We start from the raw sequence: 115,343 nt of genomic DNA on the forward strand, positions 1-115,343 counted from the left end.
TTTTTAAAAAGCAGATTGTAAGTGAATTACAACCTTGGTTAAACTGTGATCAAAGTCCGTTTCATTTGGTCACCGTAAGAATTTAATTATTTTGCAATAGGAAATTCAATCACACTCCATGCTATAAATTCTTATTGGTGGGCCGAAAGAGGAATGGCCGCTTCAAAAGATGAAAAAGATTATGTCCACATTGTAGCAAATCACTTAAAAGCAAAAGTTCATGCATACAATTTTTCGATTTGGGAAGTAAGTTCAAAGGACAGAGGCGAATTTCTGTCATTACTTGATAATTATTTAGATCCAAGAATTGATCTTATTACTATTCAGCTTGGCGAAAATGCTAATGATTTATCAACTTGGAAAAATGACTGGATTGATTTAATCAATTATATTAAAACAAAAAATGAAAAAGCTAAAATTGTTATAGTAGGAGATTTTTGGTCGTTTCCTAAGCGTGATGAAGGAAAAATAGAAGCTGCAAAGCAATGTGGCGTTATATTCATTGATTTGTCAGATATTAAAGAAAATAAAACATATCAATCATGTATGAATTGCACTGTAATTGATGATGAAGGAAAAGCTCATCAAATTACTCACAATGGCGTTGCAGCACATCCAGGTGATCTTGGAATGAAAGAAATTGCAATGAGAATTATTAGTTCAATATAAAGAAATTTACAAAATTAACTTCTTTATCATCATTATGAGAAGAATTATAGATTCATAGATTAATTCTTCTCATATAAAATCTCACCATTTGATTTATATCTGTCTTAATCCATCATTTATTGAAATCAAACAATAATTTGAAGTCTTAACATAATTCAAAATTTTGAGTTTGATCATAAAATCTGAATATTATGATTCTTTACTAAAATAATAAATCAAAGCTTGACATAAGAAAATACCTTTAAAATCGTCTTTGATCCGATGGAATAAGGCGTTTGTGTTATAAAAAAACTCTTTTTTTTTAGAGCTTGATCAGATTTTAGAAAATAGTTTTCGTATTTAAAATAAAAGATGTGCATAATACATACAAGCCTTATGTGGCTTAGCTTTGAAACTCAAAGTCAACGATTAACATTCATATTAGGAGTAAGTTGTGAATAAAAGTCAGTTAGTAGATAGCGTTGCTAAGAAGTCTGGTTTAACAATCAAGGATTCAACAGCAGCTGTTAATGCAGTAGTAGATTCAATCAAGGACGCTTTAGCTTCTGGTGATACTGTTACATTAATCGGTTTTGGTACTTTCTTAGTACGTGAGCGTGCTGCACGTAACGGTCGTAACCCACGTACAGGCGAAATCGTTAAGATCCCTGCAGTTAAGGTTCCTGCATTCAAGCCAGGTAAGACTTTCAAAGATGGCGTAAACAAGTAATACTTACTTAAAAATGCAAAAAGAGCCAGGTTTTAGCCTGGCTTTTTTACTTTTTTTTAATAAAAAAAACTCTATAAATCAAGGCAAATAGAGCATTTTTGAATTTAAATTTTGATAAAAAATTCGTATAATGTTTAAGTTTTTATAAACAGGTTTAGACTCTGGAGTAATGATAAATGTTATCAGACAAACTGCGTGAAGGCGCGCATGGCAAAGTATTTAAATTACTGTTTGTCATTATTATGTTTAGCTTTGTATTTGCTGGTATCGGCAGCTATATGATCGTTCGCAATGATAATGATCCTGCACAAATTGGTGAAACAAAGATTTCAGCAAATGTATGGAAAGCTCAGTACGATGATCAGGTAAGGGCAATGCAAAGACAGTATGGCCCTCAGTTCAACAAAGTACTAAGCAATAAGGATGCGGTTTCAGCTTTACGTCTGTCTGTACTTGAGCGATTAATTGACAATGTTGCTGTTAATACTGTTACCTATGAACAGGGTATCAGAATTTCTGACAAGCAGGTTAAAGAAGCAATTGTTAAGGAAAAGGCCTTCCAGAAGAATGGTAAGTTCTCTCAGGAGCTATTCAACGCAGCTACAAGAAATATGGGCTCAAGCCCTGACAGTTTTGCAAATTCAGTAAGAAACGATCTTGCAACAGATCTTCTTTTTAATCCTGTTTTTGCTTCAGGCTCTGTAGCATATCCATATGAGATTGAGCTTTTATCAAAACTATTTTCACAAAAGAGAGTTGTTGATATCTATACAGTAGATACCAAGGCTCTTGAAAAGTCTGTAAAGCTTACTGATGATGAGATTAAGTCTTACTATGATGCAAATCATGGCAAGTTCATGAAGCCAGCATCAGTTAACTTCAACTACATTGTTTTAAGTGTTGATGCATTAAAGAAAGATGTTGCTGTTACTGATGAAGAGCTTGAGAATTACTACAATTTAAATCAGAGTGATTTTACAGTTCCATCAAAGAGAGCTGCATCTCAGATTATTATCAGATCATCTGAAGAAAACTTTGCTGACAAAGCAAAAGAGGCTTTAGCTCAGTTAAAGAGTGGTGCATCATTTGAGTCAGTTGGCAAGAAGTATTCATCTGACAAATCATTTGAAAAGACAAAAGGTTCATTAGGTACACTTGAGAAAGGTTCATTATCAAAAGAGCTTGATGTTGCATTATTCAATTTGAAGAATGTTGGTGATTACTCTGAGGTAATTGTTGATAACTATGGTGCACACATCATTCGTCTAGATAAGATTACAGATGCTTATGTTCCTGCACTAAAGGACATCAAAGCTGATGTTACTGAGAAGTATGTTTCATCAAAGGCATTAGAAAAGTACAACAAGTTATCACAGGATCTGACAGACATTACCTATGAGAATCCTGATTCACTTGATATTGCAGCAGAAAAACTGAATCTTAAGGTTTTAAATTCTGGAAACGTTGTATTTGGTCAGACCAATGTTGCATGGCCTTTAGGCGTTGAAGAAGTTCAGAGTCTTGCTTTCAATGAAGAGAACAGAACTTCTCATACAAACACAAATGTAATAAACATCACTCAGGATTCATGCATTGTAATCAATGTAAATGAATACAATGAAGAGAAGCTTTTACCATTTGATGAAGTTAAATCAAAGGCTCATAATCTTGCTCTTGATAATGTTGTAAATCAGAAGGCTCAGGAGCTTTTAGAGAAGGTAAAAGAGCAGGCTAAGGCTGGAACTTTAAATGAACTTGATCCACTTGTATTAAAGAGCTCAGATTTAACTGTTGCACGTGGCCAGAACAAGCAGTTCTCTGATGTATTTACATTATCAGTATTTGCAATAGAAGATTCTGTAAACTCTGGCATTATTGCAGATAATTATGGTAAAAAGTCATTAGCTATCCTAAAGAAAACAATGACAGAGAATGAAGAGGAAATGAAAAAATATGTTCTTTTCATTCGTTCACAGCTAGCTCAGTTTAAACTACAGAAACTCCAGTCTGTTGTTACAAAGGCAGCTCGTGAGCTAACAGAGGTTGAATATAACGAAAGTGCTATTAACTCTGTAATCAAGGAATCTAGTTCAAATCTGGATAACTAACCTGTAATAAATGTACAAAAAGTCTGATTTTGTAAAAAAATCAGACTTTTTTTATGTCTCAAAATAGTGAAAACTCAAAAATAGTGCACCAAAAGACTACATTATAAACAGTTTATGTAAAAAATAATGCTATATTTTGGTGCATAATTATGAGATTAAATAATAATTTAGCTTTGATAAATTTAATTTATAATCAAATAGTTAAAGTTATTTATATAAAGTCAATCAAGAAGTATTTCTAATAATAAAGAAAATCAGTCATCTTTACCAGATATTTCCTTTGTATTTTAATAATAAAAAAAATTCTAAGGAAAAGTATATGAACATTCATGAGTATCAGGCAAAAGAGATATTTAAAGAGTATGGTTTACCAGTATCAGAATTCTATGTTAGCACTAAGGCTACAGGTATTGGTAAAGCTGCTTATGAGCTTGCTCCAGGACCTTTTGTTGTAAAGTGTCAGGTTCATTCTGGCGCACGTGGAAAAGCAGGTGGAGTGGCATTAGTTGAAACTCCTGCTATGGCAGAAGCATTTGCTGCAAAATGGCTTGGTAACCGTCTTGTAACCAAGCAGTCAGGTCCACACGGAAAGCCTGTAAACAGAATTCTTATTGAAAGAGCAATCGATATTAACAAGGAGCTTTATCTTTCAGCTACCATTGATCGAGCAAGTGCTAGACTTACAGTTATTGCATCAGCATCTGGTGGTATGTCAATTGAAGAGTTAGCTTTAACTAGTCCTGAAAAGATCCTAAAGTCCTATATTGATCCTCTTGTAGGCCCACAGCCATATCAGGGCCGTGAACTTGCTTATAAGTTAGGTCTTACAGGCAGCCAGGTGAATGCTTTTACAAAGATCTTCTTAGGTATCTGCAAGATGTTTGTTGAAAAGGATTTATCACTAGTTGAAATAAATCCTCTTGTAATCACTAAAAGCGGTGAGCTTGTATGTGCAGATGCAAAGATTAATACTGATCCATATGCTGCATATAGACACAAGGAATTGGCAGAGCTTGATGATCCTTCACAAGAAGATCCTAGAATTGCAAGAGCAGTTGCAGCTGGTTTCAGTTATGTTCCATTAGATGGAAACATTGGCTGTATGGTAAACGGAGCAGGTCTTGCAATGGGCACCATGGACATTTTAAAGAATCTGGGAGGTGCACCTGCAAACTTCCTTGATGTAGGTGGCACCGCAACAAAAGAAAGAGTAATGGAGGCTTTCAAAGTTATTCTTGAAGATCCGAATGTTAAATGCATTATGGTCAATATTTTTGGTGGTATTGTCCGTTGTGACATGATTGCTGAAGGTATTAAGGGCGCAGTTGAGCAGATTAAGATATCAGTTCCTGTTGTTGTAAGACTTGAAGGTAATCAGGCTCATTTAGGTGAAAAGATTTTAAATGAGTGCGGATTGAATATTGTATCAGCAAGAGATTTAAGACAGGCAGCTCAGTTAGCCGTTAATGCAGCAAAGTAAGGATCAGTTATGAGTATTCTAGTTAATAGAGAAACAAAGGTTATTTGTCAGGGTATTACAGGTTCACAGGGTACTGCACATTGTACTCAAATGCTAGAGTATGGAACCAAACTTGTTGCTGGTGTAACTCCTGGTAAAGGTGGCATGACCCATTTAGGTGTCCCTGTATACAATACAGTAACTGAAGCTGTTGCAGCTACCGGTGCTACTGTATCAATGGTAATGGTTCCACCTCCATTTGCAGCAGATTCAATTCTTGAGGCTATTGATGCAGGTTTAGAGCTTGTTGTATGTATTACAGAAGGTATACCTGTTCTTGATATGCTCAAGGTTAAGGCAAGACTTGAAAATTCAAATACTGTTCTTATTGGACCAAACTGTCCTGGTATTCTCACTCCTGATGAGTGCAAAATTGGTATTATGCCAGCATCAATCTTCTCAAAAGGCAAGGTTGGTATCGTATCGCGCTCAGGAACGCTGACATATGAGGCTGTTAAAGAGACAACTGAAGCAGGATTTGGTCAGTCAACCTGTGTTGGTATCGGTGGTGATCCTATTCAGGGATCCAACTTCGTTGATATCTTAAAGCTTTTTGAAAACGATCCAGAAACTGAGGCTGTTGTTTTAGTTGGTGAAATCGGTGGCAGTGCAGAGCAGGATGCGGCTAAATTCATCAAGGAGCATATGACAAAACCAGTTGTTTCATACATTGCAGGTGCATCAGCTCCAAAAGGTCAGCGTATGGGACATGCAGGTGCAATTATTTCAGGTGCAAATGCAACAGCTGAAGCAAAACAAAAAGCACTTATGGATGCCGGTGTTACTGTAGTATCAACAGCAGCTGATATTGCTGATGGATTAAAAGAAGCTACAGGCTGGAACTAATAAAAAAGCAGTGCGGTGCAATGCCGCATTGTTATCTTATTTTTTATGATACATATCAAATAGATACAAAATATCGTTTTTTTCATTCTATTGTCTGTTACAATGATTTTGTAACAAAGGAGATAGTATGAAATCTTTAATTCTTGGCTCACTGTTAGGTCTTATGACTTTTTCTGCAGCTGCTGATGTTATGATTGATGTAAGAAACGATTCATCTGATGATTGTTCTCTTGCAATTAATGCTCGTACTGACAAAACCAAATGGATTACTCAAGGATGGTATGTTTTTGCTTCAGGTGAAGAAGCTCCTATCATTTTAAAGGGAATCAACGATATTCATAATGTTTATATCTATAACGACTGCAAGCCTGTTCCTACTTCTGCAAAGAGCGAAACCAAGAAGGGCTGGGTAAAAACAAACTATAAGTTTACCGATGAGAATCCTCGCGAAAAGGATCCAGGATACGAAGAGGTTGTTTTCGAGAGACTTCAGTCTGATAAGTATCAGATCCAGAATTAATCTTTTGGCATATTTTGTGCTTTTATCTTTTATATAACAAGTGGTGGCAATTATTGCCACCTATAATGGAGTAAAAGGTATGAGTACATTTGTTGGCAGTATTGCTTCTAGCTATATATCTGACATAAATACAGACAGTAGAAGCAAACAATCCTATGCTGGTTTAGATTTTCTATCTGAGCTTTCAAATGGCACACAAGAGGAAATCACATTATCTGATTGTTCCTACGAAGTTATAGATAAAGTAGAGCAGTCCTATTCAGATAAATTCTCAGTATTAAATAAAAGAGCTCCTAGTGCCGAGGATATGAGTGTTCTTGAAAAAAGCTCATATAAAAAGGATTTGTGCATTCTTAATTCATTTTCAGATCCTCTGATAAATGCCACAAAACTTGCTAAAGGCGGCATTTGCAGATTCCTTTAGATTTTAAAAGTAAATGATTTCTTGGTATCATACACAAAGTTAATTTGTGTATGAATTTTTTTATGTCAGATACTTACAAGATCCCAAATCTTAAAAACGGTGCAGTGCATCGAGTTGAACTTATTGTCAAAAAAAGCAGATTTATTACTACTGTTGCAAGAACACATGGTGTAGATGAGGCTAAGGCTTTTATTTCAAAAGTAACAGAAGAATTTTCAGATGCAAGGCATAACTGTTTTGCATATGTTGCAGATAAACCTGGCAATTCAGGTTATGCCGGCTGTTCTGATGACGGTGAGCCTCATGGAACTGCAGGTCAGCCAATGCTTAATATTCTCCTGCACTCTGATGTAGGTGAGATAACTTGTGTTGTAACCAGATATTTTGGTGGAATTCTACTAGGTACAGGTGGTCTTGTAAAAGCATATTCAGACAGTATCAAACTGGCATTAGAATCTCTTGATGTTACTGATATGGTAATAATGAACAGAGCAACTATCAGAGTTGATCACTCAATTGTAAATCTTGTGCTTAGACTATTCAAAAAATACCAGTGTGAGATTATAAATCAGGAATATACAGATAAAGTATCTTATACAGTTGATATCCCTGCTGACAGTTTTGATAATCTGCAATCTGAGATTACAACTATCAGCAGAGGTGAAGCTTTTATAACAAAAGAAAACTGAGTTTGTAACTAGCTATTCATTGCTGTTTCAAGCTCTTCTTGCTTTTCAAGCCATAAAAGCTCAAGCTCTTCAACACAATTTGCCAAAGCAGCTCTGTCAATTGACATTTGTTGAGCTTTTTTAGAATCAGTCTGATATAAACTTCCATCTAAAAGCAGATCGTCAATTTCCTTTATCTCAAGCTTTGTTTTCTCAATTTGCTTTTCAATTTTTTCAATTTCAAGCTTAAGAGGTCTTAATGCCTGACGCTTTTGAGCTTCTAGTTTTTTCTGCTCTTTGGTTTTGTAGCTTTGCTCTTTAGCAGATGAGCTTTGCAAAATAGCTTTTTGCTCACTTAATTTTTCTTTATATTCTCTGTTCTTTTCGTTAAGATAATTCTGATAGTCGTTAAGATCGCCATCAAAAACACTAACCCTGCCCTCATCAATAAGCCAAAGCTTATCTGCAATTGCCTCTAAAAGATGTCTGTCATGAGATACTAGAATTAAAGCGCCAGGATATGATGTAAGAGCTAAAGTTAAAGCTTCACGCATATCAAGATCAAGGTGGTTGGTTGGCTCATCTAGCAGCAGCAGGTTTGGCTTTTGATATGCAACCATTGCAAGAGCAAGTCTTGCCTGTTCGCCACCTGACATTGTGCTTACAATAGCCTTTGCCTTATCTCCTGAGAAAGAGTAGCCACCGAGAAATGATCTTAAATCCTTTTCAAGGGCCTTTGGATCAAGCTTTTTAAGATTATCAAGTGCACTTAGATTCTCATCAAGTTCATCTAGCTCATGCTGTGCAAAGTAACCGATTTTTATATCCTTACCAAGTGTTACACAGCCTTTAACAGGAGGAATTACAGAGCATAGTGTTTTAATAAGAGTAGATTTACCCTGACCATTCTTACCTAAAAGACCGATTCTGTCTCCTTTGGTTATCATAAGATTTATATTTTTAAGTACACTTTCATTATCATAGCCACAGTCAAGATCTTTTAAATCTGCAAGAATATCTACTGTTCTTTCAGGTTCAAAAAAGCGGATATGATATGGTGATTCTTCAGCTGTAATTGCTGTTAGCTTAACCTTTTCAATGGCCTTTAACATGCTTTGTGCCTGTTTAGCCTTTGATGCTTTATATCTGAATTTATCAACAAAAGCCTGCATATGAGCTAAAGCTGCTTCTTCCTTTTTACGTGAAGCTTTCTCATTTGCAATTCTCTGTGCTCTTAATCTTTCATAATCTGAATAGTTACCTGTATACATTACAAGCTTTAATGATTCAAAATGAAGCATATGAGAGCAGAATGTATCAAGGAAATCTCTGTCGTGAGATACGCAAAGAATTGTTCCTTCATAATTCTTAAGATAATTCTCAAGGAAGATAATTGTATCAAGATCAAGGTGGTTTGTAGGCTCATCTAAAAGCAGAACATCAGACTTATATATAAGAGCTTTAGCAAGATTAAGTCGCATTCTCCATCCACCAGAGAACTCCTTTACCTTGTTGCTCATCTCGCTGTCTGAAAAGCCAAGACCGTGCAGCAATATCTTTGCTCTTGAATCTAAAGTCCAGTAACCTGCTATACCAAGTTTATCTTCAATTAAGGCAATTTTCTCACCATTGTTTTCCTGATAGGCTCTTTCTTTCTGTTTTAAAAGCTCTACAAGATCTAAATCGCCTTCTTTAACGTAATCAAGTGCACTTATTTCAAGTGCTGGTGTCTGCTGAGCAACAGATGCAATTTTAAATCCCTTTGGGATTTGTAAATTGCCTTTTTCAATCTGTACTTCTCCTTTTATAGTTGCAAACAGAGTAGATTTACCACAGCCATTTCGGCCTATGATACCTACTTTCTGACCAGGAAAAATACTGCATGATGCTTCATCCAGGAGTGTATTTACTCCACGCATAATGGTGACTGAAGATAATTGAATCACAATGTATACCTACAAAAAGACAGCCATTTAGGCTGTCTTGATTAAATAATTAGTTTAATGCCTGAGAGGTCTGAACGATTGTAATACCGTCATGAACGCGAATGTTTCTGATATTCAGCATATACTTGCTGCCGGTTTTTCTGATAATAGAAACATTTAACAGAGGAACATTATTCTGACGGCATGCTCTTACAAGAGATGGAATAAGAGTAGATGATCCCTGATTTTGAGAAATCCTTAGCTTGCCAGATGAAATTGCCTTGTGTGAATTCTCATTAAGAGCAGTTGAGATTGGTTTTGACAGATCAGTAATACACTCATGCAGTTCTTCAGGAACAATTGTTGGTGCCACATAGATTGTACCAAGATCAGGTGAGATCCTTTTTGCCTGTGCAGTTGCAATAGTATAAGCCTTGTTCTGAGCTACTGATGAATCTACAAGATGACATGTCTTTGAAGATTCTTGTGAAAGACCTTCAACTGACTGATTAACAGCAGATGCAATATCTTCCTCATTACTGCCACCATCAACAAATGGAGTCAACTTTTGATCCTGTACCTGTGTGCTCTTATCATCCTGGCTGTGTTCTTGTTCATAAAGTTTATTTAGATCAACTTTACCTTCAAGAACATCTTTCATTGAAACTTTGTTAAGTTCATTTGAAGCCTCTCGCCCCTCAAGAGAACTTACATGTGGAAGTAAAGACTGGTTATTAGATCTCTCATCTGGAACGTAAGGCTTAACTACACCTGCCTTAAGCTCAGTTGATAGAGTTTTTTCAATGTCATTACCAAGTTTTGAAGATTCTGTATCTTCTATTTGCTTGGTTTTATGTACAGCTTTTGCCTTTGGTTTTTGTTTTGCTTTTTTAGCTTTCATATCTTCCTGAAAAGATACTTTTTTACCACCAGTTGCTGTATTTGTGTCGAAAAATGATGCACAACCTGCACATAAAGATGCAGATGCTGCAAATATAAGAATTAGTGATAATTTTTTTAATTTCATTTTATTTAGATCTTATCGCCTGGGAAACCGAAACCACCTAGATAGCCACCTGCAAGCAGATGCATATGAATGTGAGGTACTTCCTGACAGCCATTTTTGCCACAGTTTACAATTAGTCTGTATCCACTTTCTGCTACGCCCAGATCCTCAGCAATCTTTCTTGCTACAGTGAAAAGACGACCTAGCATTGGCTCATCCTCTTTTTCAACATGGCTTACTGATGGAATTGGCTTGTTAGTAACAATAAGAATGTGGTGCTCAGCTTTTGGTGCAATATCAAGGAAAGCTGTAACAAGATCGTCATGGTAAATTGTCTTTGATGGAATTGTGCCGTTAATGATCTTTGTAAAAATTGTTTCTTCGCTCATAGTAAACCCCTATTGATTGTTCTGTTAATTCACCGATTATACCATAAACAAGCTTATAGCTGTCTTTGATTCTTAAGATTTCTTATGTTTTTCCGATAATTAGATAAGAGGTCTTAAAAGGAGGATCACTATGAGCCAGGAATTATTATATTCGGTCATTGCTAGACCTTCTCTTGGAGCTGAAAATCTTGTATACAGACGCAGGGTAGCAAAGACTTCAGAAAAGGATAATGCAAAGAGAGCCGAGTCTAAAGAGCAGAAGTTTACTAAAGAGCAGAACAGATTTTCTGATGATGATGGTGAACTTAAGGACTTGGAGCACCTGGGATCTAATATAGATTCTACTGTCTGATTGCTTTAAATAAAAAGAGTAATGGACTATAATCCTTATTATGAGTAATGAAGTATCGCCTTTTGCAAAGGCCTCAAGTGACAGTATAAAAGTTGAACTGCCTGTTGCAACAGAAAGTATACAGGCAGGTTTTCCTGCGCCCAATGGCGGTTATATTGATGGAAAACTCGATGTAAACGAGTTTTTAATATCATCCCCTCATTCAACCTACATTTATAAGGTAAGTGGAGAATCCATGATAGATGCTGGTATCATGCCAGGAGACTATGTACTTGTTGATTCATCCATCGAGCCCTCTAATGGTGATGTAGTCGTTGCACTTGTCGATGGAGAGTACACCATAAAGGAGCTGGTACTTTCAAATCCCCCAAAACTTGTGCCACGTAACAGTGAATATGCACCAGTTCAAATCACTGAAAACTCTCTTGTGACAATTATTGGCCCTGTCATCTCGGTTGTGCGCAAATATCACTAATAAACTTACATTCTTTAAGCTGTTGTATATTTATTTTTTATTCAATAGCACGTATAATTGTGATGTGCGTTAAACAAAAGGCTATTCGTATTGTGAATAGTGATCAATTTTTATTAAAACAAATCATATAAAATACTAAGAGAAATCCTAAGTAGTAAAAGATTTAGACTTTTTAAGGAGTTAGACATGATCGGAATTGTAGTAGTATCACATAGTACTAAAGTTGCAGAAGGTATTTGTGATATGGTAGAGCAGATTGCTTCTTCAAGCGAGAACAAGCTGCCGGTAATTCCTGCAGGCGGTAATGCCGAAGGTAAATTAGGAACAGATCCTAAAAAGATTTTAGAAGCAATCAAGAAAGTTGATGATGGCGATGGCGTAGTTGTTCTATGTGACTTAGGATCTGGCGTTATCAGCTCTCAGGCTGCTATTGCAATGCTTGATGATACTCAGAAGTCAAGAGTTAAGATTGCTGATGCTCCATTACTTGAAGGTGCTGTTGGTGCAGCAGTTGAAGTTGCATCAGACTCACAGTCAACAATTGATCTTGTAGTATCAGCAGCTGAAGCATCACGTCAGTTACACAAGAAATAATCACTGTTCCATGGTGTACAGAGTGTGCACCTGTAATAATAAAAAGCTCTGCATGTATTTGCAGAGTTTTTTTTATGTGTTATTTTTTTTACCTTTGCTTGTATTTATATTTTTTGCATAAAAAAAGGATCCTAAAAATGTAGGATCCTCATATACATTTAGACTTACCGTTAGTTTAGTTTGTCTTTTACTTCCTTGTTTACAATATTTGCAACACATGAATCTGACCATACATTTAAGCATGTTTCAATCATGTCAATTACTGCATAAACAGGAAGAATAATACCCATTAGCGCAACGTTTACCCCCATTGAGCTTACAAGTGAAATTGTCAGGAAGTAACAGCCCATAGGAACACCAGCATTGCCAACAGCTGCAAATGTAGCTATAACAATCCATAAGATGAAACTTGATGCTCCAAGCTCAATACCAGCATTTTGCATTAAGAATAATGATGTAATCAGAATGAAAGCAGCACAGCCGTTCATGTTGATTGTGGTGCAAATAGGTAAAACAAATCTTGAAACTCTCTTGTCTACATTAAGATTATCCTCAGCTGATGCAATTGTAACAGGAAGAGTACCTGCTGATGACTTTGAGAAAAGTGCAACTGCCAAAGCTGGTAGCATACCTCTTGCAATCTTGAATGGATTTAATCCTCTTAGTAATAAAATTGCAGGGAGGATAATGAACATCTGAAGCAGATTTGATGAAATTACCACACCAAAATACTGTGCAATACCACCAAGAATTACACCTGCTTCAAGCTGTGAAACAAGCTGAGATGTAAAAGCCAGGATACCTAATGGTAATATAGCAATCAGCCAGTGAATAAGCTTGAATAACAGCTCCTGGAAACCTGAAATAAAGCTAATTAAAGCATTCTTGCCTTCACTTTCCTTTAATGATGCAATTGCAAGACCGAAAGCTGCTGCAACTAGCAGTACTGAAAGTACATTGCCAGATACAAATGGCTGGAACAGATTGTTTGGAACAATTGAAACAATATGATCAAGATATGACAAAGATTCATATTTTTCAACTGAAGCTGCCGCATCAGAGGTTACATCAGCAACATTTGCTGGGCTTACAAAAATATAAATAAGTGCACCTACAGCTGCTGCTGTGATTGTAGTAAGCAGAGTATAGAAAACAGTATGTGCAAAAATGGTTCCACCATTACCGCCACGTGTAAGCTTGGATAGGGTGGCCATTAGTGAAACTGCAATTACAGGTACAGCAATGAAGCTAAAAAGTCTTGTATATACAGTTGCAATAACGTCTGTTATGCTGTTTACTGTAGCGTTGCCAATATAACCTAAAACGGCACCTGCAATTAAAGCACCAATATAAAAAGCTGCTGTTCTAACTCTCTTTTTTCTGTCTACTTTTGATAGTGCAGTATCGGCAGCCTCAACAATGCGGTTGTTATTTGTCATAAAAATCCTTAATTAGTCCTGATGATATAATGCTGTTGAAAGATATCTGTCACCATTGTCAGGAAGTATAACAACAATGGTTTTACCCTCGTTCTCATCCTTCTTTGCAAGATCAATTGCAGCAGTTAGCGCTGCTCCTGAAGATATACCGATAAACAGACCTTCTTTCTGAGCAAGAAGTCTTCCGTTATTGAATGCATCATCGTCATTTACAGCGATAATCTCATCAACAACAGAGCTATTATAAATCTTTGGAATGAATCCTGCTGAAATACCCTGAATTTTATGAGGACCTGGCTTGCCGCCTTCTAAAACTGGAGATGCAGCAGCTTCAACTGCAACAATCTTAACTGATGGCTTCTTTTCCTTTAGATATTTGCCAGTACCTGAAACTGTACCGCCAGATCCTACAGCTGATACGAAGATATCGACCTGACCTTCTGTGTCTTTGAAAACTTCAGGACCTGTAAGTTCGTAGTGAGCCTTTACGTTTGCCTCATTTTCAAACTGCTGAGGAATAAATACATTCTCATCTTCTTTTGCAAGTTCTGAAGCCTTTTCAATAGCACCTTTCATGCCCTTTGAGCCTTCAGTTAAAATAAGCTTTGCTCCATATGCCTTAAGAATGTTTCTTCTTTCAACTGACATTGTCTCTGGCAGAACTAGGGTAACATCAAGGTTGTATGCTGCACCAACTAGTGCAAGACCGATTCCTGTGTTACCAGAGGTAGGCTCAACAATTTTTGTCTTTTCATTGATTTTACCAGCCTTAATCGCTTCTTTAATCATATAAAAGGCAGCTTTATCCTTGATAGAGCCAGATGGATTGAGACCTTCAACCTTTGCAAGAACTCTTGCCTTCAAATTTAAGAGCTTTTCAATATTTGTAAGCTCTACAAGTGGAGTATTTCCTATTAAGTCTGTAACTGATTTGAAAAGCGCCATTTTCAAGTTTCCTTAAATAATTATATTAAACCTATCAAAATACTGTGTATTTTGATTATATACGGAATTCTGCTCATATTGCAACAAAATAAAAGATCAAAATCATGGTTTTTATCTGTAAGAGCTTTTCTTTATTTTTTATTACTGATAATTTGTATTATCATATGAACTTAGTGTAGATTTGCTGGATCATAAAAATAATGAATAACAATATTTTTCCTCTTTCAATGTTTGACAACATTAAAGCACATCCTGAAAATTACCGGCTTATAGAAAGAATTCCTTTAACTGTAAATGGTGTTGATACTCATTTCCCTATTAAATTAAATGAGCCTGTTGAAGGTGAAAGAGTTCATACTGTTGTTTTTCTTGATACAGAGACTACAGGTATGGATTTTGAAAAGTGCAAGTTAATCGAGCTTGGAATGGTTAAGGCAACCTTTTCTCTTGATAGAAAGATAATTCTGTCTGTAGATAAGTACTACGATGAATTTGAAGATCCTAAAGAGCCAATTCCAAAGGAGATAATTGAAATTACCCATATTACAGATGATATGGTTCAAGGGCACAGTTTTGATGATGATATGGTTGCAAATTTTCTTGCAGGAAGACCACTTATAGTTGCTCACAATGCTGGTTTTGACAGACCGTTTTTCGATAAACGCTTTGGAATGTTAAATAATTTAAGCTGGGCTTGTTCACTAAAAGAGATTAACTGGTCAAAACTTGGTTTTAACGGTCAGAAACTTGAATATTTAAATTCATGTCTTGGCTATTTTTATGATGCACACAGAGCATATACAGATGCTTTGGCTTTACTCTGGATCCTTTATCAAAAGCCAGATGCTTTTGCTTGTCTTGTTGACAGTGCACTTAGCAAGAGTATCAAGATTGATATTAAGGGCAATACTTTTAGTATCAACAATGAACTTAAGAAACTTGAGTTTCGTTTTGACAGTTTCAATAAGTCATGGTACAGATATGTAGGCTCAAAGGCCGAAGCTGTAAGACTACAAGAAACAATTGAAAATACCTATAAACAAGGTGATGTCAATTTCACTGTAAAACTTACAGAACTCACTGCAAAAACAAGATATAAAAAATAAAACTGATAAATAAACATAAGGTAAAAAAATGAATAATCTGGTATCAAAAGGAACATCCTTTTTTAAAGAGTTTCAGAAGTTTGCTGTAAAAGGCAATGTACTTGACATGGCAATTGGTGTTGTTATCGGTACTGCATTTGGCAAGATAGTATCTTCACTGGTTTCAGACATAATTATGCCTCTTATCGGACTTGTTGCAGGTAATGTGGATTTGAAAAAACTGTCTGTAACCTTGTGTGAAAAGACTGATACATCTGATGCTGTAGTAATGTCCTATGGTGCTTTTTTACAGAATGTTTTTGATTTTATTCTGATTGCTTTTTCAATCTTTATTGCAATTAAGGCTGTTATAGCACTTAAGAAAAAGGTTATTAAAGAGGAAAATGAGGCAAATGCAGCAGCGCCAGCTCCTGTAACTCCTGAAGATATCCAGCTGTTAAGAGAGATTAGAGACCTTTTAAAGAAATAACACATGCAAAAATCAGCAAATAACAATACCAAACCTGCCCGTGCACCTTTAAGAGATGTAGATGGTATATTTTTACTCGATAAACCATCAGGTATCAGTTCAGCACTTGCCTTAACCAAGGTAAGAGGTATTTTCAGAGCAAATAAAGGTGGACATACAGGAACACTTGATCCTTTAGCTTCGGGGCTTCTTCCTATATGTTTAGGACAGGCAGCAAAGTTTTCCTCTTACTTTTTTGAAGGTGCTAAAAAATATATTGCTACAGGAAAACTTGGTATCAGTACAACCACCTGCGATGCTGAAGGTGAGGTTGTAGAAACAAAAGACTATCAAGGCTGTATTGATAAACTAGAGTCAACCATTGAAAGCTTTTTAGGTGAGATAACTCAGGTTCCACCGATTTATTCTGCTATTAAAGTTGATGGCAGACCTCTTTACAAGTATGCAAGAAAAGGTCAGGAAGTGGAGGTTCCATCTAGACAGGTTCAGATCTTCAGTATTGATATTCTCGATAAGAAAGCTGATGAATTCACTGTTTGTGTTTACTGCTCAAAGGGTACATATATTCGTACTCTTGTAAGTGACATAGGCCAGGCTCTTGGCTGCGGTGCTCATGTATCAATGCTTCGAAGAATAGAGGTTGATGGACTGCCAAAAGGTCAGATGCATACTTTGGAATTTTTGCAGAATCTTGCAGACTCAAGAGATGATATTGCCTATTTTGATGATATGGACAGACTTTTAATAAAAGTAGAAGATGCTATGAATTATCTTCCGAGGATTAATGTTCCATATGATAAGGCTGTTCTTCTGTGCATGGGGCAAAGGCAGAAAATTGATGATTCTTATTCTTTTGAAAACTGTACAATAGAGACTTCAACTACTTTGCAGATAAGAACCAATGGAATGTTTTTAGGAGTCGGCCATATTCAAAAGGGAGTTTTAATCTCTGACAGAATGATGTCTGATCCTCTTCATACAAACAAAGGGTTATACAAAAACTGATTATGTTTTATCGTAGTTTACTTTCAATATTATCTATCGCAAGTCTTGTCTTTGTTTCAGGCTGCATTGATAATTCAAAACTGACAACAGAAAATTTAAAAAAAGCAATAAATCAAGATCTGGCAAAGAATCAGATTTATATTGCAATACCCGGTCAGTTGCTTGATAGTGGAACTATGGTTAAGTCTTTTGTTATTTTTGATCCTGATTATGAAAAAGCATCAAATAAGTCTTCTGTATATGACAATATGTATCTGCAGGGGCTTATTGATTATGCATTTGTTCTTGAAAAATCCAAATTATTAAATCTTTCAAGAGGTGTCTTCAAGAAGAAGGTAGAATTTGTAGGTATGGTTGATTCCAAAGGTTATTCATTAACCTATATTGACGATATTAATAGAACCTTATCACCAACAAAGTATCCTGGTATCTTAAAGGCTATGATTGGAAATCTTGAAGTAAGAGACTTTGTTAAAACAACCAATCCATATATGGAAGACGGTTTAAAAACAATTGATATTGAAGTGAATGTAAAACTTGCAAACAAGCTTGATTCAATTTCAGAAGAAGTTGTCATTGACTCATATGCCTATGAGGAGATCTCAAGAGCGGTTATATCCTACAAGCTGTATCTTGATGAGACTGAGAGACGCTGGAAGATAAAGTCCTCAACATCTGCAAAAATTGATATTGTAAAACGCTTTTACAGATCTATCTGTTCTCAACATTTTTAATTATGAATCTAATAAATCTAATCTGGTATCAGAAGATAAATATAAGGAATTTTCTCTTAATAATTTTTCTTTTTCCTTTTTCATGCCTTTTTTATATTCTATCTTTAATCAGAAGATTGCTTTTTAGATTTGGATTTAAAAGGCAGTTTAAGAGTAAGGTCCCTCTTGTAATCATTGGTGGTGTGAGTGTAGGAGGATCTGGCAAGACTCCATTTTGCATTGCTCTTATTAAGCATTTGAGTGAACAAGGATTAAAGGTAGGTGTACTTAGCCGGGGCTATCACTCAAAGAATACTTCATATCCTATTAAGGTTGAATTATCTACAGATGCAAAGATCTGTGGAGATGAGCCTTTGCTCATGAAAATGTCATCAACAGCTGATACTTGTATTTTTGTAGATCCTAAAAGAGAGGGCGCTATTAGGGCTCTTGAAAATGAAGGCGTTGATGTAATTTTATCAGATGATGGTCTTCAGCATTATGCAATGCAGCGAGATATTGAGATAGTTGTTCTTGATGCAAAAAGAATGCTTGGAAACGGGCTTTTACTGCCGGCAGGTCCTAACAGAGAAGGCATGTGGCATGTAAAAAAAGCTGATTTTGTAGTGGTAAACGGCAAGAATGATACTGATTATCACACAATGATTTTAAAGGCTAATCAACCTGTATCCTTAAAGAATTTTTTGGATCAAGTCTCTGATACAGAGCAGATATCAAAGTTTACAGACGTGATTGCAATGTCAGGTATTGGCAATCCTCAAAGGTTTTACAACACCTTGAAGGAGATGAATTATAATATTGCAGATACTTTAAATATTGCTGATCATGCTGTTGCATCTGATAGAGATATTTTATTGGCAAGTGAAAAATATCCTGTACTTATGACAGCAAAAGATGCAGTAAAATACTCACACTTAAAAGAGTGCAAAAATCTATATGTAGTAACTGTAAACGGACATATAGATGATGAATTTTTTGAAAGTTTTGACAGAAAACTGTTTGATTTACTTAAGAAGTAGCTTATGAAAGATTATATTGTCGCAATTCCTGCAAGATACGCCTCAACCAGATTCCCAGGAAAACCTCTTGTTTTAGTTGGTGGTATTCCGATGATTAAAAGAGTCTGCATGCAGGCACTAAAAAGCAATGCAAAGTCAGTTGTAGCCTGTGTTGATGATCAAAGAGTTGCAAAGGTTCTAGAGAATATGGATGGAACCTGCGTGTGCATGACATCTAAGGATTGTGCTTGTGGAACAGACAGAATTGCATCAATGATTAAGACAATGAATATAGATCCTGAAACTGTCATTGTAAATGTTCAGGGAGATGAGCCTTTGATAAATCCAGAGCACATAGAGCAGGTTGCAAGCCTTCTTGAAAGTTCAGGATGTGATATGGCAACTCTCTGTTTTGAAATTGACAATGTAAAGGATGTTTTTGATCCAAACTGCGTTAAGGTTGTTTTTGACAGAAATTCAAAGGCTCTATATTTTTCAAGAGCTCCTATTCCTTATGAAAGAGACAATTTCCGTAATAAGGAAATTACTGATATTAGTGAACTTATGCACAAGCACTATCATCATATCGGTATTTATGCATACAGGGCAAAGACAGTTTTAAGCTATGCTGCAATGGCACAAAGCTCACTTGAAGTTTCAGAAAGCCTTGAGCAGTTAAGACTTATGCAGCATGGCTATACAATAGCAGTTGCTCCAACATCAAATCCACCGGAAACTGGTGTTGATACTCAAGAAGATCTAGACAGAATCAATGCAATTTTAGATCTAAAGAACAGCTAGTCTGCTCTTAAAAGGTTAAGGTATATCCATATCTTAACCTTTTGAATTTAAAAAACTTTCTAAATTAATCCATTTAAAAGCAATTTTTTTCTTGTTATCCTGAAATTTCTCTTTATAATCACAAAAAAAACATGTTGTGTTCATTCTTTCCTTTAAGGATATGCGTTATGAAGAATTTTTCTAAAATTCTGTTATCTTCTGTAATAGCTTTAAGCCCAGTATATGCTGCAAATGCACAATCAGATATTAATATCTGGAACTGGTCAGACTATATTGGTGAAAATACTGTTTCAGATTTTGAAAAGGCTACAAAGCTTAAGGCAAATTATGCCGTTTTTGATTCAAATGAACTTGTAGAGGCTCGTCTTTTATCAGGTAAGTCTGGCTTTGATGCTGTTATGATGACCAGCTATTATGTGCCACGTCTTGCAAAGGCAGGTGCTCTTCAGAAGATTGACAAAACAAAGATCCCAAACTGGAAACACCTTGACAAGGCCAGAATGGAAGCTTTAGCCAAGATTGATCCAAACAATGATTATGCATATCCATATACAGAAATTTCAGTTGGTATCGGTTATAACAAAGATAAAATTGCTGAGATTTTCGGTAAGGATTATAAGATTACATCTTGGGATTTCCTTTTAGATCCTGAAAATTCAAAGAAATTAAAGCAGTGCGGAATTGCTGTTCTTGATTCACCAATTGAGGTGATTTCAACAATCATGCACGTTTTAGGTAAAGATCCTAAATCAGAGAAGGCTAAAGATTACGATCAGGCTTTAGATGTATTAACAAAGCTTGCATCTAATGTTTCATATTTCCACTCATCACGTTACATCAATGATTTGGCATCTGGTGAAATCTGTGTTGCTATTGGCTATTCAGGTGACGTTTTACAGTCTACACAAAGAGGTAAGGCAAACGGTGTTAATGTTGATTATGTGATCCCAAAGGAAGGTTCAGCTTTCTGGTTTGACTGCTGGACTATCGCTGCTAACTGCGATCACTATGATGCAGCACATCAGTGGTTTAACTACTTACAGGATCCTGTAAATGCAACTAAAGTTGCAAATGAGATCCGTTACATTATGCCTGTAAATGCAGCTATTGCAGGTCTTGATCAGGATTTAAAGGATAATGATTCATTAAATCTTTCAGAAGAAAAGATAAAGACCATGTATTTCCTGACTCCTACAACTTCAAAGTTAACAAAGATTACAAACCGTATTTGGAACTCCATGAAGTTAAATTCAGGCAGTCATGACGATAGCTCAAATAATGAGTAAAATAAAAATTAGGCTCGCAAATGCGAGCCTAATTTTTAGCTTGAAAGTCTGTTAAATTAAAGTCCAACATTTTCAATAACTGATCTTATACACAAAGCACTATTCTTTAAAAGAGCAGTTTCATTATCAAAAAGCTTTGGTGTAAATCTTTTTTCAACACCATTTTTTCCTATAAGACATGGCAGTGATAAAGACACACCATTTAAGTCATATTCTCCTTCAAGTTGCATTGATACAGGTAAAACTGCCTTTTCATCTAATAATATTGCTTTTGCAATTCTTATAGCACCTGCAGCAATACCAGTATTTGTCCATCCTTTTGCATTATTAACTTCATAGGCTGTTTTAATAACATTTTCCTGTATCATGGTTTTGTCAATTTTTATATTGAAAAAGTCCTGTATGTCATTAAAGTCAAGACCAGCGACCTTTAAAGTTGAGAATGCAGGAAAAGATGAATTGCCATGCTCACCTAGAACATATCCATATACATCATGAGGATCAACTTTTAAAAGATTTGAAATGATATATTTGAATCTTAATGTTTCAAGAGTTGTACCTGTTCCAAGTACCTGGCCTTTTTTCAAGTTGAATTTTGTTGCAGCTAAATATGTTGTTACATCAAGTGGATTGCTAATCATTATAATGACAGCACTTGTATTGTATTTTACGATATTTGTCATTACATCAGCTATGATTGCTGTATTTTCTTTTGCAAGTGTCAGTCTGTCAGAGCATCCTGGTTTAATACTAGGACCTGCAGCAATAATGATAATATCTGCATCTTGTACAGCCTCAAAACCGCCTGAATATACAATAGTATTTGCATTAAGTGACGAGCTCATTGAATGAGATATATCCAAAGCTTCACCAAATGCAACATTTTCTTTAATATCAACAAGAGAAATTGTTGAAAATAAGCCAAGAGCAACAGCTTTTTCAAGTACAGCTGAGCCTACATGTCCTACACCTACAATTGATAATTTATGTGGTTTCATTCTAAAGTCCTTTAGTCAATTAATAAGAACATTTTAATACTTTTAAAGGATTTATTTATCAATTTTTTAAATCATCTGTTGTCAATAATGTTTTATACAAATAAAATCTATTAAGGAGGAGATGATGGGACAGATCATTACAATATGCAATCCAAAAGGTGGAACTGCAAAAACATCAACAGCTATTAATCTTGCATGTGCAATGAGAGCAGTTAACAAGAAAGTATTGCTTGTAGATTTTGATCCACAAGGATCAGCAAGCTGTGCTTTAGGTTTTATGCAGACTGATATTGAGTGTAATCTTGCAACTGCAATTCTTGATAATGTAAATATTGAAAACTGTATTGTTCCATATTTAAAAGGCGGATTTGATGTAATACTTTCATCAGATGAGCTTGTGGCTGTTCCTCCTGCATTAAATGATGATCCAAATGCCCATCTTTGTCTGGATAATCTTTTAAAACCTTTAAAAGATAATTACGACATCATCATTGTAGATACACCTGCATCATTAAATCTTCTTACAAAAGCTGCTATATGTGCCTCAGATTTTATTATCTCAACAGTATCTTTAGATGTTTTATCTGTTGATTCAATGGCATCTTTAATGAAATTCTATGAGAATTTAAAAAGCAGTGGAATGAGTAGAGCTGTATTACTTGGTCTTTTAAGGACCATGTATGAACCACTTCATAAGATGTGTGATGTAATCTCAGCAGAGCTTGAGCATTCATTTACAGATCTTATTTTCAAAACTCTAATTAGTTACAATCCAAAAGTATCAGAGGCAAGCTCTGCAGCCTGTCCTGTCTTGCTCTATGACAGATCGTCAAAAGTTTCTCGCGAATATCTGTCTTTTTGTGCTGAAGTGATAAAAAGACTTCTGAAATGGCAGAAAATTGCCGAAAACTGATTTTTTGATATTTTAATAAGTTACTGATTTATAAGTAGAAATATACTTATAATAATCTTAGGCATAATATTTGCTTATCTTTTCCCATAATTCTAACTAATTAAAGAGAGAAAAAATTATGGGAATCACTTGTGCAACTAATATCACCTCTATGACTGCGCAAAGAAATCTGCGTCAGTCTACAATGCTTGGTGATACTACAACTCAAAGATTAGCATCAGGAAAGAGAGTTAATACTGCAAAGGACGATCCTTCAAATCTTCAGATTTCAAATCGTTTTACAGCTCAGATTAACTGTCTTGACAGAGGAAACAGAAATGCATCTGAAGGTGAGGCTGTAGCTCAGATTGCAGAAGGTGCACTTGCAGAGAATTTCTCTATTTTGCAGAGAATAAGACAGCTTGCTATTCAAAGTTCAAACGGAACTGTAAGTGATGAAGACAGAGCAACCATGCAAAAAGAGGTTAGTGAACTGTGTTCTGAACTTACAAGAGTTGCATGTAAGACAACCTATGGCGGTGCTCAGATCTTAAGAGGATCTGGTAATGGAATCATTTCTGATAGCGGTAAACTCTCAGTACAAGTCGGAGCAAACGCAAATACCACCTTGGATATTGATTTATCAACATCATTCACTATGGAAGATATGGTAAATGCATTAGGAGGTGTATCTGATGGAAACGGTTATGATGCAGCATCAAAATCATTTGATGTTTCAAGCTCAGATAATGCTCAGAAAGTTTTAGCTTCGATTGATACTTATATAGAATTTATTGATACAAAAAGAGCAGAGTTAGGTGCTGTTCAGAATAGAATTTCTTCATCGATTTCAAATCAGGAGAATATTATTGAACAAGAATCAGATGCCCGCTCAAGAATGATTGATGCTGATTATGCTCTTGAAACATCCAATCTTGCAGCTTACAACACAAGACAGAATGCAACATCTCAAATGCTTATGCAGGCAAATGCCAGACCGAATATTGTCGCAAGTCTTTTAGGTGGTTAGTTTAGAACTCTTTTTTAGAGTACTGATTCTGAAACATAATCGACTCTCTTTTGATGAATTGTCGAACTTATCCTCAACCAGCTCTGATGAATAACCGCATGCAGGGCATGGTTGAGGATCTCTGAATTCATAAACCAGATCACCTTCAGTAATAATATTCTTCATAAAGATATAAGGTGTATTACACTTTGGACATCGAATTACTTCAGCTTCATTAGTATTAATCTTATCTAATACAGCCATGAACTCATCAAAAGTTGGCTCCTGTTTTTCAATGGTTCTTGTAACTGAAGTTTCTATATTGAAAAAATGATTTAAAAATTCATTTAATAAAATAACTGTACTGTATGCTCCAACTGCAAGAATGTTTGAGATCTTTTGTGGCATTGCATAGTTTGACAGAATATCATTGATATTGTTTTTCTTTAAAATAAGGCGGGCACACATATTATAAAAAGCTACCATAAGCATGATCTGTTTGCTGTTTCTGACATGGCTCATCAACTTTTTGATAACAACTCTTTTACTGGTTTTCTTAAACTGAGCATTATATGTCTTGACCTGTGTATCATTAAGTCCGGAAAATTCCTTAAACATTTTTTCAACAGTTGAATGATGAAGTCCTGTAGCTTTTCTGATGCACTTTAAAGAAGCTCCTGATATTGTCATAAGCATGCACTCATACTTAGCTCTATTCTCATCAGAGATTTTAAAAAATTCTCTGTGATTTATCTTGCTGGCATTATAAGTATATTTTTCAACGACCTTAAGCATTGATGAGCTATCATGATTTAAAAGGCTTGTGAAGAATGAATTATAGTTTCTTACCGATTCTTCAAGAGAGTCTAGAACTTCCTTTTTATCAAGATCCAGTGTCATAGTAATATAATCAAGAGGAGTCTGTGTAAGTTTAAGAGTGGCAGGTTCAAAGAAGTTATGATCACCTTCACGGCAGATAGGAACAGTAAAAATATCTGAATCAATTACGCGAGCTTTTTTTACATAATAGCTAAGCTGTACTGGGATAAGATTTGAAAATAGATTAAAAACATCGTAAGAATTGCTGATCACAAACTCTTCATAACGTTTTGTTATGGAATCATAGTTTACTTCAACTTCTAATTTATCCAGATCAATTTTTGGATTATTATCAGTTTCATTATTTTTGCAAATAGAATCGTGCTTTTTACAGACAAGATTTTTTCTGTTATTGAAAAAATAGTTGCCGTATAATGAGTTTTTAATAATCATAATACATTCCTTAATGTGATATGGCTCACATATATTGAAATTTTGTGCAATTATACTTATCTAAAACACATTATCAAGCACAAATGGCTTATAAATCGTAGTTTTCTAAATTTTAAAATTTTATCATATTGATTTATAGCATAATTAATAGAAAGAAAACTGTGCAAAAAGATCGTAAATGTGCATATTTTTAATATTATCTGAAATTTCAGATTTGAGATTTTAAGCACTAATGAAGATTATAGGAAAGATGTTAATTTGAAATTTTTTTTTATGAAAACAAATTATTGAACAAAAAAAACGACCCACATTTGTGAGTCGTCTTTATAGATAATCTTTAAATTACTTGTTTGGAATTAAACCAACCTGAAGATCTTCTGCTGTGTAGATATGCTCGTTATCAACAAATACCTTACCATCAGCAACACCCATGTATAGCTTACCACGAGCAACGATCTTCTTTAACTGAATCTCATAGGTTACAAGTTTGGCTGTATCTAAAACTTCGCCCTTGAATTTAACTTTACCAACACCTAAAGCACGGCCTTTACCAGGACCACCTCTCCAACCAAGGAAGAATCCAACAAGCTGCCACATAGCATCTAAGCCTAAGCAGCCTGGCATTACAGGATCACCTGGGAAATGGCAGCCAAAGAACCATAAATCTTTAGTTACATCAAGCTCAGCTTTAACATAACCTAAACCATAATCACCACCCTCATTCTGAATATCAGTGATACGGTCGAACATTAACATATTTGGAGCTGGAAGCTGGCTGTTACCAGGTCCAAATAATTCTCCGCGTGAACAAGCAAGTAGATCATTCTTGTCAAAAGAATGAATTCCTCTCTCTAATAATGAGGCCATTTAGTGCTCCTATATTATAAAAAATGTCAAACAATGACATTTTGAGGGTAGTTTTCAGTATATAATTTTTACTGGCTCTATAAAAAAAATAGAGCAGTTGTATAAGATCTGCTCAGGTAATGATATATTTTCAAATCAAATAGATCAAGCATTTTTTGGCCACTTAAATACATGGTTTAAGTGGCCTAATCAGTTTAACGTGTTCCGAAAACAACAATTGTTTTACCGTGAGCTGTAATGAGGTGATCCTCTTCCATCATCTTGAGAATACGTCCTACAGTTTCACGTGAACAGCCAACAATCTGACCGATTTCCTGACGGGTGATTTTAATCTGCATACCATCAGGATGTGTCATTGCTTCTGGCTGATGAGCAAGGTTAACTAGTGTTTTTGCAATACGACCTGTAACATCTAAGAAAGCAAGAGAACCAACCTTTGCAGATGTTGCAGATAATCTGTGAGAGATCTGAGCTGTAAGTCTCATTAGAATTTCTGGATTTACCTGAACTAACTGCTTGAACTTGCTGTATGATACTTCAGCAATTTCACATGCAGTCTTTGCTTTAACCCAGGCTGTACGCTTTGGATTTTCAGAATCATCAAAAAGACCTACTTCACCAATAAAATCACCCTGATTTAGGTAGCTTAGAATCATTTCATGACCGTCAGCATCCTTAATTAACACAGCTACAGAACCTTTTGAAATGTAGTAAAGGGTCTCAGCCTTTTCACCAGCGTGAATAATTGTGCTTTTTGCGTTGTACTTATGAATATGGCACTGACTTAGGAACCAGCTAATAGTTGTGTCAGTCTGTGGTTTAATAATTGGTGACATTTTTTCTCTCTGTTTGCTTTCATGTCAGCAGATAAAAATAACACTCATATGTTCTGCTGAGTTAAATGAGTATCAACTAAGCCCCAGAAATGAATCCGTAATTCATGACTCCTTGAACCAAAGCGTTCAAGTTTGACCACAGTATGAAGTTTAGGCTTCCGCGGGCAATCCGGGCCTGCACACCACAGCATATAAGCAGTCACAGTCTATAGATATCGGCTCAGGGTGCAAATTACTAGATGTCACCCCAGGGTTATCTTTTTGGTTATCTAACCATATGTTTATGATAACAAAACCAATAATTACTAACAATTTAAAATTGTTATTTATAAAGACTTTTTTGGTCCTGCTAAAGATAATTGTGATGTATACCAAATTTTTATATGTGGTATAGCTCTAATTTTGAGCGTTTTTGCGTAATAAGGAGATTTAGTAGGATAACAAATCTATTAAATATCTTTAATTTCAATAAGATAGATTTTTTAAAATGCAGAATTATGAAAAGAGCAGTACACAAATTATGCAGATTGCACCTATAAAAAGACAAAGAAAAATATTAATAATTTCAGAACTAAAAATTCCAGAATCCATAAATTTAGACAGATATTTTTGACGAGCCAGGTAGGCATCCTCTGCAGTTTGATTGTTTAACAGCTCATCTGCAAGTGGAACATGATTATCGTATGCATCCTGTATGATTTTTCGAAATTCTATTCTAACAATATTCTCATGCTTTTTATTAAATCCAAAATCTTTTAACATGCTTCTGCAAAAAGTTTCAGGTTCATTTGAATTTAGAATAGATGAGATCATATTGTATCTGAAATCAGATACACACAGGCATTTAATTCTGAAGAGTAAATATCTTATGTCCATATCCAAAAAGGGGCAGTTTACTGCCCCTTTGTGTCATTTTTATAGATTAGATCTGTTCAGGAACCATTCTGATGTGACCGCAAGGACATTCTTGTGCACAAACACCACAGCCCTTACAGTAATCGTAGTTGAACTCATAACCCTTACCAGGTCCAAGTTTTACGATAGCACTGTCAGGACATACACCGTAACAGTTATCACATTCCATACAGTTACCGCATGACAGACAGCGGCGTGCTTCAAATATAGCATTCTCTTCGGTTAGACCGAACTGAACCTCATCAAAGCAGTTTGAACGACGGGCAACTTCAAGTTCCTGTCTTACTGTCTTTGGAGCATCTGTATAGTACCAAGGATGCATATCCTCGAATTTTGCAATTTCATGCTTTAAAGCCTTCTTGTATGTCTGGCCGTTTAAGTAAGCATTTACGCCACGGGCTGCATTCTTACCCATACCGATTGCATTTGTTACTGTACGGTTTGATGTAGCAACGTCACCTGCTGCAAAGATACCATCAACTGATGTCATCTTTGTCTCTTCATTGATGATGATGTTGTCCTTTTCAAACTTAAGACCTTCAATCTTATCAAGAACAGCCTTGTCAACGTTCTGACCCAATGCAAGTACAACTGCATCTGCTGGTAAATCTTCATATTCACCAGTAGGGCTTAACTTGCCGTTCTCATCAATAGCCATCTTTTCGATCTTAAGATTGTTCTTTGATGCCTCAGAAATTGTTGATAACCACTTAACCTGAATGCCTTCTTCGATAGCAGCATCCATTTCCTCATCGTTAGCCTTCATGTTTTCGCGGTTACGACGGTAAACAATAACAGGCTCAGCACCGATACGGCGTAATGAACGGGCAACGTCAACAGCAGTATTACCACCACCGTAAACTGCAACCTTTCTTGCAATCTGAACATCACCAGTGGTCTCAATCTGACCAAGGATTGAAAGAGCATTTAAAACGTGGTTGGTATCACCCTGTGGAATTTCGACATTAGATGATATCTGAGCACCGATTGTAATGATAACAGCATCATATTTGCCGTTTTTCTTTTCAGCCTCGATATCGTCAATCTTTCTGCCGCATTCGATGGTAACACCCATATCAGTGATACGCTTGATTTCTGCATCAAGAATGTTTCTTGGCAGACGGTATGTAGGAATACCATAGCGCATCATACCACCAGCTTCCTTACCCATTTCAACAATGTGTACAGAATGACCAAAACGTCTTAGCTGGTATGCTGCTGATAAGCCTGCAGGACCTGCACCAACAATAAGGATCTTCTTGCCGGTTTCACGTGTTGGACGCTTGAATGACAGATTATGCTCTAAAGCATAGTCACCTAAGAAACGCTCAACTGAGTTGATACCAACAGATTCGTCAAGAAAACCTCTGTTACACTTGCCTTCACAGGTGTGATAGCAGACACGGCCCATACATGCTGGCATTGGGTTTTCTTCAGTTAAAATACGCCATGCATGCTCGTAATCACCTTCTGCAGCATAGAATAACCACTGCTGGATGTTTTCTCCTGCAGGGCACTGATTGTTACATGGAGGTAACTTGTAAACATTTACAGGGCGAAGTGTACGCCATGAACCAGTATGATTCTGATGTGATGTAGCTGGATCAAGGGTAACAGCAAAAGCTTTTTTCATCATAATTCACTATCTCCTTTATACAGCCTGACTACGCTCATAAGCCTGCATTGCAACTGGCTGATCGGTAACATCGGTACCATCAACCAAACCAAAGTTCTTAATATTTGCATCACAAAGAGCCTGAAGTCTTGCAAGTACGTTAGGATCAGCCTTCTTGCCTGTTAAGTGAGCATAACGGCGCTGCATCTTCAGATAGTTGATTACAGGCTGTACCTGACGGATCTTACGAACAGATGTAATCTTGCCGTATTCAGCTTCATAAATAGGGTAGAAACCAGTTTCCATTGCCATTCTTGCAGCTGTAACAGTTGAATTTGATGATAGACCCCAGCCAAGAGGACATGGTACTAAGATCTGAATGTATCTTGCGCCATGGAAACTCATTGCCTTTTGTACCTTGTACTCAAGATCTCTGAGGTCACCTACAGATGCTGTAGCAACATAAGGAATACCATGAGCCATAGCAATTAAAGGTACATCCTTACCTTTACCCCAGTCTGCACCTGGTTTGTCACCAACAAGCTGAGTTGTTGCGGTACGTGCAGCAGGTGGTGTTGCAGATGATCTCTGAACACCGGTATTCATGTATGCTTCGTTGTCATAGCAGATGTATAAAACATCATCATTTCGCTCAAACATACCTGATAGAGGACCAAAACCGATATCAGTGGTACCACCGTCACCGCCTTGTGCGATAATTCTTGGAACTACATTATCACCATTAGTCTGAGCTCTTACCTTGGCAGCTGCTGCAAGTCCTGAACCTACTGATGCAGCATTACCGAATAATGAGTGCACCCATGGAAGTCTCCAGGCTGATTCTGGATAAGGTGTTGAGAAAACCTCAAGACAGCCTGTTGCATTGACGATCATAATCTGACCGTTTGTTGCCTTCATTGCAGCATCAATTGCATATCTTGCGCCTAATGCCTCACCGCAACCCTGGCAGGCTCTGTGGCCTGAGGTTAATGAATTTGGTCTGTCTACTGATGCCTGAATGGTTCTCATAGCAGGTGTGATCAGACGGTTACCAACGGTATTTGAACCTGTTTGGTAAAATTTAATCTTTTCTAACATTTGTCATCTCCTGCTTAAGCTTTGACTGATTTTTCAAGAACAGACTGAGCAATAGGACCCTGAGAGAATGAAACATTCTCATCTTTTAGAGTACTGTTGTTAAGAACATTAGTATCGATATCGTACCATGTGAACTCTTCTGTGAACTTGCCAGCTAAAGCATCCTTAACGATACCATTGATAGTTGTACCAAAGATTGGACGACCACCCAAACCTGCAACAACAGTCTTAACATCGCAGTTTGTGCCTTCCATAGCTCTCTTGACTTCAGGGCAGACAATACCTCTTGCACCAAATGAGAAAGCTCTTTCAATACAGATTACCTGCTTGGTATCACCGATAGCCTCTTTAATTGCGGCATATGGGAATGGACGGAAGCTCTTTAAGGAAATGATACCAACATTGATACCCTGAGTCTTTAGGCGATCAACCTCATCTTTAGCAGTACCAACAGTTGAACCCATGATAATAAGCTTGATATCCGCATTCTCACAGTTATAGCAGTCAAGCAAGCCACCTGACTTGGATCCTGTAAGTTCGCGGTACTCTTTTGTAACCTTCTCAATTACACAAAGAGCTTTAGCCATCTTGCGCTGCTGTAAGAAACGAACCTCTGTGAAGGCCTCAGGACCTACCATAGCTCCTATTGATACAGGCTCTTTTGTATTGATAAACTCGCGAGGCTCATATTTTGGAAGGAACTTGTCTACAGTTTCCTGATCAGGAATATCAAGACGCTCAAATGCGTGTGTAAGTACGAAACCATCCATACATACCATAACTGGCAATCCAACTTCTTCTGCAATCTTGAATGCCATGATGTGTGTATCAACTGCATCCTGATTTGATTCGCAGAATAACTGTAACCAGCCAGAATCTCTTTGAGAGAGTGAATCTGAATGATCATTCCAGATATTGATAGGACCACCGATAGCACGGGATGCTACGGTCATAACCATTGGAAGACCTAAACCTGAAGCTGAATAAACACCTTCAGTCATAAATAAAAGACCCTGAGAGGCAGTTGCGGTGTAGGTTCTTACACCACCAACTTCAGAACCGATTGCAACTGACATTGCTGAGAATTCTGACTCAACGTTCAAGAACTCGCAGTCCTTTAATGAGCCTTCCTTTACGAACTTACCAAGATTCTCAACGATGTGGGTTTGAGGAGAAATAGGATAGGCACAAACGACACCAGGACGACATAGTGCAACAGCCTGTGCAACACCTAATGAGCCTTCAATCTGCTTTAACATTACTATTCTCCTTTAATGAAGTTATAGGCAAGTGCAGCAGTTTCTGCATTAGCATCACCGATTTTTCCAGGATATCTTGACTGGAAAGCCTTCTGTACAGACTCAAGTTTTAGAATATCTGTTACAGCTGCTAAAGAAGATAACATTGGGGCACCTGGAAGAGGTTTGCCAATCTTCTGCATGGCAAAATCTGTAGCTGGTACTGTAAATACGTGTCCAACAGGGAGTTTTGCAACAATTTCTGGAACAACTTTTGATGGTTCATCTTTTGAGTTGATGATAACGAATCCGTTTGGACTTAAACCTGCAAACACATCAACTGCACCTAGCAGTGTCTTATCCTGAATAATAACTACATCAGGATTAGAGATAGGCTCATGTGTGCGGATCTCTTTGTTATCAATACGAGCATAGGCAACAACAGGTGCACCAGTACGCTCTGAACCAAAGCTTGGGAAAGCTTGTGCAAAGTGGCCTTCGTAGAAAGCTGCAAGTGTTAGCATTTCTGCTGCGGTCACAACACCTTGGCCTCCACGGCCATGTAATCTAATCTGAAGCATTACGGCTCCTTATCTAGTGTGTTATGAAAATGGCAATTACGCCGCTAAAAATAATTTTAGAACTTACTTGTTATTTGACAAATTTTTTTTGTACAGCCCGAAAATGAAGATGTAAAAAGTTTTACTGAATATTTAGAATTGTCAAACGCGATAAATAAGCTGTTTTCTAAGATATTTATATGATTTATAAGAAAATATATAATTTAATTGAATGTTATAAAAAAAATTATTTACAAATAGCTATATAAAATATGCGTACAATAAAATTATAAAATAAACCGTATATATTGAGATGTTTTTTAATGTTAGTTATAACTAACTATAAAAAATCACTGCGATTAAATTTGAGATCTTATTAAAAAAAATGTATTATTAAACCTAGTTTAATAACTTGGTTTCAATATTATGCATAAAAATTTGACCATTACCTCAAAATCTATTAGAGAACAGAATCTTCATTTAATAAGAAAAGCTCTTCATGATGAACAGGTATCAACAACATCTGTTCTACACGAAAAAACAGGTCTTAGTATTGTTACTATAAATAAGTTGCTAAACCTTCTTATAAGTTCAGGTGAAGTCATTCAAGGTGACAAAGGCTGCAGTTTAAACGGAAGACCAGCTGCAACATACAGATTTAATGAGATGAACAAACTCATACTGATTCTTTCTGTATATCATCGCTCAGGTCATAAATATGTAGGCTATTCAGTTCATAATCTTTTTGGTGAATGCTTAGAGCGTAGAGAAGAGCTTATCGATGACAAGCAGACTTATACTAATGAATTTAAAAACGGTATGGAGCGTTATATCGATAGATACAAGAAAATTGCAGTCATTGGTGTTTCCATGCCGTCAGATGACGTGGGTGGCCGTGTTGGCTCTGCTATTCGTCATGATTCACATGCATCAAGACTTTCATCTCATCTTGAAATACAGTTTAATCTTCCTGTTTTCTTTGAAACTGATATTAATGCTGCAACTCTTGGTTGTTACAAGAGACTAAAAGATCAAGAATGTGTATCTGGAATTATTCTGATACCGGGAAAAATTCCAAGCTGCGGATTCTGTTACAACGGTCAGGTTCTAAGAGGTAAGGATGGTATGGCAGGTGAAATCAGATATTTCCCTATGTATAACGATGTTGGTGTTCTTCCAATTGAATCATTACAAGCCGACGATCTTGCTATAAGAACTATTAGAGCAATTATGTGTGTGTTAAATCCAGGATATGTTTCAATCTATACTGAAAGTTTAAAACCAGGACTTATTGACAGACTGAGAAAACAACTTTCAACGCCTGCTGAGGAGGCTTTGCTGCCTAAAATTGAAATCTCAGATGTTCTTCGTGAAGATACAGTATCAGGAATGGTTTCAATGTGCCTTGAAAAACTGGAGTCACTATAGTTGACAGCTCACCTGGCTTCAGCCTAGAGAAGCTGTCAAATAAAATTAAAATATGCTTATGAATAAATAAAAAATATACTATAATTGCATAAACAATATAGTATTGGAATAAATCATCAAAGGGAGTTCTATGGCACGACCAAAAAAAATTGCATCACTTGTGAAAGATGATAAAAAAACATGTACAGCGGCTAACAAATGGTCTAGATTAAGAAGAATTGAATTTATTGATTTCAGACTGTGCGTTGATGGAAAAATCAATAGAGCAGATCTGGTTTCTTTTTTCAATATTTCAGTTCCTCAGGCTTCACTTGATTTATCCTATTACAGAGAGCTTGTTGAAAAGGCAAAACCTTCAAGAACAAATCTTATTTATGATAAGCATCTGAAAGTTTATGTAAGAGCAGATGATTTTATTCCTATTTTCCCAAACAGATGTTCACCTGAAACATTCTTTTCTGATCTGAAGATGGTTTCAACCAATCAGCTAGATGCAGATCGCTGTTTCTTTGGTTTTACCCCTGATGTTGGTGTTGCATCATTACATAATCCAAGAAGGATCGTATCTCCAGAGATTATGTGTAACCTTATTGATGCCATGAGAGCTCATCTTGTACTTCACATTGTTTACAGTTCTGTATCATCAAACAAGAAAGATGACTATCTGATTGCACCTCATTCATTTGGCTTTAACGGTCTGCGCTGGCATGTAAGAGCATACTGCTATGATTCACATACTTATAAGGACTATGTTCTTACAAGAATAGTATCAACAGAAAAACCTCGTACAGCAGCTCCATCTGATCGTTTCCCTGATCCTATTGGTAACGGTTTTAAGGAAATCGGTACTGGTGGCAAGGATGATAAAGACTGGAATGAGATTGTAGTATTCAAGTTAAAGGCAAATCCTGCCCTTGATGAAGGCTCTAGACGTGGTATTGAAATGGACTACGGTATTGAGAAGGATGGCATACTTGAATATGAGGTAAAGAAAGCTTTAGGATTCTATGCATTAAGAAACCTTATGGTTGCAAAAGAGTTTAAGGCACTGCCAGATTATGAAAGACATCTTGTTCTTATAAATGAGGATGAGGTATACGAAAAATTAGGTCTTAATAACAAGAAATAATCTTCAAAAAATGGCAGCTTTGCTGCCATTTTTTACTTTCTGGTAAGATTGACGCACTTTTTAACAGTTATCTTTTCAAAACAATATGTTTAAAGAGAAATTTCTATACGCAGCATATGTTGTAACTTTAGGTCTGTTATGCGCCTTTGCACCTATGTGTACAGACTTATATCTTCCATCATTGCCAACTATAAAAGATTATTTTGATACATCCGCATCTCTTGTACAGTTATCACTTACAGCCTCATTTTTTGGACTTGCACTAGGTCAGTTTCTTATTGGACCAATCTCTGATGTCTATGGTCGAGTAAAACCTCTTGTCGTAACTCTTTTGTTTTTTGTCATATCATCTTTTTTATGTTCAATAGCAAACAGTGCAGAGAGTTTTATCTTGTTCAGACTTGTACAGGGAATGTCCGCTGCTGGAGGAATAGTACTTACAAGATCGATTGCTTGTGACAAATTTAGAGGATATAAGCTTACATCCTTCATGTCATTTTTAATGGCAATAAATTCTATTGCTCCTATTCTTGCACCTATAATTGGCTCATTCATTATTTCATTTGTCCCCTGGCAGGCTCTTTTTTATGTACTCACAGGATGGGGCGTACTTCTCCTATTGCAGACTGTTTTATTTGTCGATGAATCTTTAGATAAGAACAAAAGAGCAAAGAGCATAAAGGATTCGATAGTGCTTATGAAAGCAGATCTTTTTAATGTAAGATTTATGCTTGTATGTATTGCTTTTGCAATGATTATGGGAGGTTTTTTTTCATATCTTGCTGCATCTCCATTCGTCTTTCAGAGTATTTACGGATTTACACCATTTGAGTATTCACTTACATTTGCTCTTGTGTCTTTATGTGTATCTGCAATAGCTCCTTTTTCAGGAACATTTGCAAAACGCTTTTCTAATATCAATACCTCAAGATGTGCAATCATTCTTATGATTGTATCAGGACTTATTGCAATGATTATTGCCATTTGTCCACCTCAGTCTTTTATTCCAATACTTCTTGTGTTCTGCGTTTACTGTTCCATGATGGGATTTTCAATGTCCTGTGGATTTAGTATTGCAATGGAGTTTAAAAAAGGTGGAGCAGGAGCTGCATCAGGAATTTTTGGTGTTATGTACTTTGTTATAGGATCACTAATTTCACCTTTTGTCGGAATTTTTGGTGAAAATTCAATGATTCCTCTAGCATTTAATCTTTTAATCTGTGCTATTCTTGCATTAGTGTTTTTAGAACTATCAAAAAGGTTAAAAAGATAAATGAACTTATTTAAAGGATCATTAATAGCTTCATTACTTTGTCTAAGTCCTCTTTGTTATGCTCAAATTGATGATATTGATGCAAAGACAAAGGCAAAGATTGAAAGTATCATCGATGAGTATGTTTCCACACATCCTGAAATCATCATAAGAGCTATGCAAAAGCTTGAACATGATGAGCAGGCAGTTCAGGCAAATAATGTAAAAAATGCTGGTATTGCACTAAGAAATGACAGCACACTTCCTCAGATAAATACAAGCAGAGCAAAACACTATATTGTTGAGTTTTTTGATTTTAACTGTGGTTACTGTAAAGTTCTTGAACCAATGCTTGAAAGAGCATTAAAAGAATTCGATCTACAGATTATCTATGTAAATATTCCTATCATCAAGGAAGAATCAAGTCAGTCTGCTGTTTTTTCTCAGGCTGTATACAATATCGATAAAAAAGCTTATTTCAAATTCCACAAGTACTTTATGACCCCAGGATATAGAAGTGCTGATACAGATACCTTAAAAAAACTTTGCAAAGAGTACAATGTTGATTTTAATAAGGTAGTAACTGAACTTAAGTCAAAAAGACCACATGAGAGAATTTCAAAATCAATAGCTCAAAGTACAAATCTTAAGATCTCAGGTACTCCTTATCTGATTATTGATGGTAAAGAGTTAAGAGGTGCATTTAGAGATTATGAACAGTTAAAGGCTTTACTTAAGGATTAGCATGTCATTTTCTCTACTTTTAATTCTGCTCATACCTCTACTATTTGTTGTTGGTACAGTATATAGTTCTATAAAGGAGCAAAAGAAGCTTGAAAATGGGCAACTTAAAACTATACTAACTAAAAGAGAGCAGTTAAGACAGAAGACATTAGATAAGTTATCTGATAAAAACAGATAGATGTCATCTTAATTGTATTGCTTGATTATAAATTCACCTGGAACACTTAAAACGCTTATGAAAAAGATATTCTTTTTACTAGCATTTTTTCTTTTTTCTATTTCATTTAATACATCATATGCCTATAAGGTAGGTCTTCTGATGCCGACTCAGAACGAGACTCGGTGGTATAACGATGGTTTTGTTCTTGAACAGAAAATGAAAAACGCAGGCTTTCAAGCAGAACTGTTTTTTGCCGGAGATGCTGATGTAGCATTGCAGCAGCGTCAGATTGCAAGAGTTATTAACGAAGGATGCAATGCACTTGTAATCGGCAGTATAGATGGTGCTGCTCTTACAGAGGTGTTAAAAGAAGCCAAGCAAAAGAATATTAAGGTTATCAGTTATGACAGACTGATTACAGGTACTGATGCTGTAAGTTACTATGCAACTTTTGATAATGCAAAAGTAGGTGAGCTGCAAGGAAGATTCCTTATCGGAAGATTAAAACCTTATGCATCAGATGATGTTAAGTATATTGAGCTTTTCTATGGCAGTATCGATGATAACAATGCTAGATACTTTTTTAACGGAGCAATGAAGTATCTTCAGCCTCATCTGGACAGCGGAAAATTTGTTATCAGATCTAAACAAATTGATCCTAAAGTGATCCAGACTCCAGCATGGAGTACACAGGAAGCTGCCAAGCGTATGTCATCACTGATTGAACAATACAATTACAGACCAAGTGGTGAAAGACTTGATGCTGTTTTAGCCCCTGCTGACTGTATTGCTTTAGGTATTGTATCCGCTCTTAAAAGAGAAGGTTTTACAGATAGCAATATGCCTGTTATCACAGGACAGGATGCATCCCCTGAAGGCTTAGAGCTTGTAAAGTCGGGTGCGTTGGGAATGACAATCTTAAAAAATCCAGACGATCTGTCTAGTGTGGTTGTTGAGATGGTTGAGGCTATTGCAGAAGGTAAAGAACCACAAATTAACGATACAACAACATATGATAATGGAGTATACGTTGTACCGTCATATCTTTGTGAACCAAAGATTGTCACAAAGAAAAATATGAAAGATCTAATAAAAAATCTTTAATTATCTTTATAAAAAGTAAGCCGGCTTAGTATGCCGGTTTTCTTTATGAAAAATATTTTCAGTTATACCAAAAAAAAGTTTTTCTATTCTTCTTAATTCAATCAATAACTACTCAAAAATAAAGGAAAATGTGATCTGCTATTAAATTCTGTTTTCTTTTTTCTCTTTTTACGTAAACGTTTACAAAAATCTTTTGCAAATTGTTATTTATTAATCTATAAATAAACTACAAACAAATAAAACAAGGAGCATTACATGTTAGAGAATATTCCAAATGTTCATCTAGGTATTATTGCTGTATCACGTGACTGTTTTATCAGATCACTATCTGAAAGACGTCGTGCAGCTGTGGTAAATGCCTGCAAAAAAGCTGGCATTGAAATTAGTGAAATCAAAGTTACAGTTGAAAATGAAAAGGATACGCTAAAGGCAGTTGAAGAGGCTAAATCCCTTGGATGCAATGCTTTAGTTGTATTTTTAGGTAATTTTGGTCCTGAAACACCAGAGACTCTTATAAAGAAATTCTTTGACGGACCTTGTATGTTTGTAGCCGCTGCAGAAGAGACTGGTAACGATCTTGTTGATGGTCGTGGCGATGCTTTCTGCGGTATGCTCAACTGTTCATACAACCTTGGCTTACGTAAGCTAAAAGGTTTCATTCCTGAGTATCCTGTAGGAACTGCAGATGATATTGCCAAGATGATTGGCGATTATATTCCTGTAGCTCGTACCTTAATTGGTTTATCACAGTTGAAGATTATTACATTCGGCCCAAGACCACAGGATTTCTTTGCCTGCAACGCACCAATTAAAGGTCTTTATGATTTAGGTGTAGAGGTAGAGGAAAACTCAGAGCTTGATTTATTGGTATCATACAAACAGCACGCAGGTGACAGCCGAATTGCTGATATTGTAAAGGATATGGAAAATGAGCTTGGTGCTGGTAACACATATCCTGATATGTTAGAGCGTATGGCTCAGTTTGAGCTTACATTGACTGACTGGGCAGAGAATCACAAAGGCTCAAGAAAATATGTAGTATTTGCTGACAAGTGCTGGCCTGCATTCCCTGAAGAGTTCGGTTTTGAACCTTGCTATGTAAACTCACGTCTTGCAACAAGAGGTATTCCTGTAGCATGTGAGGTTGATATCTTTGGTGCTTTATCTGAGTATATAGGTGCATGTGTAACCTATGATGCAGTTACATTACTTGATATTAACAATTCAGTTCCTGCAGATATGTTTGAACAGGATATCAAGCCTAAGTATCCTCAGTACAAGTTAACTGACACCTTCATGGGCTTCCACTGCGGTAACACACCTTTCTGTAAGCTTTCAACCTGCACAGACTGCAACATGAAGCTTGGCAAAATCAATTACCAGATCATTCAGCACCGTCTGTTAGAGCCTGAAGGATCATCTCCTGACTTTACTCGTGGTACCTTAGAGGGTGATTTAACTCCAGGTCCTGTAACATTCTTCAGACTGCAGACAACTCCAGATACCAAGCTTCAGGCATATATTGCAGAAGGTGAGGTATTGCCTGTAGGTACAAGATCATTTGGTAGTATCGGTATCTTTGCTATCAAGGAAATGGGAAGATTCTACAGACATGTACTGATTGAAAAGCGTTATCCTCACCATGGTGCAGTAGCTTTCAAGCATGTTGGTAAGGCTCTGTTTGATATCTTCAGAATGTTAGGTATTGAAACAATCAATTACAATCAGCCTGCAAACGTTCTGTATCCAACAGAAAACCCATTCAAGTAAGGTTCCTTAATTTGTCACCAGGATCGGGCTTTAGGCCCGATCTTTATTTTAAGCTGTCATAAATCTTTTGTTTTCAAAACAATCTTTTCTTTTTGAATATCTGTGTTTTTCTATTCGTCAAATTGCATTAGAGTAGTTTTTGAATTTGTAGATTGAAGAACTGTTACTTCGACAATATAGTCAAATTTTAAGAGTTGTACAAAATACTGTCATTTTTAATCATGACTGTAAGTACAAGGTTGTTTCCGATTTTGACTTGTACATCGTCCCCCCCCTACAGAAAAGGCAGGGCTAATTGTATTTAATTCTGATGTAATACTAAAAGAGGTCCAATTTTCAAAAACTGAACCTCCAATAGTTAAAGATACTTCATTGTCATTCATATCTACTCACAAATTATATTTTTACCTTCGTAGTAACATTCTCTTGTCTTACCATCAATGGTCATATCAAACACTTCTGGTTGAGATCTAATAATGCGTTTCCAATCAGATTTAGCACTTTCTTTTAAAATTCTAGTATTTCTTTCCATTACATCTTCATGAGGAACATCATCCCACGAAGGCAAGGTATAGTAATCATCAGCAATAGCATACGAAGGAATACTAAACAAACTCAAAAATACGGCAAATAAAGTGATAAATAACTTTTTCATAGTACAAAAAAACTCTCTTATTCCTTACTTTAAGTATAAGTCTTACAGAGGTATTTGTTACTATACAAAAATCACTTTCTTGACAGTATAAAATCACCTACTGGCATAAAAAGAGGATTGATTACATCATTACGCTGTGCAATTTCATCTGCTCTTGTAGAATCACCATATCTGTCATGGGCTAGAACAAAAGCAGGCTCACTTTGTTTTAGTGTTACTGTATCTATGCCGTTTTCACCATTAAGCTTTGATGTCATGTAGTTATATACAGATGTATAACAGTCAACAAGCTGTAAATAACACTTACCTGCATCATTGCCTTGTAGCATCATTTCATTATCAATGGCATTTAGAAGATTATTTCTTAAAGCAAGAATAGTATCATCTGATACAGTCCTATCTGAACCGTCATCATTGATATCATTATCACTGCCAATCATTGATAGTGCTCCTATACTGTTAGCAATCATTGCCATACGGATATTGCGTTTAATCTCATCTGATACTTCATCAATTCTTTGTTTGTCAGAAAGTATCTTTGAGCTATCATGAGAGCTTACTGAAGTAACTGGTTGTAATGATGAGTCTGTGAGTGCCTCTGTGGAACTATATGAGACTTTCTTCCAATTAAGAACAGATTGTGAATACTCAGATAAACCAATTGCACTTAATAGGTCATTCCTTGCCTGTTCTTTTTTATAATACAGTGTACTTGCAATGTTATGACTCATCAAAAGGATATCACAGCTCATATTGAACAAATGTGCAAACTTATATTTAGATAACAACATAATATAAATGATTTTTGTGCAAAATTAATAATTACTATCTGTTTTCAATATGAATAAATTCGGAATAAAAAATTGCCGTCTTTCGTTAAAACCTTTGTTGCTGATAATTGATATTTGTGTATAATTGCACAGGTCATTTCAAGGAGTTTATATGTTTTATCCATTATTTGAAAATCAGGATTTTAAGATTGAACAGACAGCAACTTTAGATGATTCTGGTAAGGTACTTATCAGAGCTGCTGATGCAAATGAGGATGAAACTAAGTTACTTGAAATGGAAGTTGATTCTTATCTTATAAAAAGCTGTTCAAATTTCACCGCAGAAGAAGTTTTTGAAATAGTTCAGATTGTAAAAGATCTTGAAGAAGTGATTCTTGTAAAAGGTAAAGGCTATAAGGAAAAGGAAGAAATCAACTCTCTGCTACAGGAAGAAACAACTAAATAGAGTTGAATAAAAAGAGCAGTTTTTACTGTTCTTTTTTTATAAGTGCTCCTAAATTGTCCATTTTTTGTGCACCAAAACAAATCAGGATACTCTCCATAAAATATCATTTGCACCCTTTTATCACCATAACTGAGCAAATGACAACCTTAATATTGAGCAAAAACAATCATAATCGTATCTTTTACACATAGTCAAAATGACTTGTTTTTAGGAGATATATTTATGAAAGTTTGTAAAAGTGCAATAGCTGCAATGGCACTGACTGCAACTTCAGCATTTGCTGATGAGGCACCAGCAGTACTTGATAGAGCAGACAACGGATTTATTCTGATGTCAGCAATGCTCGTTCTTTTAATGTCAATTCCAGGCATCGGTCTGTTCTATGGCGGTCTTGCACGTTCAAAGAATGTTCTTTCAACAATAGAGCAGACACTGGCTGTATTCTGTCTTGCTGTTATTTTATGGGTAATCATAGGCTATAGCTTTGCTTTCGGTCCAACCGATGGTGCTTTAGGTGCCTTCTTCGGTGGCTTTGGCACTATGTTCTTAAATGGCATCACATTAGATTCTCTATCAGGTACCTTATCTGAGTATACTTGGGTAATCTTCCAGGGTGCATTCTGTGCAATTTCTGCATGTTTAATCATTGGTGCAACTCCAGGCCGTATCAAGTTCTCAGCTTTACTATTAGCTGTTGGTATCTGGATCGTACTGTCATATGCTCCTTTAGCTCATCAGGTTTGGGGCGGTGGTTTCATCGATTCAACCTTCATGTCATATGACTTTGCAGGTGGTACCGTTGTTCACGTAAATGCTGCTGTATGTGGTTTAACTGGTGCATATATCCTGGGCCGTCGTCATGACTTAGGCCGTGTAGCAATGGCTCCACATAACCTTGGCTTAACATATGTTGGTGCTTGCCTGCTGTGGATTGGCTGGTTGGGTTTCAACGCAGGTTCAGAGTTAGTAGCTGACGGTGTATCATCACTTGCATTCATTAACACTGTATTATGTCCTGCAACTGCAGCATTAACCTGGATGTCAGCTGAGTGGATTATCTTCAAGAAGCCATCAACTTTAGGTACAGCATCTGGTGTATTAGCAGGTTTAGTTGCTATCACACCTGCATGTGCTTTCGTTGGCCCTATGGGTTCAATCGTAATCGGCTTTGTAGCAGCATTAGCTTGCTTATGGGGTGTTCACGGCTTCAAGAAGTTAACAAAGATTGACGATTCAATGGACGTATTCGGTGTTCACGGTATCGGTGCAATCGTTGGTGGTATCTTAACTGGTGTATTCTGTGACCCATCATTAGGTGGTACAGGTTTCAAGGGTGAATGGACTTCAATTGCAGGTCAGGTTTACGGTCAGACAGTATCCTTATTAGTTGCAATCGTATGGTCATTCGTAGTATCAGTAATCGCCTTCAAGCTTGCTAAGGTTCTAGTTGGTCTAAGAGTAAGCACCGATGAAGAGTCAGAAGGTCTTGACCTTGCATCTCACTGCGAGCGTGGTTACAACTTATAATCGAAGGAGTAGATATTATGAAAAGAATCGTTGCAATTATCAAACCTTTTAAAGTAGATGATGTTCGTGAGGCTCTGGCAGCAGTAGGCATCTCAGGTATGACAGTATCTGATGTAAAAGGTTTTGGCAGACAGAAAGGACATACTGAGTTATATCGTGGAGCCGAGTATGTTGTAGACTTCCTTCCAAAGTGCAAACTTGAAATCGTAGTTGCAGATGAGGATGAGGAAAAATCAATTCAGGCAATCATCAATGCAGCTCATACTGGTAAGATAGGTGATGGTAAGATCTTCGTATCAGATGTACAGAGAGTTATCAGAATCAGAACCAGTGAAGAAAATGAAGAAGCTATTTAAAAGTTAAGCTCTCATATGAAGTCGCCCCAGAAATAACTTACTGGGGCATTTTTTATTATGACTCTAAAAGCAGTTTTGGCATTGCTTTATGTCTGAAAATATAACTTACTCTTAGAGCATATATTATTGAACAGATAAGCAATGTTACTGTAAATGAAATCCAGATTCCATGTGCCTTTAATGGCTCAATAAAGATACCATGAGATAGAGCATATGATAGAGGAAGTCCTATCATCCAGTATGCAAAAAGAGTAGTTAGGAAAACTGTTTTTGAATCCTTGAACCCCTGCACAACGCCCATAAACACAATCTGAATACTGTCAGGAAGCATAAAAATGCAGTTAATTACAAGCAGTGATGAGGCAAGCTCAATCACATACGGATCATTTGTATATAAGGATGCGAAAAACTCTCTGAAAATGAAAGTCGCGCTCATATAGATTAAAAGAAAACTCATATTCAAAAAGCAGACACTCTTTACGCTAACAAGAGCCTTTTCAAAACTTTTTTCTCCCATTGCATAAGCTGTTCTAATAGTTGCTGTAAGGCAAAGAGAGAAAGGTATCATGAATACAAGACTTGAAATATTGATGCAGATAGAATGAGCTGCAACAATTATAGGTCCAAATGAAGCGATAATTACAGATGCAAGAGAAAAACAAGCAACTTCCATTGTTCTTGAAACACCAATTGGGATACAGAGCTTTAAAAATTTCTTTATAAAGACATAATCCAAAGTAAAATGGTAATTAACAAAGTAATTACGCATAAGTGCTGACTTTTTCATATAGACATAGAACATCAGTGCAGCAATAAAGTTGATGACACAGCTTGTTATTCCACATCCAACACCGCCAAAAGCAGGTATTCCAAATTTTCCGAAAATGAAAATATAGTTAAATGGAATATTTAAAAGCAGCATGATTACACATATAACAAGAGATGGTTTGATATATGAATGACCGTCAAACAGTGCTCTTACAAGATTGAAGACAACAGTTGCAGGTATAGATAGCATCACATAGAAAAGATAATCTGTAGCAACCTTTATCATAGCGGCATCTGCATCTATAAAATTAAAGATCCTGTAGCATTGTGAAAGTGCCAGCATGATTAGCAAAGAGCAAATTATGCAAACTATAAATGCATTGTAAAAAGCATCAGGAATTTCCTTATCTCTTCTTGCTCCTAAAAGATGTGATACTGTAGGTGTAAGAGCAGATGCCACACCTGCAAGACATAAATAAGCAGGCCAGTAAAAAGAGCATGCTATTGCAACACCTGATATATCAACTGTTCCATAAAGACCAGCCATTACTGTATCAACAGTTCCCATAGCACAGTTTGAAAGTTGTCCCAGGAGAAAAGGAACAAACAGTTTTAACTGATTCTTTATTTCCTTTTTATAAGTTTGATAATTTTTTATATTCATAATAGTGTACAGATAAAAAAAGAGCTGGTAAAAACCAGCTCCTTTGATAATAACTGGTTTTTAATGTATTCTGTCACCGTTTTTTGCGCCTGAATCTACTGAAAGCAGATAAACCTCAGATGCACCGGGACCTGCTGCAGTAACCATACCCTCAGATAAGCCAAACTTCATCTGACGTGGCTTTAGATTTGCAACAAGAACAACCTTACGACCAATCAGAGAGTTTACATCGGTATAAGCCTGCTTGATACCTGCAAATACCTGTCTCTTCTCAAAACCGATATCAACAGTTAACTTTAACAGTTTCTTTGCCTCAGCAACTTCCTGAGCCTCAATAATAGTACCTACTCTTAAGTCAACCTTTGCAAAATCATCAATAGTGATCTGATCTGCTAAAGGCTCATACTCAGAAGTTTTATTCTCAACTTTCTGTTCAGCTTTTTTAGCTTCTTTTAGATCTTCTTTTGAGCATTCAATCATTGCATCAATCTGAGTCTTTTCAATTCTTGTGAATAGAGGCTTGAACTTATTGATTGAATGGTTGCAAAGAGGAGTTGCAAGTGAATCAAATGAAAGGGTGCTGTTTAAGAACTCTTCAGCATTCTTTGCAACCTCAGGTAACACAGGTGACAGATAAGTAATTAAAGCTCTGAACAGGTTGATACCATCAGAACAAACAGCCTGAAGCAGCTCATCTTTGCCTTCTTCTTTTGCAATAACCCAAGGAGCCATAGCATCAATATAACGGTTTGCCTCATCAGCAAGTGCCATGATTGTACGAATTGCATCTGCATAGTTTCTTTCAGAATAGCTCTTGATAACGCTATCCTTAATTGATGCAGCCTTGTCTAAAAGCTCTTTGTTATTTGGCTTGTCAGAGAGTTTTGAATCAAATCTCTTTGCAATGAAACCTGCGGTTCTTGATGCAAGATTTACAACCTTGCCTACGATATCAGAATTTACCTTTGCCATGAAGTCATCAAGTGACAGATCGATATCAACAGCAGATGAATTCATCTTTGATGCAAAGTAGTAACGAAGAGTCTCTGGCTTTAAGAATTTCAAGAAGGTCTTTGCCTTGATGAAAGTGCCCTTGGACTTTGACATCTTTGCACCGTTTACAGTTACATAACCGTGAACGAAGATATTGTCAGGCAATCTTAACTGTGCAGCCTTTAATGTTGCAGGCCAGAACAGTGAATGGAAATAAAGAATGTCCTTGCCGATAAAGTGAACCATCTTTACATCAGAGCCTTCTTTTACAAAATCATCAAAGTTATCTCCTGTTTTTTCACAAAGATTCTTTAATGATGCAAAATAACCTATAGGAGCATCCATCCATACATAGAAGTATTTATCTTCAGTTCCTGGAATTTTAAAGCCAAAGTAAGGAGCATCTCTTGAGATATCCCATGGCTTTAAGCCCTGCTCAAACCACTCTTCAAGTTTATTTGCCATCTCTGACTGGATGCATCCTGAGTTTTTAATATACTCATGAAGGAAATCTTTTGCCTTTGGCAGGTCAAAGAAGTAATGCAGTGAGTCCTTTAATACTGGTTTTGCACCTGAAATAACTGAATATGCATCCTTAAGCTCGGTAGGTGAATATGTTGCACCGCAAACCTCGCAGTTGTCACCGTACTGATCCTTTGCACCGCATTTTGGACATGTGCCTTTTACAAAACGATCAGGAAGGAACATATTCTTTTCAGGATCAAAAAGCTGTGAGATGGTCTTTGTCAGAATATAACCATTCTCTTTAGCCTTGTTGTACATATAAGCAGAGATTTCCTCATTCTCTTTTGAATGAGTACGGTAATAGTTGTCGTACTTAACAAGGAACCCCTTTAAGTCCTCATCATGATCCTTTGAGGTAATTTCGATCATCTGCTCTGGAGTAATACCGAGGGAGTTTGCCTTGATCATAACAGGTGTACCGTGGCAGTCATCACCACATACATAGAAAACCTTATTGCCGATAGCTCTGTTAAATCTAACATAGATATCAGACTGAATATGCTCAAGCATATGGCCTAAATGAATAGGGCCGTTTGAATATGGAAGTGCATTTGTAACTAAAATTGTTTTGTTATCTGACATGGTAAAACTCTTTTTTAAAACAAATAATTGCTCTGTATTTTACACTATTGTCATGCCTGAATTAAGCTTTTTTGATCCTTTATAGAAAATAGTAGCCAGAAAAACACGTAAGATAACCTAAAAGATCTCTTTAAAGAGTAAAAGATGTTCGATTTTTGTATAATAATTAAAGTTTACTTTTTTATGGCATGATTTTATGAAAAAAATAGCAATCGTTTATTTTGTTTATATCAACGAAAAAAAGAATTATAAAAAACTTATTGAAGGTCAGCTAAGAGACATTGCCCGCTCAGGTGTTTTCAATGATGCCGATCTGTACATTCAGGTTTCAATGAAAAATGAGCTAAAAGATAAGGTTGTATCATTCTTTGAATCATTGCCATATGATATAAAGCAGATTGAATATCACTTTGAAAACAAGTTTGAATACTATGGTATACACAAACTATATGAACTTGCAAAAAGTGGTGATTATCCATATCTTGTATACCTTCATACAAAGGGTATGAGCTACAATCCACACTCAATATTCAATCCTGAAAGGATCAGATCATTTAGAGAGATTATTCTTACCTATTACACATTCAGAAAGTACAAAAAGACCATAGAGCTTTTTGAAAAGGACAGTGATATTCAGAAAATCGGATTCATGCCTAACAAAGAGGATGGTAAAGAGGAGAACAAAGGCCTTATCATGTGGTTTAATTTCTTCTGGGTAAGATCATCCTTTGTAGCATCGCTTCAAGAGCCTGTTCAGTCTGATGACAGATTCTATTATGAAAGATGGATTTCAAGACCTGATAAAGACAGAAAAGATGAATATCTTTATACATCCTATTCTCTTTATGCAGATAAAAAAGAAGGCTTCACACAGTCACAAGCCTCCGATACACTAAAATATCTTAAAAAGCTGTACAAATATACAAGACCAGTCTCAACACTGTACAGACTGCTTACAGTCAAATAACTAATCTGACTGTTTTACTGATATTTTCTTTTTAAAGCTGATGTTTATCTGAGTAATCACAAATGCTGTAAACATCAGTGCTGCACCTATAATTTCTCTGCAAGTCAAACTCTCATCAAGCAGCATTACTCCAAAGAAAGCCCCCATAACAGATTCTAGTGACAGAATTAGTGATGCGATAGTTGGATTTACACCTCTTTGGCCTACAATCTGAAGTGTGTAGGCAATAGCGTTTGACATGATGCCGACATAAAGCAAAGCAGGAGCTGCATCAACTAAAGATGATGCAGTTGGCAGAGTTTCTGTAAACATGAATATGAAGCCTAAAAAGGATGCTACAAAAAACTGTCCACAGGAGAGCAGCACACCATCAACAGATTTAATGAAATATGCAATTACAAGAATATGAATTGCAAAACCAATGGCGCACAGTAAAACAAGAAAATCGCCTGTGCTTAAATAAAATCCGTCCTTTATTGAGAAAAAGTAAAGGCCAATTACACTAATAACAACTGCGATAATTATCTTAACTGACAGTTTCTGTCCTAAAAAAATACCGATTATAGGTACAAACACCATATAAAGAGATGTAATAAAACTTGTTTTATTAACATCTGTCTGAGCAATACCATACTGCTGAAGGATTTCAGATACAAAAAGACATAAACCACATAAAATAGAGCCTAAAACAAGCTTATGTCTGTTGGATTGCCTCGTAATCTTCTTTTTTAAAACAGTTTCAACAGTTTTTAAAAAGAAAAGAAGGCTAAGAGCACCAATAAGTGTTCTTATAAAAGTAAATGCAAAAGGTGAAATATAGTTCATTCCTATTTTCTGACCAATAAATCCAGATCCCCAGATTGTAGCTGTCAGAAAAAGTAGAAAGTATTGCCTTAATGTAAACATAAATTTATGTGATGTTGGTTTGATTATTTAAATAAAAATATTCTAGCACCTAAAACAAAGTACTGAAAATACATATATAAAGAAAAAAAAATATGATATCAGTACTAATTCTTAACTTGTTTTTTATTAAATTTTTCGTATTATATTCTGATATAAAAAATATTTCTTGAAAGCACAATTATAAGAACATGACTGAAAATAATTCTAACAGCTTAACTGGAGCAGCTTCTATAAGCCCCGTAGAGAAGAATAGAACAAATGTCAAGACTCCTATGTTCGTTCGCTCTAAGGATAGATGTCATATTATGACAAGAACTCCTGTATACAATAAAAGCGGTAGTGTTCTTACTTACAATTTCAGATATACAGCAGGTGAAGAGAGTTTCAGACCTGATGAAGTGCAGAAAAAACACGTAAAACACATTATTATTGGTTTTTACGTAAGACGTCATCTGGAGCAGTTTTCATTTGAAAATGCATTTGGAATGACATCACTGCCTTTAACTCAGGATATTACAAAGTTTTCAAAACCACTTCCTGCAAACAGATTCTTCTTGCATCTTCAGGAAAAACAAGAAGCAACTCCTACCTTTCAGCATCAGGTAAATCAGTTACGCCGTGAGGCAATGACAATTGCCGCTGATGTATATACTATTGTCTATACAAACTGGTATAAAGAGATTTATACCATCTCCTATGCTGTTATTGATATGTCAAAGGATATTGAAGAGCAGTTCTTCCTTGCAAAGAATATTGTCAAGAAATATCCAAATATCAAAATTATCTGCGATCGCTGTGACAACATAAATAAGGCTCAGATTGCATTTGAGGCAGGAGCTGATTACGTCTGCTGTCCAACATTCCCAAAAGAAGTCTTGAAACAGAACTTCAATTCTCTTTATTTTAAGAATAACAGAGAAGATTACGAGCAGATAAGTGCAATACTCTCAGAGCTTTTACAACCAAGACCAAACTATCAGCTGTTTTTAGATTTCCTAAACAGAAACAAGGAGTACAATTCCTTAGCAATAATGCTTCTTGATTTTCTGAATGTTGGCATTGAGAATGACAGCTTTTTTATTGATATGGAAACATCTTTGTATGATCTTGATCCTGAGATCCTACACAGACTTATCTGTATCATTATGATGATCAAATTTGAATTATTCTTTAAAAAACCAGTTGATAAGGATAAATACATTAAATTCGAACCAATCCGTCAGGTTCTTCTAAGAGCAAAATTTGTAGATGAGCTTGTAACATCAAAGCTTCAGACTTTAGATGTGACATATGCATTTACTATCGGTCTTTGTTCAAATATTGAGCTTTTATACTCATATACAACAAACAATATCAATTCATATATTGAAAGTATGGATGCAAGACTAGGTGCAATATATGCAGAGCAGCCTGATTTTTCAATGATCATGAAGGTTGTAGCATCTATGGAATGCTTAGATCTTGAATATGTTGATGGTATTATGGCTTCTGAATTTTTAACACGCCATGAAATCTTGTTTGCATATGAGAATGCACTTATGTGGCTTGCATCTCTTGAAAGCTTCATCAATCAGAAGAAATATCAGCTGATGATCAAGTAGTGTTTAAGGTTTGAAGATATTTGTTGCTTTCTCAATAGTCTCGATATCTTTTCTACTTACACCTTCAAGCTTCAATCCATCACTGTCATTTTCTATTTTGCCTTTTTTTCTGTCATGCTCAATAACTACAGAGTTTTCATCATTTGATAAAGACATGGTAGATATATCCTTTTGAGTTGACATAGCCTTTCTACCATCATTTACGGCAGACTCATCAAGCTCAAAGCTTTGAGCCTGAGCACACAGTGCCAATAGAAGCATCATTATATATTTCATAATAAATCCTTTCTCTTTATTTTTTATGATAGGAAATTAAATCAAAATTTCAATTTCAAAAACAAAAAACAGGTGCATTTGCACCTGTTTTTTGTTTGATTAAGGCTGTGGATTTATTACTTTAAGTCTTGCACTTGCGCCTTTTTTACCCAAAGCCTTATAAAGCTCATCTAAAACAGGTTCAAGTTCAGTATCAAGCATATAAGGATAATTTAGAATAAGCATTCCAGAGCCACACATTCCAAATACCTCCTCTTGCTCTTCGATACACAGTTCAACCTGCATGAGCGGAGCATTAAGACGTCTTAAATCATTAGTAAGATTCTTGGAATGATCACGCATTTTTCCAAGCACGGGATACCAGATGGCAAAAATACCCTGAGGCCATTTATGAAGAGCATTCTTAATGGTCTTTACAAGCTCTATGTATTCATTCTTTTCTTCATAGGCAGGATCAATTAGAACAAGTCCTCTTCTTGGATTAGGCGGTAATAGTGCATTAGTAGCTTTAAGACCATCAGTGTTCTGAATAGTGATTCTTTTATCTTTTTTAAAATTGTTTTTTAAATTTTCATACTCATTAGGATGCAGATCAATAAATACAAGTCTGTCATCCTGTCTTGTAAGATGCTGCTCAAAAAATGGAGATCCTGGATATGAATTTGAAAGTCCTTCACGGCACTTGTCCAAGACTTCATAAAACTCAGGAACAAGGTTTTTTAAAATCTTATTGTTTTCAATCTTACTAATACCTGTTTTATATTCCTGATTTTTTGATGCCATAAAGCCATCAAGACTGTATATGCCAGATCCTGAGTGTGTATCAACTAGAGTATAAGGTTTATCCTTTTTATTAAGAGATCTTAGTAAAAGACATAAGGTAATATGTTTGATAATATCAGCGTGATTTCCGCTATGAAATCCATGCTTATAACTTAACATGAGAAACTCCAGAAAAAGGAAAAAACAACGGCATAATTATAAAGATAGATATACCAATGTTCAACAAAAGCATCATCTTTAAACAAGTATGTATGTGAAATAGAGCATAATACCAGTCAAAAGTTAATGCAAAATCTGCAGAATACTTTATTATCCATAAAAAAGTATAAATAAAGGTTTGTATGTTCAAAAAACTCATTGCACTTATTGATTATCTAACATTCAATGGCCAAAGCAGAGTTCTGTCTCCTTTTGCAGGAACGCTCATTCCATCAAAACTTATTAATAATGTGAATATATCTCATAATGTAATCGGAATTTCCATAGGTGTTATTCCAACCTCAAATGAGGTACATGCTCCTATAACAGGACAGATAAAAAAGATTTCACGATATCACAATGGTCTTACCATTTCTAATGAAACCTTTTTTGTGATTCTAAACTTTGGCCTTTTAAGAGATAAGTATCCATTATCAGCCTTCAATCTGAATATTAAAGAAGGAGATAATGTTAAGGAAGGTGAGCTTTTGCTGACTTTTGATAGAGAAGAGCTCTTTAAGATTGACAGAAACTTTATCTGCACACTTACTTTAAAGCAGAAAAAAAGCGAAATTACCTACGGATTTGGTTCATTCAAATCTGTCGATTTCAATTCTGTTCTAGTTAATATCTAATAAGCCAGCAGTGCTGGCTTAAAATCAGATCACATAATCATTTGCATAGAAAGACTGTTTTCTTTCAAGAAGATCTGCAAGTGTAACAGAATCCAGATAATCATTTACAACCTTGTGTAATCCCTCCCATACAGGTAGAGTAATACATGTTGCAGCCCTTGGACAAGTGTTAGGTGAACACTCAAGACATGATACAGGAGCTAAATTTCCCTCTGTAACTCTTAATATATCACCAATAGTGTATTCTTTTGGCTCTTTGTTTAGCTGATAACCGCCCTGAAAGCCTCTTGATGTTTTTAAAAAACCTGATTTGTTTAATACAGGAATAATTTGTTCCAGGTATTTTTTAGAAATTTCCTGTCTTGCTGCAATTTCTTTTAAAGTTATATAAGATCCATTCTGATGTTCTGCAAGATCAAGCATTAGTCTTAAAGCGTAACGCCCTTTAGTTGAAATTTTCATTGACACGCCTTTAATAAACAATTATCTTAATACTTACTATTTTAATAGGAATAGTGTATAATTTCAATAGAATATACAAATAAATGTCAGGATAGCTTATGACTTTAACTCAATTGCGCTATGCAATAGCAATATCAGAAACAGGCTCATTTAATAAGGCAGCTCAGATCCTGTATGTATCACAGCCAAGCCTTTCAAACGCAATTCATGATCTTGAAGATGAATTTTCAATAAAGATCTTTTACAGATCTGGCAGAGGTGTTTCCCTGACTAATGAAGGTGTCGATTTTATTACCTATGCAAGGCAGGTATATCATCAGTATGAGTCATTACTTGATAAATTCGGTAAAAACAGCTCATTAAAGAAAAAATTTGGAATTTCTACTCAGCATTATTCCTTTGCAATTAAGTCATTTGTGGAAATGGTCAAAAAGTTTGATACCTCTGAGTATGACTTTGCCATAAGAGAGACAAAAACAAGAGAGGTAATTACCGATGTAAGCACATTAAAGAGTGAAATCGGTATTCTTTATCTGTCTAATTTCAATAGAAACCTGATCATGAAGCTTCTTAATGCATCAGATCTTGAGTTCCATCCTATCATCAACTGCCAGGTATATGTATATCTTTACAAGGATCATCCTTTGGCAAATAAAGATCTTATTACATTTTCTGATCTTGAAAATTATCCATCACTGTCTTTTGAGCAGGGCGATAATTCATCTTTCTATTTTGCAGAAGAAATCTATTCAACCAAGGAATATACAAGAGCTGTAAAGGTTAATGACAGAGCTACCATGTTAAATCTTATGAAAGGACTTAACGGATTTACTTTGTGTTCAGGAATCATCTGTGATGAGTTAAACGGCTCTGATTCAGTTGCTGTGCCATTTAAGCCAGGTGACAATGATGAAGACGATAACATGGAGATTTGCTATATCTGCAAAAAGAACCAGGTATTAAGCTCAATGGGAAAGATGTACATTGAACAAATTAAAAATTATTTTAAGGAACTTGGTCTTGAAGATCAGCTTAAGTTATAACAAATAACTATATTTCATTATCAAAATTAAGTATTAGTGTTATATACAAAATTTAGGCATACTATGCCTAGATTTTTTTTTAGGGTATCAAAATGCTTGAATTTTTATGGCACGGTAGAGGTGGACAGGGTGCCTTTACAGCAGCAAGACTTTTAGGTGCTGCCTATTCACTAAAGAACAGCAACAGCTATGCTCTGGCATTTCCATCATTTGGTCCAGAGAGAAGAGGCGCACCAATACGCTCTTTTACAAAACTGTCAGATAGATTTATTGGAGATCGTTCTGAAATCAGTAAAGCTGATTATGTAGTTTTTCTTGATGATACCTTATTTTCACAGTCAGCCTTCAATGAATTAAAAGAAGGTGGAAAGATTATTGTATGCACCAAAAACAAAATCGAAGATGAAAGAGTTATCTGTATTGATGGTGTTTCAATCGCCCTTGAAATACTAAAACTTCCAATTACAAATACAGTTATCCTGGGTGCAATTGCAGCAGTTTGCGACAGCGTAGAACTTGAAGACTTATTCAATGCTGTAAATCAGAGTATGAGTGCAAAACTTCGTGAAGTTAACTGCAAGGTAATACAGAAGGCTTATGACACAATTAAGGAGCGTGTATGAAAGTTGTGTTGAGAGATAAAAAAACATTCACTCTTGATGAAATTCCTTTTGCTCCTTGCTATAAACCCGGTCTTGTAGCAGTTAATTCAGGATGGAGAAATGAAAAACCTGTTGTTGATGAGTCAAAGTGCAACGGCTGCAATTTATGTTATCTGTACTGTCCTGATGGAACAATTTTCAAGAAGGGTAAGTCAGTTGGAATTGACTATGATTTTTGCAAAGGATGCGGAATCTGTAAAAAGATATGTAAACAAGGTGCAATAACAATGGAGAGCGAAAAATAATGACAAGAGAGTTCTTATCAGGTAACGATGCTTTCGCTCGCGGTGTTGCTCTTGCAAGACCTCATGTGATTTCAGCTTATCCTATTACTCCTCAGACTACTGTTGTAGAAAAGTTATCTGAGTTTGTGGCATCAGGTAAATTAAATTCTGAATTCATTCATGTTGAATCTGAGCATTCAGCTCTTTCTGCTGCAATGGGAGCTTCATCTGTTGGTGCAAGAACCTTTACTGCAACATCATCACAGGGCCTTTTATATATGGCCGAGTGCTTAACATATGCTGCAGGCGGAAGATTCCCAATCGTTATGATGAACGCAAACCGTTCAACCGCGCTGCCTTGGAATATCTACGGTGATCAGAGAGATTCTTTATCTTTACTTGATACAGGCTGGATTCAGGCATATGCAGGAAGCGCTCAGGAAGCTTTAGATCTTGCACTAATGAGTTTTTATATAGCTGAACACAAGGATGTATCAACCCCATTTATGGCAAACCTGGATGGTTTTACACTTACTCATACATATGAGGTAGTTGATATTCCAGAGCAGTCAACAGTTGACAGCTTCCTGCCAGCTTATCAGACTGAAAACAAGATGGATCTTGATAATCCTGTAAATATGGGATTTTCAGCAGGTCCTGATACCAATACTGAATTCAAGTTCAAAGAGCATATCGGAATGCTCAATGCAAAAAGAGTAATTGACGAGTGTGAAGATAAATTTGCAAAGCTCTTCAATCGCCGTTATTCAGGTCTTGTTGAGTCATATTTATGTGACGATGCTGACTACGTAATTGTAACCTTAGGCACTATTGCCGGTCTTGTAAAAGATAGAGTAGATGCTCTAAGAGAAAAAGGTCAGAAAGTTGGTCTTTTACGTATCAGATATGTAAGACCATTCCCAAATGAACAGATTGTTCAGATCTTAAAGTCAGTAAAGGCTATTGGCGTTCTTGAAAAGGATATCTCTTTTGGTAATGAGGGAACTGTTTATACAAATGTAAACTCAGCATTACAAAAAGCTAGATTGAATATTGCTTCATCAAACTATATTGCCGGTCTTGGCGGAAGAAACATCGAGCCAAAACAGATTGATGAAATTTTTGAAGATTTAAAGAACGAACAAAGTGTTGTTAAGTTCGTGGGACTTGGAGAATAACCATGGCAGTAAATGTAAAAACAATTAGCGATGATGAGTTATTTTACGGCCATAAAGCATGCGCAGGATGTGGTGGTTCTCTTGCAGTTAGAATTGCTCTTAAGATTTTAGGTAGACGCTCAGTTGCTGTTCTTCCTGCAGGCTGTATGTCAGCTGTTGGTTTTAATTTTCCTCAGCTTAGCTTTGCAAATAATGCGATTATTTCAACTTTTGCAGGCACAGCATCAATGATGACAGGTATTCAGGCTGGTCTTAAGGCACTAGGTAAAAAAGATTTTCAAGTTGTAGGCTTTGCAGGTGACGGTGGCACTGCTGATATCGGTATCCAGGCTCTGTCAGGTGCGATAGATAGAAATGATGACATTCTGTATATCTGCTATGACAACGAAGCTTATATGAATACAGGTATTCAGAAAAGCTCACTTACACCATTTGGCGCACGTACAACTACAACACCAGTTGGAAGTGTAATAAAAGGCAATCTTCACAACAAGAAGAATATGTTCGAGATTGTTGCAGCTCACGGTATTACATATGCAGCTACAGCATCAATAGGTTACCTTCCTGATTTTATGAAAAAGGTTGAAAAGGCAGCTTCTATCAGGGGCACAAAATATATTCATATTATTGCACCATGCCCAACTGGCTGGGGTATCAAGACTGAAGATTGTGTGGACATTGCAAAGGAAGTTGTTGATTGCGGTTTATGGTATCTTGCTGAATTTGAAAACGGTGAATATAAGCTTAACCGCAAGATAAAAGAATTTTCTGATGTAGCAACATACATCAAAAAACAGGGGCGTTTCAAGCATCTAACTGATGAGGATATTCAACTGATTGAAGCTTCACGCAATAAGAAATGGGATTATTTAAACAAGTACTTTAACTAGGAAAACGAAAAGAGGTTAGCTACAAATGCCAATCAATGATTCAAAATATTGGGACGAACACTTAGAATGTATGCCAAGAGAAGAGCTTGAGGCAAATCAGCTTAAGGATCTAAAAGAGATTGTTCAGTTTGCTTATGACAATTCTCCATACTACAAGCGCTCATTTGATGAAGCTGGTGTTAAACCATCTGATATTAAGACTTTAAAGGATATCGAGAAGTTCCCATTCATCAACAAGAAGACTCAGCGTGATACTCAGGGCGTAGGCTCATTCTTAGGTGAGCTTTGTGCTGTAGATGAGAAGGATGTTGTGTTTATTTCAACATCATCAGGTTCAACTGGTGTTCCAACAATTTCTCCATTTACTCAGAAGGATTTTGATGAATTCCAGGATACAGAAGCTCGCTGGTTCTGGCAGGTTGGCATGAGACCTACAGATCGTTATGTTCATGCTTTAAATTTCTCATTATATGTTGGTGGTCCTGACGTAATCGGTGCTCAGAGAACAGGTGCTCTATGTATCTGGGGCGGTACCTTACCATCAGAAAGATTATTATGGGTATTAAAGACATATCAGCCATCAGTAATCTGGACTTCTCCATCATATGCATGGCAGTTAGGTGAGAAGGCTCTTAAGAGCGGTATCGATCCTAAGAAAGATCTGAATATCAAGACCATCATCGTAGCAGGTGAGCTTGGTGGCTCAATTTCTGCAACAAGAAATGCAATTGAAGAGTTATGGGGCGCACAGGTATTTGACTTCTACGGTCTGTCAGATATTTTCGGTGCATGTGCTGCAATGTGTGAATACAAAGATGGTCTTCACATTGCTGAAAACCACATTCTTGTTGAAACTGTTGATCCTGCAACTGGTAAGGTATTACCTCCAGGTTCAAAGGGTGAGTTTGTGTTTACAACTTTAAGAAAGCATGCTCGTCCTCTAATCAGATTCCGTACCGGTGATATTGGCTGGATTGATACAAGTAAGTGTAAGTGCGGTAGAACTCATGGCAGAATCCATGTTTTAGGCCGTAAGGATGATATGTTCATTGTATCAGCTGTTAACGTATTCCCATCAGACGTTGAAGCAGGTATCCGTTCAATTTCTGGTATTACAGGCGAGTATCTAATCAGAATCTTTGAGAAGGACTTTACCTGCAAGTACTCAGTTGAGGTTGAGAAGAAGTTTGACAACTTAGATTCTGATGAGAATGTAGCAGATTTAGTTTCTAAGTCACTAAAGGCAAGAATCGGTGTTAAGCCATATTCAGTTGTTGTTCACAAGGACGGCGATCTGAATACACGTTCTGAGCATAAGTCAAAGCGTATTATTGACGAGAGAACTTCAAAGCCTGAATAATATTCAGCTTTCAAAAACAAGGGCGTGATAAACTCACGCTCTTTTTATATGATTAAACAAGTTCAAAATCACTGATTTTTCTGACAGTTGGATCAGAATTGTAAACAGCTGCAATTCTTAAAAGATCACTCTTTAATGGCAGCGTATTACCATAGTCTCGATTTCTAATCTGTTCTACAGCCTCTTTAAGTTTATTTTTTGCTTCTTTTTCATTTTTCGCAAATTTAAACTCAATGACAATTCTTCTATTTTCTCTTTCGATTTTTAAATCAGATCTTCCTTTTGATGAATGTGATTCGGAACATACATCAACACCAGCACCTAAAAGGTAGAGCATTATTAATGATTCAAGTGCATGTTCAGATTTAATCGGAAATTTATCATAGGCAATAGTATTTATTGCTTTATTGAATAACTCGATAATATCTCTAGCATTACCACAATCTAGAATATTCTCTCTTTTATCATTTCTGATTGATACGTTATCACAAAAGAAATTTAAAGAAATAAGCTGCAATAGCGCTTTATATATTTCTCTGTTTGGAATACCTAGGTCGATTTTAGATTCACCTGATGATAAAGATGAGCGTAATGTCAAATAACCAGTCTGGCACATCAGAACATTCTGATCAATGTTTAGTAGTGATGTTGGATTTAAAAAGCTATTTGTAGAAACAGTAACTGCGCTATTTTCATCAAGATAATCAAAAGCTTTTAATTCGTGATCCTTTAGATAGTTTGCAAGTATGGATGGTATTCCACCATTTTCAAACCAATAATCTCCAAAAGTAACTTCGCCAGATGATTTAACCTCCTGGAAAAAGTTGTTTACAGACCAGGTAGATAATACCGTTTTATTACACATTTCATCAAAACAATATCCATCATAGTAATAGGCTATCTTATCTAGCATTGAGTTTAACAATGAATCATTTACTTCATCTACACAGATCCTATTTTCGTATGCAGTTGCAAGCTTTAAATATTCAAAATAAAAATGCTTGATTTCATCTCTTGTAAAACCAATAAGCTGTGAGTATTCGCTGTAATATGAAATGTCTTTTATGTCAGTTCCAACTGAAAATATAGCATCATCTTTTAGTCTTGTAACACCAGTAACTGCAAGGAATTTAATTGAAGTATTATTATTTAAAACTGCATAGATTCTGTGCAATATTTCAGAGAATTTATTATATAAATCTGGTTTGGATATGTTTGCTGTTAGCTGTCTATCGTATTCATCAATAAGAATAACAACTTTTTTATCTTCTGCTTTTAGACCTTCTAATAGGTTATCCAAAGCAGTTGCAGGATCTGAATTTTGTACATATTCAGATATTTTGTGTTTTAATGCAAATCTGTTAAGAATAAGGGCAAATTGATTTTTAAAATCATCAACATCTGTGACAGAGCATTTTAAAAAATCAAGTCTAAGAACAGGATATGTAGGTTCAGTCCATTTATCATAGATCCAGGTATCCTTAAAATATGGATTTACACCATTTTCAAACAAAGTTCCTATGGTATCTAGTGTTAAGGATTTTCCAAATCTACGAGGTCTTGAGATGAAAACTTTCTTTTCATTTTTTAACAGGTTATAAATGTTTTCTGTTTTATCTATATAGATGTAATTATCATCTAAAAAATCAGTAAAAGACCATGAGTTACTGATTGTTTTCATCCATCAATCTCCTATATTGTCGTTTATTATATATTGCAACAATGATATTGATAAAGATTGGATAAACGAATATTTGAAAAATAGAGTAGTTATATGAAAAATGAACCTAATGATAAACATGCAAAAAGTCCGATCTATAATCGGTCTTTCTAGGATTTTGAAGTTAATTTTTAATTGTTAAGAAGGTTGAATTTTGAACCATCACCTTCTTTTGCTGAAGGATTATCATCTACCATTTCGAACTCACCATATATTTTCTTCATAATTCTTTCACAGAAGCAATATAAATTACAGTGTTTGAATGACTTTTTGATATCTTCTCAATTCAATCTCAATTAGGTCATCAGCATTAAGCTCCTGTAGGTGCTCAAGTGGGGAGATTTCGTTATTCTGAAAAACAAACTTAAAGGTGGTAAATTCAACTCCTAAGGACGTAATTAGCTGAGTAAAAGGAGCGGAGGAATCAATGATTTCAAGAACTCTCCTGCAAGCATGTAGATTTTTTGCAAGAAAGAATAAAGAAAGAGCTTCGTTAAAGTAAGACTGTGGTAATATATTCATGCACTTACGTGTGGGAGACAGACGCAACTTTCCAGGGAGAGTCTGTTTCCCTTAATAAAACCTATAGATAAGCCCATCCTATCAAAAATTCTTCACAAAAAGACCAACAAAATCAAAATCTAGTGAGCTCTATTACAAAATGACCGAGCTTCTAGCAAAAATGACTAAGCAATAATCAAAAACAGATAAGCAAAAGAATAATTTGAATGAGCTGTTAAACAAAATGATTAAGCTAAATTGGAAGGTTTTAAAAGATCTGATAAAAATCAAATGAGCTAAATCAGATCTTTTTCAGTGGGCTGTGACACATAATATTACTATTAAGACCACTTTGGTTTGCTTCTGTATTTGTTATACCAGTACCAGTAAGAGCATTAAAACCAGCAGTTGCCATATTTGATAATGAACTTGTGGTCATGTGTGTACCACCAGTTCTGTAAGTTATAGAGCCAAGAACATTATCAAAACCTGTTGCTGAAGATACACCAAACTGAGATGTTAATTGAGATGTTCCTTGCATTACAGCAGCAGGATTTATAATATCTGGAGTAGCAATCTTTTCGTTGATAAAATCCTGTCCATTCATACGTGTAGCTAATGAATTTAGAGCATATACAGAGCCAGAGAAGATAAACAGTGTAATAACAGGAATTGCACCTAAAAACATACCACCTGTAGCAATAAAATCCTCAGTAGTATCAGCTAGAATCTTTACGCCGTGAAGTGAGTCAAAGTTATATCCTTTGTAATTTCCTGCACCAGCAAAGTTAAGAATAGCTCTCTGCATTGTTGTATTTAGATAGCTGTTTGCAATAGCAATGCAAGGAAGCCAAGACTGGACCCAAGCAACAAGCATGAAATACTTTAAGGAAAGTTTTAGACCAAACATTCCCATAAGGATTAAGAAACCACAAAAAGGAGTAATAGCGTAGGTAAAGCCTTCCATAAAGGTCATGATAGGACGCATTGTCTTTTGGAACATTGTGCCTTCAGAAGACCATTGCATATTACGCTGACGACGAGCCTGAGCTAACATCATTGCTGTAGCAAGGTCATTCATTACATGCAAAAAATTAGTTTTAAGAAATTTTAAAGCCCGTAAAAAACGGGCTTTTTAACATTATTTAAGCACTAGGACAAAGTAGCATTACTATAGATCGGCTCTTAACCTTGAGTCTCTTACCTGGACCATAATGCTTTGACATATAGTATGAAGTTACATCCTCACCAGGTCCTAATGAGGTATTTATAAACTGATACCAGTTCTTCTCAAGATGGCCAGGAATACATGGAACTTCAATTGTCAGATCTTTCCAGTAAGCGTTAACAAATACGTAAGCATACAGATCAAGCTTTGGATAGAAGTATAGGAAACCGACAGAGTGTGACATATCAGACCAGTCAGGCTGGAATGGTTTTGTACCATGCCACTGTACTTTCGCATTCTTGAGAGCTGAATCTAGCTTGTTATGAGGACTGTCAGATTTATGTTTAATCTGACCGTAACGGGATAATCTGATTAAAGATTTGGTGAAATTAAACATTTCCTTTTGTCTTTCATCAAGATCCCATTTCATGTAGCTTAACTCATTATCCTGACAATATGCATTATTGTTACCTTTCTGTGTTCTTAAAACTTCATCTCCCATACAGATCATAGGAGTACCAAAGGATAACATTGTAATTGCCATAAAGTTTTTAGCCTGACGAAGTCTTAATGCATTAAGATTCTTGTCATCACATTCACCTTCATAACCATAATTAGCAGAATAATTGTTGTTATTACCGTCGTTATTGTGCTCACCGTTAGCATCATTATGCTTTTCAGCATAAGACACCAGATCATACAGTGTGAAGCCGTCATGACAGGTAATAAAGTTGATTGATTTTTGTGGATCAACGTTATGTTCGTTGTAAATATCAGGAGATCCTAAAAGTCGTAAAACAAACTTCTTGACCATGCCTGAGTCACCACGCATAAATGATCTTACATCATCACGGAATTGACCATTCCACTCACGCCACTTGCTGCCTGATATTGCACCTAGCTGATAAAGTCCACCAGCATCCCAAGGTTCTGCAATGATTTTTGCATCAGCCAGACTTGCATGAGCATCAATGGTGAGCAGAGTAGAGTTGTCATTCATTGGAGCACCGGTCTTATCTCTTGTAAGAATAGATGCCAAATCAAATCTGAAACCATCAACATGCATCTTCTGATGCCAGAAAATAAGAGAATCTAAGATCATATTTCTGACAACAGGCTGATTTGCATTTAATGAGTTACCACAACCTGAGAAGTTCTGGTGAAAACCGTTATTAATGATGTAATAACCGTTTTTATCAAGTCCTTTAAAACAGTATGTAGGACCTTGCTCGTCTCCTTCAGACGTATGGTTATAAACCACATCAAGAATAACCTCGATACCATTTTTATGAAGAGCCTTGACCATATCTCTAAATTCATTGATAGGTCCCATAATAGACTTATCTGAACTAAAACAGTCATGAGGAGCAAAAAATGCCATTGGAGAATATCCCCAATAGTTCTTGTGTCCAGGTCTTGCATCATTTTCATCGAACTGGAAAATAGGCATCAGTTCAACGGTTGTTACACCAAGTTCTACTAAATAAGGGATCTTTTCAATAAGGCCTCTGTATGTACCTTTGATATCATCACTGATATTTGAAGATTTATCGGCAGTAAATCCCTTTACATGCATTTCATAGATGATGGTATTTTCAAGAGAATGGTGTGGGAATGTCTCAATACCCCAGTCATAATCATCAATATCAATGACGGCACTCTTTAGAGAGCATCTGAAATTCTCTTTTTCATCATCATGCTGGAATCTTTTATATTCTGTCGGAAAAATAACTCTTTTTGAGTATGGATCGAGCAGAACCTTGTTTAGTTCAACAGATTTACTATTTTCTGTTACTGCTTTTTTTACACGCCATGCGTATATCTGTCCAGCCTTAAGACCTAAAACCTTTACATGCCAGAAATATGTTGATTTGAATACAGTTGATGAAAGGTTAATAATTTCTGGTGAATCGTCGTCTTTATTTTTAAAAAGAAGTAGTTCAATTTCTGCAGCATCAGGGCACCATAAAGCGAAGTTTACACCATCTTTTTCAATTGTTGCACCAAGTTCTCTGCAGTGACCAACAGAAATAACATAATTGTTTTTGTTCACAAAAGGATCCTTATATTCAATTAGTTGCTCTTTTTTGGAGCGTGATTAAGTTTTTATAATAATTTTGTGCTATTTTTGCATATATCATTTTTATGAGGATTATTTTAACATGTCAAATATAAATTGCTTTGCACTAGGTCGCATCAATACAATTCCTCTAGATATCACTGGCAATTATAACAAGATTTTAAAAATTACAAATCAGGCAAAAGCAAAAGGTATTACTTTCGTCGCTTTTCCTGAATTAAGTTTAACCGGATATAACTGCGGTGACCTGTTTAATCACCAAGAACTTACAAAAGCAGCTCTAAATTCCCTGTTTAATCTCAAATATGAACTTCCAGAGGGCATAAGTGTCGGTGTTGGTCTGCCATTAGTAGGAACAGACGGTAGAGTATATGATGCTTATGTAATCTTACAAAAAGGTAAGATCCTGGGTGTAAGTACTCCAGTTTCTTTCTACAATGCAAAAGATCAGAGACTTAGATATTTCTGCACACCTTTTGATGATGAACTTACATTTATCATTGGTGCTGATTCATTCTATGCAGCATCTGAAATTTATGTGAATGAAAATAAGATTGCTGTAGTATTCAATGATGGTAATCTTGATACTCTTGAAAATCCTGATGTTATTGTATGTCCTGAAGCTACAAGATATGAGCTAAATACAGTAGGTGATAGAGAAGCAAAACTTCTTGAAATTTCAAGAGCATACGATTGTGTTCTTTTATCAACAAACCTGTCTGGCTGTGAAAGTGGCTCTGATATATTCGACTCACATGCAATCATTGCAAACAAGGGTAATCTTGTTGCAAGAGGTTCATTCTTAAGTTTTGCTGATGCATCATTAGTAACTGCAGACAGCGGTATTTATGAATATTTAGGTGAGTATGACACAATTGTTAGAGCAGTATCACTAGGCTTATTTGACTGGATGAAGAAAACTCATTCACACGGTTTTGCTTTATCAATGTCAGGTGGTGCTGATTCTGGTCTATGTGCAACATGTATCTGTTATGGTCAGATTGCAGCACTAAAAGAGCTTGGTTATGATGAGTATAAGGCTCTTATGGAGTCACTCAAATTTACAGTGCCTGCATATACTGGAGAGGAGCAGTCCTTTATTAAACAGCATATGATGCCACAGATTCTTACAACAGTTTACCAGGGCTCAGCAATTTCAGGCTCAGTTACAAGAACAGCAGCATCAAAGGTTTCTGCAAATCTTGGTGCTAAACACTTTGAGTGGTCTATTGCAGATCTTGTTGAGAAGTATGTTTCTTTAATAAATGAGACAACTCCAGGTGATCCATTAAACTGGGATCGCGATGATTTAACACTTCAGAATATTCAGGCTCGTTCAAGAGGTCCTGGTATCTGGATGATGGCCAACCGTTACAACAAGTTACTTGTTACAACCTGCAATGCATCAGAAGATGCTGTAGGATACTGTACAATGGATGGCGATACCTGTGGTGGTGTAGCTCCAATCGGTGATATTTCAAAGAGCAGAATTCTAAAGATTAATCAGCATATTGCAGATAATGGTCTTGAAATTGAAAAGAATGGCTTAAAACTTGACTGTCCAGATATGTCATATATCTCAGCTCAGGCTCCTACAGCAGAGCTTCGTGCAGGTGGTCAGACAGATGAAAGAGATCTGATGCCATATGTAATTCTTGATAGAATTCATGTGCTTCATCAGTCTGAATTGATGCAGCCAAAATATATTCTTGATGAACTAACAAATGAATATAAGGAGTTTTCAAGAGAAGAACTTAAGACCTTTGTAATCAGATACTTTAAGAAATTTGCTCAGAATCAGTGGAAGAGAGAAAGATCTGCAACCACATTCCATATTGAAGCAACTGATCTGAATGCAAAATCAGGATTTTTGTTCCCATTACTTAATGATGGTTATTCATCATTACTTGAGAATATCTAATTATCATTTAAACGTCTGAACATATATTCAGGCGTTTTTTCTAAAAATACCAGCAAAACGGATTTCTTAAATAAAGAGGAATATTAGTAATGAATGTATATCAGTATTTACTCAACTTCGCATAATTTATATTATGTTAAATTAATTATATAGAAAGAACCATATAAGAACCTAACTGTATAAGTATTCATTAAATGAAATATATACCAAAAGTTTGTTTTGATGTTATAAATAACTTCAGAATCATAAATGTTATTTATTTATAGATGTCACAGCCCACTGAAAAAGATCTGATTTAGCTCATTTGATTTTTATCAGATCTTTTAAAACCTTCCAATTTAGCTTAATCATTTTGTTTAACAGCTCATTCAAATTATTCTTTTGCTTATCTGTTTTTGATTTATGCAGTCTGCAATATATAAGAAATATATATGAATAAACCTGGCATTTGCCAGGTTATTTTGAATTCATCTACTACTCTTTTTTCTTGCACTTAAACTTAAGCTTTAAACCTAAAAGACATAGAACATAATGTTCATGATAATAAGTAAATGAGAAAATTCTCTGTAAGAATGTTCTGTGAAGATACTCTACCCCATTATGCTTAATACAGTATTTTCTGTCTTTTTTGAACAGATTTGCAATGAACTTTGAACTGTGTGAAGTTAATGATTCTAAGTGTTTCACCTTTAAATTTGTAATGTAATAATTCTGTCTGTTAGCCTGTACATTTCTTGTGAAAAGGAAATGATCACCATAGAAAACCTTCATTTCTTCAGGAATTTCAAAGTAATGATCCTTTCTTCCAAAGTATGCAGAACCAAAGAAGCCCCTCATTTTATCAGCTTTAACAAATTGAATATCTGTTTGCTCTGGATAAGTATCAAACTGAGCCTTTGGTGTGTTTGTAGCACAGTCAATACCTGCTAAACCAACAGAATCATCTGATTTTTCAAGAAATGATAAAACGGCTTTAAACATGTTTTTTGGAAAAATAATGTCATCATTCAGTATTCCAAAGAATCTGTATTTATCTGAACTTAACTTAATTCCAAGATTCCAGGCTGGATTTACAAAAAGATTCTCTTTTTGAACATGCACAGTAACTTTCTTATAATTATGTGAAAAACCTTTGCATGAATTATCAAGAACAAGGATCTCTCCAACAGAATCATCCTCATCAAGCTGAGTTAAAAGTTTGTTTAGAACATCAAGATCCTTTTGCATTGTTGGAATAATGATTGATAACATCTGTAATCCTTTATTTTGCACCAATAATTTTCTTTGCGTGAGCAATCTGCTCTGCTGATGGCTCAACTATATCTTTAAACTTGTATTCTATATTCAAAGATTCGTATTTATGAATACCAAGTCCATGATATGGAAGAATTTCAACTTTCTGAACATTAGAAAGAGAATCAATAATTTTTCTGACAGCTGTTAACTGCTCATCGCTGTCTGTTACTGTTGGAATAAGTACATGTCTTATCCAAACAGGGATCTTCTTTTCATCAAGATAATGAGCAAATTTTAGAATATTCTCGTTTGAGATACCAGTAAGATCCTTGTGACATTTACTGTCAGCATGTTTTATATCAAGTAAAATAAGATCTGTATACTTTAGGAGATCATCTAAAAGTGATCGATACTCTTCATCATCTCTATATGTACCACCAGAGGTATCAAGGCATGTATGAACATTATTCTTTTTAAATTCCTTGAAAAGCTCTGTTACAAATTCAATCTGAGATAATGCCTCACCACCACTAACTGTTACACCACCGCCTTTAGACCAGTAGTTTTTATAGCGTAAAGCTTTTTTTACGACTGTATCAACATCGAACTTTTGTCCGACATTCATTTTCCATGTATCAGGATTGTGGCAGTATTTGCAGCGCAGAGGACATCCCTGCATAAAAATAATAAAACGAACTCCAGGTCCATCAACTGAACCAAAAGTCTCAAAAGAATGAATGTAGCCTTCTTTCATTTTGTATCCTGTATAAACTCAAAAGGGCGCCGTAAGCGCCCTTTAAAGATATCATAAGTTATCTAAATTACATAGCCTTGTGGCAAGTTCTTGAGATAACGTCCATCTGCTGTTCCTTGGTTAAGTCGATGAACTTAACAGCATAACCTGAAACACGGATGGTGAAGTTTGCATACTCAGGCTTCTCTGGGTGCTCCATTGCATCTAAAAGCTTCTCAGTACCGAATACGTTAACATTTAAGTGGTGAGGGCCCTGATCGAAGTAGCCGTCTAAAACGTTAACCAGGTTGTTGATACGCTCATCCTCAGAGTGACCTAAAGCATCTGGGCTGATGGTCTGGGTGTTAGAAATACCATCTAATGCATACTCATATGGAAGCTTAGCAACTGAGTTTAATGAAGCTAATAAACCAGACTGCTCTGCACCGTATGATGGGTTAGCACCAGGAGCTAAAGGCTGACCTGCCTTACGTCCATCAGGGGTTGAACCAGTTGCCTTACCGTATACAACGTTTGAAGTAATGGTAAGAATTGAGGTTGTAGCCTCTGAATCACGGTATGTGTGACGCTTCTTTAACTTGGTTAAGAAGGTCTTTAATAACCATACTGCAATCTTATCAGCACGATCATCATCGTTACCGTAACGTGGGAAATCACCTTCGATTTCGAAGTCAACAGCAATGCCGTTTTCATCACGGATTGGCTTAACCTTTGCATACTTGATAGCTGAGATTGAGTCTACAACGTGTGAGAAACCAGCAATACCAGTTGCGAAAGTACGACGAACATCAGTATCGATTAAAGCCATCTCAGCAGCTTCGTAGTAGTACTTGTCGTGCATGTACTGAATCAGGTTCAGAACATTTACATATAGATTTGATAACCACTCAAGAACGATGTCATAGTTAGCCATAACTTCATCGTAGTTTAAGTACTCTGAAGTGATCTTTGGTAACTTAGGTCCAACCTGCATACCGGTCTTGCAGTCGATACCACCGTTGATAGCGTATAACATAGCCTTTGCTAAGTTTGCGCGAGCACCGAAGAACTGCATTTCCTTACCAGTCTGAGTTGCTGATACGCAGCAGCAGATTGAGTAATCATCGCCCCACTCAACACGCATTACGTCATCGTTCTCGTACTGAATTGATGAGGTGTTGATAGAGATCTTAGCAGCATACTTACGGAAGTTCTCTGGTAACTTTGAAGTATAAAGAACAGTTAAGTTAGGCTCTGGTGATGGACCCATGTTCTCTAAGGTGTGTAAGAAACGGAAATCGTTCTTAGTAACCATGTGACGACCATCCATACCGAAACCTGCAACCTCTAAGGTAGCCCATACTGGGTCGCCTGAGAATAACTGGTTGTATGAAGGGATACGAGCAAACTTAACCATACGTAACTTCATTACTAAATGGTCAATTAACTCCTGAGCCTGAGCCTCAGTTAAGGTACCCTCGTTGATATCACGCTGGATATAAATATCAAGGAATGTTGAAACACGGCCAACTGACATAGCAGCACCGTTCTGAGTCTTGATAGCAGCTAAGTAGCCGAAGTATAACCACTGAACTGCTTCACGAGCATTGTTAGCTGGCTTAGAAATGTCAAAGCCATAGCTTGCAGCCATAACCTTCATAGCATTTAAAGCCTTGATCTGGTCTGCTAACTCTTCACGCTGACGGATGATGTCGTCAGTCATGGTGCCACAACCGCAGTTAGCTAAATCAGCTTTCTTCTGAGCAACTAAGAAGTCGATACCGTATAAAGCTACACGACGGTAGTCACCAACGATACGGCCACGACCATAGGTATCTGGAAGACCAGTAATGATCTTGTTCTTACGAGCAAGTCTCATCTCAGGAGTATATGCATCGAAAACTGCCTGGTTGTGAGTCTTGTGGTACTCGTTGAAGATCTGGTCAAACTTTGGATTTGGAGTATAACCGTAGGTGGTGCAAGCTTCCTGAGCCATCTTGATACCACCGTATGGCATGAAAGCACGCTTTAAAGGCTTATCAGTCTGTAAACCAACAACAGCTTCTAAATCCTTTAATTCTTCAGAGATGTAGCCTGGACCATAAGCATTGATACCTGAAACAACCTCAGTTTCCATATCAAGTACGCCGCCCTTAGCGCGTTCCTGATGCTGAAGCTCCTGTAACTTGCCCCATAGCTTGTCTGTAGCTTCTGTTGGTTTTGCTAAGAATGATTCGTCGCCATCATAAGGGGTATAGTTGTTTTGAATAAAATCACGTACATTAACGTCATCTACCCAGTGTGAACCGGTAAAACCGCGCCATTGCTCTATCATGCTTTAACTCCGAAATAATGTAAGACGTATATTGCCTTAAGTTTATTTAATCTTTAAAGAGAACTAATCTCTAATTTGCGAGTGCATTATATCTATATAAATATGAATAACAAAGAAAAAAAGAATAATTAAATTAAGAATAATTCTTAATAATATTTTTTCTTTATAATACAGTATGTTAGCAAATAGTATTTAAACCTTGTTAATAAACCCATTTTAAAAACATTTGCTATGACCATTAATTTTGAATTAAATACGATTATTTTTTTAAGAAGAGAGATATGAATTTCTAGAGTTTTTTGTTTATGAGTCATAAAAAAAATCACAAAATACTCTATCAATACCAGGAGTATTCTGTGTTTTAATCAAAATTTTTCAAACTATTAAAACTATGTTGTTTCACACCTAAAGTTTAATAATTCAGCTACTTTCAGCTCTTGTCCAGCTGTGTATACAATCCAAGATTTACAGTAGACAGATCGTCTCCAAGATGCTCTACAAACAGTTTTAATTTACTGTTTGAAAGCATATTTTTTCTTTCTTTATCTATTGTATTTAGGTAACACTGTCTTGCTTTATCTTCAGGACAGTTTGGAGGAATTCCCTTGTATGATTCAAGTTTCAACTCTATTGGATGACCTATATATATAGAGAATTTTGTTCTTAGATTATGATGAAAATCAGGTGCCTGTAATAACAGATTCATATCTGATGACATCTGAATAGTCCAGTCATATTCACTATTCTTTATTCTGTTTGAATAGCAAAGTGCACTATAGGTTGGGCCTGAGGTGTATCCTGCGTTTATAATGTCTTTGTACCAGTCATCTTCTTTTAAAAGATCAGGATAGAAATCCTTTGTCTCAAGTTTTCTTCCTAAGGCTCTGTTCTCATAGTTTTGCTCCTGCTCTATAAGCTCAAGATTCCCTGCTTTTAAACTCATAGGATTGCCATCAGGTAGCGCCGCATTTATTTGACTTGATTGAGGAATATCGATTGCTACAGGAAGCTCTATACTAGCAGTTGTACTTGTTGATTCTCCATCATATGAATCGTAAGACTCATCTGTGTCATCGTCATCTATATACTCAGCACTATGTTGTGTATTATCAGTTGTCTGTATATCAGCGATGCTATCATTAAGTGCAGTTGAGACAGTAACACTCTTATTTGTATCTTCGCTTTTTACAGAAGAATCTACAATATTTCTGTTAGTTCCGAATATTCCTGAAAGACTGTCATTTACAGCCTTCAAGAGACCATCAGAATAGTTTTTCACTGAAGTATTGTCTGAGCTGTTCTCATTATTTGAAAGATTTGAATTAACTGTTGCAATTACACTGTAAAGATCAGGAATATCCTTTCTTATCATTACAGTATTCTGTTCTGATTTTTCATCAAAAATATCAGAAACATCGATAACAGAATAACAGTTATCCAATAGATCTTTATCAGAGCTGTTCTCTTCAGATACGGATGAATCAAATTCAATGAGACTATCATCTGATGAGACAAACTGCTCTGAATCATTCTTTTTGAAATCATTAAGACTCTGTTCTGCTTCATTTATAACTTGCAAAGCATCAACTTTTTCATTAAGAAGCTTTGCTTCAGCCTTTAGGTTTTCATTTAGTTCTTTTTGCTGTTCATCAAGACCTAAAGCTGCAAGTTGAGCCTGTCTTAACTGCTCATCTATTGAAAGCTCTTCACTTTCCTTTTGTTCTGTAAGTGTAAAATCTTTTGGATCAGAACTATTTTGTTCATCAGCAATCTTGTTATCTGTTTGTGATGAATTCTTATGTGACAAGTCTGATATTAAAGATGAAATACTTTCAATGTGACTTGTTTGTCCTACTGATTTTGATTTATTGTTTTCTATAAATTTGTTTTTAGAATCTATAAGCTCTTTTATATAGTCTGCAACAGAGTTTACTAATGTTATGAATGGATCATCGTTAAGATCAAGAGCTGTAATTGGAGCTGATTTTGGAAGAATATTTGATTTAACAGCAGTAGTACCTACATCAATCTGGGGATTTAATACCTCTTTTAATAATGATGTAAATTTACCATTATTCTTGCTGCCGCCTTTAACTGTACTATCAGACTGTGCCTTAAGAGCTGAAATAAGATCGTTTAGTTCATCACCCTTACCAGATACATTATGATTTTCCTGATTAATATCAATACTCTCTGGGATCTTAGTTTCAATAATATCATCAATGGTTATTTGTGATGGCTCATCAACAGCATTTGCTTCATCGATATTCTCCTGGACTATTGATTTTACAGATGTCTTATCATTATCTGAATTGTTAGTTAAAACTGATTGTTCAGATGTTGTCTGTAAAGAATTATCAATTAAAGGCTCACTGTTGAGTTGTGTTTTATCATCAGCTGATACTTTTGTCTCTAAATTAGACTCTGACTTTTGCTCACTATCGGCTATAAGGTTATTATTTTCAGTTTCTTCATCTGCTTTTTTATTATATGAACCTGCAATGAAGGACTGATATAAATCAAGCGGGGTTAATGAATCATCACACAGTGGCTCAGTGATAATAACAGTGTTGTCTTCACCTATCCAATCTTTTTTTTTTGAGCTGAAAATGCAAGCAGTCTTAAAACTGCCATTTCAAAGGCAGTAGACTGATCAGGTGCATTCTTGCACTCCTCAATACCTGCAAGACAGATCTGATAGTAAAGTTGAACAGCTTCAGCTGTGAATGATTTTGCATAATTATCCAAAATTGCATTATCAAGAGAATAGATTCTAAGTGAGTTTCTATTGCCCATCATCTGATAAAGTGCAAGATCATGAAAAGCAGTTACAAGATCGTCTAAAAGATTCTTGTAATTAGGACTAATTGCTCTGATATTATCAAGAACAGTTGCAAGATCAGTTTGTGAATTAGTCTTTAAAAGCTCTAAAATCTGAACTACAAAGCTGTCACCTGCTGTAGACAGCATAGACAGTACAGTATCTTTTGTAATGTTGCCATTACCAAGTGCTAAAGCCTGATCGCATAAAGAAAGAGCATCTCGCATTGAGCCTTTTGCTGCTCTTGCAAGCAGGTAGGATGCTTCATTTTCAAGAGCAATACCTTCTTTTTTACAGATATTGTCAATCTGATAGGCAATCTGCTCTATTGTTAAAGCTTTTAACTGGAACTTCAGGCAACGTGATAAAACAGTTGTAGGGATCTTATGTGGATCTGTTGTTGCAAGAATAAATTTAACATATGCAGGAGGCTCCTCCAATGTCTTTAACAGCGCATTAAAGCTGCTGTTTGAGAGCATATGAACCTCGTCAATAATATATATTTTGAATCTTCCCTGCATAGGTGGATACTGTGTATTTTCAAGCAGAGCCCTGGTATCATCAACCTTAGTCTGAGATGCACCGTCAATTTCAATCACATCAGGGAACACACCGTTTTGGATGCTGATGCAGTTTGAGCATTTTTCAGATCCATCCATATGAGGATGAGCGCTGATACCATTCTCACACTCAAGGCATTTTGCAATAATTCTTGCAATAGTTGTTTTACCAATACCTCTTGTACCTGTTAAAAGGTATGCATGATGAATTCTATTTTGTTCAATAGAATTGATAAGAGTATTGATAACATGTTCCTGACCTACAACGTCTTCAAAACACTGTGGTCTGTATTTTCTTGCAAGAGCCTGATACTGTGAGTTTGATTCAATCATGTTTATATCTTTTTTACTAATGACCTGGGAATTTTACTAAAGATAGTACATCAACTCCAAGATCATTGAGCACTTTTTTGCCACCTAAGTCAAATAACTCAATAATAAAGGCAAAAGAAACGATCTTTGCTTTTGCCTGGTTTACAAGTTCAACCATAGCCTTAGCTGTACCGCCTGTTGCAAGCAGATCGTCAATTAAAATTGCTCTTTGACCTTCCTTTATAGCATTCTCACTGATTTCAAGAACGCTTTTTCCATATTCAAGACTGTACTCAACTGATCGAGTCTTTCTTGGTAATTTACCTTTCTTTCTTACAAGAACAAGGCCAATACCAAGTTTATATGCAAGAACACTTCCAAATATAAAACCTCTAGCATCAGCTGCAACTATGCAGTCAGCTTTTGTATCCTTATAGATGTCATAAAGAAGATCAATTGATTCTTTAAATGCATCTGCATTTTCAAGAAGTGTTGTTATATCTCTAAACAGAATACCCTCTTTTGGAAAATCCTGTACTGAGGCAATGGATTTACCTAAAATTTCAACTCTTTTATCAAAATCCTTAACCTTTGATGTATCTGTCATTTTTAGATCCCTAGTAAATTTTTACATCATTTTATCAAAAATTTTATGATAATCTTACAGCTTATAAAAATAATAGTAATGAGTTATAAACAAACTGATATGAAATATAAAGCTGTACTATTCGATCTTGATGGAACTTTGCTGGATACTGCAAGAGATATTATGCAGGCTTGCAATTACACACTTGAAAAATTCGGATTTAGTAAACTTGATGAAAGTATTTTAAGAACAAAGATTACAGCCGGTATGAGAGAGATGATGAAACTGTCTGTACCCAAAGATAAATGGGACAGTGCCGGTGTTGAAACAGTAATGAGAGACTGTTTTGCAAACTATTATACTGAGCACATCAATGACAGGACTGTTCCTTTTGATGGAATAAATGAACTTATGGCAAAGCTTGCAAATAAAGGAATAAAAACAGCTGTCATTACAAACAAGTATGAAGCTATGGCCAAAAAGCTACTGTCAAAATATGAGTTTTCAAAAAATCTTACACTGATCCTTGGATGCGATTCACTTTCTCATTCAAAACCTCATCCAGAGCCAATTTTAAAGACACTTGAAAAAATGGGATTAAGCTCAGATCAAGCAGTATATATAGGTGATCACAAGAATGATATAACAGCCTCAAATGCTGCAAATACAGACAGTATTGCAGCTTTATGGGGATACGGCACGAATGAGTGTGATGATGTATCAAACTGGGGCGCTACCTATATTGCAAAAGATGTAAAAGATATATTTTCAATCATTTTTTGCTAAGATATATAAAAAGAATCACAGGCTTTAAAAGAATATGAAAAAGTTAAGTTTACTTGTACTAATGGCTGTAACTCCATGTGCATCATTTTCTGCTGCTGTCTATGACAAGGGTGGAACAAGCTTTGATGCATTCGGAAGTATTGATGCTGTACTAATGAATGATCATGCATCAAGAGATATCAGTGCATTTAATGGCAAAAATAATAATGACAATGCTCTTTTAACCAGAGTCAAACTAGGTATTGCAGGAAGAACAAAGGTTAATGATTCACTAAGTGCTATTGGCTACTCCATGTGGGATATGCCAACTGGCAATCACGGTATTGATAAGATAAAAGCAAGAGCTCAGTACGTGGGATTAGATGCCTGTCAGTATGGAATTTTAACATTCGGTCGCGGTGATACAGCTTTTTATACTGTTGCAGGTACAACTGATGTTTTTAATCAGCTTGATCAGATAGTTAATGACTACTATACACTTGGCAGTGAAAAACCATCACAGTTTATGTATTCAGTATCTTCACTTGGCTGGGATGTAAGATTATCAGTACAGACAGCTACATCTGATGTAGATTCAAAAAACGTTGATATTCACAACGGTGCTGCATTTAGTGTGGCAACTAGAACTAACAGTGGCTTTGGTTTTAGCTACGGTATTAACTATACAGATTTTCAGTATGAAAACGACTTAACAAAGGTTTCATATTTTGCAGAAAACATAAATGTAATGCATAACAACAGCAACACGGATGATCTTGGCTTTGCATATATGCTAAGACCTTCCTGGAAGATTGACAAGGGCATTGCTCTAACCTATGGAAATATGTATGAAGGCTTATATGCAGCATTAGTAGGCACAGTTACAAAATATGATGGTTTTACAAATCGTCTGTACTCATATGAAGCATTATTAAGCTATACATTTGACATTGGTATAACTCTTTGCTCCTACTACGGAATCAAGAGATTTAATGGTGCTAACATCATTTCCAATGCTGTGCTGTCAGCAAGCTATCAGATAGCACCGACATTTAAGATTTACACAGAGGCAAGCTTTGATGTAAATTCAAAGCCTGAACGTTACTATTCACATGAACAGATAAGAAACATAGCACTTGGGGAAAATAAAATATTGATTGGTGCTCAATATTCATACTGATGTGCTATGATTAGAAAAATTGAGGAAAAATCATATGAAAATTCATAAAATTGCACTTGCAGTATCATCTGCTTTTTTTGCTTTGAATACTTATGCTGCAACAGGTTTTAAGGTTCCTGTTCACTATAATATTGAACTAGTTGACGGTTCTGATGACACTGACAACTATTCAAGATTCAACAGAATTCTTACTTTAACACCAGGCAAGCATCAGGTTGTTTTAACCTTTAAGGATACCTTCAAATCAGGCACCGACTCCAGAATGGTTCAATCTATCGATCCATTGGTTATAGATATTGAGAACCTGAAAAATGATGAGGTTATCTCTTTTAACTATAAGCGTCCTGCAAATGAAGAACAGGCTAAAACATATGCTCACAATCAGAAGATTGTTCTTATCGACAATAACTCTGGTCGTGAACTGACAAAAGATGAGGCAACATATTTTATCCTGACATCAGACAGCGGTTTTGCTCTGATGCGTGATTACAAAAATGAGCTTATGAGCCTGAATCGTCTATATGCTCCAAGCTATGTTCCAAATGCACAAAGAGAAATGACTCTTACAGAAAACGGAGCACCTACAATTAGAGCCGGCTCTGAGCGAAATGCAAACTATCAGGTAAATGGTCAACAGGGAATTACACTCAAGCCTTTAGCAAACAACTCTAGTGCGATGACAACTTCATCAGCACCTGGCTCTAAAGTGAATGCTGATGTTTACAATGAAATGATAAGACTTTACAACCAGGCTGATGATGCAACAAAGCTTAAGTTTGTAAAATATGTAATGTCTCACTAATTATTATTTGAATACAAGGCAGCGAAAGCTGCCCTTTTAGTTTATGAAAAAGATCCCTTTAACTGTAGTAGTTTTAACTTATAACGAGCAGAACAATATTGAAGAATGTCTCAAAAGTGCTGCATTTGCTGAAGAAATTCTTGTTATAGATGGTGGATCAAAAGATCTGACAGCGGATATTGCAACAAGGCTTGGAGCAAAAGTTCTTTTTCATGAACTAAACAATGATTATGCATCACAAAGAAATTTCGGAATTGAAAATGCATCTAATGACTGGATTTTCATGTTGGATGCAGATGAAAGGATCACAAAAGAACTTGCACAGGAAATTACATCCTGTGTAGAAAACAATCTTGATGAAACATATAGAGTTTCAAGAGAGAACCACTTTATTCAGGGCAAGTGTCTTCATGGTACTTTAAGGCCTGATTATGTGGAGAGACTATTCAAAAAAAATGGCTCCTGTTATGAGGGTATCATTCATGAAAGACTGAAGACACCATACAGACTCAAAAAACTCAGGGGCCGACTGATTCATTATCCATACTATGATTTTGAATCACACCTTAACAAGCTGAATAAATATACTACGCTACTTGCTAAAAAGTATCATGAAAAAGGAAAGAAATGCTACTTTGTAAGGGATATTCTTATTAAACCTGCATTTGCATTCTTTAAAATGTACATAATTCATGGTGGTTTTTTAGATGGAAAACTAGGTCTTGAATTCTGTTTACTGCACTATTTCTATACTTTTGAAAAATATTTAAAACTGCACAGCCTAAACAAACATAACGGACGCATATAATGCTAATTTCACTCATTATTTCAACATATAACAGACCTGCAGCTTTATCGCTTGTACTGCAGGCTTTAAATTATCAGACTGATAAGGACTTTGAAGTTATTATCGCTGATGACGGATCATCTGATGAGACAAGAAAACTCATTGCTCAGATGACTATAAACTGTGTATATCCTATAACTCATGCCTATCAGGAAGATAAAGGCTTCAGACTTTCAAGAGCTAGAAATCTTGCTGCATCCAAAGCATCAGGAGACTATCTGATTTTTATTGATGGTGACTGCATTCCAAGGCCTTCTTTTATTAAAAACCACAGAAAACTTGCTGCAAAGAAAACTCTTGTCTGCGGAAACAGGATCCTGTTGTCAGAAAAATTTACAAAAGAAATAGAATCTAAGCAGATAAAAGTCTGGAACTATAATTTCTTTAATTGGCTTAAAACCTATTTTACAGGTGGTGTAAACCGTCTTCATCCTCTGATTACACTCCCAATCAATACATTTAGAAAACCAATTAAAAACTGGAAAAAGGCTCGTGGCTGTAATCTTGCTCTATTCAAGGAAGATTATCTTAACGTAAACGGTTTTGATAATTCATTCTCTGGATGGGGATATGAGGACAGTGAATTTGCAATCAGACTTCTAAATTCAGGTGTAATGCTAAAATCTGGTCGGTATGCAACAGGTTTACTTCATCTTTACCATAAAGAAAATGACCGTTCATTTGAAGGAGAGAACCTAAAACGCTTACAGGATAGAATGAATAGCAGTATAACACGCGCTGAAGATGGCATATTTGAGCTCAATAAATAATAATCATTGCTAATTTTGCAATTTAAAATGTGAGCTTTAAAAAATTTTAATAAAAATATTTGTAAAAAATGAAAGAGTTACAACAAAAGTAACTCTTTTTTTTTATTATTTTCCTATAATGAAAAAGACTGCTAGAGCCTAGCTCCTGGCATAATATTATTATTAACATTAAGAAAGTGAATTGAGTATGAATTTTTTATCTTCATTAGGTGTACAGGCAAAGCTTTTGCTTGCTTTAGCAACAGTAATATTTTTTACTATCATTATTGCAATCATTGGTATAGCTACAAACACTGTGTCAAGAAATGCAGCTTTATATGCCAAGAATGTTATTGAAGATCATTATTCAGTAATAATTCAGGTATCTAATTCTACAAATGCATTCCACGATGATGTTACTCTCTTTAACAACTCTGTATCTTCATACAATAAAGAAACAGCAGAAAAGACTAACAGCGATATAGAAAAGCTACAAGCTGCAATTTCAAAACTCCAGATTATGGATAATGCAGATACAGAGATTATTAACGATATTAAAGAGCACATCTCAAAGGCTATTGATGTATATAAGAATAAAATGGAAAGAATGATCGACAGAGGCTATTCTGTTGACGTTAGAAATTGTTACAACGATGAATTCTATCCTACCATCAATGAAGCTATTGAGCACTTAAACGAACTTGTAAGTACATATCTTTCTCGAGTAAATCAAAACGTTACCGAACTTACATCATCAACTCCTACCTACCTGATGATCACAATCTCTATCATTGCTATTCTTTTATCAGGTATTATTGCATACAAGCTTCCAAGAGCATTTGTCGGAATTTTACATTATGCAGTAAATCAGGCAGCTGTTATTTCACGTGGTGATCTGTCACAGCCACTACATGCCAGAGGCAGAAAAGATGAGTTTGGTGAACTTATCGATTCTTTAGAAGCTATGCGTGCTGAATGGCAGGATAACATAAAGGTTATCAAGTCAGCTGTATCAAATGTAGAAAAGAGCTTTGAGAATATCGATGTAGCTGCAAATACTATGAATGACAAGGCTCAGGAATCTCAGTCACGCTCTATTACAGTTGCAGCTGCAGCAGATCAGATGGTATCTACAACATCAGATATTGCAAAGAACTGTGAAACCGCTGCAGCAAACTCAAATCAGTCAAACACTACTACACAAGATGGTGTACGTAAGGTTCAGATGACTATTGAGGGAATTCAAAGCCAGGTTCAAAAATCAAAGCAGGATGCTGACAATGTTCAGTCTCTTGTAGATCAGGCTCAGAAGATTGGCACTATCGTTCAGACCATTGATGATATTGCATCTCAGACTAACCTGCTTGCATTAAATGCTGCAATTGAGGCTGCAAGAGCTGGTGAAGCAGGTAAGGGATTCGCTGTTGTAGCAGATGAAGTTCGTGCCCTTGCATCAAGAACATCATCATCAACTCAGGAAATCACAAAGATGGTTACACAGATTCAGACAAATGCAAACACAGCAAACGAATCTATGCAATCATCTGTTAAGAACATGGATGAGCTTGCAGTTGAAACTGCTACCATTGAGAGCCTGCTCAATGATATTTCAATGCAGGTAAGCCAGGTTAATGCTCAGATTGGTCAGATTGCAACTGCAGCTGAAGAGCAGACAACAGCAACTGCTGAAATCTCAACTAATATGCAGGATATCACCCATTCATCAGAAGATCTATCAACAGAATGTTCACAGGCAAGAGCTGAAGTTGACAAGTCAATTGATCTTCTAAAGCATCTTGTTGATTCTCTATCAAAGATCAAGATATAAGATTCAATTCACTCAATTAAGGTCAGATTTTTATCTGGCCTTTTTTATTGTACTTATCTGTGCAAACTAAAAAAATTAGCATTGAAAAGGTGCATCAGTTAAAACAGTTTATCCGTCATGTTAAATTGAATTTGAGGTACACATATGACAGATTACAGTTTCTTTCAGTTTATTATGAAGATCAGAAATATCACAAGGTTTTTGAAGTATCAAAATCATCAACTGCTCTTTTAATTATCGATCTGCAAAATACATATACAAAACTTGGAAAAACCAAAGATACAAAAAGATTCTCTAATTTCAGTAAAGACTTGAAAATGTCGTTATTCCAAATACCAAAAAGCTTCTTTTTGAGTTTAGAAAAAGAAAGATGCAGATAATTTACTGCAGAATTGCAAGCCTTCTTAAAAATGGTAATGACCGATCGCTATCGCAAAAACTTGAAGGCTGGAACAGTACTCTTCTTTTTAAAGATGACTATGACAGTCAGATCATTGATAGTATTGCACCACAAAATGAAGAGATTGTACTTACTAAAACAACTGATAGTGCTCTTACAGGAACAAAGTTAAGACTTATTTAAATAATCTGTCCATAAAGACTGTTGTATGCGCTGGTATCTTTACCGATCAGTGTGTATCCTCTACAGTCAGATCGTTAAGCGATGAAAGCTTTGAGGTGATAGTACCACATGATGCAACTGCTGCAGGCACTATGGAGCTTCACAATGCAGAGCTTACTGTTCTCAACCATATTTACTGTACTGTAATGAGTTCAGATAAGATAATAGAGCTTTTAAAGTGAATGGAAATGCTCATAGATAAGCTCAGCCATTTCTTTACTTATTGAAGGTACCTTGGACAGTTCCTGAACACTTGCGTTCATAACTTCTCTTATGCCACCAAGATGTTTTAATAAGGCCTGACGTCTCTTTGGTCCTATTCCTTCAATATTCTCAAGAGCTGAGTGTACTCTTGCCTTTGCTCTTCTGTTTCTGTGACCAGTTATAGCAAAACGATGGGACTCATCTCTAATGTGCAGAACTATCTGCATAGCAGGATCATCAAGAGAAAGATTGATAGTCTCTCTTGTATATCCAACAACGAATGTTTCAAGACCTTCCTTTCTGCCTTCACCTTTTGTAACAGCAAGTAAAAGAGGCTTTTTAACATCAGGATCGGTAAACAGTTTTGAAATGACATTTTCTGCCTGACTCAACTGACCTTTACCACCGTCAATGAAAATAATATCAGGAATAATGCCTTCCTTAATATTTTTAAATCTTCTGTTTAATACCTGATCCATAGCAGCAAAATCATCGCCAGGCGTAATTCCATCAATATTAAAACGTCTGTAATTTGCAGTATCAGGACCTTCTCTATTAAAGGATACGCATGATGCTACAGTAAGCTCACCTTGAGTATGAGAAATATCATAGCACTCCATATGCTGTATTCCTGTCATATTAAGAAGCTTTTCAAGTGAATCAATTCTTCTTTTGGCAGTTGTACTGTCTGCAAGTTTGATAAGCAGAGCTGAATTTGCATTTTCCTTTGCAAGTTTTAAGTATTTTGCCCTATCAAGTCTTACTGAATTTGAGATTGTTAATGAATGATTAAACTGCTCTTTTACAGCTTCAATAATAACCTCAGGAGAATTTATCTTTGCATCGGTAATAATTTCCTTTGGCAGAATACCGACACGTGAAGATGATAGATAATACTGCTCAATAAATGCAGTAAATTCATCTGTATCAGTATCAACTGAATTTTTTGTCATTAAATAAGAGCGCGAAGCTATGATTCTGCCCTGTCTTATATAAAGTACATGATTACAGATAATATCCTGAGCACTCTGTGTTGCAATAACATCAGCATCAATGTCGCACTCAGAGCTTACAGACTGGCTCTCCTGTACTCTTCTTAATGCTAATAACTGATCTCTAAGCTTAGCTGCCATTTCAAATTCTAAAGCATTAGAATGAATCTCCATTCTTTGTGTCAGAGAATTTAAAACATCCTGATTCTGTCCTTTTAAAAACATACGGACATAATTTACCTGACTTAGATAGTTTTCGTACTGCTCATCACTCATTTGAACACATGGAGCTAAGCATTTGCCAATCTGAGCCATAAGACAAGGTCTTGAACGATGTTTATAAACAGTATCAGTACACTGTCTTATAGGAAAAAGGTTCTGTAATAGCTTTAAGCTTTCTTTTGCTGCCTTTGCATCAGGATAAGGACCAAAATACTCGCAGTCTATTCTCTTTTTACCTCTGTAGTAATGAAGCGCAGGATGCTTTCCCTTTGTCAGAATAAGATAAGGATATGACTTATCGTCACGTAAAAGAATATTGTAGTGAGGCTGATACTTTTTTATAAGATTATTCTCAAGGATTAAAGCTTCAGCTTCTGAAAATGTAATAGTAAATTCAATATGATGAATATGGCTTATTAAGGCAAGAGTCTTTTTGTTTACATCCTTTAGAAAATAGGATGAAAGTCTTTTTTTCAGATCTTTTGCCTTACCGACATAGATAACAGTATTCTCATCAGAATACATCTGATATGAGCCAGGACGGTTAGGAACAGTCTTTAAAAATGAGCGGTAATCAAAACTAATAGATGCAGCCATATAGAACCAAAAATTGTTAATTTAAGTCTATTTTAACATCTAAAAGTAAAAATAAGTGTCTTATAAAACAACACAAATAAAAAAGGCTGAAAATAACTTTCAGCCCTTTAAAATTATTTATCTAGTATTTAGAAAGCAGCAACAACTGCACCATTGTACTTGTCGTTGATGAACTTCTTAACCTTGTCTGACTGTAAAGCCTTTAAAAGAGCCTTTACGCTATCTTTCTTTACAGACACTGAATTACCAACAACTACGTTTACATATGGAGAATCAGCATTTTCGATGAATAATGCATCCTTTAATGGATTTAAACCAGCATCGATAGCATAGTTAGTATTAATGATTGCACCATCAACATCATCTAATGAGCGAGGTAACTGTGGAGCCTCTAATTCCTTGATGTTTAAGTTAAGCTTGTTCTCTTTGATATCTAATGGAGTTGCAGAAATTGCCTTTGGATCTTCAAGAGTAATTAAACCTGCAGTCTGTAAAAGAAGTAATGCACGACCGCCGTTGGTTGGATCATTAGGAATTGCAATGGTTGCACCCTTTTTTAAATCCTTTAAATCCTTTAACTTGTGTGAGTAGAAACCGATAGGCTCAATGTGAATACCACCAACCTCAACTAAATCAGAACCATGATCCTTGATAAATGAATCAAGATATGGACGGTGCTGGAAGAAGTTTAAATCTAATAATTTGTCAGATACAGAGGTATTTGGCTGAACATAATCATTAAATTCAACAATCTTTAAATCAATACCCTGAGCCTTTAGATCTGGCTTTACAACCTCTAGGATCTCAACGTGAGGAACAGGTGATGCACCGATGGTTAAAGTTTCAGCTGCATTTGATGAGAAAGATAATACTAAAGCAGCGACTGAAAGTAATAATTTTTTCATTTTTATCTCCAAAATTCGTTAATTTATCTGTTGAAGCTATGATGCAATTTATCTAAAAAAATATCAATAAAAAGATAATACTATTTTTTAATATATCTTTATAGAAAACAACTATAACTTATCTATGATCAACCCGTTTTGCAAGAAAATCACCTAAAAGCTGAGTTAACTGCACCATAACGATAAGAATAAGAACAGTCATAACCATAACCGGTAACTGAAAACGCATATAGCCATAGCGAATTGCAATATCTCCAAGACCACCGCCACCGATAGTGCCTGCCATAGCTGAACAGCCAATAATAACAATTACTGTAAGAGTAAAGTTTGCAATAAGTTCAGGCATTGCCTCAGGTATGAGCACTCTTACAATTATTCTAAATGGACTTGCACCCATAGATTGAGCAGCCTCAATAAGACCATAAGGAACAGTTTTTAATGATGTTTCAACAAGTCTTGCTAAAAATGGAATTGTTGAAACAGTAAGAGGTACGACTGCTGCAGTAGTTCCAATAGATGTGCCAACAAAAAACTTTGTAATAGGAATAATTGCAACCATCAAAATAATGAATGGTACAGAACGAAGTGCATTGACAACAGTTCCAAGCGCAGTATAAAAATGCTTTGAATAATAAAAATATCCTTTTGATGTTACAAGAAGAACCACGCCTAATGGCACTCCAAGAACAATTGATACTAATGTTGCAAGAAGTACCATATATGCTGTATCAACAGTTCCGTTGAACAGAAGAACTGTAATTTTTGCAGCATAGGATGAAAAACCAAGCTCTGTTAAAAATTCAATCACACCCCACCTCTATTCAACTTCATAACCTAATAGTTCAACCTTATATACTCTGTCTGTAAGCTCCTTTAAGGCTGTATCAATAGCATCCTTTGATCCATCTACTGCTATTACAAGAAAGCCTAAAGGCTGATTCTGAATATGATTAATCTGACCTGCCATAATAGAAATCTTTGCATTTGTCTTTATAGCAACATCAACAATTACAGGATCATTTGCTCTGTCACCTAGGAAGGTTAACAAGAACCATGCTCTGCTGTTTTCTTTATATTCAGAATAAAGTTTTGTATATGACAGAAGATCATCAAGATCACGTCTTACAACAGTTGCAACAAGGTGTTTTGTTAAATCTTTTTGTGGAGATGCAAAAACCTCAATGGTATCTCCCATTTCAGAGATTACACCACCGTCAATTACAGCAACTCTGTCACAGCACTCCTTTATAACCTCAAGCTGATGAGTGATGATGACAATAGTTAACCCAAGGCGATCTCTAAGTGAGCACAAAAGCTTTAAAATTGAACTTGTTGTTTTTGGATCAAGTGCAGATGTAGCTTCATCACACAAAAGAATCTTTGGATTTGTTGCAAGAGCTCTTGCTATACCTACACGCTGCTTCTGACCGCCTGATAATTGAGCTGGATATACATTTGCCTTATCATCAAGACCTACTAAAGATAAGAGCTCTAATACCCTTTTTTTAATCTCGTCTTTTTTAAATCCTGCTATTTTCAGAGGAAAAGCAACATTGTCAAAAACAGTGGCACTGGATAAAAGGTTAAACTGCTGGAATATCATGCCAATAGACTGTCTAACCTTTCTTAAGTTTGCCTCTGAATAGGATGTAATATCCTCACCGTCTATAATAACCTTTCCGCTAGATGGTGTTTCAAGCATATTGATAAGTCTAATAAGTGTAGACTTACCTGCACCTGAAAGTCCTATTACACCAAAGATTTCACCTTTTTTGATATTAAGGGATACACCTTTTAAAGCATGAAGAGAAGTATTTTTATCAAGCTGATAAATCTTGTGAAGATTTTCTAATTTTATCATTGCCTAAGTATTCTCAAATAACAATCGCATATGCTATGCGATTTATCAGGAAAATTTTATACTAAAAGTAAATTTTTTTCATATATTTGTTACAATGGATATATCTTAATACAAAATTATAATAAAGCATAAGGCATTTTTTAATACGGCGGTTAATCTAATGGCTTTCGGATTATTCTCAAACAGAAAAAGCGATACTGAAAAACAGAAGGGCACATTTTCTTTTTTAAATAAGCTGACAACTCAGTCAGCATCAAAGCCAAACAGCAGTCTGGTTCATGATTTTGATGATGAAAACAGTTTTTCAGTTCCATCAAACAAAGATCTATTTGCTAATGTCCACTTAAATGACAATCTTAATTTTCAGCAGGAAAACATGAGTGCTGACATAAGCTTCAACCAGGATATAACCGATCCTAAAATAGAACAGAATTCAAATACAGATCCTTATTCTGCTCTTGCCCCTAATCAAGAAGACGATTCAATCCGATCAAAGTACTATACATATGCAGGTGATGAGTCTTATTTAAACGAAGAAGGTAGAGACAACGATCATCTGTATATTGGACCTGGTGAACCATTAACACCAAAAAGAAGAAAAGTTGAACAGCAAGCTGAAGATACAAAACCACAGACTGAGGATAAGGCAAATCCATTAAATCTATCTGAAAACACAGCTGTTCAAGGAAATGTTGAAAATATCAAAGAGCCTTCAGCAAAAGAAGATGATCCGTTCTTATTCAGTAATGATAAACAGAATTTGACAAATTCTTTTGAACGAGAGCTTATTGACAGAGCTCCTCGCTTTGAGAAAACAGTTGATACACAGAATAATCTTTTTAATGAAAATACTGACAGTCAGAACTATGAGACTGAATCAGTATTTGGTGCAAATCAGTTAAATTCTCAAAATACTGTTTTAAAAAATTCTTTTGAGGAAAATATTGCACATAATAATGATAAAAATGCAACTGAGAACAAAAAGACTTTAGGCTTTCCCCTACTTACGGTTCTGTTTTTCAGAAAACTTTTTGCATCATTGTTTACCTACACAAATCTTGGAGCTGTATTTACCAGCTCTTCTATGAAGTTTTTTGGTCCATCATCACCATCATTCATGATTGTTCCTTATTTCTTTGCCGGTTTTATCTGTACAGTAGGGGCAATGATCTTTGCAAAAATTGCAAATCCTCTTTTAAGCTCAAGCGTAGCTTTTACAATTTATGTACTGATTACAGGATGTAATGGATTTAGTGGAATAGGAACACTCATTTCTACAATGAGTCTTAGAAAAATTGATTTCTATGCAAAAGCAGTGATTGTTCTTGTAACAATGCAGATCTTTATTGCATGCTTTGACAGATTCCTAGAAATTTATAAGATTGACACTTTGTTTGCGCTTGGATTTGCTGTTATGACTATGCTTGCAGCTTTTACTGCAGCAACATTGAACTACGGTCACAAGGATGATCCTGTAAGCACCTACGGTTCATTATCTTTAAGAGGTCTTGCTATCAACTCTGTTATCGTTCTTGCTGTTACATTTGTAGTTCTTGATTGGCAAATCGCTCTATCAATGATAGGAATATGTCTTTTTGTAAGAGTATCAATAGGACAGTACATGTACATAAAAGACTTAAATGCGGGTATCGCTAACGTATGTGCAGTAAAGCTGATAACACTCATTCTTTTAATGCTTGATCTTACCTTTGCAGCAAACGATCTACCTTTCATTTCTGCTCTATTAAAGAGCTAAAAAATTAAAGCCGTATATGAACTTTTACATTCATATACGGCTATTCCGCTATTGCCAAGTTGGGAATTCTTTATTATTTAGAAAAAGGCTTTCTTAAAATAGCATCGAGTTTGTAATCACTTACCTCAACATCACTGACCGTAATGTCTTTTAATTTTAAATTATACAAATTCTCAAAATTCTCAGATGTAACTGAAGCTAAATAATCTTCACTAACATTTTTAAACTTTGCAATAAAATCTAGTGTATATCGTACAAATGCAGGCTCATTCTCAATTCCTCTGACAGGAATAGGCGCAAGATAAGGACAGTCTGTTTCAACAAGCATTCTGTCAAGAGGAACATATTTTATAACCTCTCTTACATTATCTGATGCCTTAAAGGTAGAAATACCTGTAAAAGAAATATAAAAGCCAAGATCGAGGCATTCTCTTGCCATCTGCACAGAATCTGTAAAGCAGTGGATCACACCACCAACATCTCTTGCATTTTCAGATTTAAGTAAAGCTACTGTATCTTTATGAGCACATCTGGCATGTATAACAAGTGGCTTTTTAACCTTTAGTGCAACCTGAAGCTGTTTTGCAAAAGACTCTATCTGAGCATCCTTTGTTTCTTCAGAATAAAAGTAGTCAAGACCTGTTTCGCCTAATGCAATAACCTTATCTGAGCTTAAAAGATTCTTTTCAAGCTCTTCTTCACTAAAGTTAGGCTCTTCATCAAGATTCAGTGGGTGAATTCCAACAGCATGATAAATGTTGTCGTATGAGCCTAAAAGCTCCATCCCCTTCTTAAATTCTGCATTTGTGCATGATACATTCAAAAAATGACTGACATTGCAAAGATTTGCTCTTTTGATAATCTGCTCTATGCTGTCTGCTGCCTTTGAATTCAGAGATAAACCTGTAAGATGGCAGTGTGAATCAACCAAATAAGTCATTTTATGAATATATACCTTAAAAATTTGCGGGCATATTTTATCAAAAACAAATCACTTTGTGTGATTAATGACCCAATTATTTTTCAAAAATTATGAGCCAAATAAACATAACCCTATGATTAAAAAGTCAAATAAATTATCTAATCAACACAATTTTTTTATTTTTGAAAAACATCTAATAGATATGAACTGAAATTTCAAATATCAGTCTAGATTTTTTTTACATATGTCTTTAATGCAGCAGTTTTCACAATCAGGTTTTCTTGCTGTACAAACATATCTACCATGCAGCAAGAGATAATGATGAGCATTGTAAAGATGATCTTTTGGAACCTTTAAAACTACGTTTTTTTCAACATCTTTTACAGTTTTTCCAATACAAAGACCTGTCCTGTTACAGACACGGAATATATGTGTATCAACAGCAAGAGTATTCTGTTTAAAACCAACATTTAATACAACTTTTGCAGTTTTAGAGCCAACTCCAGGCAATGATACAAGAGAGTCATAGTTATCAGGAACTAATCCATTGAATCTTGTAACAAGCTCGTTTGACATTTTTTTGAGATTCAACGCCTTATTCTTATAAAGCCCAAGTCTTTTAATGCAGTTTTCAATTACCTGCGTATCAAGTAATGACATGGCTTTGGCATTTGGAGCTATTTTAAAAAGAGATGGAGTTACACTGTTAACAGCTTTATCTGTTGTCTGTGCTGATAGCATTACAGCACAAAGAAGCTCAAAATTATTATTAAAATCAAGTTCTGATTTTGGATTTTTAAACTTATCTGAAAGTCTGTCAAAAAGTATTTCAATAGAATCTTTATTTAATTTATTCATAAAAAGTCTTTGATATCAATCACATGATAAACGATTATTTAGTCCTTTGTTTTATAAAATAATTATAATCTTTAGCCAAGTATTAACTTATAAGTACATCAAAAAATTTTTATATTGGAGTTTATTATGATGTTAAAAAAAACTGCGTTAGCTCTTTTTATTTCATTACCATTAGTTCTTACAGGATGTGCAGGTATCAAAACTCGCTCAATGAATTCAGGTGACGCTGCTGAGATTTCAAAAGTATGTATGCTGATACCTTCAGGATATTCAAAAAGAATGAGTAAAGATTATGGTGATCTTATACAGGAAGTACTTAAGAACAACAATATAAATTATGACACTGTTTATTATATGGGAGAAGTTGATTCAAAGAATTGTTCTCACTATTTAAAATACTCAACAAGAAGTGTTCAACCTCATTTAACAAACTTTTTAAGAATAAGTTTCTACAAAGCATTAAAAAATCAGATGTCATATCCTAAACTTGCAGAAACAGCAATTCGTGAAAAGCATGATCTGATTGCCGACTATCAAAAGGCCTATAATACCATTGATGGTGAATTCAAAAAAATGCTTGGCAAATAGTACCTATTAGTACATACATCATTGAATATCACTGAAAAAGGAATACTGTCTGGTATTCCTTTTTTTTCTAATAATGTAACCTCATCTTCAGTCTTAGTGAAAAAATTTTTTGTCACATAAGGCATTCTTCTTTCAATCTTCTTATTTATAAGCTGTTTTTACCATCCAAAACAGCAATAGCTCTAAGTTACTCTTCACACTTAATGGAGTGTCATCAAAGCTTATTATTCAAAAGAAAGTAATAGATAAAAATAATACTCAACTTTTATACAAAATTTTTCGTTTAAATTTGAAAAAGATGCGTTATTATATTCAGTTGTATATAAATTATTTGACTGGTACATATGACACATTTACTGTTTTTATTTTTTGGCGCAGCTTTAGTCAATAACTTTGTTCTTGTACGATTTTTAGGATTGTGTCCTTTTCTTGGTGTATCTAATAAGATTTCATCTGCTGCAGGAATGGGCCTTGCAACAACTTTTGTTTTACTGATAACCTCAATGAGCTGTTATTTTGTAAATCATTACGTACTTGCATACTACCATTTAGAATCACTAGAACTTCTGATGGATATTGTTGTCATTGCAGTAACAGTTCAGCTTGTTGAAATCATAATTTATAACCTATCTTATGAACTGCACAATGCTCTTGGTATCTACTTACCTCTAATTACAACAAACTGTGTTGTTTTGGGTCTTGTTCTTCTTCAGCAGTCACTGCAGTTTTCTCTGTCCGAGTGTCTTGCATTTACAACAGGTGCAGGTCTTGGTTTTACACTGGTACTTGTAATATTTGCAGCTATAAGAGAAAGACTTGCAATTTCAGATGTTCCAGAACCATTTAAGAATACAGCAATTGCACTGGTGACTGCAGGACTTTTATCACTTGCTTTCATGGGCTTTGCAGGATTTGCAGGGAGTGCGGCATAATGGAACATGAGTTTATTTGTTATCTTGCTTTAACACTCTTTGTTTGCGGTATTGTTTTATCCTTTTTATCTGGTCTTGGATCAAACAATGAGAATTCTAAAACAAAAAGAATTTTAACTCTTCTTCCTGGAATCAACTGCGGTCAGTGTGGTTATCCTGGATGTAATGCATATGCAGATGCTCTGTCTAAGGGGGAGTGCGCCTGCAATCTATGTAAGCCTGCAGGTGCTGATGTTGCAAAACAGCTTGCCTCAATGCTTGGTTCAAAACTCTGCGCAGGTGAGGATTATGAATCAGAGCTGTTCTCTCCTAGAACTGTTGCCTATATTCATGATAACAAGTGTAACGGTTGCGGTAAATGCAAGAGAAAATGTCCTGTTGATGCAATCACTGGTATTTTAAAACAGCCTCATGTAGTTGATACAGAAGAATGCATAGGATGTGATGAGTGTGTAAAGGCATGCCCTGAAGAATGTATTGAAATGATCCGCCTTGAGCACAATCTATCCCACTTTGACTGGAATATTCATGCAGTACAGATAAAAAACGGAAATAACTAAATGATACTGTCATCAAAACAGCTAAAAAAAATAGCACAGGAAAAAATATTCAGATTCTTTGGCGGAATCAAACCAAAGGAGATGAAGGATACAACAGATTCTATCATTGAAGAACTTAAAATCCCTTCTCTTATCTGTCTGCCAATTGAAAGACATCTAGGTGGTGATGGTGAGCTTTTGGTTAATGTCGGCGACCATGTAAAAAGAGGTCAGAAACTTACACAGCCGAATGAAAAATCAAGACTTGTTCCTGTACATGCATCTACCTCAGGTACAGTTAGTTCTATTTCAAAGGAGATTCTGCCTCATCCAAGCGGCTATACTGGTCTTTGCATAACCATAAAACCTGACGGATTTGATGAAGCTGTTGATGCAAGTCCAATAGCAGATTGGGAAAATCAGGACAGAGAGCTGCTTTTAGCAAGAATTAAAGACTTTGGTGTAGAAGGCATGGGTGGAGCTCAGTTCCAGACCGAGGCAAAACTCTCATCTGCAGTAAGAGCAAATCCTGAAAGTACAAATATTCTTATTATCAATGGTTGTGAGTGTGAACCTGCAATTACCTGTGATGACAGACTGATGCAGGAGAAAGCAACTGATATTGCTCTTGGAATAAAGATCCTAAAGAAGATCCTCAATCCTAAAATCACCATAGTTGCAATTGAAGACAACAAGAAAAAAGCTATTGCAGCGATGACCCAGGCACTTTCAGATATTGCATCTATTAGAATTCTACCAACCAAATATCCAACAGGTGCAGCAAGAAACGTCATAAAAGCTGTTACGGGCATTGAAATTCCTTACAAGGCACATACTTCAGAGGCAGGTATTGTAATCAACAATGTAGCAACTGTATTGAGTATCAAAGAGGCTATTGTTGACGGTATTCCTGTTACATCAAGAGTTGTAACAGTTACAGGTGATTCACTAAGACGAAAGGCAAACATCAGAGTTCGTCTTGGAACATCTGTAAGATTCCTTTTATCTAATCTTGGACTAAATCCAGAATACCATCAAAGAATCATATTAGGTGGACCAATGATGGGCTTTACTCTGCCAACAATTGATGTACCTATTACAAAGTCAAATTCTTGTGTTCTTGCTCCTACTACAGAGCAGATTCCAAGATTAAAGGAAAGTTCCAACTGCATAAGATGCGGTCGCTGTGCAAGAGTCTGTCCTTCAAGACTAGTTCCATATCAGATGTATTCTCAATCTAAGGCTCATAACCATGCTGCATGCCAGAAGGCAGGTATTTTTGACTGTTCACTGTGCGGAGCATGTTCTTATGTATGCCCATCGTTCATTCCTCTGACAGCACAGTTCAGGTATGAAAAAGCTGTTGAAAAGCATATTTATGATGCTGAAGTTCGTAATGCAAGAGCAAAACAGAGAATGCTTGACAAAGAGCTTCGCTTAAAGAAAGAGGAAGAAGAGCGTCAGCTAAGAAAACAAAAAGCGCTTGAAAAAATCAAGGCTCAAAAGGAAGCTGAAGCCAAGATGACGCCAGAAGAGCTTGCAAAAGCCAAAGCAAAAGCTCTTGAAGAGGCAAAATTACTTGCAAAACAGCGAAAAGAAGCTATGCTTGCAGGTAAGAAGACAGAAGAAATGTCTTCAAACGCTTCTGAAAAGGAACGTCTTGAAAAACTAAAATTATCAAAAATGCGTGCAAAAGAAATTGCAATGCATCAAGGACACCAGGAAAAATCAATTCTCCCAGAAAGTAATATTATTACAGAAGAGACAAAAACTGATAATATGGAAGAAAAGATAGTTTCATTGCCTGACTCTTTAAGAAAATCAGCAGGTAGAAAAGATATTGGTTTTGTCATAAAAACCTATGATGAGATCCCTCCATCTGATAATAAACCTAAACTTGTAGGTTTAGAGCCTGATGATTCCCTTCAGAATCCTGAGCCTAAAAAAGTAATTCCACAGGTTCTCTTGTCTCATAATCTTAATGTTGAGAAAGAAATCGTTTTACCAAAAGCATTAAAGAAGAAAACAATACGTACTAAAAAATAATTATGAATATCTCTCAGTCACAAGGAAGAGTTAAGCAGCTGTTAGGACTTGAAACAGCTCCACATTTAAAAGCACGCATGACTACACAGTGGATCATGCTTATTGTACTGCTCTCATTAATACCTGCTGTAGGAGTTGAAATTTACTACTTCGGTTTTGGTATTATTTTTCAGTTTTTAAACTGTACCATTACAGCAGTTGTTCTTGAAGCTTTAGTTTCACTTTTAAGGCATCAGAAAATATCAAGAAATGTAGGCGATCTGTCAGCTATTGTCACATCCTTAATTCTTGCCCTTACACTGCCACCAATGTTGCCATGTTACTACTCTGTTGTTGCAACAGTATTTGCAATACTTATAGTTAAAGCTATCTTTGGCGGTCTTGGTCAGAATATATTCAATCCAGCTATGGCAGGATTTGTATTCATTATGATTTCATGTCCCGGCATTGTAGGCTCAAGCTATGTATCTCCAGCTCCTCAGGCATATAAGGCTGCAACACTCACTGAAAGCTACTCTATCATTTATAGGGGAGCTTCAAAGGAATTGGTGCAAAATCAGATAGATGCAATGACAATAAGCGATGATAATCAGGAGTCAAATGATGCTTTGACTATGGCAACAAAGCTACTTGATAAGGTAGATGTCATGTCTGGCGCAACATATCTTGATGCTATCAAATCCTACAGAAAGCAAGGCGAGCTTAACCGTCTTGACGGTCATGAATTTACATCAGCAAAATATCAGGCATATCTTGCTCTGTTTATTGCTTACTGCATTGGCGGCATCGTACTGATGAGCTTTAGAATAATTATCATCAGAATGGTGGTTGCTTTCTTTGCTGCATTCGTTCTTATTCAGTTTGTAATGCACAATCTGTACCCAGGTTACTTTATGAGCGTAACTGACGGTCTTTTAATTGGTGGCACCATGATCTGTGCCTTCTACATCATGACAGATCCTGTTACAAATGCAGGTACATCTAAAGGAAGAATTTACTTTGCAGTCCTTTTAGCCTTTTTAATTGTTTTTCTAAGAGCTTTTGGCTCATACAATGATACTGTTGCATTTGCAGTTATGCTTTCAAATGCCTGTGCTCCGCTAATTGACGTTCTGACTAAACGTAGAGCCTATGGCATTAAATACAGAGGAAAACACTAGTATGGCTAATAAGAAACTTGAAAAAATTCTTCTGTCAGATACAGACAGTAAAGAAAAAACAGTCAGATTTTCAAAAACAAAAAGATCACTTTTAAGTGCTTTAAGTCTTACTCTAACAGGTGTTATCTGTGTCAGTGGTATTTTGGCTGTTGATAAATCTACTGCAACAATTATTGCACAGAATCAGTCAAATTCTATTGAAGGCAAAGTTAAATCACTACTACCAAATGATGCATTGAACAATAAAACTAAAATTGTCTGCTACAGCTTGAAGGAAAGCAAGTATATAGGTAGAAACAACAAACTTTATGTTGCAGCTTTAGATAACCACATAAAAGGCTATGTAATGACTTACAAGACAAATCTTGGTTATTCAGATCCGCTTGTCATGATTGCTGGTTTTACAGAAGATAAAAAAGTCTATAAAGCAGATATTTTCTTTTCACAGGAAACTCCAGGACTTGGCGACAAGGTAGACAGAGCTCATGGAAGCTATCTTGATCAGTTTAATAATCTTGGTCTTGAAGATACAAAGTGGGATGTAAAGAAATATGGTGGTGACTTTGACTACTTTACAGGTGCTACCGTTACATCAAGAGCTACTGTACTTGCAACTTACAATGCATTAAAAGAGCTTGAAAAAATAGATACAGTAAAACTTAATAAATGCAGAATGAATTAAGGTAAATATGTCAGAAACTAACAAAGAAATTAAATACACAGAAGGAACAAAGAAACCTTGCGATATGAATAAAAACGGCAATGACTTTAAATCAATGCTAAAGGATTTTTTCAAAGGTCTTTGGTCAAATAATCCAGGACTTTGCCAATTACTAGGTCTTTGTCCTCTGCTTGCTGTTACAACATCAGCATGCTCTGCTATTGGCCTTGGTATTGCAACACTTTTAGTACTAACACTAAGTTCACTGATTATCTCTGCTATAAGAAAACTTATTTTCAAGGAGATAAGAATACCTGTATATGTGCTTTTTATTGCAACCCTTGTAACTGCTGTTAAATTCTATGTAGAGGCATATTTTCCTGAACTGTATGCTCAGCTTGGTATTTATCTTGCTCTTATTGTTACAAACTGCATTATTATGGGAAGAGCTGAGGCATATGCAGGAAAAAACTCAATTCTTCCATCATTATTTGATGCACTTGGAAATGGTATAGGTTTCTTTATCGTACTATTTGTATTAGGAGCTATTAGAGAAATTCTAGGTCAGGGAACCTTATTTGCAGGTGCCTATTATCTGTTTGGCGATTTTGGCAAGAGCCTTGAATGCACTATAATCAGTGCAGATTACACTTTAATGGTTGCCATTTTGCCACCTGGTGGTTTCTTTATCATGGCATTTTTAGTTGCACTTAAAAACTATATTCAGGATTTCAAGCGCAACAAATATGAGAACAGTTTTAAAATCAAATCAATTCAGAACTAAAACTGCTCTTTTAAATACTCTTCATAGCCCTTCTTTCTAAGCTGACATGAAGGGCACTTTCCGCAACCATATCCGTAATTGTGAAGTTCTGATATATCACCTTCATAGCAGGTAAGTGTATTCTCAACTATCAGCCTTACAAAATCATATCCACCAAGCTGATGAGCCATCATAAAGGTACGAGCTTTTGACTTGAACATTAAAGGAGTTTCAATCTTTATATTGCTCTCCATTCCAAGATTGATACTCTTCTCAAGAGCCTTAATAGTTTCCTCTCTGCAGTCAGGATAACCAGAATAATCTGCCTGTCCTACACCTGTTATTACAGTATCAGCCTTGATTGTATAGGCAAAAGCTGCTGCATATGTTAAAAAGATAAGATTTCTGCCAGGAACAAAGCTAGTTGGAAGATTATTGCTCTTATCAAGAACATAAGCATCCCCCTGTCGTGTAAGAGCTGAATCAGTAAGATCCTTGAACGATGTCATATCAATCAGCTTGTCGCCTTTATACTTACTAAAAGCAACCGGATCAAATGTAGAAAGCTCATTTAAAAACTTCTGTCTAAACTCAAGCTCTACTGCGTGTCTCTGACCGTAGTTAAATCCAATGGTATAAACCTCATCATATCTTCTAAGTGCATAGTAAAGACATGTTGAACTGTCTTGACCACCTGAAAAAACGACTAATGCTCTGTTCATTTTGCCACCTATTTTGCTAAGTTGTGGCAAAGTTTGCCACTAAGTTTGCCATAACATATGGCTCTATTTTAAAGTAAATAAAATATTTTTAATTTATATTTCAATATTTTATACAATTTTGATAATTTTGGCACACCACTTGCTTAAGTTATATGGCAAGGGGATGTTCCCTAATAATAAAAGCTCAAGAGAGAAAATATTATAACTATCTATCAATTTGGAGAAACACTATGTTTAATACATCTATCTCAGGTATTCGCGGCTCACAGAAATACTTAGATACAACATCTAACAACATTTCTAACGCCAACTCATATGGTTTTAAGCGTTCACGTGCTGAATTTGCCGACTTATATTCTAATTCAGTTTTCTCATCTGTAAAGACCAACACTGGTATGGGTACAACAACAACCAATGTTGCTCAGCAGTTCTCACAAGGTTCATTATCAGGTGATACTGGTAATAATCTTGATATGGCAATCAGCGGTAACGGTTTCTTTGTTCTGTCAAGTTCAGAAAACGGCACTAATGCAACAGCAAATGGTGGCAGAAGCTATACAAGAAACGGCGCTTTCCAGATCAATAAAGATGGCTTTATTGTAACAGCAATGGGCGACTATCTACAGGGATATGATGTAGATAAAACTGGTAATGCTACAAATCTTGATATTACATCAACTCATGCAATTCAGATTCCTTCAGATACAGGTGCTCCAAAGCAGACCTCAAAGATGGGAATGACAGTTAATCTGCCTGCTAATGCTGAATCATTAAAGCATGGTATGACAGATTTTGACCACAAGGATTCTTCAACATATACAAATGCAACATCACAGACTGTATATGATTCCTTAGGTGGCGCACATACAATTACCTACTACTTTGTAAAAGATCATGTTAATGATGGTTCACCAAACCCACAGGATCCTGCAGGTGGTAACTATCCAAACGACGGCCACACAATCTGGAATGTAGTAGCTTATATGGGTGATACACAGGTTGATATCAGTGGCGGTAAGAAATTCACTGTTGACAACGGTTCAGCTTCATCAGATCACGGTCAGGTTTATTACGGTGTACAGCTTGAGTTTGGTACAGATGGTCGACTGATCTCTCAGAAAGGTGAAGCAGGTGAAATTGCAATTAACTTTACAAACAATGGATCTGCTACATATCCACCTGAAAACGGTGGTGCCCGAGCAGCAAATACTCTTGCAGCTGCAATGGGTGGCGGTGTTGATGATTCACAGGAAGTTAACCTTGATCTTAACTATACACAGTATGGTAGCTCAAAGTTCTCTATCTCAAATGTTACTAATGATGGTTACTCAACAGGTTTACTTGAAAATGTTGAGGTTAATGAGTACGGTGTAATCCTTGCAAGTTACTCAAATGGCCGCCAGGAGGCAATTGCAATGGTTGCAATGGCAAACTTCAACAACAATCAGGGTTTACAGAAGATTGGTGATACTCAGTGGAAAGAATCTCTACACTCAGGCGAAGCTCAGGCAGGTCAGGCAAAGACCGGTCTTATGGGTGCAATCAAGGGCGCAAATCTTGAGCTGTCAAACGTTGAGCTTGCAACTGAGCTTGTAGATCTAATCATTGCACAGAGATCTTATCAGGCAAATGCTCAGGCCTTGCAGACTCAGAATACAGCAATGGATTCAATCATGAACATCAGATAATAAATATTCAAGGTTTCTCTTTTAGATAGTTTTCCTCATTAGTTTACTAATGAGGATTTTTTTTACATTTTATTTACAGACAAATATTAAATTTTTGTATAATAAACAAGCTTAATAAATTGATTAATATAATTAAAATTCAAGTTAAAAACATATTATGACTAATTTCTTGAGCAAACTGGACAACATTTTTTTTGATGCAGTATCAAAGGCAAATTGCCAGACTGTACGACTTGTTGTTTATAAGGTAGACGGTGTTTTAGAAAATACAAAGTTATAAGCTACTTTATAAAATATAAAAAAAGAGTGACTCATTTAAATGCTTGCTTCATTTTGATGAGTCTGTTTATAGTTGTCTTGAAATAATACTTAGCAAATAATTAAGAATTCAGTGGAATATATTCTGAAACCAGCTGTAGTTAGTCAGAAAAATATTGCATCAAACTGCTCGATTAATGAGTTCAGTAATAAAATTTACTTTTTTTTTGATTTTGACTATTTACGATTTGTCAGATCATAGATACTTCACTGTAAATCAAGAGAAGATCAGATTATTTATTGCAAACCGGCTGTCATAATATATATGTAATTCAGTGTTTATAACTCAAGAGCACAAGGTATGGAATTTTCATTCAATATTGATGCAATAGCATTAAGATTTCGGTCAATAAGCGCGCTAGATGATCTTTTAGCAATTAACTGCGATATTGATGCTGTCGATAAAAACTCCAGGAACCAAAAGCCAAAGTTCATTCCAATGATGACAGCAAGAAGACTCTCTGATGGCTGTAAACTTGCTGTGGATGCAGCTATGGAACTGGCATCTGATAACAGCATTGATGCTGTTATTTTCTCATCAGCTTCAGGAGAAATTGAGCACAATTACAAGGTATTAAAATCTACTGTACAAAATACAGATGTTTCACCTACTGATTTTTCAATGTCTGTTCACAATGCAGCAGTCGGAAATTTTACAATTCTGTCAAAAAGCAAGATCCCGTCATCTTCCGTTAGCGCTGGTATTGATTCATTTGTAATGGCTCTTACAGATGCTTATACAATGATAAAAAAAGGTTATAAAAACGTTCTTGTTTGTGACTATGATGTGACAATTCCTGATTTTTTTAAGATTTATCTTGATGAGACATATCCATCATATCCACATGCGCTTGCTCTTTTGATATCTTCAGGAGATGAATATACAGTAAAAACTGAAGATAAGACTCAAAGTACAAAGATCACTGAATTTGCATCTGTAAGATTCATGCAAGAATATGCAAAGAAAACAAAGGAATTTTTAATTCCTGGCAGAAAACTTAATTACAGATTTACTAAGAACTCATGAAACTTATAGCAGGTCCTTACAGAGCATTGATTTCAACACTGATGATCGGAGGTTTTGGCATCGGTGCTCTTTTTATCGCTTTTATAGTCTTCAATATCATCAGACTGTGTGTAAGAGATCGCCACTTGAGATGTAATTTTTCAAGAAAATTTACTCTTTACTCTTTCAGATTCTATCTGTATCTTGGATGCCTTTTAAAAATCTTTGATATTGAGATTAAAGGTCTTGAAAAAATTAAGAATGATAAAGGTGTTTTGTATATTGCAAATCATCCAAGTCTTCTTGATGTTGTAATCATGGATTCTTTTGTTAACAACGCAAACTGCGTTGTAAAGGCAAGTTTAAAGAATAATTTCTTCTTCTCAGGTGTCATTTACTGCAACGATTATCTTCTAAATTCAATCTCACCTGAGATGATGATAGAAAACTGCAGAAAGTCCTTATCATATGGAGATAATATTATTATCTTCCCTGAAGGTACAAGAACTGTTGATTTTGACAATATTAAATTCCGTCATGGTTTTGCAAGTATCGCACTTAACTGCAATTGTGATATAAGACCAGTTGTTTTCAGATTTGATGGTGTTGCATTAAGAAAAGGAAAACTCTTCTATCACACTTATCATAAAATTCTTACATACAGAATTGAAGTTCTTGATAAAATTGGCATAAATGAATTTATAAAAAACAACCCTGGACATGAAAGAACCGCCCTTCCAAGAATTCTTTCAAAAATGTTGCAGAAGACTATTCAATCAAAAATGGAAAACTAAAATGGAAAAACTGTATACACAAATCAAAGAGCTTATTATTGAAGCTTTAAACCTTGAAGACATAAGCACAGATGACATCGAAACTGAAGCTCCATTATTCGTTGATGGTCTCGGACTTGATTCAATTGACGCACTTGAGCTTGGTATGGCTATCAAGCAGAAATACGGACTTACTCTCTCATCTGACAATGAAGAGATGAAAAAGAGCTTCTACTCTGTAAAGACATTAGCTGAATACATCAACGCAAACAGATAAAAAAAAGGTATTTTGATATGGCTCTAAAAACAAAAGAAGAGATTTTTAACAAAATAAAAGAAGATCTTGTTGCCCTTTTTGAACTTGATGAAGATGATATTTGCATGGAAAGCAGAATTTTTGAAGATCTTGATTTAGACAGCATTGATGCAGTTGATCTAATCGTTAAGATTCAAAAAGAAATCGGTAAGAGAATTTCTCCTGAGGATTTCAAACAGGTTCGTACAATTGGCGATGTAGTTGAAGTTCTTTATAGAATTTCCAATTCATAATATGCCAAGATTACTGCTTGGCATAGTATTTACAATTATCAGCATAGCTTATCCTGTGCTGATATATACAGGGCTCAAATATCAGGTACTAAACTACCTGATTGTTTTTATTGCATTTGTATTTTTTATAAGATTTATTTGTACAAGAAAAGTAAACGGCATTATGGCAACTGCTGGCAGGTACTCACTTGCAGGGGCATGTCTTCTTTGTGTTTTCTCTCTTGTATTTAAAAAGCTTGAACTTATGCTCTTTTATCCTGTAATTGTCAATGCGGTACTGTTCATTGTATTTACTGCATCAATACTGGCTAAAAGGCCTGTAATAACAGTTTTTGCAATGCTAAAGGAAAAAGAGCTTTCACCTTTTGCTCTTTCATATACAAGAAGACTGACTATCTTCTGGGCTGTATTCTTTGTAATAAATGGATTGATTGCATTATATACAGCAATAATAAATGACCTTAAAGTATGGACCTTATACAACGGATTTATTTCTTACGTTCTTATAGGTATTATCTTTACAGCAGAATTTATACTAAGAGTCTTTTTAAAGAAAAAATATGACAACAAATAATTTTCACCAGGCTGTTTTTCTACGTCGTTCCCCAAAAGAAGTTTTATGTGTGGACAAGGATAAGACATATCATGTATACGATCTTCAGATAGCGGTTAAAGCTTTTTGCGTATATCTGTCTATGTCTGATTTAAAGAAAATAGCTATTTATACAGATGATGCCTATTTATTTCTTGTAGCCTTCTCAGCTTGTATCTATGCAAAAAAAGAAGTCATCCTTCTAGGTTCAATGCATGTGGATTTATCAACCGAAAATGAGTACTTTGATGCACTGATAAGCGATCGCAACTTTGATAATGAAAAGATCCCCAATTTTAATATTAAAGAGCTTATAAAGGAAATTCCTCTTCGCTCTACTGATGAGATCCCCGCAGTAAACCATGATGCAGTGATTACTAAAAAACCTGATCCTGAAAGCAGGATTTCCTTTTTTACATCAGGTTCAACAGGCAAATCAAAGAAAATTGAAAAGACTTTAAGCCAGCTTGAGAAGGATATCTTTCATCTTGAAGATCTAACAAAAGATCTAGATGAACATAAGGATCTAATCTTCATGGCAAGTGTATCACCATGCCATCTTTACGGTCTTACATTCAGAGTACTGCTCCCATTTTTAAGATCATTTGTTTTTGATACAAGATTTTTTAAATATCATGAAGAGCTGTGCGATAACGGCATTGGCAAAAAGGTTGTTTTCGTATCATCTCCAGCTATTTTAAAGAAGATTGACAAATCACTTAAGAGCCCAGATATAATCTTTACTCTATCTGCTGGCGCAAGTTTGAGCAATCAAAGTGCTAAAGAATACTATGAATGGACCTCATGCCCTATAACAGAAATCTATGGCTCAACAGAAACAAACTTCATTGGCTATCGTGAAGCCACAGGACATGAGCAAATGTACACTCCATTTAAAGGAATTTATTTCACAAAGCAGGATGATACTCTATATTTACACTCACCTCTTTTAAAAGAGCCATTTTTGCTTGATGACAACATCGTTTTTGAAGGTGACAGGTTCATTGTAAAGAGCAGAAAGGATAAGGTTGTAAAACTCTCAGAAAACAGGGTTTCTCTAACTCAGATAGAACAGCTGTCAAGTCAGTTTGAAAACATTGATGATGCTGTTGCAATGCCGGTTGAAAAGAACTGCAGAACTCATATTGGTATCGTTCTTGCAACAAAGAGTGCTGACATACTAAATAGTGATGAAACAAAAAGACACGACTTTGTAAAAAGATACAGAGAAACACTAAAAGAAAAGATTATTCCGATTGCAATACCACGCTATATCCGTTTTGTAAAACAGATACCTGTAAACTCAATGGGTAAGAAAGTAGTAGCAGAACTAATGGAACTGTTTAAATGATACTTCCGGAAAACTATTTAATTGAAAAAACTGATACTAACGAGGCAAAAATCTGTTTTACCTTGAAAGATACACTTTTCTATCTTAAAGGACATTTCAAAGAACAACCTCTGCTTCCTGGCGTTGTACAGCTAGGTTGGGCTATTCACTTTGCAAAAGAGCTGTTTTCAATAAGTACAGCTAATAATATACCTCAGGTAAAATTCACTCATCCTATTGTGCCTTTGGATAAAATTGAAATTCGATTAAAGCTCAACACAGAAAAGAAGAATTTTACCTTTGAATATTTTATTGAAAACCTAGATAGTGTTGCATCCTCTGGCAAGGTAAAAATCAATGATTAGTACAGTTGCTGTTATACCATGCTATCGACATGATAAAACTCTTTTTAATGTTATAAAAGAGGTTCAAAAAAATGTAACTGATGTCATAGTGATTGATGACGGCAACGAAAAAAGTGTTGCAGATAATATAAATGCCATTGCAAAGCAGTTTTCAAATGTTACTGTACTAACTAATAAGATAAACATAGGAAAAGGCGGCAGTTTAGCAAAAGCAATACATTTTGCAAAGGAAAAAGGCTACAGCCATGCTATTCAGATTGATGCTGACGGACAGCATAATGCAGATGATATAATAAAACTTCTAAAGCTTTGTAAAGAAAATCCAGACTGTGTTATTTCAGGAGCTCCCATTTATAGCAGCGATGCTCCAAGATCAAGAGTCATAGGCAGAAAAATCACCAATTTCTTTGTTCATATAGAAACACTCTCTTTTATGATTAAAGATGCAATGATTGGCTTTAGAGCATATCCGGTTAATATTACTGACAAGATAATTACAAAGCATAATATTAAATCTAGAATGACATTTGACATTGAAATCCTTGTAAGATTAGCCTGGGCTGGAGTAAAAACAATATTTTTTGATACAAAGATAGAATATCCAAAAAATGGAATTTCAAATTTTAAAGCAATTGATCAGCTAAGAATTTCATGGATGCATACAAAACTCTGTACATATTCATTTTTAACACTGCCAGTCAGGATCTTTAAAAATGCAAGATAATAAAAACTGGAACGAACTAAAAGAATTCAAAGGCGGTTACTACGGTCTGAAGATTATGCTGTTCATATACAACTATGGAGGCAGATATATCTTCAGTTTTGTTCTGATTGTTGTCATGTTCTTTTATTATCTTATTGCAAAAAAACAAAGACAGTATTCAAGAGAATTCCTAGATGCAGTAAACAGCACAAGAGAAAAAAGAGGTTTGAAGAAACTAAAACTTTCAACCTTTGCTCACTTCATGTCATTTGGCAATATGCTCATAGAGAAGCTCAGAAGCTGGCAGGGCAAATTAATTTTAGGTAAAGATATTGTATTTAAAGGTGACAGCGAACAAGCTATCACAAAATATAATGATAATGGCCGTTTGCTAATCTGTTCCCATTTTGGTGACATTGAGGCTCTAAGAGCAATTTTCACTATTAATTCAACTTATAAAATCAACTCAATTTTCTATACTGATAATGCAAAAAACTATAACCGTTTTTTAAAAACAATATCACCAAATTCAAATATCAACATAATTACAACTACATCTATGGGGCCTGATACAGCTGTAATGCTAAAGGAAAAGATAGATGACAGACAGATTGTTGCTATTGCTGCAGACAGAATACCTACAACTTATAATTCCAATCAGAACAACCGCACATGCTGTGTTGAATTTCTTGGAAGAAAAGCAAAGTTTCCACAAGGACCATTTATTCTTGCATCAATCTTAAAATGCCCTGTTGTCCTGGTATTCGGACTTAAAAATCCTCATACAGAGATTATTGATATTGTCTGTATAGATTTTGGTGAAAAACTCATTCTTGACAGAAAGGACAAGGAAGTATCTTTACAAAATCATATACAAAGATATGCAAAAAAACTTGAAGATCTAGTTATTGAATATCCATATCAGTGGTTTAACTTTTTTGACTTTTTTAAAGAATAAAAATGTACAAAAGAAAAGATTATATAATTGCACACAAATCAGTTTTTCCTATTTCATTCCATGACACTGATGCTATGGGTGTTGTATGGCATGGCAACTATATCAAGTTTTTTGAACTTGCAAGAGAAGCTTTCTTTTATGACATTGGCTATGATTATTCAAACATGAAAGAGGAAAACATTATATATCCTATCACTGAATGCAGCTGCAAATACAGAAAGCCTCTTTTTGTTACAGACAAAACCATAAGTGTACTTTGCATGCTCACAGAATACGACGGCAAGATTGAAATAAACTATGAGGTTTATGGCGCACAGAGCAAAACACTATGTGCATATGGTAAAACTCAGCAGGTAGCTGTAGATGTGCAGACAATGCAAGTGCAAATCTGCACACCTTTAAAACTTGTAAAGGCAATCGAGGAGTATAAAAAGAAAAATGGCAGAAATTATTAAAATATTTCTTTTTACTCTACTAACATTATGCTCACAGACATATGCACTGACTACTGATGAGATAAAGAATAATCTCATCAAACAAAGTAAGACTGAGGTTTCATATATACAAAAAAAGCATTTAAGCGCTGCAAACAGAATTCTAGAGTCAAAAGGTTACATAATTATGACAAAAAACGAGCTCTTTTATGTACAAAAAGAGCCTTTTGAACAGTGTATGGTTATAAGCACTGACAGAATTCTTGAAGTAATCGACGGTGATGTAAGTGTACTTACAAGAGAAAATAACGGTGAAGTGTTTGAGATATCATCTCTTTTAATGAAAATTTTCAGTTTTCAGGGAAACTATAGCGATTATTTTTCAACCGATGTAACAGGTGATCTTAATAACTGGCAGGTATCACTTATCCCTCTTGATAAGACAATGAAGAATATCTTTTCAAAAATTCTGTTAAAAGGCGGTAAAGAGCTTTTAAAAATTGAAATATACGACACAAACAGTGATCTTACAGAGCTTTTCCTGTCTGATTACAGATATAAAGATATAAAAGATGTATCTGGAGTTTTAAAGTACCGTGCAAAGTAGATCTGTTCATAAGGTTAATGCTCTTGTATTTCTACTTTTTATTTTTATAAGTGCTCTTGTTATCGCTTTTAGAATTGATCATGTGCGCTTTGAAGCTGATATTCTATCTTGCCTTCCAAAGGAAACAAAAAGCGGTGTTGAAAAATCAGTCATTGATGAGTACACAAAACGAATCGACTCTCAGATTGTCTTTTTAGTAAAAGACACCAATGATAAGAAAAAAGCTCTTGATGCTGTAAAAGAACTGTACAGTGAACTTATAAATGATGATATGACATCTGATATATTAGGTTATTCAGATTCAGACAGTCAAAAACAGTTCAATGAATATATCTATAAAAACTCTCATGCAATCATATCTGATGTATTAAGAAAGTCTCTTGAAAAAGACAGCTATGATAAAAAAGTACTGTCATCTTTATTTTCTGGATTTGCAGGAGTTTCATCCAATGAAATTGCATCCGATCCTCTTTTGCTTACAAGAAATGTAGTAAAAGAACTGTCAAAGGGAAATAATATCAGAATAAAGGACGGATTCTTATACATAAAATATAAAGATGATGGCTATTATTTTTTGAATGTCACAACAAAAAGCTCTGCTTTCAATCTTAAAACCACAAAGATCTTAAGTACTAAACTTACAAATCTTATTGATAGGTTAGAAAAAGATTATTCAGTAACAATTCTAAAAAGAGGAACTCTTTTTTATTCTCAAAAAGCATCACAAGAGTCTGAAAATGACATATCGCTTATAGGATCATTAAGTCTTATAGGTGTATTTTCTTTGATATTTTTTGTATTCAGATCATTTAAACCTGTAGTACTTGCAATACTATCAGTATTTACTGGTGTACTCTCAGGATTTGCAGCTGTACTGCTCTTTTTTGACAGCGTGAATATAATCCTGCTTGCAATGGCTTTAAGTATTATTGGTATTGTCTGTGACTATACAATTTACTACATGACATTAAGGCTCAGATCTCAGAGTAATCAAAGTGCCTTTGATACTATAAGAATTCTAAAAAAACCTCTGTCGCTTGCCGTTGCAACTGATGCTGTTGCTTATCTTATTATTCTTATATCACCTATTGAACCATTAAAGCAGCTGTCTGTTTTCTGCATGGTGACAATTACGTTTTCATGTCTTTTTGTACTTACAGTTGAGCCTTATCTTTGTGAAAAAATAAAAAGACGGGAATTTAAAAACACTGCAATTATTGAAAAGTATTTATCTTTTGTTTCAAAAAAGAAAAACTGTCTTACTGTACTTTTACTAATCATTTTAATCTGTGCTCTTTGTGTTCCATTCACATCATTCAATAATGATCCAAAATCATTCCAGAGTATGGATGAAAAACTAAAAAGCGATGATTTACAAATTTCTCTGATTTTAAAACAGACAGAGAATACAGCTTATTTTGCAGTGCAGGCAAAAAGTGTGGATGAGCTTTTATATCAAAATGAAGTTGCAAGAAAATATTTTGATAGTCTTATAAAAGAATCAACTATCAGCTCATACAAAGCTATACCACTTAATTCACAAAAGACTCAGATTGAGGATATCAAGAGAATTGAGAATAGATTAGATTCTGTAAAGAATGCTCTTTTAAAAAACTCAATTTTTGTATCAGAGAACAATAAAGAGCTTTTACCAGTACAGCTTGATGATTTTATAAAATCAAAAGTAGGTCAGAGCTATGCCCCTTTATTGTGTGCTGATAAGGATAAAAAAGTTTTTGCAACCTTAATCATTGTTCAGAGCAATATTGATAGAAAAGAACTTGCAAAGACAGTATCTGAAAAACTTTCAAATACAAAGCTTATTGACAGACATGATGACTTTGTAAAGATCTTTACACAGTTTTCATTACACATTGTCTATGTGCTTGTAAGTTTTATTTTTTCTATCTTTGTGATTTCTTCAATTCGTGTAGGACTTAAAAAAGCTTTATATACAACATTTTTCAGTATACTTTGTGTACTTTGTGCAACTGGTGCTCTGCCTGTTTTTAACTACAGTATAAATCTGTTCAATGAACTTGCCCTGATACTTGTTCTTGGAATCGGTGTGAACTATACAATCTTTTTTACATCATACAAAGGAGATAAAAGAACTACCATTAGTGCAATTATCACATCACTTTTAACAACTGTAATATCAGTAGGACTTTTGTGCCTAAGCTCAGTCAACGTAATAGCATCTTTTGCCATCACATTAAACGTAGGCATCATAGTATCCTTTATTCTTGCAACCTTACTTCCAGGACTTTGTGCTGATGAATAAACTAGTATTTTTTCTTCTGTCACTTTTTATTATACAAGGATGCACACTTAGCATCTCAAAGCCTGATCTTAAGGCAAATATTACAAAAACTGATGTAATTACAATACCAAAGCCAGATTTTTCAGAATCAGACAAAAGCACTGTTCTTTTAACAACTGATTACAACAATGATAAAAGAAAACTAATTGTCCTTACAGAAAACACAAAAAACACTCTTGTTCTGACAGGCGTTACAACATCATATATAAATCTTTTTACATTAACTTATACAAAGGATGGCATAAAGCTTCAGACAAAACTGCCAGAAAGGATGCTTCCACCAGTAAATCAGGTGCTTCTTGATATAATGCTGTGTAAAAGTGAAAATCTAGATAATGAGCTTAATGAGAACTACGTTGTAAAAGACAGCACTGATAAGAGAATAATTACAGATAAACAAGGAAAAATTATTTATAATATCAGCTTTAAATCCATTAATAATAAAAGACTACCAGTTGTAGTAGACAATCAAGAATTTTCCTACAAGATATATTTAAAATACCTATGATATACATTAACGCATACAGTGCAATATGCGCTCTTGGCTCAGATAACGATGAGATAGCAAATGCTCTTTTAAATACACAAAAAGAGTATCTTACAAGAAGCAGTTGCTACCTTAAGGATGAGAAAAGCTCATATTTTGGCGTTATAAATGCTGATCTTAAGGATCTATGTGAATTTGAAGATCATAATTCAAGAAACAACCGCGTTCTTGCAACTCTTGCAGACAGAGTAAAACCAGTCATAGAAAAGCTAAAGCACAGTTATGGATCTGACAGAATCGGTGTTGTTATGGGAACATCAACGTCAGGTCTTGAAGAAACTGCTGATGCACTTAAAGCATACCTGAAAGACGGCTCTAAAAAAGATGATTTTAAATACTCCTATCAGGAATTTGGATCTCCTTCTAACTTTCTTAGTGACTACCTTTCAGTAAAGGGGCCTTCATATACCATATCAACAGCATGCTCATCATCAGCCAGAGCCCTTTTAAGTGCAAAAAATCTTATTGAATCAGGACTTTGTGATGCTGTTATTGCAGGTGGTGCTGATACACTTTGCTCTGTGCCAATTAATGGTTTTGATGCAATGTCAGTACTATCCTATGACAGATGCATACCATTTAATGCAGACAGACACGGCATTAATATCGGCGAGGGTGGCGGTCTTATGGTACTGTCAAAACAAAGATCATCCCTTGTATTAAAAGCTGTCGGACAGTCATCTGATGCATATCATCCATCAGCACCTGATCCTACAGGTGAAGGCGCTATAAGAGCAATGACTCTTGCCTTAAAAGAAGCAAATCTTGAGACATCGGATATAGGCTATATAAATATGCATGGTACAGCAACAAAGCTCAATGACTCTATGGAAGCTTTAGCAGTGTACAGTATGTTTAAAGATTCTGTTCCATGCAGTTCAACTAAATATCTTACAGGTCATACATTAGGTGCTTCAGGTATCCTTGAAGCATGTATTTTATGTCTTTTAATTGACAGAAAACTACCACTTCCAGCACAGGATTTTTCAAAGAACAAAAAAGATGAAGAGCTTAGCGGTATTAAATTTGTAAAAGATACTTTTCATCCTTTAAAAATGAATATGATGTCAAACTCATTTGCCTTTGGCGGAAACAATACCTGCGTAATCATCGGAGAGAATAATGAATAATTATCTTAAACCAAAAGAATATCTGCCTCACGATGAACCTATGGTACTTATAGATGAGGTTTTACATATTGATGAGAATACTACAAGAACAAAGTGCATTATCGATGATGAGCATGTCTTAAAACCATTTATTGAAAAAGACGGTGTACCTTCATTTATTACTCTTGAACTGCTCGCTCAGTCAGTAGGCATCTGGTCTGGATATTTTTCAATAAAAAACGGACAGAAAAAATGTCCTCTTGGAATGGTTATAGGTGGACGAGATATCAGAAATCACAATGAATTTTTCAAAAAAGGATCTGTTTTGGAAATTGAAGTTGTCAAGATTATGCACGATGAGATAATCGGATCTTTTGAAGGATCCATAAAAGAGAACGGTAAGACTGTCTCTACAGGCCGGGTTAATGTTGTTAAGGTAACAGATGATCTGTATAAACAATTATTTAAGAGATAGAAAATGAGACGCGTATTAGTAACAGGAGCCGGTACCGGTCTTGGAAAGGCAATAGCAATTGACCTTGCAAAGCAGGGATTTAATATAACACTTCACTACAGAAACAGTTCAAATGGAGCAAAAGAGGCATTAGATACCATAAAATCTGCAGGCGGTGAAGGATCACTTATCAGTTTTGATATCACAAACAGAGATGCTGTAAAACAGACTCTTGAAAATGATGTTGAGAAAAACGGTGCCTACTATGGTGTAGTATGTAATGCAGGTCTTACAGCTGATGCTGCATTTCCTATGATGAGTGATGATGACTGGGATAAGGTTATTCATACAAATCTTGATGGTTTCTACAATGTTTTAAAGCCTCTTGTTATGCCAATGATTGCAGCACATAAAGGTGGCAGAATCATTGCCATCTCATCAGTATCAGGCATCATGGGTAATCGTGGACAGGTTAACTATTCAGCATCAAAGGCAGGTTTAATAGGTGCTGTAAAATCACTTGCAATCGAACTTGCAAAAAGAAATATTACAGTAAATGCAGTAGCTCCTGGCCTTATTGATACTAATATGGCTGATCTTAATGAAACAGTAAAAAAAGAAATAATAAAATCCATTCCTGCAAACAGAATGGGTAAACCAGAAGACGTGGCTGCAGCTGTATCATTCCTTATGTCTGATAGCGCAAATTATATAACAAGACAGGTTTTATCGGTTAACGGAGGCCTTATATGACAAGAAGAGTTGTTATTGTAGGAACAGGAATGGTAACACCTTTTGGAGAAAGCTGGGATGATAACAAAAAAGGCTATCTCAACTGCAAGAATGCTGTCCGTTATATGCACGAATGGGATGATATAGATGGTCTTGTTTCCCGTCTTGCAGCTCCCTGTGACAGTTTTGAAGCCCCTTTACACTATACAAGAAAGAAAACCCGCTCTATGAGCCGTGTTTCAGTTTTATCAACAAGAGCAAGCGAACTTGCACTGATGATGGCAGGACTAACTGACGATCCACTATTAAAATCAGGAAGATGCGGTATTGCATATGGCTCTTCATTTGGAAGTTCTGAAGCTGTACTGGATTTCGTATCAATTCTGACAAACAAGAGTACAGGTGATCTTACAGCAAACTCATATGTAAAACTGATGCCACATACAACAGCTGTAAATATTGCTCTATTCTTTGGTATTACAGGAAGAATTATTCCAACCTGTACAGCATGTACCTCAGGCTCTATGGCAATAGGTTACGGATATGAGGCAATCAAATTCGGACAGCAGGATATTATGCTTTGCGGTGGCGCTGAAGAGCTTACTGTTGGTGATGTAGGTGTATTTGACACAATGTATGCAACATCTTCAAAAAATGATGCACCTAAACTTACTCCTGCTCCATTTGATAAGGATCGTGACGGTCTTGTCATTGGTGAGGGTGCAGGTACTCTAATACTTGAAGAATATGAGCATGCTAAAGCACGTGGTGCAAATATTCTAGGTGAGATTATAGGCTTTGCAACCAACTGCGATGCAACCCATATTACAGCACCTAACATGCAGACAATGCAGATCTGTATTGAAAGCTCTGTAAAGGATGCAGGTATTGATAAATCTTTAATTAAATATATTTCTGCTCACGGTACAGCAACCTCAAGAGGTGATGTTGCTGAAACTAATGCAACTTTCAATGTATTTGGTGATTCTCCATATGTTTCAACACTAAAAGGCTATTTTGGCCATACTCTTGGTGCTTGTGGTGCAATTGAAGTTATCAGTGGACTATATATGATGAATGAAGGCTGGTTTACCCCAAATCTCAATTTAAAGACTGTTGATCCTGAATGTGGTGCTTTAAATTACATCAAAGATGAACCTTTAAAACTTGAAACAGAATTCATTCAGTCAAATAACTTTGCTTTTGGCGGTATCAATACATCTCTTATCTTGAAGCGTGTGTAATATGGTAAATGTTCTTTTTGTATGTCATGGAAACATCTGTCGCTCACCAATGGCACAGTTTGTTTTACAGTATTTTGTAGAGAAAATGGATCTTTCAGATTCATTTTCTAAGATCCGATCTGCTGCTACAAGTACAGAGGAAATAGGAAATACAGTTTATCCACCTATTGCAAAAATCCTTGATAGACTTGATATTGACTACAAAAACAAGAAAGCAAGACAGATTACAAAATCGGACTGTCGCGAATATGACTATATTATTGTTATGGATGACAATAATCTTAGAAATCTTTTTTACCTGCACTCTGATATAGACAAAACAAAAGTTAGCAAACTGCTCGACTATACAGAAACCCCAATGGATGTTGACGATCCCTGGTATACAAGAGATTTTGAAAGAACATTTGAAGAAATCAAACAAGGATGTGTAGGATTTTTAAAGATGCTCAAACAAAAAGGCATTATTGAATATGATGAAAACCTGTTAGACAAGATATCAGATAAAATCTAATTATTCCTATAAAGGCTTTGACTAAATCAAAGCCTTTTTTAATTGTGTATCTTAAGGATATAAAAACATACTATAACCAAGTATCCAAAAACAGTATTAGTTTTTTTTGATTGTTTTTAATATGATTTATTACACAATAACTAATAAATAAAAAAAGGAAACAATCATTATGAATATTAAGAAATTACTTTTATCCGCGGTTGTATCAACACTTGCTTTTACCTCACTTACAGCTTGCGATGACAAGAGCGCGACTTCAAAAGAGGATTCAAGTGTACCTAAGGTTATTAAAGTTGGTGTAGTACCAGGACCTTACAGAGAGATCCTGGATACATATTTAAACCCAATAGTAAAAAAGAAAGGTCATGAGCTAAAGTTCGTTGAATTCACTGACTGGGTTCAACCTGACTCTTCACTGGAATCAGGTGATATTGATGCAAATCTGTTCCAGCATCAGTTATATCTTGAAGGTATCGTGAAAAATCAGGGACTACACTTATCTTCAGTTGTAAATTTTCCTACACTTGGTATTTATGTATTCTCAGATAAGTTCAACTCTTTAGATTCTATTGAAAAAGGTTCACTTGTTGGTATACCAAACGATCCTGTAAATCTTGCAAGAGCTTTAAGAGTTGCCCGTGATTTAAAGCTTATTACTTTAAATGCAGAAAAAGACGATCAGAAGGCATCTTTAGCAGATATCGAGAAGAATCCAAAGCAGTTAAACTTCGTTGTAATGGAAGCAGCACAGCTACCACGCTCTCTTGATTCAGTTGCAGTAGCTTTTGTACCAGGCAACTATGCTTATGCTGCAAAACTTGATCTGGCAAAGGCTATCGGTAAAGAATCTGTTGCAGAGCCAATCAAACTGGTTATTGCAGTTCAGAATCACCGAGTAAATGGAGTTGGCAAATTCCTAAGAGATGCAGTTTTAGATCCTGAGTTTAAAAAAGGTGTAGATTCAGATCCTGTATTCAAGAACTTTGCAATGCCAAAGTGGTGGAATGAATAATACATTTCCTGAAAAAGAAAGATCTCTGATTTGTATTAGGGATCTTTTTTTTATACAAAACAATTAAATAGGCTCAAATTTTCTTAAAAAAATTTTTTATTAAAGAAATCATTACTAATTGCCGATAACTAAATCAAGAAGATAATTGCTCATAAATTGAGCGGGAGTTTTAAAATGGCAATTTATGTAAATACAAACGTCTCAAGCTTAAACTCTAACAGACAGTTAGGTAAAGCAACTCATTCTCTTGATACAACCTATAAGCGTTTATCATCAGGTTTAAGAATTAACTCAGCAAAAGACGATGCTGCAGGTTTACAGATTTCAGATAGATTAACATCTCAGATTAACGGTCTAAATCAGGGTAACCGTAATGCTAACGACGGTATTGCTCTTGCACAGACAGCTGAAGGTGCACTTGATGAAGTAACCAACATGTTACAGCGTATCCGTACCTTATCACTGCAGTCTGCAAACGGTACTAATACAACAGCTGATCGTGGTGCTATTCAGGCTGAGGTAAAATCTTTATGTGATGAAATCAACCGTATTTCAAGTAAGACCACCTTTGCAGGTCAGGAAATATTAGCTGGTAAAGGAAGAGGTCTTGTAGATAAAACAACAGGACAGATTTCATTCCAGGTTGGTGCAAATGCTAATGATACAATTTCTGTAAATTTATGTAAGGCATTTAATATTAGCTCAATGTTCACTGCTGTAACAGGTGATGCAGACGCAATGGATGCTGATAAGAGAGCATTTGCTGTATCTACAGCAGAAAAAGCTCAGAAAACTTTAGCAACTATTGATAAATTTATAGCTCATGTTGACAAGGCTCGTGGTGAGTTAGGTGCTGTACAGAACAGACTAGAGTCAACAATTGCAAACCAGTCAAATATTGCTGAAAACGAGTCAGATGCACGTTCACGCATCCGTGATACAGACTATGCAGAGGAAGCAGCAAACTTATCACAGCAGACAATTGTTCAGCAGGCTGCATCATCAATGCTGACCCAGGCTAACAGCCGTCCACAGATTGCTTTAAGTCTTCTTGGCTAATATATAGTGAATTATTTAATCCTGTTATCAATGATAACAGGATTTTTTTTATGCAACATTAAATCCAAGCAATCTTAGTTTTTCTTTAAAACAATCCTGAACGCCTTCAAGAGTAACAGTCTGCAGTTCATGCCTTTCTCTGTAATTTTTTCTAAGCAGATCAAAACTTG

At 35.6% G+C, this 115,343-nt stretch carries 118 protein-coding genes, 1 other RNA gene and 1 pseudogene (1 of these 120 running past the window's edge); 78 read left to right on the forward strand and 42 right to left on the reverse strand.

Annotation, left to right across the window (positions count from 1 at the left end; translation table 11 throughout):
• Positions 1 to 153 precede the first annotated feature (153 nt).
• The 8 genes from J5V48_RS00005 to J5V48_RS00040 all read left to right on the forward strand — a co-directional run bounded on the left by J5V48_RS00005 (position 154) and on the right by J5V48_RS00040 (position 7,484).
• Positions 154 to 669 carry an SGNH/GDSL hydrolase family protein gene (locus J5V48_RS00005; RefSeq protein WP_219935648.1) on the forward strand — a complete coding sequence of 172 codons (516 nt, stop codon included), beginning with the start codon at positions 154 to 156 and terminating at the stop codon, positions 667 to 669.
• A 433-nt stretch (positions 670 to 1,102) separates the two neighbouring features.
• Positions 1,103 to 1,378: an HU family DNA-binding protein gene (locus J5V48_RS00010; RefSeq protein WP_219935650.1), complete on the forward strand. Its 276-nt coding sequence runs from the start codon at positions 1,103 to 1,105 to the stop codon at positions 1,376 to 1,378.
• A gap of 176 nt (positions 1,379 to 1,554) precedes the next feature.
• Positions 1,555 to 3,486, forward strand: coding sequence for a SurA N-terminal domain-containing protein (locus J5V48_RS00015; RefSeq protein WP_219935653.1), 1,932 nt, complete (start codon positions 1,555 to 1,557; stop codon positions 3,484 to 3,486).
• A 319-nt stretch (positions 3,487 to 3,805) separates the two neighbouring features.
• A complete protein-coding gene (gene sucC / locus J5V48_RS00020; protein WP_219935655.1) occupies positions 3,806 to 4,966 on the forward strand; it encodes an ADP-forming succinate--CoA ligase subunit beta in 1,161 nt (386 codons plus the stop codon).
• Between the two features lie 9 nt (positions 4,967 to 4,975).
• The gene (sucD, locus tag J5V48_RS00025) at positions 4,976 to 5,851 is read left to right on the forward strand and encodes a succinate--CoA ligase subunit alpha (RefSeq protein WP_219935657.1); all 876 of its coding nucleotides are present in this window, start codon (positions 4,976 to 4,978) and stop codon (positions 5,849 to 5,851) included.
• A 127-nt stretch (positions 5,852 to 5,978) separates the two neighbouring features.
• Complete coding sequence (locus J5V48_RS00030) at positions 5,979 to 6,371, forward strand: DUF1036 domain-containing protein (protein ID WP_219935659.1); 393 nt, start codon at positions 5,979 to 5,981, stop codon at positions 6,369 to 6,371.
• A 79-nt stretch (positions 6,372 to 6,450) separates the two neighbouring features.
• Positions 6,451 to 6,795, forward strand: coding sequence for a hypothetical protein (locus J5V48_RS00035; RefSeq protein ID WP_219935661.1), 345 nt, complete (start codon positions 6,451 to 6,453; stop codon positions 6,793 to 6,795).
• A 62-nt stretch (positions 6,796 to 6,857) separates the two neighbouring features.
• Entirely contained in the window at positions 6,858 to 7,484 is a 627-nt protein-coding gene (locus J5V48_RS00040; protein ID WP_219935665.1) for a YigZ family protein, read from the forward strand.
• Positions 7,485 to 7,492: 8 nt separating this feature from the next.
• On the opposite strand, the gene abc-f is transcribed toward J5V48_RS00040, so the two are convergent.
• Genes abc-f through J5V48_RS00055 form a run of 3 tightly spaced genes read right to left on the reverse strand, consistent with a single transcriptional unit; the run spans position 7,493 to position 10,783 of the window.
• Positions 7,493 to 9,409, reverse strand: a complete 1,917-nt coding sequence (gene abc-f / locus J5V48_RS00045) for a ribosomal protection-like ABC-F family protein (protein WP_219935667.1) — start codon at positions 9,407 to 9,409, stop codon at positions 7,493 to 7,495.
• Positions 9,410 to 9,458: 49 nt separating this feature from the next.
• Positions 9,459 to 10,415 (reverse strand): hypothetical protein, encoded by a 957-nt coding sequence (locus J5V48_RS00050; protein ID WP_219935669.1) that lies wholly within the window; start codon positions 10,413 to 10,415, stop codon positions 9,459 to 9,461.
• Between the two features lie 5 nt (positions 10,416 to 10,420).
• Complete coding sequence (locus tag J5V48_RS00055) at positions 10,421 to 10,783, reverse strand: histidine triad nucleotide-binding protein (protein ID WP_219935671.1); 363 nt, start codon at positions 10,781 to 10,783, stop codon at positions 10,421 to 10,423.
• A 130-nt stretch (positions 10,784 to 10,913) separates the two neighbouring features.
• On the opposite strand from J5V48_RS00055, the gene J5V48_RS00060 reads away from it, so the two are divergent.
• From J5V48_RS00060 to dhaM, 3 genes are all read left to right on the forward strand, one after another.
• Positions 10,914 to 11,135 carry a hypothetical protein gene (locus tag J5V48_RS00060; RefSeq protein WP_219935673.1) on the forward strand — a complete coding sequence of 74 codons (222 nt, stop codon included), beginning with the start codon at positions 10,914 to 10,916 and terminating at the stop codon, positions 11,133 to 11,135.
• 40 nt (positions 11,136 to 11,175) lie between these two features.
• Positions 11,176 to 11,610: a LexA family protein gene (locus J5V48_RS00065; RefSeq protein ID WP_219935675.1), complete on the forward strand. Its 435-nt coding sequence runs from the start codon at positions 11,176 to 11,178 to the stop codon at positions 11,608 to 11,610.
• A 186-nt stretch (positions 11,611 to 11,796) separates the two neighbouring features.
• Positions 11,797 to 12,204 (forward strand): dihydroxyacetone kinase phosphoryl donor subunit DhaM, encoded by a 408-nt coding sequence (gene dhaM, locus J5V48_RS00070; RefSeq protein WP_219935677.1) that lies wholly within the window; start codon positions 11,797 to 11,799, stop codon positions 12,202 to 12,204.
• A gap of 170 nt (positions 12,205 to 12,374) precedes the next feature.
• On the opposite strand, the gene J5V48_RS00075 is transcribed toward dhaM, so the two are convergent.
• Positions 12,375 to 13,643 carry a dicarboxylate/amino acid:cation symporter gene (locus J5V48_RS00075; protein WP_219935680.1) on the reverse strand — a complete coding sequence of 423 codons (1,269 nt, stop codon included), beginning with the start codon at positions 13,641 to 13,643 and terminating at the stop codon, positions 12,375 to 12,377.
• A gap of 12 nt (positions 13,644 to 13,655) precedes the next feature.
• A complete protein-coding gene (cysK, locus tag J5V48_RS00080; RefSeq protein WP_219935683.1) occupies positions 13,656 to 14,588 on the reverse strand; it encodes a cysteine synthase A in 933 nt (310 codons plus the stop codon).
• Between the two features lie 200 nt (positions 14,589 to 14,788).
• On the opposite strand from cysK, the gene J5V48_RS00085 reads away from it, so the two are divergent.
• The 7 genes from J5V48_RS00085 (at position 14,789) to J5V48_RS00115 (ending at position 20,987) form a co-directional block, all read left to right on the forward strand.
• The gene (locus tag J5V48_RS00085; protein WP_219935685.1) at positions 14,789 to 15,694 is read left to right on the forward strand and encodes a 3'-5' exonuclease; all 906 of its coding nucleotides are present in this window, start codon (positions 14,789 to 14,791) and stop codon (positions 15,692 to 15,694) included.
• A 28-nt stretch (positions 15,695 to 15,722) separates the two neighbouring features.
• The gene (mscL, locus tag J5V48_RS00090) at positions 15,723 to 16,163 is read left to right on the forward strand and encodes a large-conductance mechanosensitive channel protein MscL (protein ID WP_219935687.1); all 441 of its coding nucleotides are present in this window, start codon (positions 15,723 to 15,725) and stop codon (positions 16,161 to 16,163) included.
• A 3-nt stretch (positions 16,164 to 16,166) separates the two neighbouring features.
• Positions 16,167 to 17,168, forward strand: coding sequence for a tRNA pseudouridine(55) synthase TruB (gene truB / locus J5V48_RS00095; protein ID WP_219935688.1), 1,002 nt, complete (start codon positions 16,167 to 16,169; stop codon positions 17,166 to 17,168).
• Between the two features lie 2 nt (positions 17,169 to 17,170).
• The gene (locus J5V48_RS00100) at positions 17,171 to 17,902 is read left to right on the forward strand and encodes a hypothetical protein (protein ID WP_219935689.1); all 732 of its coding nucleotides are present in this window, start codon (positions 17,171 to 17,173) and stop codon (positions 17,900 to 17,902) included.
• A gap of 2 nt (positions 17,903 to 17,904) precedes the next feature.
• Positions 17,905 to 18,921: a tetraacyldisaccharide 4'-kinase gene (gene lpxK, locus J5V48_RS00105; protein ID WP_219935690.1), complete on the forward strand. Its 1,017-nt coding sequence runs from the start codon at positions 17,905 to 17,907 to the stop codon at positions 18,919 to 18,921.
• A 3-nt stretch (positions 18,922 to 18,924) separates the two neighbouring features.
• Positions 18,925 to 19,701, forward strand: a complete 777-nt coding sequence (gene kdsB, locus J5V48_RS00110) for a 3-deoxy-manno-octulosonate cytidylyltransferase (protein ID WP_219935692.1) — start codon at positions 18,925 to 18,927, stop codon at positions 19,699 to 19,701.
• 167 nt (positions 19,702 to 19,868) lie between these two features.
• Positions 19,869 to 20,987: a polyamine ABC transporter substrate-binding protein gene (locus J5V48_RS00115; RefSeq protein ID WP_219935694.1), complete on the forward strand. Its 1,119-nt coding sequence runs from the start codon at positions 19,869 to 19,871 to the stop codon at positions 20,985 to 20,987.
• 56 nt (positions 20,988 to 21,043) lie between these two features.
• Here J5V48_RS00115 and J5V48_RS00120 read toward each other — a convergent pair whose 3' ends face one another.
• Positions 21,044 to 21,985 carry a lactate/malate family dehydrogenase gene (locus tag J5V48_RS00120; RefSeq protein WP_219935696.1) on the reverse strand — a complete coding sequence of 314 codons (942 nt, stop codon included), beginning with the start codon at positions 21,983 to 21,985 and terminating at the stop codon, positions 21,044 to 21,046.
• 124 nt (positions 21,986 to 22,109) lie between these two features.
• Between J5V48_RS00120 and J5V48_RS00125 the strand changes: the two genes are divergently transcribed.
• Together J5V48_RS00125 and J5V48_RS00130 are read left to right on the forward strand one after the other, a co-directional pair.
• Positions 22,110 to 22,898 carry a ParA family protein gene (locus J5V48_RS00125; RefSeq protein ID WP_219935698.1) on the forward strand — a complete coding sequence of 263 codons (789 nt, stop codon included), beginning with the start codon at positions 22,110 to 22,112 and terminating at the stop codon, positions 22,896 to 22,898.
• 118 nt (positions 22,899 to 23,016) lie between these two features.
• Positions 23,017 to 23,907 carry a flagellin N-terminal helical domain-containing protein gene (locus J5V48_RS00130; RefSeq protein WP_219935700.1) on the forward strand — a complete coding sequence of 297 codons (891 nt, stop codon included), beginning with the start codon at positions 23,017 to 23,019 and terminating at the stop codon, positions 23,905 to 23,907.
• Here the strand turns inward: J5V48_RS00130 and J5V48_RS00135 are convergent.
• The 9 genes from J5V48_RS00135 to J5V48_RS00175 all read right to left on the reverse strand — a co-directional run bounded on the left by J5V48_RS00135 (position 23,896) and on the right by J5V48_RS00175 (position 32,308).
• Positions 23,896 to 25,158, reverse strand: a complete 1,263-nt coding sequence (locus J5V48_RS00135; protein WP_219935702.1) for a hypothetical protein — start codon at positions 25,156 to 25,158, stop codon at positions 23,896 to 23,898. The two genes, J5V48_RS00130 and J5V48_RS00135, sit on opposite strands and share 12 nt — an antisense overlap.
• A 342-nt stretch (positions 25,159 to 25,500) precedes the next feature.
• On the reverse strand, positions 25,501 to 26,025 hold the full coding sequence (gene fabA / locus J5V48_RS00140) for a bifunctional 3-hydroxydecanoyl-ACP dehydratase/trans-2-decenoyl-ACP isomerase (protein ID WP_219935704.1): 525 nt from the start codon (positions 26,023 to 26,025) through the stop codon (positions 25,501 to 25,503).
• 194 nt (positions 26,026 to 26,219) lie between these two features.
• Positions 26,220 to 26,861: a cAMP-activated global transcriptional regulator CRP gene (gene crp / locus J5V48_RS00145; RefSeq protein WP_219935705.1), complete on the reverse strand. Its 642-nt coding sequence runs from the start codon at positions 26,859 to 26,861 to the stop codon at positions 26,220 to 26,222.
• 76 nt (positions 26,862 to 26,937) lie between these two features.
• Positions 26,938 to 27,118: non-coding RNA, 6S RNA (ssrS, locus tag J5V48_RS00150), on the reverse strand.
• A 238-nt stretch (positions 27,119 to 27,356) separates the two neighbouring features.
• A complete protein-coding gene (locus J5V48_RS00155) occupies positions 27,357 to 27,674 on the reverse strand; it encodes a hypothetical protein (RefSeq protein ID WP_219935707.1) in 318 nt (105 codons plus the stop codon).
• Between the two features lie 109 nt (positions 27,675 to 27,783).
• Positions 27,784 to 29,412 (reverse strand): NAD(P)-binding protein, encoded by a 1,629-nt coding sequence (locus J5V48_RS00160; RefSeq protein WP_219935709.1) that lies wholly within the window; start codon positions 29,410 to 29,412, stop codon positions 27,784 to 27,786.
• 15 nt (positions 29,413 to 29,427) lie between these two features.
• Positions 29,428 to 30,489, reverse strand: coding sequence for a thiamine pyrophosphate-dependent enzyme (locus J5V48_RS00165; protein ID WP_255557494.1), 1,062 nt, complete (start codon positions 30,487 to 30,489; stop codon positions 29,428 to 29,430).
• A 14-nt stretch (positions 30,490 to 30,503) separates the two neighbouring features.
• A complete protein-coding gene (locus J5V48_RS00170) occupies positions 30,504 to 31,748 on the reverse strand; it encodes a transketolase C-terminal domain-containing protein (RefSeq protein ID WP_219935711.1) in 1,245 nt (414 codons plus the stop codon).
• Positions 31,749 to 31,750: 2 nt separating this feature from the next.
• Positions 31,751 to 32,308, reverse strand: coding sequence for a 2-oxoacid:acceptor oxidoreductase family protein (locus J5V48_RS00175; protein WP_219935715.1), 558 nt, complete (start codon positions 32,306 to 32,308; stop codon positions 31,751 to 31,753).
• A gap of 405 nt (positions 32,309 to 32,713) precedes the next feature.
• Between J5V48_RS00175 and J5V48_RS00180 the strand changes: the two genes are divergently transcribed.
• The 7 genes from J5V48_RS00180 (at position 32,714) to J5V48_RS00210 (ending at position 39,874) form a co-directional block, all read left to right on the forward strand.
• Entirely contained in the window at positions 32,714 to 33,715 is a 1,002-nt protein-coding gene (locus J5V48_RS00180; protein ID WP_219935717.1) for an ROK family protein, read from the forward strand.
• Between the two features lie 130 nt (positions 33,716 to 33,845).
• Entirely contained in the window at positions 33,846 to 34,844 is a 999-nt protein-coding gene (locus J5V48_RS00185) for a BrxR family helix-turn-helix transcriptional regulator (RefSeq protein ID WP_219935719.1), read from the forward strand.
• Between the two features lie 85 nt (positions 34,845 to 34,929).
• Positions 34,930 to 36,117 (forward strand): multidrug effflux MFS transporter, encoded by a 1,188-nt coding sequence (locus J5V48_RS00190; RefSeq protein WP_219935721.1) that lies wholly within the window; start codon positions 34,930 to 34,932, stop codon positions 36,115 to 36,117.
• Positions 36,118 to 36,840, forward strand: a complete 723-nt coding sequence (locus J5V48_RS00195) for a DsbA family protein (RefSeq protein WP_219935723.1) — start codon at positions 36,118 to 36,120, stop codon at positions 36,838 to 36,840.
• A 1-nt stretch (position 36,841) separates the two neighbouring features.
• Positions 36,842 to 37,018 carry a hypothetical protein gene (locus tag J5V48_RS00200; protein ID WP_219935724.1) on the forward strand — a complete coding sequence of 59 codons (177 nt, stop codon included), beginning with the start codon at positions 36,842 to 36,844 and terminating at the stop codon, positions 37,016 to 37,018.
• Positions 37,019 to 37,075: 57 nt separating this feature from the next.
• Positions 37,076 to 38,104, forward strand: a complete 1,029-nt coding sequence (locus tag J5V48_RS00205) for a substrate-binding domain-containing protein (RefSeq protein ID WP_219935726.1) — start codon at positions 37,076 to 37,078, stop codon at positions 38,102 to 38,104.
• A gap of 255 nt (positions 38,105 to 38,359) precedes the next feature.
• The gene (locus J5V48_RS00210; protein WP_219935728.1) at positions 38,360 to 39,874 is read left to right on the forward strand and encodes an L-fucose/L-arabinose isomerase family protein; all 1,515 of its coding nucleotides are present in this window, start codon (positions 38,360 to 38,362) and stop codon (positions 39,872 to 39,874) included.
• A gap of 215 nt (positions 39,875 to 40,089) precedes the next feature.
• On the opposite strand, the gene J5V48_RS10045 is transcribed toward J5V48_RS00210, so the two are convergent.
• From J5V48_RS10045 to J5V48_RS00220, 3 genes are all read right to left on the reverse strand, one after another.
• Positions 40,090 to 40,257 (reverse strand): phage baseplate assembly protein, encoded by a 168-nt coding sequence (locus tag J5V48_RS10045; RefSeq protein ID WP_418896159.1) that lies wholly within the window; start codon positions 40,255 to 40,257, stop codon positions 40,090 to 40,092.
• A gap of 2 nt (positions 40,258 to 40,259) precedes the next feature.
• Positions 40,260 to 40,529, reverse strand: a complete 270-nt coding sequence (locus tag J5V48_RS00215; RefSeq protein WP_219935730.1) for a hypothetical protein — start codon at positions 40,527 to 40,529, stop codon at positions 40,260 to 40,262.
• A gap of 71 nt (positions 40,530 to 40,600) precedes the next feature.
• Complete coding sequence (locus J5V48_RS00220; RefSeq protein ID WP_219935732.1) at positions 40,601 to 41,260, reverse strand: hypothetical protein; 660 nt, start codon at positions 41,258 to 41,260, stop codon at positions 40,601 to 40,603.
• A 211-nt stretch (positions 41,261 to 41,471) separates the two neighbouring features.
• Between J5V48_RS00220 and J5V48_RS00225 the strand changes: the two genes are divergently transcribed.
• From J5V48_RS00225 to J5V48_RS00235, 3 genes are all read left to right on the forward strand, one after another.
• Complete coding sequence (locus J5V48_RS00225) at positions 41,472 to 41,765, forward strand: hypothetical protein (RefSeq protein WP_219935734.1); 294 nt, start codon at positions 41,472 to 41,474, stop codon at positions 41,763 to 41,765.
• A gap of 222 nt (positions 41,766 to 41,987) precedes the next feature.
• On the forward strand, positions 41,988 to 43,292 hold the full coding sequence (locus J5V48_RS00230) for an ammonium transporter (protein WP_219935737.1): 1,305 nt from the start codon (positions 41,988 to 41,990) through the stop codon (positions 43,290 to 43,292).
• A 17-nt stretch (positions 43,293 to 43,309) separates the two neighbouring features.
• Positions 43,310 to 43,648 carry a P-II family nitrogen regulator gene (locus J5V48_RS00235; protein ID WP_219935739.1) on the forward strand — a complete coding sequence of 113 codons (339 nt, stop codon included), beginning with the start codon at positions 43,310 to 43,312 and terminating at the stop codon, positions 43,646 to 43,648.
• Between the two features lie 55 nt (positions 43,649 to 43,703).
• Here the strand turns inward: J5V48_RS00235 and J5V48_RS00240 are convergent, their stop codons facing one another.
• Both J5V48_RS00240 and metG read right to left on the reverse strand, forming a co-directional pair.
• The gene (locus tag J5V48_RS00240) at positions 43,704 to 45,080 is read right to left on the reverse strand and encodes an MATE family efflux transporter (RefSeq protein WP_219935741.1); all 1,377 of its coding nucleotides are present in this window, start codon (positions 45,078 to 45,080) and stop codon (positions 43,704 to 43,706) included.
• Between the two features lie 60 nt (positions 45,081 to 45,140).
• Positions 45,141 to 47,180: a methionine--tRNA ligase gene (metG, locus tag J5V48_RS00245; RefSeq protein WP_219935744.1), complete on the reverse strand. Its 2,040-nt coding sequence runs from the start codon at positions 47,178 to 47,180 to the stop codon at positions 45,141 to 45,143.
• Positions 47,181 to 47,376: 196 nt separating this feature from the next.
• Between metG and J5V48_RS00250 the strand changes: the two genes are divergently transcribed.
• A complete protein-coding gene (locus J5V48_RS00250; protein ID WP_219935746.1) occupies positions 47,377 to 48,147 on the forward strand; it encodes a hypothetical protein in 771 nt (256 codons plus the stop codon).
• On the opposite strand, the gene J5V48_RS00255 is transcribed toward J5V48_RS00250, so the two are convergent.
• Complete coding sequence (locus J5V48_RS00255; protein WP_219935748.1) at positions 48,148 to 49,053, reverse strand: DMT family transporter; 906 nt, start codon at positions 49,051 to 49,053, stop codon at positions 48,148 to 48,150. It abuts the gene before it with no gap.
• 188 nt (positions 49,054 to 49,241) lie between these two features.
• Between J5V48_RS00255 and J5V48_RS00260 the strand changes: the two genes are divergently transcribed.
• Entirely contained in the window at positions 49,242 to 50,654 is a 1,413-nt protein-coding gene (locus J5V48_RS00260; protein ID WP_219935750.1) for a YuxH family protein, read from the forward strand.
• Positions 50,655 to 50,657: 3 nt separating this feature from the next.
• Here J5V48_RS00260 and J5V48_RS00265 read toward each other — a convergent pair whose 3' ends face one another.
• Positions 50,658 to 50,930 carry a hypothetical protein gene (locus tag J5V48_RS00265; protein WP_219935752.1) on the reverse strand — a complete coding sequence of 91 codons (273 nt, stop codon included), beginning with the start codon at positions 50,928 to 50,930 and terminating at the stop codon, positions 50,658 to 50,660.
• A 99-nt stretch (positions 50,931 to 51,029) separates the two neighbouring features.
• Positions 51,030 to 51,872 (reverse strand): 23S rRNA (adenine(2030)-N(6))-methyltransferase RlmJ, encoded by an 843-nt coding sequence (locus J5V48_RS00270; RefSeq protein WP_219935754.1) that lies wholly within the window; start codon positions 51,870 to 51,872, stop codon positions 51,030 to 51,032.
• A gap of 182 nt (positions 51,873 to 52,054) precedes the next feature.
• Between J5V48_RS00270 and J5V48_RS00275 the strand changes: the two genes are divergently transcribed.
• Complete coding sequence (locus tag J5V48_RS00275) at positions 52,055 to 52,546, forward strand: PTS glucose transporter subunit IIA (protein ID WP_219935756.1); 492 nt, start codon at positions 52,055 to 52,057, stop codon at positions 52,544 to 52,546.
• Positions 52,547 to 52,570: 24 nt separating this feature from the next.
• On the opposite strand, the gene J5V48_RS00280 is transcribed toward J5V48_RS00275, so the two are convergent.
• Positions 52,571 to 53,008 carry an RrF2 family transcriptional regulator gene (locus tag J5V48_RS00280; protein WP_219935758.1) on the reverse strand — a complete coding sequence of 146 codons (438 nt, stop codon included), beginning with the start codon at positions 53,006 to 53,008 and terminating at the stop codon, positions 52,571 to 52,573.
• A gap of 98 nt (positions 53,009 to 53,106) precedes the next feature.
• On the opposite strand from J5V48_RS00280, the gene J5V48_RS00285 reads away from it, so the two are divergent.
• From J5V48_RS00285 to J5V48_RS00310, 6 genes are all read left to right on the forward strand, one after another.
• Complete coding sequence (locus tag J5V48_RS00285; protein ID WP_219935760.1) at positions 53,107 to 54,051, forward strand: LysR family transcriptional regulator; 945 nt, start codon at positions 53,107 to 53,109, stop codon at positions 54,049 to 54,051.
• Positions 54,052 to 54,143: 92 nt separating this feature from the next.
• Positions 54,144 to 54,674, forward strand: coding sequence for a 2-oxoacid:acceptor oxidoreductase family protein (locus tag J5V48_RS00290; RefSeq protein ID WP_219935762.1), 531 nt, complete (start codon positions 54,144 to 54,146; stop codon positions 54,672 to 54,674).
• Complete coding sequence (locus J5V48_RS00295) at positions 54,671 to 54,958, forward strand: 4Fe-4S binding protein (RefSeq protein ID WP_219935763.1); 288 nt, start codon at positions 54,671 to 54,673, stop codon at positions 54,956 to 54,958. Before J5V48_RS00290 ends, J5V48_RS00295 begins: the two co-directional genes overlap by 4 nt.
• Positions 54,958 to 56,115 (forward strand): pyruvate ferredoxin oxidoreductase, encoded by a 1,158-nt coding sequence (porA, locus tag J5V48_RS00300; protein WP_219935765.1) that lies wholly within the window; start codon positions 54,958 to 54,960, stop codon positions 56,113 to 56,115. Before J5V48_RS00295 ends, porA begins: the two co-directional genes overlap by 1 nt.
• 2 nt (positions 56,116 to 56,117) lie before the next feature.
• Positions 56,118 to 57,005: a thiamine pyrophosphate-dependent enzyme gene (locus J5V48_RS00305; protein ID WP_219935767.1), complete on the forward strand. Its 888-nt coding sequence runs from the start codon at positions 56,118 to 56,120 to the stop codon at positions 57,003 to 57,005.
• A gap of 25 nt (positions 57,006 to 57,030) precedes the next feature.
• On the forward strand, positions 57,031 to 58,365 hold the full coding sequence (locus J5V48_RS00310; RefSeq protein ID WP_219935769.1) for a phenylacetate--CoA ligase family protein: 1,335 nt from the start codon (positions 57,031 to 57,033) through the stop codon (positions 58,363 to 58,365).
• 52 nt (positions 58,366 to 58,417) lie between these two features.
• Here the strand turns inward: J5V48_RS00310 and J5V48_RS00315 are convergent, their stop codons facing one another.
• From J5V48_RS00315 to glgX, 4 genes are all read right to left on the reverse strand, one after another.
• Entirely contained in the window at positions 58,418 to 60,046 is a 1,629-nt protein-coding gene (locus J5V48_RS00315) for an AAA family ATPase (protein ID WP_219935771.1), read from the reverse strand.
• A 288-nt stretch (positions 60,047 to 60,334) separates the two neighbouring features.
• Positions 60,335 to 60,607 carry a hypothetical protein gene (locus J5V48_RS00320; protein ID WP_219935773.1) on the reverse strand — a complete coding sequence of 91 codons (273 nt, stop codon included), beginning with the start codon at positions 60,605 to 60,607 and terminating at the stop codon, positions 60,335 to 60,337.
• A gap of 280 nt (positions 60,608 to 60,887) precedes the next feature.
• Positions 60,888 to 61,667 (reverse strand): conjugal transfer protein TraG N-terminal domain-containing protein, encoded by a 780-nt coding sequence (locus J5V48_RS00325; protein WP_219935774.1) that lies wholly within the window; start codon positions 61,665 to 61,667, stop codon positions 60,888 to 60,890.
• A 64-nt stretch (positions 61,668 to 61,731) separates the two neighbouring features.
• A complete protein-coding gene (gene glgX, locus J5V48_RS00330) occupies positions 61,732 to 63,807 on the reverse strand; it encodes a glycogen debranching protein GlgX (protein ID WP_219935776.1) in 2,076 nt (691 codons plus the stop codon).
• A 109-nt stretch (positions 63,808 to 63,916) separates the two neighbouring features.
• Between glgX and nadE the strand changes: the two genes are divergently transcribed.
• Positions 63,917 to 65,755: an NAD(+) synthase gene (nadE, locus tag J5V48_RS00335; RefSeq protein ID WP_219935778.1), complete on the forward strand. Its 1,839-nt coding sequence runs from the start codon at positions 63,917 to 63,919 to the stop codon at positions 65,753 to 65,755.
• A 474-nt stretch (positions 65,756 to 66,229) separates the two neighbouring features.
• Here the strand turns inward: nadE and J5V48_RS00340 are convergent, their stop codons facing one another.
• The 4 genes from J5V48_RS00340 to J5V48_RS00355 form a co-directional block, all read right to left on the reverse strand.
• Positions 66,230 to 67,006 carry a glycosyltransferase family 2 protein gene (locus tag J5V48_RS00340; RefSeq protein WP_219935780.1) on the reverse strand — a complete coding sequence of 259 codons (777 nt, stop codon included), beginning with the start codon at positions 67,004 to 67,006 and terminating at the stop codon, positions 66,230 to 66,232.
• Between the two features lie 10 nt (positions 67,007 to 67,016).
• Positions 67,017 to 67,745, reverse strand: coding sequence for a pyruvate formate-lyase-activating protein (pflA, locus tag J5V48_RS00345; RefSeq protein ID WP_219935782.1), 729 nt, complete (start codon positions 67,743 to 67,745; stop codon positions 67,017 to 67,019).
• A gap of 67 nt (positions 67,746 to 67,812) precedes the next feature.
• Positions 67,813 to 70,059, reverse strand: coding sequence for a formate C-acetyltransferase (pflB, locus tag J5V48_RS00350; protein WP_219935784.1), 2,247 nt, complete (start codon positions 70,057 to 70,059; stop codon positions 67,813 to 67,815).
• A gap of 430 nt (positions 70,060 to 70,489) precedes the next feature.
• A complete protein-coding gene (locus J5V48_RS00355) occupies positions 70,490 to 71,866 on the reverse strand; it encodes a hypothetical protein (protein ID WP_219935785.1) in 1,377 nt (458 codons plus the stop codon).
• A gap of 133 nt (positions 71,867 to 71,999) precedes the next feature.
• Here J5V48_RS00355 and J5V48_RS00360 point away from each other — a divergent pair, with 133 nt between their 5' ends.
• Positions 72,000 to 72,227, forward strand: coding sequence for a hypothetical protein (locus J5V48_RS00360; RefSeq protein WP_219935787.1), 228 nt, complete (start codon positions 72,000 to 72,002; stop codon positions 72,225 to 72,227).
• A gap of 412 nt (positions 72,228 to 72,639) precedes the next feature.
• Here the strand turns inward: J5V48_RS00360 and dnaX are convergent, their stop codons facing one another.
• Positions 72,640 to 73,773 (reverse strand): DNA polymerase III subunit gamma/tau, encoded by a 1,134-nt coding sequence (gene dnaX, locus J5V48_RS00365; protein WP_219935789.1) that lies wholly within the window; start codon positions 73,771 to 73,773, stop codon positions 72,640 to 72,642.
• Positions 73,774 to 73,789: 16 nt separating this feature from the next.
• On the reverse strand, positions 73,790 to 74,359 hold the full coding sequence (gene apt / locus J5V48_RS00370; protein WP_219935791.1) for an adenine phosphoribosyltransferase: 570 nt from the start codon (positions 74,357 to 74,359) through the stop codon (positions 73,790 to 73,792).
• Positions 74,360 to 74,458: 99 nt separating this feature from the next.
• Here apt and J5V48_RS00375 point away from each other — a divergent pair, with 99 nt between their 5' ends.
• The 8 genes and pseudogenes from J5V48_RS00375 to J5V48_RS09865 all read left to right on the forward strand — a co-directional run bounded on the left by J5V48_RS00375 (position 74,459) and on the right by J5V48_RS09865 (position 81,313).
• Positions 74,459 to 75,124, forward strand: a complete 666-nt coding sequence (locus tag J5V48_RS00375; protein WP_219935793.1) for an HAD family hydrolase — start codon at positions 74,459 to 74,461, stop codon at positions 75,122 to 75,124.
• Positions 75,125 to 75,158: 34 nt separating this feature from the next.
• On the forward strand, positions 75,159 to 76,283 hold the full coding sequence (locus J5V48_RS00380) for a porin (protein ID WP_219935795.1): 1,125 nt from the start codon (positions 75,159 to 75,161) through the stop codon (positions 76,281 to 76,283).
• Positions 76,284 to 76,317: 34 nt separating this feature from the next.
• Positions 76,318 to 77,085 (forward strand): DUF2057 family protein, encoded by a 768-nt coding sequence (locus J5V48_RS00385; RefSeq protein WP_219935797.1) that lies wholly within the window; start codon positions 76,318 to 76,320, stop codon positions 77,083 to 77,085.
• Positions 77,086 to 77,128: 43 nt separating this feature from the next.
• On the forward strand, positions 77,129 to 77,893 hold the full coding sequence (locus tag J5V48_RS00390) for a glycosyltransferase family 2 protein (RefSeq protein ID WP_219935799.1): 765 nt from the start codon (positions 77,129 to 77,131) through the stop codon (positions 77,891 to 77,893).
• A complete protein-coding gene (locus J5V48_RS00395; protein WP_219935801.1) occupies positions 77,893 to 78,702 on the forward strand; it encodes a glycosyltransferase family 2 protein in 810 nt (269 codons plus the stop codon). The genes J5V48_RS00390 and J5V48_RS00395 overlap by 1 nt, the downstream gene beginning before the upstream one ends.
• A gap of 187 nt (positions 78,703 to 78,889) precedes the next feature.
• Complete coding sequence (locus J5V48_RS00400; protein ID WP_219935802.1) at positions 78,890 to 80,509, forward strand: methyl-accepting chemotaxis protein; 1,620 nt, start codon at positions 78,890 to 78,892, stop codon at positions 80,507 to 80,509.
• Between the two features lie 89 nt (positions 80,510 to 80,598).
• The gene (locus J5V48_RS00405; RefSeq protein WP_219935804.1) at positions 80,599 to 80,889 is read left to right on the forward strand and encodes a hypothetical protein; all 291 of its coding nucleotides are present in this window, start codon (positions 80,599 to 80,601) and stop codon (positions 80,887 to 80,889) included.
• A pseudogene (locus J5V48_RS09865) lies at positions 80,880 to 81,313 on the forward strand (cysteine hydrolase family protein). Before J5V48_RS00405 ends, J5V48_RS09865 begins: the two are co-directional and overlap by 10 nt.
• Here the strand turns inward: J5V48_RS09865 and uvrC are convergent.
• The 4 genes from uvrC to J5V48_RS09980 all read right to left on the reverse strand — a co-directional run bounded on the left by uvrC (position 81,305) and on the right by J5V48_RS09980 (position 85,912).
• Entirely contained in the window at positions 81,305 to 83,146 is a 1,842-nt protein-coding gene (gene uvrC / locus J5V48_RS00420; RefSeq protein ID WP_219935806.1) for an excinuclease ABC subunit UvrC, read from the reverse strand. The pseudogene J5V48_RS09865 and the gene uvrC overlap by 9 nt on opposite strands.
• Before the next feature lie 128 nt (positions 83,147 to 83,274).
• Positions 83,275 to 84,051 carry a MetQ/NlpA family ABC transporter substrate-binding protein gene (locus tag J5V48_RS00425; RefSeq protein WP_219935808.1) on the reverse strand — a complete coding sequence of 259 codons (777 nt, stop codon included), beginning with the start codon at positions 84,049 to 84,051 and terminating at the stop codon, positions 83,275 to 83,277.
• Positions 84,052 to 84,169: 118 nt separating this feature from the next.
• On the reverse strand, positions 84,170 to 84,769 hold the full coding sequence (locus tag J5V48_RS00430) for a methionine ABC transporter permease (RefSeq protein WP_219936094.1): 600 nt from the start codon (positions 84,767 to 84,769) through the stop codon (positions 84,170 to 84,172).
• 99 nt (positions 84,770 to 84,868) lie between these two features.
• Entirely contained in the window at positions 84,869 to 85,912 is a 1,044-nt protein-coding gene (locus tag J5V48_RS09980) for a methionine ABC transporter ATP-binding protein (protein WP_219935810.1), read from the reverse strand.
• Positions 85,913 to 86,072: 160 nt separating this feature from the next.
• On the opposite strand from J5V48_RS09980, the gene J5V48_RS00440 reads away from it, so the two are divergent.
• A complete protein-coding gene (locus tag J5V48_RS00440) occupies positions 86,073 to 87,668 on the forward strand; it encodes a hypothetical protein (protein WP_219935812.1) in 1,596 nt (531 codons plus the stop codon).
• A 73-nt stretch (positions 87,669 to 87,741) separates the two neighbouring features.
• Here J5V48_RS00440 and J5V48_RS00445 read toward each other — a convergent pair whose 3' ends face one another.
• Complete coding sequence (locus J5V48_RS00445) at positions 87,742 to 88,608, reverse strand: TatD family hydrolase (RefSeq protein WP_219935814.1); 867 nt, start codon at positions 88,606 to 88,608, stop codon at positions 87,742 to 87,744.
• Between the two features lie 204 nt (positions 88,609 to 88,812).
• A complete protein-coding gene (nth, locus tag J5V48_RS00450; protein ID WP_219935816.1) occupies positions 88,813 to 89,448 on the reverse strand; it encodes an endonuclease III in 636 nt (211 codons plus the stop codon).
• Between the two features lie 126 nt (positions 89,449 to 89,574).
• Here nth and J5V48_RS00455 point away from each other — a divergent pair, with 126 nt between their 5' ends.
• The 7 genes from J5V48_RS00455 to J5V48_RS00485 all read left to right on the forward strand — a co-directional run bounded on the left by J5V48_RS00455 (position 89,575) and on the right by J5V48_RS00485 (position 96,158).
• Positions 89,575 to 90,036: a hypothetical protein gene (locus J5V48_RS00455; RefSeq protein ID WP_219935818.1), complete on the forward strand. Its 462-nt coding sequence runs from the start codon at positions 89,575 to 89,577 to the stop codon at positions 90,034 to 90,036.
• Between the two features lie 344 nt (positions 90,037 to 90,380).
• Entirely contained in the window at positions 90,381 to 90,968 is a 588-nt protein-coding gene (rsxA, locus tag J5V48_RS00460; RefSeq protein WP_219935820.1) for an electron transport complex subunit RsxA, read from the forward strand.
• The gene (locus J5V48_RS00465; protein ID WP_219935822.1) at positions 90,968 to 91,528 is read left to right on the forward strand and encodes an RnfABCDGE type electron transport complex subunit B; all 561 of its coding nucleotides are present in this window, start codon (positions 90,968 to 90,970) and stop codon (positions 91,526 to 91,528) included. The genes rsxA and J5V48_RS00465 overlap by 1 nt, the downstream gene beginning before the upstream one ends.
• Positions 91,529 to 93,553, forward strand: a complete 2,025-nt coding sequence (gene rsxC, locus J5V48_RS00470) for an electron transport complex subunit RsxC (protein ID WP_219935825.1) — start codon at positions 91,529 to 91,531, stop codon at positions 93,551 to 93,553. It abuts the gene before it with no gap.
• 2 nt (positions 93,554 to 93,555) lie between these two features.
• Positions 93,556 to 94,713 (forward strand): RnfABCDGE type electron transport complex subunit D, encoded by a 1,158-nt coding sequence (locus J5V48_RS00475; RefSeq protein WP_219935829.1) that lies wholly within the window; start codon positions 93,556 to 93,558, stop codon positions 94,711 to 94,713.
• Position 94,714: 1 nt separating this feature from the next.
• A complete protein-coding gene (locus J5V48_RS00480) occupies positions 94,715 to 95,395 on the forward strand; it encodes an RnfABCDGE type electron transport complex subunit G (RefSeq protein WP_219935831.1) in 681 nt (226 codons plus the stop codon).
• A gap of 7 nt (positions 95,396 to 95,402) precedes the next feature.
• A complete protein-coding gene (locus J5V48_RS00485) occupies positions 95,403 to 96,158 on the forward strand; it encodes an electron transport complex subunit E (protein WP_255557501.1) in 756 nt (251 codons plus the stop codon).
• Here the strand turns inward: J5V48_RS00485 and queC are convergent.
• A complete protein-coding gene (queC, locus tag J5V48_RS00490) occupies positions 96,155 to 96,859 on the reverse strand; it encodes a 7-cyano-7-deazaguanine synthase QueC (protein ID WP_219935833.1) in 705 nt (234 codons plus the stop codon). The two genes, J5V48_RS00485 and queC, sit on opposite strands and share 4 nt — an antisense overlap.
• Positions 96,860 to 97,089: 230 nt before the next feature.
• Here queC and J5V48_RS00495 point away from each other — a divergent pair, with 230 nt between their 5' ends.
• From J5V48_RS00495 to J5V48_RS00595, 21 genes are all read left to right on the forward strand, one after another.
• On the forward strand, positions 97,090 to 98,547 hold the full coding sequence (locus J5V48_RS00495; protein ID WP_219935835.1) for a flagellar hook protein FlgE: 1,458 nt from the start codon (positions 97,090 to 97,092) through the stop codon (positions 98,545 to 98,547).
• Positions 98,548 to 99,166: 619 nt separating this feature from the next.
• Complete coding sequence (locus J5V48_RS00500; RefSeq protein WP_219935837.1) at positions 99,167 to 99,892, forward strand: beta-ketoacyl synthase chain length factor; 726 nt, start codon at positions 99,167 to 99,169, stop codon at positions 99,890 to 99,892.
• Positions 99,889 to 100,665, forward strand: a complete 777-nt coding sequence (locus tag J5V48_RS00505) for a lysophospholipid acyltransferase family protein (RefSeq protein ID WP_219935839.1) — start codon at positions 99,889 to 99,891, stop codon at positions 100,663 to 100,665. The genes J5V48_RS00500 and J5V48_RS00505 overlap by 4 nt, the downstream gene beginning before the upstream one ends.
• Before the next feature lies 1 nt (position 100,666).
• Positions 100,667 to 100,921, forward strand: a complete 255-nt coding sequence (locus tag J5V48_RS00510; RefSeq protein ID WP_255557503.1) for a phosphopantetheine-binding protein — start codon at positions 100,667 to 100,669, stop codon at positions 100,919 to 100,921.
• 17 nt (positions 100,922 to 100,938) lie between these two features.
• Positions 100,939 to 101,193: an acyl carrier protein gene (locus J5V48_RS00515; protein WP_219935843.1), complete on the forward strand. Its 255-nt coding sequence runs from the start codon at positions 100,939 to 100,941 to the stop codon at positions 101,191 to 101,193.
• Positions 101,162 to 101,767: a COG4648 family protein gene (locus J5V48_RS00520; protein ID WP_219935845.1), complete on the forward strand. Its 606-nt coding sequence runs from the start codon at positions 101,162 to 101,164 to the stop codon at positions 101,765 to 101,767. Before J5V48_RS00515 ends, J5V48_RS00520 begins: the two co-directional genes overlap by 32 nt.
• Positions 101,754 to 103,136, forward strand: coding sequence for an AMP-binding protein (locus tag J5V48_RS00525; protein WP_219935847.1), 1,383 nt, complete (start codon positions 101,754 to 101,756; stop codon positions 103,134 to 103,136). The genes J5V48_RS00520 and J5V48_RS00525 overlap by 14 nt, the downstream gene beginning before the upstream one ends.
• Positions 103,133 to 103,480 carry an ApeI family dehydratase gene (locus tag J5V48_RS00530; RefSeq protein ID WP_219935849.1) on the forward strand — a complete coding sequence of 116 codons (348 nt, stop codon included), beginning with the start codon at positions 103,133 to 103,135 and terminating at the stop codon, positions 103,478 to 103,480. Before J5V48_RS00525 ends, J5V48_RS00530 begins: the two co-directional genes overlap by 4 nt.
• On the forward strand, positions 103,473 to 104,204 hold the full coding sequence (locus J5V48_RS00535; protein WP_219935851.1) for a glycosyltransferase family 2 protein: 732 nt from the start codon (positions 103,473 to 103,475) through the stop codon (positions 104,202 to 104,204). Before J5V48_RS00530 ends, J5V48_RS00535 begins: the two co-directional genes overlap by 8 nt.
• A complete protein-coding gene (locus J5V48_RS00540) occupies positions 104,194 to 105,141 on the forward strand; it encodes a hypothetical protein (RefSeq protein ID WP_219935853.1) in 948 nt (315 codons plus the stop codon). The genes J5V48_RS00535 and J5V48_RS00540 overlap by 11 nt, the downstream gene beginning before the upstream one ends.
• A 2-nt stretch (positions 105,142 to 105,143) precedes the next feature.
• Entirely contained in the window at positions 105,144 to 105,596 is a 453-nt protein-coding gene (locus J5V48_RS00545) for an acyl-CoA thioesterase (protein ID WP_219935856.1), read from the forward strand.
• On the forward strand, positions 105,580 to 106,182 hold the full coding sequence (locus tag J5V48_RS00550) for a LolA family protein (RefSeq protein WP_219935860.1): 603 nt from the start codon (positions 105,580 to 105,582) through the stop codon (positions 106,180 to 106,182). The genes J5V48_RS00545 and J5V48_RS00550 overlap by 17 nt, the downstream gene beginning before the upstream one ends.
• Positions 106,172 to 108,466, forward strand: a complete 2,295-nt coding sequence (locus J5V48_RS00555; protein WP_219935863.1) for an MMPL family transporter — start codon at positions 106,172 to 106,174, stop codon at positions 108,464 to 108,466. The genes J5V48_RS00550 and J5V48_RS00555 overlap by 11 nt, the downstream gene beginning before the upstream one ends.
• A complete protein-coding gene (locus tag J5V48_RS00560) occupies positions 108,459 to 109,013 on the forward strand; it encodes a DUF3261 domain-containing protein (RefSeq protein WP_219935865.1) in 555 nt (184 codons plus the stop codon). The genes J5V48_RS00555 and J5V48_RS00560 overlap by 8 nt, the downstream gene beginning before the upstream one ends.
• On the forward strand, positions 109,010 to 110,182 hold the full coding sequence (locus tag J5V48_RS00565) for a beta-ketoacyl-ACP synthase (protein WP_219935870.1): 1,173 nt from the start codon (positions 109,010 to 109,012) through the stop codon (positions 110,180 to 110,182). The genes J5V48_RS00560 and J5V48_RS00565 overlap by 4 nt, the downstream gene beginning before the upstream one ends.
• Positions 110,175 to 110,636 (forward strand): hotdog family protein, encoded by a 462-nt coding sequence (locus J5V48_RS00570; RefSeq protein ID WP_219935872.1) that lies wholly within the window; start codon positions 110,175 to 110,177, stop codon positions 110,634 to 110,636. Before J5V48_RS00565 ends, J5V48_RS00570 begins: the two co-directional genes overlap by 8 nt.
• A 3-nt stretch (positions 110,637 to 110,639) precedes the next feature.
• A complete protein-coding gene (gene fabG / locus J5V48_RS00575; protein ID WP_219935874.1) occupies positions 110,640 to 111,368 on the forward strand; it encodes a 3-oxoacyl-ACP reductase FabG in 729 nt (242 codons plus the stop codon).
• A complete protein-coding gene (locus tag J5V48_RS00580; protein WP_219935876.1) occupies positions 111,365 to 112,591 on the forward strand; it encodes a beta-ketoacyl-ACP synthase in 1,227 nt (408 codons plus the stop codon). Before fabG ends, J5V48_RS00580 begins: the two co-directional genes overlap by 4 nt.
• A 1-nt stretch (position 112,592) precedes the next feature.
• Positions 112,593 to 113,102 carry a low molecular weight protein-tyrosine-phosphatase gene (locus J5V48_RS00585; RefSeq protein ID WP_219935878.1) on the forward strand — a complete coding sequence of 170 codons (510 nt, stop codon included), beginning with the start codon at positions 112,593 to 112,595 and terminating at the stop codon, positions 113,100 to 113,102.
• Between the two features lie 169 nt (positions 113,103 to 113,271).
• Positions 113,272 to 114,114: a MetQ/NlpA family ABC transporter substrate-binding protein gene (locus J5V48_RS00590; RefSeq protein WP_219935880.1), complete on the forward strand. Its 843-nt coding sequence runs from the start codon at positions 113,272 to 113,274 to the stop codon at positions 114,112 to 114,114.
• A 174-nt stretch (positions 114,115 to 114,288) separates the two neighbouring features.
• Entirely contained in the window at positions 114,289 to 115,173 is an 885-nt protein-coding gene (locus J5V48_RS00595) for a flagellin N-terminal helical domain-containing protein (RefSeq protein WP_219935882.1), read from the forward strand.
• 48 nt (positions 115,174 to 115,221) lie between these two features.
• Here J5V48_RS00595 and J5V48_RS00600 read toward each other — a convergent pair whose 3' ends face one another.
• Positions 115,222 to 115,343, reverse strand: the end of a protein-coding gene (locus J5V48_RS00600) for a 4-phosphoerythronate dehydrogenase (protein ID WP_219935884.1). It continues 1,006 nt past the right edge of the window; 122 of the gene's 1,128 nt are visible here — the last part of the coding sequence; its start codon lies beyond the right edge, outside the window; the stop codon is at positions 115,222 to 115,224.

Origin of the sequence: Succinivibrio faecicola (genome assembly GCF_019448115.1) — a bacterium.
In the GTDB taxonomy this organism is placed as follows: domain Bacteria; phylum Pseudomonadota; class Gammaproteobacteria; order Enterobacterales; family Succinivibrionaceae; genus Succinivibrio; species Succinivibrio faecicola.

What these genes read in the sequence shown, in the direction of transcription:
- J5V48_RS00005 (WP_219935648.1), top strand. Translation starts at nt 154, where the DNA reads ATGGCCGCTTCAAAAGATGAAAAAGATTATGTCCACATTGTAGCAAAT.
- J5V48_RS00015 (WP_219935653.1), top strand. Translation starts at nt 1,555, where the DNA reads ATGTTATCAGACAAACTGCGTGAAGGCGCGCATGGCAAAGTATTTAAA.
- sucC (WP_219935655.1), top strand. Translation starts at nt 3,806, where the DNA reads ATGAACATTCATGAGTATCAGGCAAAAGAGATATTTAAAGAGTATGGT.
- sucD (WP_219935657.1), top strand. Translation starts at nt 4,976, where the DNA reads ATGAGTATTCTAGTTAATAGAGAAACAAAGGTTATTTGTCAGGGTATT.
- J5V48_RS00030 (WP_219935659.1), top strand. Translation starts at nt 5,979, where the DNA reads ATGAAATCTTTAATTCTTGGCTCACTGTTAGGTCTTATGACTTTTTCT.
- J5V48_RS00035 (WP_219935661.1), top strand. Translation starts at nt 6,451, where the DNA reads ATGAGTACATTTGTTGGCAGTATTGCTTCTAGCTATATATCTGACATA.
- J5V48_RS00040 (WP_219935665.1), top strand. Translation starts at nt 6,858, where the DNA reads ATGTCAGATACTTACAAGATCCCAAATCTTAAAAACGGTGCAGTGCAT.
- J5V48_RS00050 (WP_219935669.1), bottom strand. Translation starts at nt 10,415, where the DNA reads ATGAAATTAAAAAAATTATCACTAATTCTTATATTTGCAGCATCTGCA.
- J5V48_RS00055 (WP_219935671.1), bottom strand. Translation starts at nt 10,783, where the DNA reads ATGAGCGAAGAAACAATTTTTACAAAGATCATTAACGGCACAATTCCA.
- J5V48_RS00060 (WP_219935673.1), top strand. Translation starts at nt 10,914, where the DNA reads ATGAGCCAGGAATTATTATATTCGGTCATTGCTAGACCTTCTCTTGGA.
- J5V48_RS00065 (WP_219935675.1), top strand. Translation starts at nt 11,176, where the DNA reads ATGAGTAATGAAGTATCGCCTTTTGCAAAGGCCTCAAGTGACAGTATA.
- dhaM (WP_219935677.1), top strand. Translation starts at nt 11,797, where the DNA reads ATGATCGGAATTGTAGTAGTATCACATAGTACTAAAGTTGCAGAAGGT.
- J5V48_RS00075 (WP_219935680.1), bottom strand. Translation starts at nt 13,643, where the DNA reads ATGACAAATAACAACCGCATTGTTGAGGCTGCCGATACTGCACTATCA.
- cysK (WP_219935683.1), bottom strand. Translation starts at nt 14,588, where the DNA reads ATGGCGCTTTTCAAATCAGTTACAGACTTAATAGGAAATACTCCACTT.
- J5V48_RS00085 (WP_219935685.1), top strand. Translation starts at nt 14,789, where the DNA reads ATGAATAACAATATTTTTCCTCTTTCAATGTTTGACAACATTAAAGCA.
- mscL (WP_219935687.1), top strand. Translation starts at nt 15,723, where the DNA reads ATGAATAATCTGGTATCAAAAGGAACATCCTTTTTTAAAGAGTTTCAG.
- truB (WP_219935688.1), top strand. Translation starts at nt 16,167, where the DNA reads ATGCAAAAATCAGCAAATAACAATACCAAACCTGCCCGTGCACCTTTA.
- J5V48_RS00100 (WP_219935689.1), top strand. Translation starts at nt 17,171, where the DNA reads ATGTTTTATCGTAGTTTACTTTCAATATTATCTATCGCAAGTCTTGTC.
- lpxK (WP_219935690.1), top strand. Translation starts at nt 17,905, where the DNA reads ATGAATCTAATAAATCTAATCTGGTATCAGAAGATAAATATAAGGAAT.
- kdsB (WP_219935692.1), top strand. Translation starts at nt 18,925, where the DNA reads ATGAAAGATTATATTGTCGCAATTCCTGCAAGATACGCCTCAACCAGA.
- J5V48_RS00115 (WP_219935694.1), top strand. Translation starts at nt 19,869, where the DNA reads ATGAAGAATTTTTCTAAAATTCTGTTATCTTCTGTAATAGCTTTAAGC.
- J5V48_RS00120 (WP_219935696.1), bottom strand. Translation starts at nt 21,985, where the DNA reads ATGAAACCACATAAATTATCAATTGTAGGTGTAGGACATGTAGGCTCA.
- J5V48_RS00125 (WP_219935698.1), top strand. Translation starts at nt 22,110, where the DNA reads ATGGGACAGATCATTACAATATGCAATCCAAAAGGTGGAACTGCAAAA.
- J5V48_RS00130 (WP_219935700.1), top strand. Translation starts at nt 23,017, where the DNA reads ATGGGAATCACTTGTGCAACTAATATCACCTCTATGACTGCGCAAAGA.
- J5V48_RS00135 (WP_219935702.1), bottom strand. Translation starts at nt 25,158, where the DNA reads ATGATTATTAAAAACTCATTATACGGCAACTATTTTTTCAATAACAGA.
- fabA (WP_219935704.1), bottom strand. Translation starts at nt 26,025, where the DNA reads ATGGCCTCATTATTAGAGAGAGGAATTCATTCTTTTGACAAGAATGAT.
- crp (WP_219935705.1), bottom strand. Translation starts at nt 26,861, where the DNA reads ATGTCACCAATTATTAAACCACAGACTGACACAACTATTAGCTGGTTC.
- J5V48_RS00155 (WP_219935707.1), bottom strand. Translation starts at nt 27,674, where the DNA reads ATGATCTCATCTATTCTAAATTCAAATGAACCTGAAACTTTTTGCAGA.
- J5V48_RS00160 (WP_219935709.1), bottom strand. Translation starts at nt 29,412, where the DNA reads ATGATGAAAAAAGCTTTTGCTGTTACCCTTGATCCAGCTACATCACAT.
- J5V48_RS00165 (WP_255557494.1), bottom strand. Translation starts at nt 30,489, where the DNA reads ATGTTAGAAAAGATTAAATTTTACCAAACAGGTTCAAATACCGTTGGT.
- J5V48_RS00170 (WP_219935711.1), bottom strand. Translation starts at nt 31,748, where the DNA reads ATGTTAAAGCAGATTGAAGGCTCATTAGGTGTTGCACAGGCTGTTGCA.
- J5V48_RS00175 (WP_219935715.1), bottom strand. Translation starts at nt 32,308, where the DNA reads ATGCTTCAGATTAGATTACATGGCCGTGGAGGCCAAGGTGTTGTGACC.
- J5V48_RS00180 (WP_219935717.1), top strand. Translation starts at nt 32,714, where the DNA reads ATGCATAAAAATTTGACCATTACCTCAAAATCTATTAGAGAACAGAAT.
- J5V48_RS00185 (WP_219935719.1), top strand. Translation starts at nt 33,846, where the DNA reads ATGGCACGACCAAAAAAAATTGCATCACTTGTGAAAGATGATAAAAAA.
- J5V48_RS00190 (WP_219935721.1), top strand. Translation starts at nt 34,930, where the DNA reads ATGTTTAAAGAGAAATTTCTATACGCAGCATATGTTGTAACTTTAGGT.
- J5V48_RS00195 (WP_219935723.1), top strand. Translation starts at nt 36,118, where the DNA reads ATGAACTTATTTAAAGGATCATTAATAGCTTCATTACTTTGTCTAAGT.
- J5V48_RS00200 (WP_219935724.1), top strand. Translation starts at nt 36,842, where the DNA reads ATGTCATTTTCTCTACTTTTAATTCTGCTCATACCTCTACTATTTGTT.
- J5V48_RS00205 (WP_219935726.1), top strand. Translation starts at nt 37,076, where the DNA reads ATGAAAAAGATATTCTTTTTACTAGCATTTTTTCTTTTTTCTATTTCA.
- J5V48_RS00210 (WP_219935728.1), top strand. Translation starts at nt 38,360, where the DNA reads ATGTTAGAGAATATTCCAAATGTTCATCTAGGTATTATTGCTGTATCA.
- J5V48_RS10045 (WP_418896159.1), bottom strand. Translation starts at nt 40,257, where the DNA reads ATGAATGACAATGAAGTATCTTTAACTATTGGAGGTTCAGTTTTTGAA.
- J5V48_RS00215 (WP_219935730.1), bottom strand. Translation starts at nt 40,529, where the DNA reads ATGAAAAAGTTATTTATCACTTTATTTGCCGTATTTTTGAGTTTGTTT.
- J5V48_RS00220 (WP_219935732.1), bottom strand. Translation starts at nt 41,260, where the DNA reads ATGAGTCATAACATTGCAAGTACACTGTATTATAAAAAAGAACAGGCA.
- J5V48_RS00225 (WP_219935734.1), top strand. Translation starts at nt 41,472, where the DNA reads ATGTTTTATCCATTATTTGAAAATCAGGATTTTAAGATTGAACAGACA.
- J5V48_RS00230 (WP_219935737.1), top strand. Translation starts at nt 41,988, where the DNA reads ATGAAAGTTTGTAAAAGTGCAATAGCTGCAATGGCACTGACTGCAACT.
- J5V48_RS00235 (WP_219935739.1), top strand. Translation starts at nt 43,310, where the DNA reads ATGAAAAGAATCGTTGCAATTATCAAACCTTTTAAAGTAGATGATGTT.
- J5V48_RS00240 (WP_219935741.1), bottom strand. Translation starts at nt 45,080, where the DNA reads ATGAATATAAAAAATTATCAAACTTATAAAAAGGAAATAAAGAATCAG.
- metG (WP_219935744.1), bottom strand. Translation starts at nt 47,180, where the DNA reads ATGTCAGATAACAAAACAATTTTAGTTACAAATGCACTTCCATATTCA.
- J5V48_RS00250 (WP_219935746.1), top strand. Translation starts at nt 47,377, where the DNA reads ATGAAAAAAATAGCAATCGTTTATTTTGTTTATATCAACGAAAAAAAG.
- J5V48_RS00255 (WP_219935748.1), bottom strand. Translation starts at nt 49,053, where the DNA reads ATGTTTACATTAAGGCAATACTTTCTACTTTTTCTGACAGCTACAATC.
- J5V48_RS00260 (WP_219935750.1), top strand. Translation starts at nt 49,242, where the DNA reads ATGACTGAAAATAATTCTAACAGCTTAACTGGAGCAGCTTCTATAAGC.
- J5V48_RS00265 (WP_219935752.1), bottom strand. Translation starts at nt 50,930, where the DNA reads ATGAAATATATAATGATGCTTCTATTGGCACTGTGTGCTCAGGCTCAA.
- J5V48_RS00270 (WP_219935754.1), bottom strand. Translation starts at nt 51,872, where the DNA reads ATGTTAAGTTATAAGCATGGATTTCATAGCGGAAATCACGCTGATATT.
- J5V48_RS00275 (WP_219935756.1), top strand. Translation starts at nt 52,055, where the DNA reads ATGTTCAAAAAACTCATTGCACTTATTGATTATCTAACATTCAATGGC.
- J5V48_RS00280 (WP_219935758.1), bottom strand. Translation starts at nt 53,008, where the DNA reads ATGAAAATTTCAACTAAAGGGCGTTACGCTTTAAGACTAATGCTTGAT.
- J5V48_RS00285 (WP_219935760.1), top strand. Translation starts at nt 53,107, where the DNA reads ATGACTTTAACTCAATTGCGCTATGCAATAGCAATATCAGAAACAGGC.
- J5V48_RS00290 (WP_219935762.1), top strand. Translation starts at nt 54,144, where the DNA reads ATGCTTGAATTTTTATGGCACGGTAGAGGTGGACAGGGTGCCTTTACA.
- J5V48_RS00295 (WP_219935763.1), top strand. Translation starts at nt 54,671, where the DNA reads ATGAAAGTTGTGTTGAGAGATAAAAAAACATTCACTCTTGATGAAATT.
- porA (WP_219935765.1), top strand. Translation starts at nt 54,958, where the DNA reads ATGACAAGAGAGTTCTTATCAGGTAACGATGCTTTCGCTCGCGGTGTT.
- J5V48_RS00305 (WP_219935767.1), top strand. Translation starts at nt 56,118, where the DNA reads ATGGCAGTAAATGTAAAAACAATTAGCGATGATGAGTTATTTTACGGC.
- J5V48_RS00310 (WP_219935769.1), top strand. Translation starts at nt 57,031, where the DNA reads ATGCCAATCAATGATTCAAAATATTGGGACGAACACTTAGAATGTATG.
- J5V48_RS00315 (WP_219935771.1), bottom strand. Translation starts at nt 60,046, where the DNA reads ATGAAAACAATCAGTAACTCATGGTCTTTTACTGATTTTTTAGATGAT.
- J5V48_RS00320 (WP_219935773.1), bottom strand. Translation starts at nt 60,607, where the DNA reads ATGAATATATTACCACAGTCTTACTTTAACGAAGCTCTTTCTTTATTC.
- J5V48_RS00325 (WP_219935774.1), bottom strand. Translation starts at nt 61,667, where the DNA reads ATGAATGACCTTGCTACAGCAATGATGTTAGCTCAGGCTCGTCGTCAG.
- nadE (WP_219935778.1), top strand. Translation starts at nt 63,917, where the DNA reads ATGTCAAATATAAATTGCTTTGCACTAGGTCGCATCAATACAATTCCT.
- J5V48_RS00340 (WP_219935780.1), bottom strand. Translation starts at nt 67,006, where the DNA reads ATGTTATCAATCATTATTCCAACAATGCAAAAGGATCTTGATGTTCTA.
- pflA (WP_219935782.1), bottom strand. Translation starts at nt 67,745, where the DNA reads ATGAAAGAAGGCTACATTCATTCTTTTGAGACTTTTGGTTCAGTTGAT.
- pflB (WP_219935784.1), bottom strand. Translation starts at nt 70,059, where the DNA reads ATGATAGAGCAATGGCGCGGTTTTACCGGTTCACACTGGGTAGATGAC.
- J5V48_RS00360 (WP_219935787.1), top strand. Translation starts at nt 72,000, where the DNA reads ATGAATGGATCATCGTTAAGATCAAGAGCTGTAATTGGAGCTGATTTT.
- dnaX (WP_219935789.1), bottom strand. Translation starts at nt 73,773, where the DNA reads ATGATTGAATCAAACTCACAGTATCAGGCTCTTGCAAGAAAATACAGA.
- apt (WP_219935791.1), bottom strand. Translation starts at nt 74,359, where the DNA reads ATGACAGATACATCAAAGGTTAAGGATTTTGATAAAAGAGTTGAAATT.
- J5V48_RS00375 (WP_219935793.1), top strand. Translation starts at nt 74,459, where the DNA reads ATGAAATATAAAGCTGTACTATTCGATCTTGATGGAACTTTGCTGGAT.
- J5V48_RS00380 (WP_219935795.1), top strand. Translation starts at nt 75,159, where the DNA reads ATGAAAAAGTTAAGTTTACTTGTACTAATGGCTGTAACTCCATGTGCA.
- J5V48_RS00385 (WP_219935797.1), top strand. Translation starts at nt 76,318, where the DNA reads ATGAAAATTCATAAAATTGCACTTGCAGTATCATCTGCTTTTTTTGCT.
- J5V48_RS00390 (WP_219935799.1), top strand. Translation starts at nt 77,129, where the DNA reads ATGAAAAAGATCCCTTTAACTGTAGTAGTTTTAACTTATAACGAGCAG.
- J5V48_RS00395 (WP_219935801.1), top strand. Translation starts at nt 77,893, where the DNA reads ATGCTAATTTCACTCATTATTTCAACATATAACAGACCTGCAGCTTTA.
- J5V48_RS00400 (WP_219935802.1), top strand. Translation starts at nt 78,890, where the DNA reads ATGAATTTTTTATCTTCATTAGGTGTACAGGCAAAGCTTTTGCTTGCT.
- uvrC (WP_219935806.1), bottom strand. Translation starts at nt 83,146, where the DNA reads ATGGCTGCATCTATTAGTTTTGATTACCGCTCATTTTTAAAGACTGTT.
- J5V48_RS00425 (WP_219935808.1), bottom strand. Translation starts at nt 84,051, where the DNA reads ATGAAAAAATTATTACTTTCAGTCGCTGCTTTAGTATTATCTTTCTCA.
- J5V48_RS00430 (WP_219936094.1), bottom strand. Translation starts at nt 84,769, where the DNA reads ATGGTACTTCTTGCAACATTAGTATCAATTGTTCTTGGAGTGCCATTA.
- J5V48_RS09980 (WP_219935810.1), bottom strand. Translation starts at nt 85,912, where the DNA reads ATGATAAAATTAGAAAATCTTCACAAGATTTATCAGCTTGATAAAAAT.
- J5V48_RS00440 (WP_219935812.1), top strand. Translation starts at nt 86,073, where the DNA reads ATGGCTTTCGGATTATTCTCAAACAGAAAAAGCGATACTGAAAAACAG.
- J5V48_RS00445 (WP_219935814.1), bottom strand. Translation starts at nt 88,608, where the DNA reads ATGACTTATTTGGTTGATTCACACTGCCATCTTACAGGTTTATCTCTG.
- nth (WP_219935816.1), bottom strand. Translation starts at nt 89,448, where the DNA reads ATGAATAAATTAAATAAAGATTCTATTGAAATACTTTTTGACAGACTT.
- J5V48_RS00455 (WP_219935818.1), top strand. Translation starts at nt 89,575, where the DNA reads ATGATGTTAAAAAAAACTGCGTTAGCTCTTTTTATTTCATTACCATTA.
- rsxA (WP_219935820.1), top strand. Translation starts at nt 90,381, where the DNA reads ATGACACATTTACTGTTTTTATTTTTTGGCGCAGCTTTAGTCAATAAC.
- J5V48_RS00465 (WP_219935822.1), top strand. Translation starts at nt 90,968, where the DNA reads ATGGAACATGAGTTTATTTGTTATCTTGCTTTAACACTCTTTGTTTGC.
- rsxC (WP_219935825.1), top strand. Translation starts at nt 91,529, where the DNA reads ATGATACTGTCATCAAAACAGCTAAAAAAAATAGCACAGGAAAAAATA.
- J5V48_RS00475 (WP_219935829.1), top strand. Translation starts at nt 93,556, where the DNA reads ATGAATATCTCTCAGTCACAAGGAAGAGTTAAGCAGCTGTTAGGACTT.
- J5V48_RS00480 (WP_219935831.1), top strand. Translation starts at nt 94,715, where the DNA reads ATGGCTAATAAGAAACTTGAAAAAATTCTTCTGTCAGATACAGACAGT.
- J5V48_RS00485 (WP_255557501.1), top strand. Translation starts at nt 95,403, where the DNA reads ATGTCAGAAACTAACAAAGAAATTAAATACACAGAAGGAACAAAGAAA.
- queC (WP_219935833.1), bottom strand. Translation starts at nt 96,859, where the DNA reads ATGAACAGAGCATTAGTCGTTTTTTCAGGTGGTCAAGACAGTTCAACA.
- J5V48_RS00495 (WP_219935835.1), top strand. Translation starts at nt 97,090, where the DNA reads ATGTTTAATACATCTATCTCAGGTATTCGCGGCTCACAGAAATACTTA.
- J5V48_RS00500 (WP_219935837.1), top strand. Translation starts at nt 99,167, where the DNA reads ATGGAATTTTCATTCAATATTGATGCAATAGCATTAAGATTTCGGTCA.
- J5V48_RS00505 (WP_219935839.1), top strand. Translation starts at nt 99,889, where the DNA reads ATGAAACTTATAGCAGGTCCTTACAGAGCATTGATTTCAACACTGATG.
- J5V48_RS00510 (WP_255557503.1), top strand. Translation starts at nt 100,667, where the DNA reads ATGGAAAAACTGTATACACAAATCAAAGAGCTTATTATTGAAGCTTTA.
- J5V48_RS00515 (WP_219935843.1), top strand. Translation starts at nt 100,939, where the DNA reads ATGGCTCTAAAAACAAAAGAAGAGATTTTTAACAAAATAAAAGAAGAT.
- J5V48_RS00525 (WP_219935847.1), top strand. Translation starts at nt 101,754, where the DNA reads ATGACAACAAATAATTTTCACCAGGCTGTTTTTCTACGTCGTTCCCCA.
- J5V48_RS00530 (WP_219935849.1), top strand. Translation starts at nt 103,133, where the DNA reads ATGATACTTCCGGAAAACTATTTAATTGAAAAAACTGATACTAACGAG.
- J5V48_RS00535 (WP_219935851.1), top strand. Translation starts at nt 103,473, where the DNA reads ATGATTAGTACAGTTGCTGTTATACCATGCTATCGACATGATAAAACT.
- J5V48_RS00540 (WP_219935853.1), top strand. Translation starts at nt 104,194, where the DNA reads ATGCAAGATAATAAAAACTGGAACGAACTAAAAGAATTCAAAGGCGGT.
- J5V48_RS00545 (WP_219935856.1), top strand. Translation starts at nt 105,144, where the DNA reads ATGTACAAAAGAAAAGATTATATAATTGCACACAAATCAGTTTTTCCT.
- J5V48_RS00550 (WP_219935860.1), top strand. Translation starts at nt 105,580, where the DNA reads ATGGCAGAAATTATTAAAATATTTCTTTTTACTCTACTAACATTATGC.
- J5V48_RS00560 (WP_219935865.1), top strand. Translation starts at nt 108,459, where the DNA reads ATGAATAAACTAGTATTTTTTCTTCTGTCACTTTTTATTATACAAGGA.
- J5V48_RS00565 (WP_219935870.1), top strand. Translation starts at nt 109,010, where the DNA reads ATGATATACATTAACGCATACAGTGCAATATGCGCTCTTGGCTCAGAT.
- J5V48_RS00570 (WP_219935872.1), top strand. Translation starts at nt 110,175, where the DNA reads ATGAATAATTATCTTAAACCAAAAGAATATCTGCCTCACGATGAACCT.
- fabG (WP_219935874.1), top strand. Translation starts at nt 110,640, where the DNA reads ATGAGACGCGTATTAGTAACAGGAGCCGGTACCGGTCTTGGAAAGGCA.
- J5V48_RS00580 (WP_219935876.1), top strand. Translation starts at nt 111,365, where the DNA reads ATGACAAGAAGAGTTGTTATTGTAGGAACAGGAATGGTAACACCTTTT.
- J5V48_RS00585 (WP_219935878.1), top strand. Translation starts at nt 112,593, where the DNA reads ATGGTAAATGTTCTTTTTGTATGTCATGGAAACATCTGTCGCTCACCA.
- J5V48_RS00590 (WP_219935880.1), top strand. Translation starts at nt 113,272, where the DNA reads ATGAATATTAAGAAATTACTTTTATCCGCGGTTGTATCAACACTTGCT.
- J5V48_RS00595 (WP_219935882.1), top strand. Translation starts at nt 114,289, where the DNA reads ATGGCAATTTATGTAAATACAAACGTCTCAAGCTTAAACTCTAACAGA.